This is a genomic window from Brevundimonas aveniformis DSM 17977, assembly GCF_000428765.1.
GTDB classification, from domain to species: Bacteria; Pseudomonadota; Alphaproteobacteria; order Caulobacterales; family Caulobacteraceae; genus Brevundimonas; species Brevundimonas aveniformis.
This window is the reverse complement of the sequence record NZ_KE386797.1, coordinates 155,334-239,946: the sequence shown is the minus strand read 5'-3', so window position 1 is coordinate 239,946 and position 84,613 is coordinate 155,334. Positions and strand designations below refer to the sequence as shown.

The 84,613-nt window shown below is 66.3% G+C and carries 75 protein-coding genes and 1 pseudogene (1 of these 76 running past the window's edge); 44 read left to right on the top strand and 32 right to left on the bottom strand.

What is annotated here, in order from left to right; genetic code table 11:
• The 4 genes and pseudogenes from G391_RS15735 to G391_RS0113255 form a co-directional block, all read left to right on the top strand.
• Positions 1 to 650, top strand: a pseudogene (locus G391_RS15735) (hypothetical protein); the annotation flags it as partial.
• Positions 651 to 729: 79 nt separating this feature from the next.
• Positions 730 to 1,410: a histidine phosphotransferase ChpT gene (chpT, locus tag G391_RS0113265; RefSeq protein WP_029087944.1), complete on the top strand. Its 681-nt coding sequence runs from the start codon at positions 730 to 732 to the stop codon at positions 1,408 to 1,410.
• Positions 1,411 to 1,458: 48 nt separating this feature from the next.
• Positions 1,459 to 1,824, top strand: a complete 366-nt coding sequence (locus G391_RS0113260) for a response regulator (RefSeq protein WP_029087943.1) — start codon at positions 1,459 to 1,461, stop codon at positions 1,822 to 1,824.
• Positions 1,825 to 2,640 (top strand): CheR family methyltransferase, encoded by an 816-nt coding sequence (locus G391_RS0113255; RefSeq protein WP_029087942.1) that lies wholly within the window; start codon positions 1,825 to 1,827, stop codon positions 2,638 to 2,640.
• Here G391_RS0113255 and G391_RS14980 read toward each other — a convergent pair.
• A complete protein-coding gene (locus tag G391_RS14980) occupies positions 2,624 to 4,882 on the bottom strand; it encodes a M20/M25/M40 family metallo-hydrolase (RefSeq protein ID WP_051257402.1) in 2,259 nt (752 codons plus the stop codon). The genes G391_RS0113255 and G391_RS14980 overlap by 17 nt on opposite strands.
• A gap of 139 nt (positions 4,883 to 5,021) precedes the next feature.
• A complete protein-coding gene (gene ctrA, locus G391_RS0113245) occupies positions 5,022 to 5,729 on the bottom strand; it encodes a response regulator transcription factor CtrA (RefSeq protein WP_029087941.1) in 708 nt (235 codons plus the stop codon).
• A gap of 366 nt (positions 5,730 to 6,095) precedes the next feature.
• Here ctrA and yaaA point away from each other — a divergent pair, with 366 nt between their 5' ends.
• Complete coding sequence (yaaA, locus tag G391_RS0113240) at positions 6,096 to 6,905, top strand: peroxide stress protein YaaA (protein ID WP_029087940.1); 810 nt, start codon at positions 6,096 to 6,098, stop codon at positions 6,903 to 6,905.
• Between the two features lie 73 nt (positions 6,906 to 6,978).
• On the top strand, positions 6,979 to 8,259 hold the full coding sequence (locus G391_RS15345) for a toll/interleukin-1 receptor domain-containing protein (RefSeq protein WP_051257401.1): 1,281 nt from the start codon (positions 6,979 to 6,981) through the stop codon (positions 8,257 to 8,259).
• Here G391_RS15345 and G391_RS14965 read toward each other — a convergent pair.
• On the bottom strand, positions 8,247 to 9,107 hold the full coding sequence (locus tag G391_RS14965) for a LysR family transcriptional regulator (RefSeq protein ID WP_051257400.1): 861 nt from the start codon (positions 9,105 to 9,107) through the stop codon (positions 8,247 to 8,249). The two genes, G391_RS15345 and G391_RS14965, sit on opposite strands and share 13 nt — an antisense overlap.
• Positions 9,108 to 9,187: 80 nt before the next feature.
• Between G391_RS14965 and G391_RS0113225 the strand changes: the two genes are divergently transcribed.
• Positions 9,188 to 9,943, top strand: a complete 756-nt coding sequence (locus tag G391_RS0113225; RefSeq protein WP_051257399.1) for a class I SAM-dependent methyltransferase — start codon at positions 9,188 to 9,190, stop codon at positions 9,941 to 9,943.
• A 109-nt stretch (positions 9,944 to 10,052) separates the two neighbouring features.
• On the opposite strand, the gene G391_RS0113220 is transcribed toward G391_RS0113225, so the two are convergent.
• The 5 genes from G391_RS0113220 to G391_RS0113200 form a co-directional block, all read right to left on the bottom strand.
• Positions 10,053 to 11,687, bottom strand: coding sequence for a peptide chain release factor 3 (locus G391_RS0113220; RefSeq protein WP_029087938.1), 1,635 nt, complete (start codon positions 11,685 to 11,687; stop codon positions 10,053 to 10,055).
• 76 nt (positions 11,688 to 11,763) lie between these two features.
• A complete protein-coding gene (locus G391_RS14960) occupies positions 11,764 to 13,266 on the bottom strand; it encodes a tetratricopeptide repeat protein (RefSeq protein WP_051257398.1) in 1,503 nt (500 codons plus the stop codon).
• 136 nt (positions 13,267 to 13,402) lie between these two features.
• Positions 13,403 to 13,798 (bottom strand): hypothetical protein, encoded by a 396-nt coding sequence (locus G391_RS0113210; RefSeq protein WP_245572110.1) that lies wholly within the window; start codon positions 13,796 to 13,798, stop codon positions 13,403 to 13,405.
• Positions 13,799 to 13,895: 97 nt separating this feature from the next.
• Positions 13,896 to 14,237, bottom strand: coding sequence for a hypothetical protein (locus tag G391_RS0113205; RefSeq protein ID WP_156893964.1), 342 nt, complete (start codon positions 14,235 to 14,237; stop codon positions 13,896 to 13,898).
• Positions 14,238 to 14,300: 63 nt separating this feature from the next.
• Positions 14,301 to 14,636, bottom strand: a complete 336-nt coding sequence (locus G391_RS0113200; RefSeq protein ID WP_029087935.1) for a DUF1491 family protein — start codon at positions 14,634 to 14,636, stop codon at positions 14,301 to 14,303.
• Between the two features lie 56 nt (positions 14,637 to 14,692).
• Between G391_RS0113200 and G391_RS0113195 the strand changes: the two genes are divergently transcribed.
• The gene (locus tag G391_RS0113195) at positions 14,693 to 15,532 is read left to right on the top strand and encodes a hypothetical protein (RefSeq protein WP_051257397.1); all 840 of its coding nucleotides are present in this window, start codon (positions 14,693 to 14,695) and stop codon (positions 15,530 to 15,532) included.
• Positions 15,533 to 15,537: 5 nt separating this feature from the next.
• On the opposite strand, the gene G391_RS0113190 is transcribed toward G391_RS0113195, so the two are convergent.
• From G391_RS0113190 to G391_RS14945, 8 genes are all read right to left on the bottom strand, one after another.
• The gene (locus G391_RS0113190; RefSeq protein ID WP_029087933.1) at positions 15,538 to 16,629 is read right to left on the bottom strand and encodes a DUF2336 domain-containing protein; all 1,092 of its coding nucleotides are present in this window, start codon (positions 16,627 to 16,629) and stop codon (positions 15,538 to 15,540) included.
• Complete coding sequence (locus G391_RS15340; RefSeq protein WP_029087932.1) at positions 16,626 to 17,177, bottom strand: hypothetical protein; 552 nt, start codon at positions 17,175 to 17,177, stop codon at positions 16,626 to 16,628. Before G391_RS15340 ends, G391_RS0113190 begins: the two co-directional genes overlap by 4 nt.
• A gap of 74 nt (positions 17,178 to 17,251) precedes the next feature.
• Positions 17,252 to 18,265, bottom strand: a complete 1,014-nt coding sequence (locus tag G391_RS0113180) for an ABC transporter substrate-binding protein (RefSeq protein ID WP_051257396.1) — start codon at positions 18,263 to 18,265, stop codon at positions 17,252 to 17,254.
• 760 nt (positions 18,266 to 19,025) lie between these two features.
• Complete coding sequence (locus tag G391_RS15880; protein WP_029087930.1) at positions 19,026 to 20,954, bottom strand: ABC-F family ATP-binding cassette domain-containing protein; 1,929 nt, start codon at positions 20,952 to 20,954, stop codon at positions 19,026 to 19,028.
• Positions 20,955 to 21,008: 54 nt separating this feature from the next.
• Complete coding sequence (locus tag G391_RS0113170) at positions 21,009 to 21,215, bottom strand: hypothetical protein (RefSeq protein WP_029087929.1); 207 nt, start codon at positions 21,213 to 21,215, stop codon at positions 21,009 to 21,011.
• A 10-nt stretch (positions 21,216 to 21,225) separates the two neighbouring features.
• Positions 21,226 to 22,113 carry an SDH family Clp fold serine proteinase gene (locus G391_RS0113165; protein ID WP_035304566.1) on the bottom strand — a complete coding sequence of 296 codons (888 nt, stop codon included), beginning with the start codon at positions 22,111 to 22,113 and terminating at the stop codon, positions 21,226 to 21,228.
• Between the two features lie 105 nt (positions 22,114 to 22,218).
• Positions 22,219 to 24,846, bottom strand: coding sequence for a M14 family metallopeptidase (locus G391_RS0113160; protein WP_029087927.1), 2,628 nt, complete (start codon positions 24,844 to 24,846; stop codon positions 22,219 to 22,221).
• 25 nt (positions 24,847 to 24,871) lie between these two features.
• Positions 24,872 to 27,961 carry an efflux RND transporter permease subunit gene (locus G391_RS14945; RefSeq protein WP_035304564.1) on the bottom strand — a complete coding sequence of 1,030 codons (3,090 nt, stop codon included), beginning with the start codon at positions 27,959 to 27,961 and terminating at the stop codon, positions 24,872 to 24,874.
• A 137-nt stretch (positions 27,962 to 28,098) separates the two neighbouring features.
• Here G391_RS14945 and G391_RS0113150 point away from each other — a divergent pair, with 137 nt between their 5' ends.
• From G391_RS0113150 to G391_RS0113140, 3 genes are all read left to right on the top strand, one after another.
• Positions 28,099 to 28,551: a YcgN family cysteine cluster protein gene (locus G391_RS0113150; RefSeq protein WP_035304621.1), complete on the top strand. Its 453-nt coding sequence runs from the start codon at positions 28,099 to 28,101 to the stop codon at positions 28,549 to 28,551.
• A gap of 86 nt (positions 28,552 to 28,637) precedes the next feature.
• On the top strand, positions 28,638 to 31,841 hold the full coding sequence (locus G391_RS15335; RefSeq protein ID WP_051257395.1) for a PAS domain S-box protein: 3,204 nt from the start codon (positions 28,638 to 28,640) through the stop codon (positions 31,839 to 31,841).
• 260 nt (positions 31,842 to 32,101) lie between these two features.
• Positions 32,102 to 33,169, top strand: coding sequence for a phage portal protein (locus G391_RS0113140; protein ID WP_051257409.1), 1,068 nt, complete (start codon positions 32,102 to 32,104; stop codon positions 33,167 to 33,169).
• Positions 33,170 to 33,191: 22 nt separating this feature from the next.
• On the opposite strand, the gene G391_RS0113135 is transcribed toward G391_RS0113140, so the two are convergent.
• Positions 33,192 to 33,563 (bottom strand): four helix bundle protein, encoded by a 372-nt coding sequence (locus G391_RS0113135; protein WP_029087924.1) that lies wholly within the window; start codon positions 33,561 to 33,563, stop codon positions 33,192 to 33,194.
• 56 nt (positions 33,564 to 33,619) lie between these two features.
• Here G391_RS0113135 and G391_RS0113130 point away from each other — a divergent pair, with 56 nt between their 5' ends.
• A complete protein-coding gene (locus G391_RS0113130; RefSeq protein ID WP_029087923.1) occupies positions 33,620 to 33,856 on the top strand; it encodes a hypothetical protein in 237 nt (78 codons plus the stop codon).
• Position 33,857: 1 nt separating this feature from the next.
• Positions 33,858 to 34,268, top strand: a complete 411-nt coding sequence (locus G391_RS0113125) for an HK97 family phage prohead protease (protein WP_035304562.1) — start codon at positions 33,858 to 33,860, stop codon at positions 34,266 to 34,268.
• On the opposite strand, the gene G391_RS0113120 is transcribed toward G391_RS0113125, so the two are convergent.
• Together G391_RS0113120 and G391_RS15330 are read right to left on the bottom strand one after the other, a co-directional pair.
• Positions 34,240 to 34,806, bottom strand: coding sequence for a hypothetical protein (locus tag G391_RS0113120; RefSeq protein ID WP_029087921.1), 567 nt, complete (start codon positions 34,804 to 34,806; stop codon positions 34,240 to 34,242). The genes G391_RS0113125 and G391_RS0113120 overlap by 29 nt on opposite strands.
• A gap of 58 nt (positions 34,807 to 34,864) precedes the next feature.
• A complete protein-coding gene (locus tag G391_RS15330; RefSeq protein WP_029087920.1) occupies positions 34,865 to 35,665 on the bottom strand; it encodes a hypothetical protein in 801 nt (266 codons plus the stop codon).
• Between the two features lie 170 nt (positions 35,666 to 35,835).
• On the opposite strand from G391_RS15330, the gene G391_RS0113110 reads away from it, so the two are divergent.
• The 8 genes from G391_RS0113110 (at position 35,836) to G391_RS0113075 (ending at position 39,737) form a co-directional block, all read left to right on the top strand.
• Positions 35,836 to 37,098 (top strand): phage major capsid protein, encoded by a 1,263-nt coding sequence (locus tag G391_RS0113110; protein ID WP_029087919.1) that lies wholly within the window; start codon positions 35,836 to 35,838, stop codon positions 37,096 to 37,098.
• Between the two features lie 189 nt (positions 37,099 to 37,287).
• A complete protein-coding gene (locus G391_RS0113105; RefSeq protein WP_029087918.1) occupies positions 37,288 to 37,542 on the top strand; it encodes a head-tail connector protein in 255 nt (84 codons plus the stop codon).
• The gene (locus G391_RS0113100; RefSeq protein ID WP_156893963.1) at positions 37,539 to 37,853 is read left to right on the top strand and encodes a hypothetical protein; all 315 of its coding nucleotides are present in this window, start codon (positions 37,539 to 37,541) and stop codon (positions 37,851 to 37,853) included. The genes G391_RS0113105 and G391_RS0113100 overlap by 4 nt, the downstream gene beginning before the upstream one ends.
• Entirely contained in the window at positions 37,853 to 38,263 is a 411-nt protein-coding gene (locus tag G391_RS0113095; protein ID WP_029087916.1) for a DUF3168 domain-containing protein, read from the top strand. The genes G391_RS0113100 and G391_RS0113095 overlap by 1 nt, the downstream gene beginning before the upstream one ends.
• The gene (locus G391_RS0113090; RefSeq protein WP_029087915.1) at positions 38,263 to 38,679 is read left to right on the top strand and encodes a phage major tail protein, TP901-1 family; all 417 of its coding nucleotides are present in this window, start codon (positions 38,263 to 38,265) and stop codon (positions 38,677 to 38,679) included. The genes G391_RS0113095 and G391_RS0113090 overlap by 1 nt, the downstream gene beginning before the upstream one ends.
• Entirely contained in the window at positions 38,679 to 38,966 is a 288-nt protein-coding gene (locus tag G391_RS0113085; protein WP_029087914.1) for a GTA-gp10 family protein, read from the top strand. The genes G391_RS0113090 and G391_RS0113085 overlap by 1 nt, the downstream gene beginning before the upstream one ends.
• A gap of 17 nt (positions 38,967 to 38,983) precedes the next feature.
• Positions 38,984 to 39,232, top strand: a complete 249-nt coding sequence (locus tag G391_RS15515) for a phage tail assembly chaperone (RefSeq protein WP_084169260.1) — start codon at positions 38,984 to 38,986, stop codon at positions 39,230 to 39,232.
• A complete protein-coding gene (locus G391_RS0113075) occupies positions 39,225 to 39,737 on the top strand; it encodes a hypothetical protein (RefSeq protein WP_029087913.1) in 513 nt (170 codons plus the stop codon). The genes G391_RS15515 and G391_RS0113075 overlap by 8 nt, the downstream gene beginning before the upstream one ends.
• Here G391_RS0113075 and G391_RS0113070 read toward each other — a convergent pair.
• Entirely contained in the window at positions 39,734 to 40,399 is a 666-nt protein-coding gene (locus tag G391_RS0113070) for a DUF805 domain-containing protein (protein ID WP_029087912.1), read from the bottom strand. The genes G391_RS0113075 and G391_RS0113070 overlap by 4 nt on opposite strands.
• A 75-nt stretch (positions 40,400 to 40,474) precedes the next feature.
• Here G391_RS0113070 and G391_RS0113065 point away from each other — a divergent pair, with 75 nt between their 5' ends.
• The 18 genes from G391_RS0113065 (at position 40,475) to G391_RS0112980 (ending at position 60,262) form a co-directional block, all read left to right on the top strand.
• Positions 40,475 to 41,086 (top strand): DUF2460 domain-containing protein, encoded by a 612-nt coding sequence (locus G391_RS0113065; RefSeq protein WP_029087911.1) that lies wholly within the window; start codon positions 40,475 to 40,477, stop codon positions 41,084 to 41,086.
• Positions 41,087 to 41,089: 3 nt separating this feature from the next.
• Entirely contained in the window at positions 41,090 to 41,746 is a 657-nt protein-coding gene (locus G391_RS0113060; RefSeq protein WP_029087910.1) for a baseplate hub domain-containing protein, read from the top strand.
• The gene (locus G391_RS0113055; protein ID WP_029087909.1) at positions 41,743 to 42,186 is read left to right on the top strand and encodes an NlpC/P60 family protein; all 444 of its coding nucleotides are present in this window, start codon (positions 41,743 to 41,745) and stop codon (positions 42,184 to 42,186) included. The genes G391_RS0113060 and G391_RS0113055 overlap by 4 nt, the downstream gene beginning before the upstream one ends.
• A complete protein-coding gene (locus G391_RS0113050; protein ID WP_029087908.1) occupies positions 42,187 to 46,002 on the top strand; it encodes a baseplate multidomain protein megatron in 3,816 nt (1,271 codons plus the stop codon).
• Positions 46,003 to 46,076: 74 nt separating this feature from the next.
• Complete coding sequence (locus G391_RS0113045; protein ID WP_029087907.1) at positions 46,077 to 46,964, top strand: DnaJ C-terminal domain-containing protein; 888 nt, start codon at positions 46,077 to 46,079, stop codon at positions 46,962 to 46,964.
• 88 nt (positions 46,965 to 47,052) lie between these two features.
• Entirely contained in the window at positions 47,053 to 47,373 is a 321-nt protein-coding gene (locus G391_RS15325; RefSeq protein ID WP_156893962.1) for a hypothetical protein, read from the top strand.
• A 3-nt stretch (positions 47,374 to 47,376) separates the two neighbouring features.
• Positions 47,377 to 48,054, top strand: coding sequence for a response regulator transcription factor (locus G391_RS0113035; protein ID WP_029087906.1), 678 nt, complete (start codon positions 47,377 to 47,379; stop codon positions 48,052 to 48,054).
• Positions 48,051 to 49,454, top strand: a complete 1,404-nt coding sequence (locus tag G391_RS0113030; RefSeq protein WP_245572109.1) for a sensor histidine kinase — start codon at positions 48,051 to 48,053, stop codon at positions 49,452 to 49,454. The genes G391_RS0113035 and G391_RS0113030 overlap by 4 nt, the downstream gene beginning before the upstream one ends.
• A gap of 89 nt (positions 49,455 to 49,543) precedes the next feature.
• A complete protein-coding gene (locus tag G391_RS0113025; protein ID WP_156893961.1) occupies positions 49,544 to 50,896 on the top strand; it encodes a hypothetical protein in 1,353 nt (450 codons plus the stop codon).
• 41 nt (positions 50,897 to 50,937) lie between these two features.
• Positions 50,938 to 51,408 carry a cytochrome c maturation protein CcmE gene (gene ccmE, locus G391_RS0113020; protein WP_029087903.1) on the top strand — a complete coding sequence of 157 codons (471 nt, stop codon included), beginning with the start codon at positions 50,938 to 50,940 and terminating at the stop codon, positions 51,406 to 51,408.
• Between the two features lie 152 nt (positions 51,409 to 51,560).
• Positions 51,561 to 53,135, top strand: a complete 1,575-nt coding sequence (locus tag G391_RS14920; protein ID WP_084169257.1) for a trypsin-like peptidase domain-containing protein — start codon at positions 51,561 to 51,563, stop codon at positions 53,133 to 53,135.
• Positions 53,136 to 53,165: 30 nt separating this feature from the next.
• Entirely contained in the window at positions 53,166 to 53,837 is a 672-nt protein-coding gene (locus tag G391_RS0113010; RefSeq protein WP_029087902.1) for a response regulator transcription factor, read from the top strand.
• 4 nt (positions 53,838 to 53,841) lie between these two features.
• Entirely contained in the window at positions 53,842 to 55,242 is a 1,401-nt protein-coding gene (locus G391_RS0113005; RefSeq protein WP_029087901.1) for a sensor histidine kinase, read from the top strand.
• Positions 55,239 to 58,160: a bifunctional [glutamine synthetase] adenylyltransferase/[glutamine synthetase]-adenylyl-L-tyrosine phosphorylase gene (locus G391_RS0113000; protein ID WP_029087900.1), complete on the top strand. Its 2,922-nt coding sequence runs from the start codon at positions 55,239 to 55,241 to the stop codon at positions 58,158 to 58,160. Before G391_RS0113005 ends, G391_RS0113000 begins: the two co-directional genes overlap by 4 nt.
• 55 nt (positions 58,161 to 58,215) lie before the next feature.
• Positions 58,216 to 58,764: an EF-hand domain-containing protein gene (locus G391_RS0112995; protein WP_169719114.1), complete on the top strand. Its 549-nt coding sequence runs from the start codon at positions 58,216 to 58,218 to the stop codon at positions 58,762 to 58,764.
• Between the two features lie 66 nt (positions 58,765 to 58,830).
• The gene (locus tag G391_RS0112990) at positions 58,831 to 59,388 is read left to right on the top strand and encodes an RNA polymerase sigma factor (protein ID WP_425393398.1); all 558 of its coding nucleotides are present in this window, start codon (positions 58,831 to 58,833) and stop codon (positions 59,386 to 59,388) included.
• On the top strand, positions 59,385 to 59,783 hold the full coding sequence (locus G391_RS14915; protein WP_051257392.1) for a hypothetical protein: 399 nt from the start codon (positions 59,385 to 59,387) through the stop codon (positions 59,781 to 59,783). Before G391_RS0112990 ends, G391_RS14915 begins: the two co-directional genes overlap by 4 nt.
• A complete protein-coding gene (locus tag G391_RS0112980) occupies positions 59,780 to 60,262 on the top strand; it encodes a periplasmic heavy metal sensor (RefSeq protein WP_029087897.1) in 483 nt (160 codons plus the stop codon). Before G391_RS14915 ends, G391_RS0112980 begins: the two co-directional genes overlap by 4 nt.
• Here the strand turns inward: G391_RS0112980 and G391_RS0112975 are convergent.
• Both G391_RS0112975 and G391_RS14910 read right to left on the bottom strand, forming a co-directional pair.
• Entirely contained in the window at positions 60,259 to 62,652 is a 2,394-nt protein-coding gene (locus tag G391_RS0112975; protein ID WP_051257391.1) for a PAS domain-containing sensor histidine kinase, read from the bottom strand. The genes G391_RS0112980 and G391_RS0112975 overlap by 4 nt on opposite strands.
• A 146-nt stretch (positions 62,653 to 62,798) precedes the next feature.
• Positions 62,799 to 63,374 (bottom strand): hypothetical protein, encoded by a 576-nt coding sequence (locus G391_RS14910; RefSeq protein WP_035304554.1) that lies wholly within the window; start codon positions 63,372 to 63,374, stop codon positions 62,799 to 62,801.
• Between the two features lie 142 nt (positions 63,375 to 63,516).
• On the opposite strand from G391_RS14910, the gene amaB reads away from it, so the two are divergent.
• Positions 63,517 to 65,019, top strand: a complete 1,503-nt coding sequence (gene amaB / locus G391_RS0112965; RefSeq protein WP_029087895.1) for an L-piperidine-6-carboxylate dehydrogenase — start codon at positions 63,517 to 63,519, stop codon at positions 65,017 to 65,019.
• A gap of 1 nt (position 65,020) precedes the next feature.
• Here the strand turns inward: amaB and G391_RS0112960 are convergent, their stop codons facing one another.
• The 3 genes from G391_RS0112960 to G391_RS0112950 all read right to left on the bottom strand — a co-directional run bounded on the left by G391_RS0112960 (position 65,021) and on the right by G391_RS0112950 (position 68,423).
• Positions 65,021 to 67,351, bottom strand: coding sequence for a heavy metal translocating P-type ATPase (locus G391_RS0112960; RefSeq protein ID WP_035304611.1), 2,331 nt, complete (start codon positions 67,349 to 67,351; stop codon positions 65,021 to 65,023).
• Positions 67,352 to 67,451: 100 nt separating this feature from the next.
• Positions 67,452 to 68,084 (bottom strand): DUF4126 domain-containing protein, encoded by a 633-nt coding sequence (locus G391_RS0112955; protein WP_156893960.1) that lies wholly within the window; start codon positions 68,082 to 68,084, stop codon positions 67,452 to 67,454.
• 9 nt (positions 68,085 to 68,093) lie between these two features.
• Positions 68,094 to 68,423 carry an Mpo1-like protein gene (locus G391_RS0112950; protein WP_029087892.1) on the bottom strand — a complete coding sequence of 110 codons (330 nt, stop codon included), beginning with the start codon at positions 68,421 to 68,423 and terminating at the stop codon, positions 68,094 to 68,096.
• A gap of 314 nt (positions 68,424 to 68,737) precedes the next feature.
• On the opposite strand from G391_RS0112950, the gene G391_RS0112945 reads away from it, so the two are divergent.
• Together G391_RS0112945 and G391_RS0112940 are read left to right on the top strand one after the other, a co-directional pair.
• Positions 68,738 to 72,115 (top strand): class I SAM-dependent DNA methyltransferase, encoded by a 3,378-nt coding sequence (locus G391_RS0112945; RefSeq protein WP_029087891.1) that lies wholly within the window; start codon positions 68,738 to 68,740, stop codon positions 72,113 to 72,115.
• A gap of 4 nt (positions 72,116 to 72,119) precedes the next feature.
• Positions 72,120 to 73,376 carry an Nramp family divalent metal transporter gene (locus G391_RS0112940; RefSeq protein WP_029087890.1) on the top strand — a complete coding sequence of 419 codons (1,257 nt, stop codon included), beginning with the start codon at positions 72,120 to 72,122 and terminating at the stop codon, positions 73,374 to 73,376.
• On the opposite strand, the gene G391_RS0112935 is transcribed toward G391_RS0112940, so the two are convergent.
• The 5 genes from G391_RS0112935 to dnaG all read right to left on the bottom strand — a co-directional run bounded on the left by G391_RS0112935 (position 73,373) and on the right by dnaG (position 81,393).
• Entirely contained in the window at positions 73,373 to 76,039 is a 2,667-nt protein-coding gene (locus G391_RS0112935; RefSeq protein WP_029087889.1) for a tetratricopeptide repeat protein, read from the bottom strand. The genes G391_RS0112940 and G391_RS0112935 overlap by 4 nt on opposite strands.
• 176 nt (positions 76,040 to 76,215) lie before the next feature.
• Positions 76,216 to 77,025 (bottom strand): hypothetical protein, encoded by an 810-nt coding sequence (locus G391_RS15680; RefSeq protein WP_029087888.1) that lies wholly within the window; start codon positions 77,023 to 77,025, stop codon positions 76,216 to 76,218.
• Between the two features lie 146 nt (positions 77,026 to 77,171).
• Complete coding sequence (rpoD, locus tag G391_RS0112925) at positions 77,172 to 79,109, bottom strand: RNA polymerase sigma factor RpoD (protein ID WP_029087887.1); 1,938 nt, start codon at positions 79,107 to 79,109, stop codon at positions 77,172 to 77,174.
• A gap of 59 nt (positions 79,110 to 79,168) precedes the next feature.
• Positions 79,169 to 79,345, bottom strand: coding sequence for a hypothetical protein (locus G391_RS15675; protein WP_156893959.1), 177 nt, complete (start codon positions 79,343 to 79,345; stop codon positions 79,169 to 79,171).
• A gap of 164 nt (positions 79,346 to 79,509) precedes the next feature.
• Positions 79,510 to 81,393 (bottom strand): DNA primase, encoded by a 1,884-nt coding sequence (gene dnaG / locus G391_RS0112915; RefSeq protein ID WP_029087886.1) that lies wholly within the window; start codon positions 81,391 to 81,393, stop codon positions 79,510 to 79,512.
• Positions 81,394 to 81,757: 364 nt separating this feature from the next.
• Between dnaG and G391_RS0112910 the strand changes: the two genes are divergently transcribed.
• Positions 81,758 to 82,024, top strand: a complete 267-nt coding sequence (locus G391_RS0112910; RefSeq protein ID WP_029087885.1) for a hypothetical protein — start codon at positions 81,758 to 81,760, stop codon at positions 82,022 to 82,024.
• Here G391_RS0112910 and G391_RS14905 read toward each other — a convergent pair.
• On the bottom strand, positions 82,021 to 83,226 hold the full coding sequence (locus tag G391_RS14905) for a cation:proton antiporter domain-containing protein (protein ID WP_051257390.1): 1,206 nt from the start codon (positions 83,224 to 83,226) through the stop codon (positions 82,021 to 82,023). The two genes, G391_RS0112910 and G391_RS14905, sit on opposite strands and share 4 nt — an antisense overlap.
• Positions 83,227 to 83,349: 123 nt before the next feature.
• Between G391_RS14905 and G391_RS0112900 the strand changes: the two genes are divergently transcribed.
• On the top strand, positions 83,350 to 84,300 hold the full coding sequence (locus G391_RS0112900) for an aldo/keto reductase (protein WP_029087884.1): 951 nt from the start codon (positions 83,350 to 83,352) through the stop codon (positions 84,298 to 84,300).
• Here G391_RS0112900 and G391_RS14900 read toward each other — a convergent pair.
• Positions 84,297 to 84,613, bottom strand: partial view of a serine hydrolase domain-containing protein gene (locus tag G391_RS14900; protein WP_051257389.1) — the final stretch only. Its footprint extends 1,141 nt past the window's final position; the window shows 317 of its 1,458 coding nt (coding positions 1,142-1,458); its start codon lies beyond the right edge, outside the window — the gene reads right to left on this strand; it ends in the stop codon at positions 84,297 to 84,299. The two genes, G391_RS0112900 and G391_RS14900, sit on opposite strands and share 4 nt — an antisense overlap.

Below are 84,613 nucleotides of genomic sequence, written 5' to 3'. Positions count from 1 at the left end.
CCCTGGTCGGGGGAGCCGGCAACGATCTGATGAACGGCGGTGACGGCAACGATGTGTTTGTCTTCGACACCGGCTTTGGCCATGACGAGATCCTGGGCTTCAGCGCCGGTGCCGGCGTCGGCGACGTCATCCGCTTCTCGACCACGGTCTTCTCCAGCTTCTCGGCGGTCATGGCGGCGACGGCTGACAATGGCCAGGGCTGGGCCGTCATCACGGTGGGGAGCAACAGCATTGTCCTGCGGGGGGTCAGCAAGGCCCAGCTGAATGCCAACGACTTCGAGTTCCAGGCCATGTCACCGGCTGAAGGTCCGCTGGTCCTGCCGGGTCTGGAGGCCGGGCAGCAGGACAAGCACGCAGGGCCGCTGGTCCTGCCCGACCTGATCCAGGATGATGACCCGCTGATTCTTCCGGGGATTGCCGATGCAGGCAAATGGGAGTTCACGCCGCTGGTCCAGCCCAGCCTCGGCGACACAATGGATCCGCTCGTCCTGCCCGGAGGTCTGGAGGGCAAGCCGCAGTGGGATGACGACCCGGTGATCTGCGGCGTCCCCGATGGCGTCCTGACAACCGCCGATCTTCTCTTTGACCCTGTCGGAAAACCGTACCGCGCCGGGCCCGACGACCTGCAACCAACCGACTGGATCGTCTAGGGACGGGGGCGGCGGCTGTCAGCAGGAAGCTATTACGACGGGCCTTCCGGCATGCCGCAAATCAGGTCAGGAAGGGGGCATGACGCAGTCTGCCCCCGTTCCGATGACCGATCCCGCTGACGCTTCAACCGCGGTTGTTTCCTCGCAACTGGCCAGCCATCTGGCGGCCAAGCTGTGCCACGACGTGGCCAGTCCCGCCGGAGCCATGGTCAATGGCCTGGATATGATGCGCGACCCCGATCATGCCGAGATGCGTGACGATCTGGTCGCCATGGTCGAGGCGAGCGCGCGCAAACTGCTGGCTATGGTTCATTTCGACCGCGTGGCCTTTGGCGCCGCCACCAGTTCGGAGTCCTTTGCGGCCGAAGAGATCGAGGCCCTGGCCCAGAGCGCCTTTTCGGACATTCGCCCGGACCTCGACTGGACGTGTGAGATCGAGCGGTTCACCAAACCCCAGGCCCGGGCGGTTCTGAACCTGGCCCAGATTTCAGGCGGCGCCCTGGCGGTCGGCGGGACGGTGCAACTCAGGATCTCGACCGGCGCCGACCGCCTGACCCTTTCGGCGGATGCGCGCGGCCCCAAAGCGCGGTTGAAGAACGAGGTGTCGACCGGGCTTTCCGGGGCGACCCTGACCGACGGCATGGCCGGTCAGTGGATCCAGTCGTTCTGGCTGCACACGACCGTGGCCGAGGCCGGCGGCGAGTTGTCATTCGAGACGAGCGAGGATCGTGTGGAGATTTCGATCTCCATGCCGCGTTAGATGCCGATCCAAACCAACGGTTAACCGACGCACCCGGATAACGGGATCATGCGGCTTTGCCTCATCATCGACGATAGCCGGATTATCCGAAAGGTTGCTCGACGCATTGTCGAGGGGCTGGGCTATGACGTCGAAGAAGCCGGTGACGGAGCTGAGGCCCTCAGCTTCTGTGCCGCGACCATGCCCGACGTCATCCTGGTCGACTGGAACATGCCGGTGATGGATGGAATGACCTTCCTGCAGCGGCTGCGCGCCTCGGAAGGTGGGGATCAGCCCAAGGTCCTGTTCTGTACGATCGAGAACGAGCCGAGCCGTATCGCCGAGGCGCTGGACGCCGGGGCCGACGAATATGTGATGAAGCCGTTCGACGGCGACATCCTGGGATCAAAGTTTGCCGATGTGGGGCTGGCCTAGATGACCAGCGACCTCGATTTCCCCGTCCTGTCGGCCCTGATGTCCGAGCGCGCCGGGTACGACCTTGGGCCTGAGCGCCTGGCGGCGGTCGAAGCCCGCCTTGGCCCCATCGCGCGTCGCGAAGGCCTGGCCTCGGTGCAGGACCTGATCGCGCTGATCGACCCTGGGCAACGTCCGTCGCTGACCTGGGAGATCGTTGAGGCGATCCTGCCGGCCGACACGCGGTTCTTCCGGGATCGGGAGTCGTTCGAGCTGATCAGCGCTCAGCTGCTGCCTGTGCTGTCGCAGGCGCGCGGCGGGGTGGTTCGGGTTCTCATCGCCGGCTGTGCGACCGGCCAGGAGGCCTGGTCGGTGGCCATCTGCGCGGCGGAGATCGGTGTGGATGTTGAGGTTGTCGCCTTGGACCTGTCCAGCCGGAGCATCGAAAAGGCGCGGGCGGGCGTCTATACCCAGTTCGAGGTCCAGCGTGGGCTGAGATCCCGCCAGCTGATTGCCTGGCTGGAACGATATGAAGACCTGTGGCGTGTGTCCGAACGTCTGAAGCGTTGGGTCCGCTTCGAGCGCGCCAATCTGCTGGACGGGATTGAGGGCTTCGGAGAGTTCGACCTGATCTTCTGTCGCCACGTCCTGTCCGACATGACGAGCGAGGGCCGACGACGGGTGCTCGATGGCCTGGCCAAGGCCTTGGGGCCGGCCGGGTGCCTCTTTGTCGGCGAAGGCGAGATCCTTCCCGAAGCCGGTGTGGCCTTTAGACCGGTCGCCGGTCTGAAGTCCGTCTATGTGCGCGGCCCGTCTTCGGTCAGCCAGGCGGCGTGATCGCCAACTGACCTGTGACTACCAGGCTGTCTGAGGCTCCGAAGGGCATGGTGTCGGGCTCACGCCGAGGCAGCGCGCGCGCATCGTCCGGCCAGCCATCATGGAAGGCGGCCCAGTGGAGGGTGGTGCCCGCCGGTGCCACGAAGCTCATCGCGAAGCCCTGTCCGGGGTCGGCCCAGCGCACAACCAGGGGCGTCCCGGCGGCGGGCGCGTTGACGGGGTGTCCCATGACGGAGACCTGGGACATTGGCTGGTCGGACACCAGCGTCAGCCGCAATTCGCGGGCGGAGGGGTCCGACGCCACAATCCGGTAACGTCCCCCCGCAAGAGCAGTGACCACGATTGTCGGTCGCGGCATCGCTACTGGTGACGCGGCCACCGTTTGCCAGGACGACGTGCCCAGCGCCGGCAGGTTGATCGTCTGAACCGGCGTGCCCTCTCGACCCAGCCAGGCGACCGTCCAGGGATCCCGCATGGCCGGCAAGGTGGCCAGTCGCGCCCGACCATCGGTCGTGTCGGCAACATAGAGGGCCAGGGTCGGAACCGGTCGTTCCGGCGTTCCTGAGGGAGCCCAGCGAATCCACAGCCCCCCGGCGACTGCGAGCGCCACGAGCCCGATACCTACCGGGACGGTGGAGCGCCCTCGCACGGCGGGCATCAGGAGCGCGGCCAGGGGTAGGATGGCCAGCAGGGTAAGCGCGGCGGGGGCTGCCGGAATGGTCGCTCCGACGCCCAGAAAGACACCGTGATTGACGCCGATGACCCAGGCGCTCCCGACAATGCCCAGGGCGGTGGCGATCGGCCAAGCAAGGTCACCCAGACGTCGCGCCGTCAACAGGGCCACAGTCCCGATCAGCGTCGGCCATGCAGCGATGATCGCGGCTTCAGGGGCCAGAATTTGAAGGGCAACCGACATCACCCAGCCGAGGCTGAGCAGGCCCAGGGCGGGCGCTTCGTGCGGGCGGTAGAGGCCGCTGCGTCCCCGCAACATATACCGGCTGACCAGCAGGACGGCACCGACACAGGCGCAGATCATGGCCAGCTCGAAGACGTCTAGCCGCCCTAGGAGGGGCCGGTTCATGATGAAGTCGGTGGGCGACCCTGTCAGCCAAAGCAGCCCCAGCCCCAGGGCGCCGCACGCCGTGGCGACGAGAAGGCCGCCCAGGGCACCGACGGCGGCGACGCGGATCGTCTCGGCGCGCGGCTGGCTGCGGATGAAAAGACCCAACAGACCGACCCCCGACAAGGCGACGAGGGCCCAGCCGACCCAGGCGGGATAGGTCAGGGTAAACAGGCCGAATATGTCGGAGAAGACGGCGTTGGGCCGTGGCTCGGGAAGGTCGTCGGTGGCCAGGAGGGCGCGCGTCAGATCCAGCGCCTGACTGCCCAGGTGCTGGAGCGAGCCCTGGTCCAAAGCGTTGGGTGTGGCGGTTGCCGAATGATAGTGGAACGGCTCACCGATGAAGGCGATGTTGAAGCCGGCGATGTTCTGATCACGCGAATGGCTGAAATCCGTGTCATTCGGCAGGATCGAATAGAGAAATGCCGCCAGAGATGTGGTGGACGGCTCGCGCACGCTGCGGGCGTACAGGTTCATCATCGCCCCATTGTTCGGGCCGGTCTCGAACATGAAGGCGCGACCTGCGGCCCCCCGCGTCTCGAGATTGACGACCGCGCCGACGCGCTGGCTCAAGGGGTGGCGATTGAAGAAGGCTTCGGCCCCGAGCAGGCCCTGTTCTTCACCATCGGTGATCAGGACAATGAGGTCCCGACGGCGTGGGCTGTTCTCAGCCAGGAGGACGCGCACTGCCTCGAGAGAGGCAGCAACGCCGGCCGCATCGTCGGCCGCGCCGGGTGAGCCGACGGCGGAATCATAGTGGCTCATCAGGACGACCGCAGGTGCCGTCGGATTGTCGCCCGGCAGGACGCCGATCAGGTTCTCGATCTGGCCACCGGTCACGAAATCCGGGCGGCGCGTAAAGACGGCGTCGGCCCGCTGGGCCGAAACCTCAAGGCCCAGTTGCTGCATCCGGCGCAGCAGGGTTTCGCGCACCTGATCATTCTCTGGAGTGCCGGTGGGGTGCGCCACCTGGCCGATCTGACGGACATCGACCATGGCCCGTTCCGCCGAGAAGGCCGTGGCCTCTGCGTCGTCGGACACCGGTGAGGGCGGTCGGATCGTCAGCGCGGCGATGAACAGGGCCAGGCCGAGCGCGGCCAGGAATCCGATGAGTGATCGCATAGTCGCCTCCCCCAAGGTCGCCCGGGACCCTAGTGCAGGTGGCGGTTAGATCAAGGGCGACGGATGCGGGTGACACAATGAAAGACACCCGCCGGTTTCCCGGCGGGTGTTTCCAACCCGGACGCTTACAAACTTTCGGTCAGGCCGCGGCGGTGATGCCGGCGGAGCTTTCCTGGGGATCGCGCAGGACGTAGCCGCGGCCCCAGACGGTTTCGATGTAGTGCTTGCCGCCGGCGGCAGTCGCCAGCTTCTTGCGCAGCTTGCAGATGAAGACGTCGATGATCTTCAGCTCGGGCTCGTCCATGCCGCCGTACAGGTGGTTCAGGAACATCTCCTTGGTCAGGGTCGTGCCCTTACGCAGGGAGAGCAGCTCGAGCATCTGATATTCCTTGCCGGTCAGATGCACGCGGTGGCCGTTCACTTCGACGGTCTTGGCATCGAGGTTCACCGCGATTTCGCCGGTCGAGATGATCGCCTGGGCGTGGCCCTTGGAGCGACGCACGACCGCCTGAATGCGGGCGATCAGCTCATCGCGATGGAAGGGCTTGGTCATGTAGTCGTCGGCACCGCCGCCAAAGGTCTTGACCTTGGTGTCGATCTCGCTCGAGCCCGAAAGGATCATCACGGGCGTATTAATCTTGCCGACGCGAAGCTGACGAAGAACCTCGATGCCGTTCATGTCGGGCAGGTTCAGGTCAAGGAGGATGATGTCGTAGTCATAGATCTTGCCCAGATCGATGCCTTCTTCACCCAGGTCGGTGGTGTAGACATTGAAGCCCTCGGACTTGAGCATCAATTCGATGCTCTGTGCGGTGGCACTGTCGTCTTCGATCAACAGAACGCGCATTCAGTGCCCCTCCAGGCGAATCTTGGTCGTGTAGCGGCGGTACGAAAAGGTTACGCACCTCTTCCCCGCACGCTCTCTCTGAAAGACTTAGGAAAGGTTAATCAGACCCCTCATTCGAATCGGTAGTCTGATTTGCGAGTCCCCGTCTAGGGGCAGAGTCAACGATTCGATTCCGAGGGTGAATTCTCCGGTTGGGCGAGTCCAAAAAGACTCACTTTCAGTGGCGAGTGGCGAGTGGGGCTTGGCGCGGTTGGCACCATTGACTGTTCGAGATGCGCCAGCGCCTGTCCGGTGAAAACTCGTCACTCGCCACTCGCCACTTCATACCCGCGACGGCTAGAAGGGGGCTACCAAGGAGGTTCGCCCGTGCTTTTTGTCCTGTCACCCGCCAAGCGGCTGGATTTTTCGGCCCATCCGATGACGGCGCAGGCGACCGAGCCGCGCATGGGCGAGGATACGGCGCAATTGGCGGTTTCGACGCGGCGGCTGACCAAGCCGGACCTGAAGCGGCTGATGGGATTGTCGGATGATCTGGCACGGCTGAACCAGGAGCGGTTCCAGGCCTTTGATGCCGAGGCTGTGGGCGGAACGCCGGCGGCCCTGGCCTTTGCGGGGGATGTCTATCTGGGTTTGAAGGCGCGTGACCTGGATGAGGCCGGCATGGACTGGGCGCAGGACCGACTGCGGATTCTGTCGGGCCTGTACGGGGTGCTCAGGCCGATGGATGGGATCCAGCCCTACCGGCTGGAGATGGGAACCAAGCTGTCGACACGGCGCGGGCGCGATCTCTACGCCTTCTGGGGGGACCGGATCGCGCGGCGGCTGGACGCCGACCTGGAAGGTCAGCCGGACCGTACGGTGATCAATCTGGCGTCCGAAGAATATTTCGGCGCGGTCGACCGCAAGGCGCTGAAGGCCCCGGTCGTTGATGTGCGCTTCGAGGAGGAAAAGGACGGGCAGCGCAAGGTGCTCAGCTTCTTCGCCAAACAGGCGCGCGGGACGATGGCGCGATGGGCGATCGATCAGCGGATCGAGCGGGCGGCGGATCTGAAGGGGTTTGATCGCAACGGCTACCGGATCGATCCGCGGCGGTCGTCAGATCAGGCGCTGGTATTCTGGCGTCATCAGCCGCCGCCGGTGGCCGAGCAGCGCAAGACGGCGCGCGAGACGGTCTGACATCGCTGTCAGGTTTGCTCACTGACAACGCGGTTCTGTCGGGCTAGAAGGGGCGATCAGAGGGAGGGCTCCGATGGCCGATGTCTTCGTCAGTTATGATCGTCGCGACCGGGATCTAGCCGAGAAGGTCGTCGCGGCCCTGACCGAGCAGGGGCTGACGGTGTGGTGGGACGACCGGATCACACCGCACGAAACCTGGGACAAGACCATCGAGCGTGAAGTCGACAACGCCAAGAAGGTCTTGGTGCTGTGGACCAAGAATTCGGTCGAGAGCGACTGGGTGCGGACCGAGGCGGGTGCGGCCAAGGAGGCGACGCCGCCCAAGCTGATTCAGGCGCGGTTCTCGGATTGCAAGGTGCCGCTGGCGTTCCGGTTGTTGCAACATGTCGACCTGATCGGCTGGACGCCCAAGCGGCGGCATTCCGGCTGGGATCGGTTGGTCATGTGGCTCAAGGACGGGATCGATCAGCCGGCCGTGCCCTCGCCGGGAGCCGGGGGTCCGATTCCGCCGGAGGAGCTGTCGCCGGCCGACGAGCCGGTCCAGGCGGACGCGGCTCCGGCAGAAGCGGCGCCGCCTGACGCACCGGTGGCGGCCCCGAACGAACCGGTTGTGGTTCCGGCCACGATGGGGCTGGGCAGTTTTGCCGCGAGTGCCGAGACGACGGATGAGGTTGCGCCGCCCTATGGTGGCGGGGCCGGCCAGTCGAACGTGGAGACGCCGCCTTACGGTGGAGGAAAGGGTGCTGCGACCGGGTCGACGCCTGCCTACGGCGGGGGAGCCGTAGAAGCTGAAGCCGCTGAGGCGGGACCGGTCCCGGTGACCATGGCACCCTCCGGTTCGACGACGGATGCCGGCGCGCCGGGGGGTACAAAGACCCAAGGCATCGACAAACGGCTTCTGATCGGCGGCGGGATCGCGCTAGGCGTGGTGGTGCTGGTCGCGGCGGTGATGATGCTGATGTCGGGCGGCGGGTCAGATTTCTCCGATGAGGAACAGGCGACGCTGGGCGGCTATCTGAACGGCTATGCCGAACGCTATGCTCAGGGTCTGCCGCAGGTTGGAGACGATGAGCTGGCTCGTCTGGCGGATGATGCCGCCTATGACTACGAGGTCCGGCTTGATGGCGGAAGCAGCTATCGGGTGTTGGGGGCCTGCGACACCAACTGTCGCGACGTGGACATCTATGTGATGGATCCTTCAGGCCAGGAGATCGGTCGCGACATCCTGACCGACGATTTCCCGGTCGTCGAAATCCCCAATGCTCAGAACGGAACCTACACGGTCCGCATCGGCATGCCGGATTGTGGGACGGACGCCTGTATCGGCGCGGCGCGGCTCTATCAGGTGGACTGAGCCGCTTGGGCTTGAAGCCAGGCGAGGAGACGACGCGTTTCAGCGCGCGGCGTGCCCTCACGACGGAAGGCAGCAAAGACGGCACCGTCAGTCTCGAATCCAAATGGCGATAGCAGCCGGGCGGAGGACAGCTCGGGTTCGATGAGGGCCTGCTGCGTCACGCAGACACCCAGGCCGGCGAGGCAGGCCTCAATCATCGTCTGCTGGTGGTCGAACAGCATCGGCGGCGCGTCGGAGCCGACGCGCAGGGCCGTGCGCGCGTTCCAGTCGTCGATGGCCTGGCGGTGGGACCGCGAAATCAGGCGACGTGCAGCGGCGGCGTCAACACCAGGTGCAGCGACCGGTCCATAGTGGTTGACCATGAGGGGAACGGCGACGAGGCCCGCAGATGGCTCTGCCCCGGCGTTGAGCATGCGGATGGCGACCTCGGCCCCGCCGAGCGAGCGGTCGAGATCGGCGTAGGACTCGGTGATTTCGATCTCCCAGCCATGCGGCCAGCGAGCCAGGCGCGGGATCAGCCAGCGCCCCGCCAGGGTGGACAGGCACGACACCTGAACACGGCTGCCCAGATCGGTGCCGGCCGACAGGACGGCAGCGAGGCGCTCGAAGGCAGGGCCGACCTCGGCCCATAGACGCGTGGCCTCGGGTGTGGGCCGGCGCGCATTGCGCGGGCCGTCGAACAGGCGGTAGCCCAAGTCGTCCTGAAGCGTATTGATCTGGCGGCTGATGGCTCCGTGGGTGACGCCCAACTGGTCTGCCGCGCGGGTCATGGAGCCGAGGCGCATGACCGCATCGAAGGCGCGCAGCGCCGTCAGGGGCAGGTGTCGATATTTGTGCGCTGAGCTCACAAACAGGAGCGGATAAGTCGTTAGGCGCGTGGGAGCAAGGGCGGCATTCAGACGCCATCCGAATGCGAGAGGGACGCGTCATGCTGAAACCGGTCGACTACAATCAACGCCAGCATCAGGGCTATGCCGCCGGGCGGGCGATGCCGGACCAGAGCCGGGCGATCTGGGCGGCGGCGCTGGCGCGGCGGGCGCCCGCGCGGCGGCCGCTGAGCGTGCTGGATCTGGGGTCGGGGACGGGGCGGCTGACGCCGATGCTGGCGGAGACGTTCGGCGGACCGGTCTGGGGCGTGGAGCCGCACGAGCAAATGCGGGCTCAGGCGGAGGCGGCGCCGCATCCGGAAACGGTCACCTATCTGGACGGTCGGGCGGAGGCGATCCCGCTGGAAGACGGGTCATGCGATCTGATCGTGGTGTTCCTGTCGCTGCATCACGTCCGGGAACGGGCGGCGGCGGCGCGGGAGATGCGCCGGGTGCTGGCGCCGGATGGGCGGGTGCTGATCCGCAGCACCTTTTCGGACCGGATGCCGGACATCGACTGGCACGCCTGGTTCGACGGCGCGCGGGAGGCGGAGATGCTGATGTTCCCGACCACAGGGGAGGTGGAGGCGATGTTCGAAGCGGTCGGCCTGCGGCGGCTGGGGCTGGATGTGGTGCGCGAGACGTACGCGGACACAATGACGGAGTACGCGGCGCGGATGCGGCTGAGGTCGATCTCGACGTTCGAGCATCTGGACGAGGTGGCGATCGAGGCGGGGATGGTTCGGATGGAGGCGGCGGTGGCGGCTGCGCCGGATGCTGCGGTGTATGGGGACGGGGATTTGATGGTGTTGGGGTAGGGCGGCGATCCCTGTCATCACGACAATTGCGCCGGCAACTATCCGTGACAACCACGCGGCTTGGCCCTTGTCCCGGCTCTACGCTTCGCTGCGGCCGGGATGACAACCCCTACCCCCGCTCCTTCGTCCGGCTGAAGATGATTTTGGGGAATTTCTCGCCGACGTAGCCGGTTTCCCAGCTTGATTTGGCGAGGAAGATGGGGGCCTGGTCGATGTCGGTCGCCATCTGGGGGCGGTATTTGCCGGCGAAGTCGTCGAGGTCCGCCTTGGTTTCGCCCGTGACCCAGCGGGCTTCGGCGTAAGGGGAGGGCTCGAAGACGACGTCCAGGCCGTATTCTTCGCCGAGGCGGTCCGCCATGACCTCGAACTGGAGCTGGCCGACGGCACCGACGATGAAATCTGCGCCCAGCTCGGGGCGGAAGAGCTGGGTGACGCCTTCTTCGGCGAGGCCTTCGAGGGCCTTCTTGAGGTGTTTGGCCTTGAGGGGGTCTTTCACCCGGACGCGCTGGAGGATTTCGGGGGCGAAGTTGGGCAGGCCCTGGAAGCGGACCAGGCCGCTTTCCGACAGGCTATCGCCGACACGCAGGACACCGTGGTTGGGGATGCCGATGACGTCGCCGGCGTAGGCTTCTTCGGCCAGTTCGCGGTCCGACGCGAAGAACAGGATGGGGCTGTTCACCGAAAGCTGCTTTCCGGTGTTCTGGACCTTCAGCTTCATGCCGCGCTTGAACGAGCCGGAGGCCATTCGGAACATGGCGATGCGGTCGCGGTGGTTGGGGTCCATGTTCGCCTGGACCTTGAAGACGAAGCCGGTGACCTCGGCGTCGCCCGGCTGGACCGTGATGTCGACGGGGACGGGGGCGTTGCGCGTCTCGGGCGGGGCTTCCTTGCGGGCCGGCAGGGGCTTGGGCGGCGGTGCCCAGTCGGCGATGGCGCGCAAGAGCTCGTCGATGCCGAAGTGACGCAGGGCCGATCCCCACAGAACCGGAGTCATGTGGCCTTCGAGGAAGGCCTGATGGTCGAAGGGCTTGTAGCCGGCCTCGACCAGCTCGAGCGCGTCCGACAGGTCGGCCTGCTCGGTCCCTTCGAAATACGGGCTCGCCTCATCGAGGGGGAGGGGGGACGGATGGTCCGGGTCGTGGTCGGCCCCGGCGTCCTTGCGGGCGTAGGGCTGGAATTCGTCCGAGCCGATCCTGGCCATGCCGCGCAGGCGATTGCCGCTCTCGGACGGCCACCAGATGGGCGAGGGGTCGAGCTGAAGGCGCGAGGCGATCTCGTCCAGCAGGGCCATGGGGTCCTGGGCCTCGCGGTCGAGCTTGTTGATGAAGGTGATGATGGGGATGTCGCGGAGACGGCAGACCTCGAACAGCTTCAGGGTCTGCGGCTCGATGCCCTTGGCCGCGTCCAGCACCATGATGGCGCAGTCGGCGGCGGTGAGGGTGCGGTAGGTGTCCTCGGAGAAGTCCTCGTGGCCCGGCGTGTCCAGGAGGTTGAACATGCCGCCCTCGAACTCGAAGGTCATCACCGAGGCCGAGACGGAGATGCCGCGCTCCTTCTCGATCTTCATCCAGTCCGAGCGGGTGCGCCGCGCCTCGCCGCGCGCCCGTACAGCCCCGGCCGCGCGGATGGCACCACCGGCCAGCAGGATGTGCTCGGTCAGCGTCGTCTTGCCCGCGTCGGGGTGGGCGATGATGGCGAAGGTGCGCCGACGCGCAGCCTCCTGGGCGATGGAGAGCTTGGACATTGGGCGCGGGGGTTAGCGCAAGCCGGGGGGGAAGTCACGCCGACAAGGTAGCTGATGTCGGACGCCGGATCCGAAGCTAGGTGTCGTCTTCTTCATAAGGCACGGGCGGCTGGCGCGCGCGGGCCAGTTCGATAAGGCGCTGAGCGTAGATGGAGGCGTCCCGACCGTGCGGGTTGTTGGCCACGGGACTCAGAACAACAATGGCTTCATCAAAACGACTGCTGAGCATCAAGGCCCGGCCCAGACCAAACCGGATGCCGGAGAGCTGGGGTGCCAGATCGTAGGCCGCCCCCCAGATCGCCAGATCGTTCTGGGACGGATAGCCGGGGGTCCCCTCCCTGTTGCGCCCAAGATAGAGGTAGGTCCGATAGTCGTCAGGGTCGATTTCAAGTGCTTGAGCGAGCAGGGCGTTTGACTGGTTAAGCAGATTGATGCGGGCGGAGCGTTCAGCGTCTTCGGCGGCCTCATAGTAGGCAAGCGCCAGGTACTGGAGAGCCTCCGTATCGGTCGGATAATCGGCGACCAGGGCCTCGAGCAGTCGGACGCCGGTTGCGGGATCACCGAAGTGCAACTCGGCATGGGCGAGGGTCAGGCGCGCGAAGGGATCCGTTGGGTGACGGGCGGCGGCCTGACGGACGGCGCTGGCCGATGCGTCGCGGTCGTCTTCTGAGCGGCCGACGCGAAGGTGCAGCGACAAGAGCAACAGGTCGTCGGCCGATGCCGGCAGGGTCGTGACCTCGACCTGAGGCGCAGGTGCCCCCTCGACGCTGCCTGAGGCATAGGGAAGTCCGCCCCGCAAGTAGCTGCGCAGCGTTCGCTCCAGCGTGGCCAACGACAGGCCGGTGGCCTCCTGGATGGCGGTGACGCTGTCCTGACCGGCTGCGACGGCAGCCAGATAGGCACCGAGCTGGCGGTTGCGAACCGGGTCACTGTGGAACCAGTGAGCCAAGAGCCAGGCCATGCTGTAGTAGGCCGCGCGTTCGTCAGGGCTGTTGATTTCGCTCGGACGGCTACCGAGCAAGGCTTCCATCCTGATCCAGTTCGCTGACATCAGCCAGCCGGCGCGGTCGCGGTTGTGTTCTCCGATGGTGATGTTGCGCGCGCTGATGTCGACGGTTGAGAAAAACTCGGCAAAGCCCTCAACGTACCAGCCCGGATAGGCCCCGGCGAAATGCTGGTGCATGAAATGGTGAGCATATTCGTGGAACAGGACTGTCGTTTGACGGCGTTCGCGTAGCGAGACGGCGAAGATGCCTTCGGTAGCCGGAAAGTAGACCCCGGCAACGTTGGACCCAAGGCCAGGGCGAACGATGTCGATATCGTCACGTCTGCCGAGCAGATAGATGGACAGCTTGCCGCCGCCGTCATCGTTCGAGGTCAGGCCGGTCTGGCTTCGCAGCACCCAGTCAAAAACCTCGAGCTGGCGCACATAGTCGCGAAGGACCCGCTCATCTCCGTCCGTGTAGACGATGAAGCGAGGACTTTCGGCGCGAAGCCAGCGGGCCTCGGCGGCATCCGGCATGATCATCAGGGCTATGCCGAAAACCGCACCCAGACAGGCTGTCAGAATAGAGCGCATCGATATGTCTCCGCCAGTCATACAACCTAGGCGGAGATAGCCGATGGGTCCAGATCGCGACAGATGATGGTGGGAAGGTGGGTCGTTGGGGACGCCGTAAATGCCTGCCGGCGTCACGTTTCCAACGTGCCCGGCCTTAGGCCGCCATGCGGTTCCAGACGGCCTTGTCGGTGGCGACGGGGGTGAGGCGGCCTTTGGCGTGTTTGGCTTGGAGGGCGCGGATGACGTCGTCCGGCAGCACGGCGAAGCGCGGCTCGACCAGGTCAGGGACGCAGTCGGCCTCGGGTGCCGCAAACATGGCAGCGTTGACCCCGGACTGGCGGCTGGCGATCAGCCAGGCCAGACGGCGGGCGCGCTCAGGGTCATCGCGATGCAGCAGCGGGTTCTCGGAAAACAGCTCGCAGCCCAGCTCGACCACATAGTCGAAGCCGAGACGATCAAAGCGGCGCGCATCGACCGGATCGACCGTCAGGTCGTCTTCCAGATCGAACACCGCATCATTCAGCAGGAACAACACAACTGGATACCCCATCACCGGACTCATTCTGGCCCGTTAGACGTGACGATAGGCGATGGGGTTTGAAGTTCGGTGAGCGAACGCGGTTAAGGGTTTGTGACCGCGCCGACCGTCAAGTCTCGACGTAGCCGAGGCTAGCCATATGGCTCTTGAACCAGACAAGCAGGGCCGCGCCGAGCGCCAGGCCAATGCCTGCGACGATCCAGCCCCGCAGGGTCAGACGACCGGTCTGCGATGCCCGCATGAGCGTGTCGCCGCGGGCTCCGCCGACCAGATAGACTAGGCCGACCAGGCCCAGCACCGGCGCGATTACGACCGACTTGAAACGATAGCCGACCTCGGCAGATCCACTGTGGGCGGCCATGGTCGCTTCTCCGACTGACCACCAGGCCAGGGCGATCCCGATGGCAAACAAGGCGGCACCCGCAAACCGCCAGACCATGTCCTGACTCAATGTCGTACTCCCCCGAGCCATCCCCACAGCTTGACCATGGCAAAGTCAGGACGGAGCGTCGAGTCATCCTTCGTCGGCGACGGCCTCAACCAGGAAATGGCGTCCCTGGCGGTCCTCGATCTCAACGAGCCAGATGTCGGGATCGTAGTCAGCCTGGCGGGCGGCGTAGGCATCGAGCTCGAACTCGGGGACGTCGGGGTGCGGCTGTATCCACAGGCGGTCACCATCCAGGCCGATCGTCTCGGCGTAGAGGCGAGCCGTACGCTCGACGGTGTTGTAGGCCTTGAGCAGAACGGCCCCGGCGCGAGCGTCGCCCTTGCGGACCACGACGGCAGAGGCCCCGGCCAGTTCGGCGCGGCGGATCAGGGCGGACACCCAGACATCGGTGGAAATCAACACTGGCTTAACCGTAAGCGGAAACCGAACCGAAGGGTCGGCACGCCTAGAGTGGGGCCATGATCGGTCGATTCCAAGAGCCGCGACGCTGGGCCGCCGTGCTGATGCTCAGCGCAGGCCTCGCTGCGACGCCCGCCGTTGCGGGGCCGGCGGACACCTATTTTGAACGCAGCCTGGTCGCCGAGGCCGGGGGCCGATGCGGTCTGTTCGATCGCGCCACCCTGCATGCCCTGGAAGCCGGGGCTGCCCAGGCGCGGGGAGCGGCCCTGCGGGCGGGGGTGAGAGAAGGCGACGTTGAGCGCCAGCGCCTGCGCGCGGCCGGGCGTGCCGGGCAAATCGCCTGCGATGATTCTGAGCTGGAGATGGTGGCTGGTCGTGCCCGTCATGCCTTTGCGGCCTGGGCCGGGATGCGGGCCATGGACTTTCCGGGCGACCGTGCCGACTGGCGCGTCGAGCGAACCGCCTATGCCAGCCAGACCTGGCGGCTTCGCCAGGACGGCGACGGGGTGGTGTTCGGGTTTGCCGGGGCGGGCACCGGCCACACCCTGGCACTGGTGGTCCAGGACCCGACGATTGTGTCGGCTCGGTTGATCGTGAGAGAGCCCGCCAGGGCCCCGACCGCCTGGCTGGCCCGCCCGGGCATGTCGGAAACGCCACCCCTGTACGTCAGTCGGGCCTACATGGCTGGGCGCGGGCACCCGGTGCCTGAAACCCTGTCGGAGACGGGCGGAAAGCTGTTCCGGTTTTCGACGGCTGCGGCGGACGCCATAGAAATTCTGGACCCGCGCGAGCGGTTCGCGGTCGAGCTGGTCCGGTCGGACGGGCACGGCCGGGTCGTGACCCTGGGAGCCGGCGACTTTGCCGCCGCTAGGGCCTTCCTGGCGATGGGTACGCTCTAGGCCGTTCAGGCGGCGACCGAGGCCTCGGCCTCGCGGCGCAGCTTCCAGAAGCGCAACGTCCTCTGGGCCGTCTCGCGGGTCAGTTCAGCATACATCCGGCCATAGGCCTGGGCCTTGCCCATGGCGTCGCCCTCCTTGTTGAGCAGGACGACGGCGTAGGTCAGGAAGATGGCGCGATCCATATCGACCGACTTACAGACCACGGCCAGGGCGTCGATCTGGCCGGCCTCGACGATCTTCTGCGCCGTATGGAAATCGATGCCGGACAGTTCGGCCAAGGCGATGAGGAACTCGGTGCGTCCGCCGGAACGCAACAGACGGACGAGGGCCTCGGGTGTCAGAGATGACGACGCCTGTAGCTCGCGCACATAGGCGCGTGCGGTTTCAAAGTCGGGCGGCAGGGAGCCGTCTTCGGCGCGCAGCCGATGGCGACCCACCGCAAGCGCGGCTTCCAACTTCTCAGGGGCCACGCCGGCGTTGCGTTCGAGGATCTTCTGGCGGAGCTGAGTCTCGACCACGAAGTACATCTCGTTCAGGAGGTCCGGCGGCATGGATGCCCGGTTGACCAGGTCCGCCTGAAGTTCGGGATTGGCCATGGCGCGATCAGTGACCGCCTCGTGCGCCGCGCGCGAGAGCTGCGCCCCGTTGTTGCGGATCAGGGACCCAACCGTCTGGTCATCCCCCCGCGCGATAATCAGGTCCGAAACGGACTCCGTCACCGCCTCCCGTTCCGACATGGCGCGCAAATGGCCCTGGCCCTTGATGCCGCCGATATCGAGCAGATCCGCTTCGGCGAGTACCTTGGAATGACGCAGGACTGGCTCGGCCACGCCTTCGACATCCATCGCCAGGGACCTGGCGAGGACGCGCGGCGCATTGGGCGCGGCCGAGAAGCGGACCGACAGCTCCCTGCGAACCGTCTCCTCCATCTCGGTGGCCAGCTGGGCGAGAACAGCCCCGTAGAGCTCATTTTCCACCGGGCTCGGCGGGGTTGTGCCGAAAAACTGATCCGTCAGCTCGCGCAGCAACTCGCGCCGCTTGTCGCTGGACGGTGTCTTGGCCAGGTCGATCAGGTCTTGGAGCCGCGATACGGTCATGGCTGACGCCCGAGCATGTCCATCAGCTGATCCGGTGGCAGATTACGCAGGATTTCAAAGGCCTCTTCGGCCCGCGCGGTGCGGTCCTGTTCAGCCAGGCTTTGCCCCTGGGGCGCTTGCAGGGCCACCAGGGTCTGGTCGGATGCCAGAACCTGGGCGCGCTCAATCGTGTCAGGGGTCCGCCCCGAGGCCCGGTGAACGGAATAGTAGCGTACGCCTTCGCCGTTGGTCGTGGGCGTCGGCGCGACAGGAGCAACGGGCGCGACCGTCCGATCCGTGGATTGGGCCGTCACCCGCGCCGGCGTTGTGGGCTCCTCGGCCGGGCTTTGGGTCGGGGTCTGTGCCCGTGGGGTGGGCGTAAATCTTGGTCGTGCCTGGTTCTGGCGTTCCGCCCGGACCGGCGAGGTGCTGACCGGAGGTCTGCCGGGCCAGTTCAGGTATCGCAATCCGGCCTGCTCGGCAGTTTCGGGGCGGCGGTCCTGAGCCGAGACGGGATGGGCCAGGAGCACGCTACAGGTTGTCAGCACAGCGATGGACAGGCGGGCCATGTCGGCGTTCCCGAAGCAATGAGGCTCTACCGTAGGCCGTGGTCGATTTCCCGGGTGTTAACGGGTGGTGGGCCCTAGCTTCGCAGGAAGTCCAGAGTGAAGGCCGAACGCCAGTCGACATCCGGCGAATAGATGCCGGCTTCCGAGGTGGCGGTGAAGAACGCCTCCCAGCGGGCGGCACTCATATCGCCGATGCGCCCTCCCGGAGAGACGACGATCTCGTTGGCGATGAGCTGGTCGCGCCCCCAGGTCAGCAAATCCTGGGTCATCTGGGGATTGGCGCGCTTGATCAGAGTGTCGGCGGGGGCGGGGTCATCATTCAGATAGGACTGCCAGCCCTCAACCGAGGCTTCGATAAAGCGGGCGACGACCGACCGGTTGTCCCGCATGAGCGTGTCGGGGCAGAGCAGCATATTGGCATAGGAAGGATACCCTTCGTCCGCCAGCGAGAAGGCACGCGGCTGAAAGCCGTCGGTGGCTTCCAGAGTGTGGGGCTCGCTGGTCAGATAGCCCTGCTGAACGGCCCGAGGATCGGCCAGGAAGGGAGCCGGATTGAAGGTGTAGGGCCGAACCTGGCTATCGGTGAAGCCGTAGCGTGCCTTGAGCCAGGGCCAGAAGGCATTGATCGAGGCATCCGCCAGAAGGAAGGGGCGTTCGGCCAGATCGGCAATGGAGGTCAAGGCGGCGTCAGGGTGCGCGATCAGGACCTGGGGGTCCTTCTGAAAGAAGGCGGCGACGACCGAGACCGGCGCGCCCTCGGCCGTCAGGTTCATGGGGATGAAGGCGTTGGAACCCATCCCCAACTCGGCCTGGCCAGAGGCCAGAAGCTGTGGGACGTCGACCGTCGGACTGCCCTGGATGATCTCGACATTCAGATCGCGGCGCGAATAGGCACCGATCGCCACCGCCTGATAGAAGCCGCCATGCTCGGCCTGAGCACGCCAGTCGGTGGCGAAGCGAATGCGGGTGCGGCCATAGCGATCGGTCGGCTCGCGGCGCGGCTGGCAGGCGTTGAGCGCCGCCAGACCCCCGAGGGCGGCGACGCCGGCGGCCCCGGTCAGTCCGGCGATGAGCGACCTGCGGTCCATGAACGATTCCCCGCGCTTGGCAGAAGCGTAGCGGCGGGGTGGGGCGAAGGGAAGGCGGGGTATGGGGTGCCGCGAGGAGAGCGGTTTAGTGCACTGTGAATCGGGTGCACTTAGTGCACTAAGTGCACTATCGGCGCGGGTGGCCTGCGAAATGCTGCGGCAAATTCTCGACACCCTCGGCCCGGGCGCCTCTGGCTGGACGATCAGAACGACCGGCCAGCAGGATAGCCGGGTCGCGTCGAGCGGGGATGTTCGGGAAAAAATTTGATCCAGAAACGGATCGAGGGGCGATGGCTTGGGCGAACCCTCGCACATCGGCCCCTCACCAAGTCCGGGTTGGACGTTGGTCCGTTACGGGTCGGATCTCTCATTCGTCTGGCGGGCAAGCCCGGCGTCCGCTTGATCGTCCTGTCCTTGCCTGGTCTTCCTCCTTGGCGAGTTGCCCCGCCGGGTTTTGAAGTCCGCCCTTCCTCGGATTGCTCCTGGGTCAGGCCCGTCCCGGTCGCTCCTGGGTTCCCCCTGAAGTCCTTGTTCGGTGGCCGGTTTCGCCGCTTGAAGCCCGGGTCTCCCCGGAGTTCCGCGCCGCGATGTCCGTCGGCAAGGACACGCTCTCGCAGAACCGGACGGCTGGCAAGCGGTACCGTGCGACCCGGTGTGCGTCGGCAGGGGAGGAACGGTGGATAACCGCGTCTTTCGAGGGGACCGGTTTCAGAAAACCGTCACAATCCAAACGCCTGGGTTGTCCCCAGATTTGGGCCGGTCAGGTGGCCAGCGCGGCCTTCATCTCCTCCAGCCGGAGCCAGTCAGCCTCGGCGGCCTCGAGCTTGGCGCGCGCGGCGTCGAGGTCGGCGGAGAGCTTGTCAAAGCGGTTGCGGTCGGAGGTGTAGAGGGCGGGGTCGGCAAGGGCGGCTTCCAGCGCCTCGATAGAGGCGGGGAGGGTTTCGAGCTCGCGCTCGGCTTCGTCGAGGCGGCGGGCGTCCTTGTAGGAGAGTTTCTTGGGAGTGGCGAGTGGCGAGTGGCGAGTGGCGAGGGAGGCCGGCACCGGCGTTGGCATCTTCTTCTCGTCACTCGTCACTCGTGACTCGCCGCTGAGGAAGCCGGGGTTCTGAGCGACGAAGTCGGTCCAGCCGCCGGGGGTTTCGACGGCGTTGCCGCGGCCGTCCAGGGCGATGGTGGAGGTGGCGAGGCGGTCAATGAAGTCGCGGTCGTGGCTGACGAGGATGAGCGTGCCGTCGTACTCTTCGAGCAGGTCCTCGAGGCGGTCCAGCGTCTCCATGTCGAGGTCGTTGGTAGGCTCGTCCAGCACCAGCAGATTGGCGGGTTTGGCTAGGGCGCGGGCGAGCAGCAGGCGGTTGCGCTCGCCGCCTGAGAGGGTGGAGACGGGTTGGCGCAGCTGGCTCTCCTTGAAGAGGAAGTCCTTGGCGTAGGCGGCGACGTGTTTGGACTGGCCGCGCACCAGGATGCTGTCGCCGCCGCCGGGGGTGAGGGCGTCCCACAGGGTCATGTCACTGCGAAGCTCGTCGCGCGACTGGTCGAGATAGACGGGGGCGAGGTTGGCGCCGAGGCGGATGGAGCCGGTGTCGGCCTCAAGTTCGCCGAGGAGGAGGCGGACCAGGGTGGTCTTGCCCGCGCCATTGGGGCCGACGATGGCGAGGCGGTCGCCGCGCATGATGCGGGTGGAGAAGGGTTTGAGGATTGTGCGGGCGGGAAGTGACGAGTGACGAGTCGCGAGTGGCGAGTCGGAGGCGGTCGCACCCGGCGCTGACTGAGAGGTGGGATCTTCTCTCGCCACTCGCGACTCGTCACTCGTCACTCCGAGAAAGGTCTTCGAGACCCCCTTCAGCTCGGCGACGAGCTTGCCGGAGGACGGGCCCGCGTCGACGCCGAGCTGGATCTCGCGCGGGAGGTCGGCGACGCGTTTGGCGCGATCCTGGCGCAGGGCCTCGAGCCGGCGAGCGCGGCCCTCATTGCGGGTGCGCTGGGCGGTGATAGAGCGATAGAAGGTGTAGGTCTCGCGCTCGATCTCCTTGGTCAGGCGACGCAGAGATTCGGCCTCTTCCTCGGTGACCTTGGCCGCCCATTCGTCGAAGGCCTTGAAGCCCTTGTCGAGGGTGCGGACGCGGCGGTTCTCCAGCCAGAAGCAGCGTCTGGTGGTGCGTTCGAGGAAAGTGCGGTCGTGGCTGACCATCAGGACGGCGAAGCGGGCCGCCTTGAGTTCGTCCTCCAGCGTTTCGATGGCGAGGATGTCGAGGTGGTTGGTGGGCTCGTCGAGCAACAGCAGGTCCGGCTGTTCAGCGAAGGCGCGGGCGAGGTCGGCTCTGCGGGTTTCGCCGCCGGACAGGCGGGCCGCGGGCTTTTCCGGGTCGAGGCCGAAGGTCTCCAGCCACTGGTCGGCGGTCCAGGGATCGGCCCCGCCGGAGACGGCGTGGTCGCGCAGCGTCGGGCCGACAATCACGGGCTCTTGCGGCACATAGGCGAAGCGGGCCCCGGCCTGAACCGCGCGCTCGCCGGCGTCGGGTTCGAGGATGCCCATGACCAGCTTCATCAGGGTCGATTTGCCGGCCCCGTTGCGGCCGACCAGACAGGCGTGCTGGCCCGGCTCCAGGGCCAGATCAACGCCGTCAAACAGCGGTAGCGGACCGTCCTGGAGGCGGACGTCACGAAGGGAAACGAGGGGAGCGCGGGCCATGGGGGGCGGGGTATAGCGCCCTAGAGAGATCAGCGCATCAACAAGAGATGGACGCTAGTTGGCAGACGCTCGAGCAACTAGCATGGGAGAACCCAAGGTCTCCAAACGTTGCATCAGGGGCACTGTGAACCCGTTCTGCTTCACGTGAACGCCAGCATTCTCCAGCCGTTCGCGGAACGCGCGCGCGCGCTCCACCTGGTCCTTGAACTGGTCATCTTGCCTATCCAGGGATTCGAGGATTTCTGTGGCTTCTTCGGTCACGTCCGTCTCCCTATCCGTGCGTATGGCGGCTGTAGACGTAGGATGGAATGCCCAGCCGGTTAAGATAGTCTGAAAGCACATCGCTGTAACGCCGAACTGACTGCTGTAGGTCCCTGTCCACACCGAAATCGTCGATTTCGAGGCGTATCTTCTCTCTTAGCGTTTGCATGCCGATGAACCGTCCATGCGAGTGCCAATGGGAGTTGTTGGAAAGGAGGGTAGCAATTTCTTCGGCTCTTTGCACCTTGTCATCTTCGGTGACAGCTACGCCAGGATTGGTAGTGCGGTGCACCGCCCAGTCCTTAAATTTGTATTTTGTGAGCCACTGTTTGAGTAGCGTGATCGAGAGGTCTCTAGCTTGTTCGTAAAACCGCAGCATCGCTAGATCCTGCTTTTCGAACAGCACGTACTCGGCCGGGGTGAGTTGATCGTTACGGGACTTCTCAACAAGCTCAGCCACTTTGTCGAGGTAGCCAAGTGCTGGAACGAGGTACTTCCCTTCCCTATCAGGGACTTGTGGGTCGATTGGGCCGAGCGACGAGGAGTAATCCATATAGATTTTGTCGCCAGCCATGCAGAAGATCGTACCAGCAGACATCGCCATGCGGGGTACGATGAAATAGACGTGGCCGTAGTGGTGGCGGACAACCTCGACAAGCTTTTCTACGACTTCGGCTTGGCCGCCGGGCGTCGTTAGACAAATCCCGATGGCACCCCGTTTGCCGTCTCTTGCCGCCAGCTTCTCCACAACATCTCGGAATTGCGGCACTAGTGCAGGACGAATTTCGCCATAGCAATGTATGACGTCGCATTCCAGCTTGCCTTCGATTGCCTGTTCGGCGTGCTCGACCACCTCGAAAGTTACGGCATCGAGAATGGGCCGCGACGCCCCGCTCACAGCTCCATCATCCTAGAATCGCTCCCCCCACCGGTTGCAAATGCCTACCCGGCCACTGTCACTTGAGTCGAGTCCTTCCTACTCGCCGCTGCTGAGCGGTTTAGCCTACCGTACCGGACTTGAGTGCGCCGCCCCACGGAAGATCGCGTTCAGGAAGAGGACGTCCTGGCCGTGGAGGAAGCCGCGGAAGGTGGGGTCCTGGGTGAAGGCGATGACCTGGCCGCGGCCGACGCTGTTGGCCATGACATAGGGCTTGAAGGCCAGCTGGGCGCGGTTTTCGGCCCAGAGGTGGCCGGCGACGGGCAGTTCGCGGGCCGAGACATAGCGCAGCACGTTGGTGCCCTCATCCTGGCGCAGGGGCTCATAGATGGCCGAGCCGACGACCAGCACGGTCAGGCGGTCGGGGAGGCCTGCGGACAGCCAGTGCTGGCGATCAACCTCGACCTGGGCGAGGACGCCCAGGACACTGTCGGGGGTCGCTTCGGCCGGGCGGATGGCCTCGGCGTAGTCGGCGTCGCCCGAGATGATGCGAGGGTCTGTGGACGGGGCCGGGGCGGGCTGGCCGTTGGCTGAGAGCAGCGGTTCACGGGCCGAAGCGATCATCGGGTTGTCGCCTGCCATCATCAGGTCAGCCCCCGAGCCGATCCCGACCAGGGTGCCGCCGCGCTGGACCCACTGGCGCAAGGAGGTGGCCAGGGCGGCGTCATAGGCACCGTAGGCGTCGGGCAGGATCAGCACCTGATAGCGCGACAGGTCGCGGCTCAGATTTTCGGTGCGGACGATGGAGACGGGGTAGCCGTAGCGTTGCTCCAGCACATAGCGGATGGCTCCGGCGGACTGGGGATCGGTGGGCTCGTCCCAGGCCAGGGCGATGCGCACCGGCGGCATCAGCGGTGAGCGGTCGGACGCCAGATTGGGGCCTTCGGTGACCCAGGTGTCGGGCACGCCGATGATCTCAGCATGGGCCTGGTCGGCGATGTCGGCGACCAGGGCGTCGAAGTTGTCCGGGCTGCCGGCGCGCACCAGAATGACCGAGCCGGCCGGGAAGGTCCGGTTGTCGACGGTGAAGGCCGCCTCGGGCGAGCGGACGCGGATGCCGGCGCGCAGGGCGCGGGTCAGGACACCCATGGCCTGGGAGCCGGACGGCACGACATAGGCGACCGGGTCGGCGGCGCCGGTGACCGCGCCGGGTACACCCTCGGCGGTGACGGTGGCGGTGGCGACCGACGGGGTCGAGCGGCACTCCAGGGCGTCGACACCGTAGGAACCCGGCAGCGCCCAGGCGGTGATGTCATAGATCTCGGCGTAGAGGCCGTGGCGGCGGCGGGCCTCCTGGGCCTGGACGAAGCCGTCGCGCATGGCGATGGAAGGATCCATCAGCACCTGAAGCAGGCGGCCGAGCGGCTGGCCCCGGCGGATGATGTAGTCGCCGGGGCGGTAGCTGCGGCCGCAGGCGCTGAAGCCGGCGGAGGCGCGACTGACCTCGATGCCCTGACGCGCGAGAAGGGCGGCCAGGGCGTCGGCGGAACCCGGATCGACATCGCCGCGCGCCAGGATCCAGGCACCTGCGCCGCCCTCCGACACGGCGGTGCGATAGTAGGCCGCGAAGTCGTTCAGCAGCTGGGCGCGGTTGGAAGAAGCCGTGCGGATGGTCGCCAAAGACGCCATGAAGTGGTTCCGCACCGTGGTGCGGTAGGTGAGGATTTCGCCGTTCGAGCGGCGGGCGGCCAGACCCCGGGCCGAGCCCTGTTCGTAGGTCATGCCGACCGCGCCCAGATAGGACGGCCAGCCGTCGCCATAGCCGGGATAGAAGGCGTCAAAGACCTCGCGCGTATAGTATTCGACGCCCTCGCGATCGAAGGCGGCGGCATTGCCGCGCCCGAAGATGTGCCGGGCGCGCAGCTGGGCCTCGGGCAGGAGCGGATTGAGCGGCTCGGCCTCGGGCGGGAAGAAGAAGGGATCGTCGGTGCCCATCTCATGGGCGTCGACGAGAACCTGGGGCCGCCACTGGCGGATCAGGGCGGATTGGCCGCGCGTCTCGGGCTGGGTCTGGGCGAACCAGTCGCGGTTGAGGTCGAAAAGATAGTGGTTGGGTCGACCGTTCGGCCAGGGCTCGTCGCGCTCGACGGACAGTCCGTCAGGGTCAGGTTGAAGGCCCAGCGCCTCATAGTAGCGGTTCATAAAGCGGTCGCGGCCGTCCGGGTTCTGGGTCGGGACGATGACGACGACGACGTTGTTCAGCCATTCGGCGACCTCCGGGTCGCGCGAGGCCAGCAGGTGCCGGGCGGTGGCCATGGCCGCCTCGGCCGGGCTGATCTCATTGCCGTGGACGGAATACATCAGCCAGACGATGACGGGCTGGTCGGCGGGAACGGACGTGGCACCCCGGCGCGGATCGGTCAGGGCGACGGACGCCTCGCGAATGGCCGAGATGCGCCGCAGGTTGGCCGGCGAGGCGATGATGGCGTAGGGCAGGGGCCGTCCCTCCCAAGTCTCGCCGTAACGGCCCAGGATCATCCGGTCCGGCGCTGCGGCGACCAGGGCCTCGAAATAGCGCAGCACGTCAGCTGATCGCGACAGCCGCTCACCAAAGGCATAGCCGAGCACGCGTTCGGGGCTGGGGATGGAGTCGTCGTAATTTTGACCCGAGAGCTGGTCCGACACCGTCGACTGGGCCAGCGCCGGGACGGGTGTGAGGAGAAGCGCGAGCGCGATGAGGAAACGAGCGAACATGGGGCCCCCTGAAACAGGCGGGCAGTTAGGCCGCAGGCGGGGGTGCTGGCAAGGCGGTCGGTCGGCGGAAGCGCCAGATGAGGGCCGGCAGCAACAGCAGGGTGGCGGCGGTCGAGGACAGGAGGCCGCCGAGGATGACGATGGCCATCGGCCCCTGGATTTCGCGTCCGGCTTCGCCGTTCTGGAGCGCGAGGGGAAGCAGGCCAAGGCCGGTGACCAGGGCGGTCATCAGGATGGGGGTGACGCGTTCCTGGGTAGCCTCGATCAGGGTCTCCAGGGACCAGTCACGACCTTCGTGGTGGACGACGTGCTCGACGTGGGACACCAGCAGAATGGCGTTGCGCGCCGCGACGCCGAACAGGGTGACGAAGCCGACGAGGGCACCGAGCGACAGCGTGCCACCGGCCAGCGGCAGCGCCAGGACGCCGCCGAGAAAGGCGACGGGGGCCGAACACAGAACCAGGCCGACTGAGCGCCCGTCACCCAGCGCCAGCAGCAGCAGGATGATTGCGGCGACGGCGGCCAGGGCGCAGTTGAAAACCAGCTGATTGCGGGCGCCGGCGGCGGCTGTGGCGGTGCTGTTGACCGAGGCGACGACGCCGGGCGGCAGGTGCAGGGCGGCGACGGCAGACTCGGCCTGACGGGCAACGCGGGCGACCTGAGCCGGGACGGGATCGGCGGTGACGACCTCGCGGCGGCGACCGGCCTCGCGTGAGATGACGGTGCGCTGTCCGCCCATGCCGATGTCGGCGACGCTGGACAAGGCGACCTCGCCGCCGAAGGCACCGCGTATCTGCAACTGGCTGATGGCGTTGGGGTCGATGCGTCGTTCGGGCGGGAGGATGACGGTGACGTCCACGGCACGGTCGGGGCGGTATAGCTGAGTGGCCACGGTTCCGAGATAGGCGCTGGAGACTACATCGAGCATGTCGTTGACGGTCAGACCAACGTCGCCGAGTTGTTCGATACGGGGGCTGATGCGCAGGGCGGGCGCCTCAGGCGGGGTCTGGCGGATGATGTCGCCGGTTCCGGGGATGGTCTGAAGGGCCTGGGCGACGGCCTGGCTGGCGGTGTCGAGATCGTTGAGATCCTCGCCGTAGAGGCTGACGGCGACCGCCGCCGTCTCGCCGGTGACGGATTCGCCGATGCGGTCGCCCAGGAAGGTGAGAACCTCGGTTTCGAGGCCAGGGTGGTTGTCGAGCGAGGTGTGAAGCGATGCCTCGATGCGGTCCTGGGCGGCGCCGCTGAGATGGGGGCGCAGCTCGATGTGGAACTCGCTGCGTTCCGGCCCCCAGGTGTCTTCGCCGCCCTGGGCGCGGCCGATCTGCTGTTCGACGGTCTGGACACCGTCGATGGCGAGGAACTGGGCGGTCAGATCCTGTCCCAGTTGGCGGCTTGCCGCGAGCGACGTTCCCGGCTGGGCCGAGACGCCGACGACGAAATGGCCCTCGCGGAAGGTCGGCAGAAGCTCGGAAGGAAAGAGGAAGGGCGCGACGACCATCGCCACGAGGGCGACGCCGGTGACGCCCAGCGCGATGCGGCTCTGGCCGGCGGCGCGGGTGATCAACTCGTGGGTTCGGGCCTTGAGGCGAAGGAGCCAGCGTGGTTCGGCCTCCGGGGTCCAGCCGCCGAGCGTCAAGAGCGCGAGCGCCGGGGTGACCACCACGGCCACCAGCAGAGAGGCCAGGGTCGCAAGAATGAAGGCAGCGGCCAGCGGGCTGAAGAAGCGACCCTGCAGGCCGCTGAGCAGGAGGACCGGAACCAGGGTCAGGCCGACCACCAGGGTGGCGTAGACGACCGGGCCGCGGACCTCGACGGAGGCGTGCTGGATGACCTCGCGCGCCGGCTCCTCGCCCTTGTGACGCAGGCGTCGGACAATGTTTTCGACGTCAATGACAGCGTCGTCGACAACGACGCCGAGGGCCACCGCGAGGCCGCCCAGCACCATGGTGTCGAGTGTCTGGCCGAACAGGTCCATGACGATCAGAGCCGTCAGCAGGGAGATCGGGATGCTGACAAAGGAGATCAGCACGGTGCGCATGCTGCCCATAAAGGCGAAGAGAACGACAGCGATCAGGACGGCACCGATGATCAGGTCGTCGCGCAGGCCGCCCAACGCCGTATTGATGAAGTTGGCGGGTCGGTGAAGCTCGGCATTCACAGTCACGTTGCGGGCCGCGAGCGCAGGCGCGAGTTCGGCCAGGGCGGCGTCGACGGCGCGGGTGGCGTCGAGGGTGTTGGCACCGTACTGGCTGGACAGGCTGACGAGGACGCCGGGTCGGCCCATGATAAGGGCATCGCCCAGACGCGGCTCGAAGGCCTCGACGACATCGGCGACATCGCTGACCAGCACGCGCTGGCCGGGGACGGCGCGAATGACGCCACGGGCGAGGTCGTCCGGCCCCTGGGCCTGGCCCTGTGGCGTGATGAGGATGCGCTGGGCCGGGGTTTCGACGAAGCCACCTCCGCGCACACCGGTCGCCTCGGATACAGCGGTCGCGAGGTCGGCGGGCGTGAGATTGAAGCGCGCCATGTCGTCGGGCCGCATACGGACCTCGATGCGATTGACCTCGCCGCCATAGACGCTGGCGCGGGCGACGCCGGGCGTGGCCAGAAGGCGCGGACGCACGACGGTGTCGATCAGGTTGCGCAGGGCCTCGGGCGACAGGGTGTCGCTGGTGAAGCCGATCTTGAGCAGATCCATGGTCGAGGAGGTGAGGGGGGCGACCTGGGGCGAGCCGGCGTTGGCGGGAAGGGCCGAGGCGGCCTCAACCAGACTGTCGGTCACCGTCTGGCGGGCGCGATAGGGATCGACCCCGTCATTGAAGATGACGGTGACGACCGAGATCCCCTCGATGGAATCGGAACGAACGGCGGCGATGCCCTGGCCGCCGGCGACAGACTGTTCGATCGGCCGCGTGACCAGCTGTTCGACCTGTTCGGCTGACAGGCCCGGTGCCTCGGTCTGGACCTCGACCTGAGGCGGGACGAAATCCGGGAAGACGTCGAACTTGGCCCGTGCCAAGGTCACCAGACCATAGGCCACCAGCAAGGCCGCCAGCAGGGCCACAAGGCGGGGCCGCGACAGCGACCAGCGAACAATCGAGGTGAGCATGCGGTCTTGTGAACTCCGCCGCCTGGATCGGCTGTGGCGAGCTATACGCTCGCTCGCGACCTTTGAAAGGCCGACCGCAGTGGAATTCGCGGGCGTCCTATCTTTGTTGGGAGCCTATGTCGGTTTATGGGGCCGTCATGAAGCCCTTCTGGGAAACCAAGCGACTGGATGAGATGACCGAGGCGGAGTGGGAATCCCTCTGCGATGGTTGCGGGCTGTGTTGCCTCGTGCGGTTCGAGGATGAGGAGACGCTGGAGGTGATCCCGACGCGGGTGCACTGCCAGCTGTTCGATCCCGAGCGGTGCCGGTGTTCAGACTACGAGAACCGTAAGGCGACGGTGCCGGACTGCATCAAGCTGACGCCGCAGAATGTCGAGGCGCTCGAATGGATGCCGAAGTCCTGTGCCTATCGACGGATTCACGAGGGGCGGGGACTGGCGGCCTGGCATCCCTTGATCTCCGGCGACCCGGAAAGCGTGCACCGGGCCGGGGTCAGCGTGCGTGGCGAGACGATCAGTGAATTGACCCTGGCTGACCCTGACGATGCGCTCGACTATGCGGCCTGGGATCTGACTGACGAACGCGGCTGATACAGGGGTTCGACGAACACAGTTTAGGTCCTGATAACTGATTATTTCCGGTTGCGCGTCACGCTTGGTGCGAACGGAACCCGAAGATGCCGCACGCGCGTACGACCGAATCGCTGAACCGCCTGACGGCAATTGCCGCCACCCTGTTTGATACCCCGGCCGCGACCGTCGTGTTGATGGGCGAAGACGGGATGAAGCTGAGCGGTGGGGTCAATGTCTGTCGCGATGAGGTACCGCGCAAGGCGAGCTTCACCGAGACTGCCGTGGCCTTGGGCGCAGATGCTGTGCTGGTGGTCGAGAATGCGGCGAAGGATCCCCGTTTCAAGGACAGCGAGGTTGTCTCCGGCCCCAATCATGTCCGCTTCTACGCCGGGGCGGTCATCAGCTGTAAGGACGGTCGCCGAGCCGGCGCGATCTGTGTTCTGGACATCTTTCCGCGCGAGCGGCCCGGAGATGACAAGCTCGAGGCGTTGAAAAACCTGGCCCAGATGGCGGCCGATATTCTGGACCGGGATGCAGAATTCCGGCGTCAGAAGGACCAGTTGGCCATGATCGACCTGGCCGAGACGATGTCGGGGGTCGGGCATTGGCGGCTGGATCTGGTCAGCGGAGGCGTGACCTGGTCCGATGAGGTCTTCCGTATCCATCGCAAAACGCGTGGCGAATTCACGCCGACCCTGGAGGCGGTGATCGATTTCTATCACCCGGATGATCGACCGGTGATCCATGCCCAGGTCGAGCATATGCGCGCGACGGGTGAACCGACGCAGTCCGAGTCACGTTTGATCGTGGCCGATGGCACCGAGCGTTTGATCCAGACCAACACAGCCCCGGAGTTCGGCGCCAACGGAGAGGTTACCGGCCTGTTTGGCGTGATGCGCGACATCACCGAAGAACGGGCGGGGTTAGAACAGATCCGCCAGAGCGAGCGCCGATACCGGTTGCTGGCTGACAATACCGCCGATGTCATTACCCGCGTTCGCGCAGACGGCACGGGTGGATATATCTCCCCGGCGGCCGAGCAACTGCTCGGCTGGCGGTACGAAGAGATGAGCGGCCAGTCGATGGACTATGTCCATCCCGATGACCGGAAAGACGTTCTTGAGGTTATTTCAGCGGTTCTGGGCGGATCACCGTGCCGCACGATCGTCCACCGGGCCGTGCACCGCGAAGGTCATTCGGTTTGGGTCGAGAGCCGCTTTCAGCGGGTGGAGAATGAGGCCGGCCGCGCCGACGAGGTTATCGCGGTCGTGCGCGACATCACCGAACGCAAGCGGCTGGAAGATCAACTGACGGCGGCCCTTGAGCAGGCTCAGGAAAGCGAAGCCAAGCACCGGATGCTCGCCGACCGGGCCGAAGACATCATCATCACCTATGGCTACGACACGATGGTGACCTACGCATCGCCGTCGCTGGAGCGCATTACCGGCATCAAGCCCGAGGAGATGGTCGGAACGACGGTCAACCGGTTATTGCACCCGGACGACTGGCGCGAGGTCAACGAGAAGCTGGCGGCGTTGATCCGGGATCACCCGGACCAGGACATGACGACCCAGCGATATCGTGCCTTCGTCAAGAACGGCGACGTTCGCTACTATGAGACACGCACCCGGATCGTGCGCGACGACGAAGGGCGCGTCCTCGAAATTCAGGACGTGGCCCGCGACGTGACCGAAACGCGGCGACTTGAGGAAGATCTGCGCGAAGCCGTCGAACGCGCGAGCGCAAGCGAAGCGCGGTATCGGATGCTGGCGGACCGCTCCGAGGACGTGATCGTGACCTATGGTTACGACATGAACGTGACCTATGTGTCCCCGGCCGTTGAGGCGATCACGGGCAAGAAGCCCGAAGACATTCTTGGCACGCCGGTCACCGGTCTGATTTACCCCGATGACGTGGCCGAAACGATTGCGCGGCTGACGGGCTTTATTCGGGATAACCCGGACAAGGACATATTCTCGCAGACATATCGTGGCTTCACCAAGACCGGTGAGATTCACCACTACGAGACACGCACGCGCATCGTGCGCGACAGCCAGGGACGGGTTGCCGAGATTCAGGATGTCGTGCGCGATGTGACCGAGACGCGGCGTCTGGAAGCCGAACTACTCGACGCGCTGTTGAAGGCCGAGGCCGCCGGTCAGGCCAAATCCGAGTTCCTGGCCAATATGAGCCACGAATTGAGGACCCCCCTGACCAGTGTGGTCGGGTTCGCAGGCCTGCTGAAGACGAGTTCGAGCCTGACGCCGGAAGACCGCCGGCATGTCGACAGGATTTCGACGGGCAGCGAGGCTCTGCTGAGCGTGATCAACGACATTCTGGACTATTCCAAGCTCGAGGCCGAGGCGCTGCAGCTGGATCCCCATGCTTTCCATGTCTGGGATTTCGCACACGGGGCTGGTGACCTGATGGAGGCTCAGCGAGCCGAAAAGGGTCTGAACCTGATCATCGATGTGGCCCCGGATGTGCCGGAGGTCTTGGTCGGCGATGAAGGGCGGCTGAGACAGGTCGTTCTGAACTTCCTGTCGAATGCGATGAAGTTCACCTCGAAGGGGCAGGTGAGGCTGAGCGTGGGAGGAAAGACCTGCGCCTACAACGGATGGCACCTGCGCGTAGCCGTGACCGATTCGGGGATCGGGATCGCCAAGGACAAGCTGGAGGCCCTGTTCGAGCGGTTCACCCAGGCCGACCAGTCGACGACACGCCATTTCGGAGGGACGGGGCTGGGTCTGGCGATTTCGAAGCGCCTCATTGAGGCCATGGGCGGCGACATCGGGGCCGAGAGTGAGCCGGGTAAGGGGTCGACGTTCTGGTTCGAGATTCCGGTCACCGTGTCGACGGCTTCCCGCACAGAGCCTGTCGAGGCGACCCTCAAGCCCGAAAGGCATGCGCGTATCCTGGTCGCGGACGATGCGTCGGCCAATCGGGAATTGGTCAGCGCCATCCTTGGGCAACTCGGTGTCGAGGTCGAGGTGGCCTGCAATGGGGTTGAGGCCCTGGCGGCCGTCCAGGTCATGGAGTTCGACATGGTGCTGATGGACATGCACATGCCGGAGATGGACGGACTGGAGGCAACCCGCGAGATCCGGGCGCTGGGCGGCAAATATGCGGGGCTGCCGGTGATTGCGCTGACGGCCAATGTCCAGCGTGAGCAGATCCAGACCTGTCTGGACGCCGGCATGGATGGACACCTCGGCAAGCCGATCAATATCGCTCAGCTGGCCGCCACAGTGGCGCATTGGCTTGAGACGCCGCGGCAGCCTTCGAACCCCGGTGAGCAGGCGGCGTAGGTCGGCGGTTCGCCTGATCTTCCGGGATAATATCCCATATAATCAGGACGTTTGGATCGTGTCGCCGTAAGATATTCCCCGGCCACGCTGGTCGGGTAGATTTGTGTCTGGCTCGAGAACTGGGCCGAAAGACACCCCCGGAGACATCGATGATCGACTGGCGACGGCCCTTTGGCCGGCGGCACGCGCGCGTTCGTGATGGCGACGCGTCGGCCCTATCGCGTCGCGACCTGGAAGAGAAGCAGAGCGCGGTCGGCCCGATGCTGGCCTTGTCGCATCTGGGTCGACCGGTGTGGACGCCGCGCGACTATCTGAGCCTGGCGAGAGAGGGCTTTGCCCAGAATCCAATCGTCTATCGCTGTGTGCGATTGATCGCCGAGGCGGCCGCCAGTGTGCCTCTGAGTGTTTGGGAGGGGGGTGAGCGGCAAGACGATCATCCGCTGGTCGCACGGCTGGACCGGCCCAATCCTGAGCAGTCCCGCCAGGAGCTGTTCGAGCAGCTCTTCGGCTTTCTGCAAACGGCGGGGAACGCCTATCTGGAGGCGGCAGGAGATGGACTGGAAGAGTTCTATGCCCTGCGACCCGATCGGATGCGGGTGGTGCCGGGCGCGAGCGGATGGCCGGCCGCCTATGACTATACGGTGGGCACGCGATCCCGCCGGCTGATGCGAGCAACGGACGGGTTTTCGCCTGTCCTGCACCTGAAGCTGTTTAACCCGTCCGACGATTGGTACGGGGCCGCGCCGCTGGAGGCGGCGGCCCGAGCGGTCGATGTTCACAATGCCGCCTCGGCCTGGAACAAGGCCTTGCTGGACAATCAGGCCCGACCGAGTGGGGCCTTGATCTATGGCGGGGGGCATCTGTCGGAAGCGCAGTTCGCCACGTTGAAAGGCGAGCTGGATGGTGCCTATTCGGGGCCAGGCAATGCCGGCCGCCCAATGGTGCTGGAAGGCGGCCTGGACTGGAAGCCGATGGCTCTGAGCCCGCACGACCTGGACCATGTCGAGGGCAAGCACGCGGCGGCGCGGGAGATCGCGCTGGCGTTCGGCGTTCCGCCGCAGATGCTGGGGATCCCGGGGGACAACACCTATCAGACCTTCAAGGAGGCGCAGGCGGCGTTCTGGCGGCAGACGGTCGTGCCGTTGGTGGGCAAGACGGCGGGCGCGATGACGGCATGGCTGAAGCCGCGCTTTCCCGATGTGGAGATCACGCCGGATCTGGAGGGTGTGCCGGCGCTGGCGGCGGAGCGAGAGGCCCTGTGGGCACGGCTGGAGGCGGCGGGGTTTCTGACGCTGGAGGAGCGGCGGCGGATGGCGGGGGTGGGGTAGGGAGTAGGGAGTAGGGAGTAGGTCAGGCCTTGCTGGTCAGCTTGGAGATGAGGGCCCGAAGCATCCGGCCGACTTCGTCGGCCTGGTTGAGAAGAGGCTCCATGTCGGTAGGTTCGGCAAGGCCGACGCGGGTGGCGAGGATCAGGTGAGTTTCCAGTTCCTTGAGCGATCCCTGGGCAATTCGCAGGAAGCTGACGTAAGCGGGACGGGTCTGGCGTCCGTAGCCTTCAGCGATGTTCGCCGGCACGGATGCGGCGGCGCGCCGGACCTGTGAGGTCAGGGCGAACTGCTCCTCGCGCGGGAAACGTTTTGAGACAAAGTAGGTCTGTTCGGCTAGGTCCATCGCCTTCTGCCAGACGATGAGATCGCGGTAGCCGTCGATCTTGCCGCTCATGCATCCCCCTACTGCCTACTCCCTACTCACTAAGCCCTCTGTGAATGGAGGTGTCCATGACGGACGAACTAACCAAACGCTGGCCCGCGGCGGTGCTGGTGGCGGTGGCGGTGCAGGCGGCTGCGGCGCTGATGTGGGGTGGGGCGGCGTCGGCGCGGATCGCGGCGCTGGAGGCGCGGGCGGATCGGCAAGGAACGGTGATCGAGCGGCTGGCGCGGCTGGAGGAGCAGGTGGCAGCGACGCGGGCGGCGGTGGAACGGATGGAGCGGCGGATGGAGGGCCGTCGTGGCTGAGATGGGGGTCGAGGGATATGCCTCGCTCTGGCATGTCGCGGACCTGAACCGGGATGTGACGGTGAAGGGGTGTTTTGAAGCCAGTTTACGGGCGCGCAGCGTTGGCGGGGTGCGGATGCTGCACCAGCATGAGGACGCGCCGGTCGGGGTCTGGGACGAGATGCTCGAGGATGAGCGCGGACTGTTCGTGCGCGGGCGGGTGATGGACTGGTCGGCTGGGGCGCGGCTCTGTCAGTCGCTGGTGAAGGCCGGGGCGCTGGACGGGCTGTCGATCGGATTTCGCGCGGTGGCGGCGCGGCGGGATGGGGCGCTGCGGGTGCTGACGACGGTGGATCTCTGGGAGGTGAGCCTGGTGACGTTTCCGATGCTGCCGGGGGCGCGGCTCAGCCGGTCAGGGTCGCGAAGTAGCTGACGAAATAGATCACCATCAGGACGGCAACGAGGATCGGCACGGCGATCTGGACCCAGCGGTTACGGAGGAAGATGGCGGCCAGGCACAGGCCGATGCCGGGGAGGGTTCCGGTCAGGGTGGCCACGTCGAAATGGCCGATCATGATGGTCATGTTGAGCACGGCGCCGAGGATCAGATAGCCGATGAGGGCGGTGATGTAGCGGCGGCGGTTCTGGAGGTGGAACGACCACAGATCGACGCCCTGGCCGGGCTCGAAATCCGGCGTGGACAGGACGGCGGCGTAGAAGAGCGAGGCGGCGGCCGACAAGACGGTCAGGAGCGACAGCAGAGTCCAGGTGCCCTGGTCGCGGATCATCCAGAGGCTGCCCCACAGATCGACGTGGGAGAAGAAGATGATGACCAGCCACAGAAGGTAGGTGGGCGACCAGCGAACGGTCGCGCCGCGCTTCATCAACTCGGCGTGGTTCTCCAGCAGCTTGGCGATGCCCAGAGACAGGATCACCGAGACCAGAACCATGACGTATTCGAAGACGGTCATGCGCGGCCCTCCCTGTCACGGGCTGGAGATTGGCAGGATCGACCTGGCGCGGGAAGGGTCAGCCGAATTGCCCAGTCTGGCGCGAGGCGAGGGCCTGGTGAATGCGGTCCAGCGATTTGGGCTGGGTCAGCAGGCGGGCGATCCAGAAGGCGATGATGGCGGGGAAGATAAAGCTGCCCTCGCTGAGGAAGCCGATGATCACCGCCAGGGTCATGAGGCCAGCCCAGATACCGATCTTGAGCGTGGTCTTGTCGACGCCGGAGGCGATGGCCTGTTCGGCGGAAGACGGCGCGGAGGCGGGCATGGGAGCGGCTTGGGTCGGAGCGGCAGTCTGGCGCTGGACGGACACGGTCGGCGGCGGCTGGATCGGCGGTGTCGATCGCCCCACGCGGACGTCGCGCTGATCGCCCTTGGCCAGCGACCTGTCCCTCTGGCGGAACAGGGCCGGGTCGATCGCGTGGGAGCGACCCCTGTCGTCGAGGTAGAAGAGTTGGTCGGCGCGAGCGGTCTGGAGGTCCAGCCCGGAGATGTCCTGGCCGTAGGCGTCGGCGATGAGCGCGACGAGGCGTCCGCGACGAAGCTGGAGCTGGAAAGCGATGGGGTGCGGCAGGCCGTCCACCATGGCGTGGACAGAGCCAAAGACGCCGCTGGGGCCACGCCCGCGACCGGCGCGAACGCCGGCCATGCCGGTGCGGCGCACGAAGCTGGACGGGCCGCGATAGAGGCGGTCGGGCGTGGCCTCGTCGGCGAGGCCTTCGAGTTGCGGCAGGTCCGGCCCGAGCTCCCAGGCAAGCGCCTGGAGCGCGGCGCGCTCAAGCCGGGAGAAGGGCGGGATCGGCTGGTCGCGGCGACGGGTCAAATCGGACTCCCGAACGGGCCAGGATGCGTCGGTTTCGTCATGCGACGTTGGATCCTGATCCGTCTGACTGATCGCTGAGGGGCGACCTGAAATTCTGTAGTTTGCGGCCCGCTCCGACGAGCCGGATCCACCGTCTCCCACGCGGAGAGACGTCAACACTAGGGGAAACCATGAAAGAGACCAAACAGGGCCTCGCCTCGGCTGAGGCGCGGGCGGCGATGCATGAGCTGATGGGGGCGTTCGAGGCCTTCAAGGCGGCGAATGACGAGCGGCTGGAGGCGATCGAGCGAAAGGCCGGCGACGGCCTGCTGGAGGAGAAGGTGGCGCGCATCGACCAGGCGGTCGGGGCGGCGCAGGACCGGCTGGAGCGGTTGAGCGCCGAGGCGCGGCGGCCACAGATCGCCGGTGCGGTGGAGGCAGACCCCTCCACCGCTTCGCGGTCCTCCTCCCCCCTGCTGCGCAGCGGGGAGGAGACGAAATCAGCGTTCGCGGGATACCTGCGGCAGGGATCGACCGGCGGGCTGATCGAGGTGAAGGCCGGCCTGTCGACGGGCGTGAATTCGGGGGGCTATGTGGTCCCCGAGCAGGTCGAGCGGCTGATTGAAAGGCGGCTGATGGCAGCGTCACCGATGCGGGAGATCGCGACGGTCAGGACCGTGGCCGGCGGGGTGTTCAAGAAGCCGGTGTCGACCGTCGGGGTCGAGAGCGGCTGGGTGGCCGCGACGGCGGCCCGGCCGGAGACGGACCCGGCGACCTTGCAGTTGCTGGAGTTTCCGTCGGCGGATTTGTACGCGAGCCCGGCGGCGACGCAGACCCTGCTGGATGATGCCATGGTGGACCTGGACGAATGGCTGGCCGCCGAGGTCGAGGACGCCTTTGCGGCGCAGGAAACCGACGCCTTCGTCAATGGCGACGGGACGAACAAGCCGATGGGCTTTCTGTCTTATCCGATTGCGGCGGATGCGACCCAGGACTGGGGCGAGATCGGCTATGTGGCGTCGGGTGCTTCCGGGGCGTTTGAGGCGACCGATCCGGTGGATCGGCTGATTGACCTGATCTATGCGCCGCAGTCGCAGTACCGGGCCAATGCGCGGTTTGTGATGAACCGGCGAACGGCGGGGATTATCCGCAAGTTCAAGGACGCGGACGGCAACTATGTCTGGAGCCCGGCGACGCAGCCGGGGGCGACCAGCTCGCTGCTCGGCTATCCGGTGACGGAGATCGAGCAGATGCCGGATGTGACCGCGGATAGTCTGTCGATTGCCTTCGGCGACTTCCGGCGCGGCTATCTGATCGTGGACCGGGCCGGGGTGCGGGTCTTGCGCGACCCCTACACGGCCAAGCCCTATGTGCTGTTCTACACGACCAAGCGGGTCGGCGGCGGGGTGCAGAACTTTGACGCCATCAAGGTGATGAAGTTCGCCGCGAGCTGAGGCGCGCAGGGGCTCTGTCTCCTCCCCATCGGGAAGCCGACGGGGAGGCAGGCTCGCTGAAGGCGAGCCGGAGGGGACTGCCTCCGCCGCACCGGCACCTCGCGGCGGCCGGCCCCTCCACCCCTTCGGGGTCCCCCTCCCCATGAGATGGGGAGGAGACGCGAGCGGCGACATTCGAGGAAAATTAGGATGACCGAACCGGTGACCCTCACCGAGGCGAAACTGTTCCTGCGCGTCACGCACGACGCCGAGGATGAGCTGATCCAGACCCTGATCGCGGCGGCGCGCGAGCGGGTCGAGGCGGCGACAGGGCGAACGATAGACGAGACGGCGTCGGCGGCTCTGCGGCTGGTGGTGCTGAAGCTGGTCCATGCCGCCTATGAGGGCGAGGCGGACGGCGAGGCTGAGGCCTGGCTGATGCCGTATCTGGCGGTGCGGCTGTGAGGTCGTACCGGACCCTGGCGCAAGTGTTTGAGCGGAGCGAAACCGAGACGGAGTTTGGGGGACGGACGGTCGACTGGACGCCGCTGGGCGAGCTGTGGATTGCCCTGTCATCCCCACACAGACGCGGGGATGGAACCGGTGATCTGCGACCGGTCATGACCGAGATCCGCCTTGCCCAGTCACGATCAGATGCGCGCGTGCAGGCGGGGCAAAGGGTGGATTGTCTGGGTGTCGAATGGTGGCTCGTCCACGTCGATCAGGACCAGCCGAAGATGGGTCACATGACCCTGACCCTGACGAGAGAAGTCTGATGCCTCTGGACCCTGAGCGCGCCTTGCAGAAGGCGCTGATCGCGCGGTTGCGCGCAGATGACGGGGTGACCGCCCTGTTGATTGCGCCCGGTGCCGTCTTTGATGAGCCGCCCCAGGACCCAGGCTGGCCGCATCTGGTGATCGGGCGCAGCGAGAGCCGACCCTATCCAGCGGACGGCGGGGCGACCGAGCATGTCGTGACCCTGACGGTCCGGTCGCAGTTCGGCGGCAGCGAGGAGGCCAAGGCGATCAATGCGGCGGTTCGAGCGGCCCTGACGGCGAGTGAACTGACGATCCAGGACGGTCGCGTGGCAACGATCCGGGTGACCTATCAGGACGTGTTCCGGGCGGCAGACTGGAAGACGACGCTGGGCGTGACGCGTGTGCGGATTGTGACGGAGGCTGACTGATGGGTGTGCAGGCGGGCAAGGACGTCTTGCTGAAGATTGGCGACGGCGCGGAGCCGGAGGCGTTTGTCACCGTCGCGGGATTGCGGGCGCGGACGATCGCGCTGAATGCGCGGACGGTCGATGTGACCGACGCGGATTCAGCCGGGCGGTGGCGAGAGCTGCTGGCCGGGGCCGGGGTGAAAGCCTGTTCGGTGGCAGGTCAGGGCGTCTTCCGCGACGCGACGTCGGACGCGGCGGTGCGCGAGGCCTTCTTTGAGCAGGCGGCGAAGACCTGGCGACTGATCGTCCCCGACTTTGGAGCCATCGAGGGACCGTTCCTGGTGACAGGCCTGGAGTACGCCGGCGACCATGCGGGGGAGGCGACGTTTGCGCTCAGCCTGGCGAGCGCGGGCGAGCTGACGTTCGAGGCCCTGTGATGAACGCGGCGAGAGGTGAGGCCGAGGTCGTGATCGACGGTGAGCGGGTGCGATTGTGCCTGACGCTGGGGGCTCTGGCGGAGATTGAGGCGGCGCTCAACGTCGAGGGCGTCAGCGGCCTGGTAGAGCGGTTGCGAACCCTGCGGTCCGGGGACCTGGCGGCGGTGCTTTCGGCTCTGATCAGCGGCGGCGGACGGGAAGCTGAGGCGGCGCGGCGGCTGGCAGGTGGGTGCGACCCCAGGACGGCGGCGGCGGCTGTGGCCCGCGCGTTTGAGGCGGCAGCGTGAATGTGCCCTGGGGTGAAATGATACGACGGGCCGCGCTGTTCGGTGTGGAGCCGGCAGCGTTCTGGCGTTTGTCGCTGAAGGAATGGCGGTGGCTGGTGGGCGGCGGTGATATGAGCGCGATGACGGGGGCGGAGCTGGAGCGGTTGGCGCAAGCGTGGCCGGATGAGGCATCATCCGACGCCCGATCGTTTGCTGCGGTCGGTCCCCCCACCTCTTCGGGATTCCCCTCTCCACCGCTTCGCGGCAGGGAGGCGGCAGATGTCTGAGGCTATGGACGATCTACCGATCAAGGCGGCCGAAGCGGCCGAGGCGCTGGAGCGGCTGAAGGGCCCGGCGGAGGATGCCGCGCGGGCGATTGAAGCGAGTTTTGAGCGAGCGGGCGAGAGCCTGGTCCGGTCGCTGGCGCGGGCGGCGGCGGACGGGGAGGTCACTCTGGCGGAGCTGGCGCGAGCGGTGCTGGCGGCGGTGAATGCCCTGGCCGGAGCGGGTGGCGGCAAGGGGCTGGGCGATGCGCTAGCGCAGGCGGTCGGGTCAGTCTTCGGTGGCTCGAAAGCCGACGGCGGGTTGGTGATGCCGGGGGCGAGCTATCTGGTCGGGGAGCGCGGGCCGGAGGTGTTTCGGCCCATGACGGGAGGAACGGTTGAGGCACCGGGCACCGGTGGTGTGACGGTGAACGTCACGGTGCACGGTGGCCCGGAAGCATTGCTGCGTTCCGAAGCGCAGATCGCCCAGGCTCTGACACGGGCGGCGCGAATGGGGCGGCGTGGCTAGATCGCGGAAGGTGGGCGCGGGGTCGGAATCGGTCCGTACTGGTTGGTTTGCTGCTGGGACGGCATGAGAGACACGACCAACAGGAAGACGTTGCCGAACGGGACGAGGCCCAACAGGTAGAGCCACCCCGACATTCCGACATCGTGCAGGCGCCGGACATAGACGCAGATGCTGGGAATGAGCATGGCCAGCATCAGCAGGCCGAAAACCGCAAAGCCCGTACCGAACATAGCCATGGCGGCGTCCGATTCCATCGAAGGATCGGTCACGGCTGCTGCGACGAGGCCGATCAGGATCGGCGCAAAGGCGAAGAGGTTGGAGAAGAGGGCGAAACCCCAGAACTCCTTACGACGCGCCCGACCGCTACCCTGGGCGTAATGGCTGGTTATGGCGCGAACGAAGTAGTCCCAGAGGGACAGGTCCTCCCCCGTATAGTCCTGCCGGACAGCCGGGGCGTAGGATGGAGTTGCGGCCGGGGCCGGAACGGCCAGGGCGATGACCTCGCGCGCATAGCCCTCGGCGGGCACGAAATCGACGCTGGCCCCGACAGCGGGGAGATCGCCCCGGACGTCCATGGCTGAGAAGGCATATCGGTTGCCGTCGTCGCCGCTGATCAGACCACCACCTGTTTCGGCGTCAAAAGACAGGATCAGTCCGCGCATTTCAGTCCCCGCATTCGGCTCCCCGATGTCTGGGGAGCGACCGGCATCAAGTCAACAGGATATCAGGAGCCCACGATGAGCTTTCACGAGGTGAGCCTGCCTGCGCGGTTGGCCTTCGGGTCGACCGGAGGCGTGGAGCGGCGCACGGAGGTTGTGACCCTGGCCAATGGGTATGAGCGGCGCTCGACGCCGTGGGCGCATGGGCGCAGGCGGTTCCTGATCGGGGCGGGGTTGCGGTCGCTGGCGGACATGCAGGCGTTGACCGCATTTTTCGAGGGCCGGCGAGGGCGGCTGTACGGGTTCCGGTTTCGAGATTTCGCGGATTTCAGGAGCGGGGCCGGCGACCCGGAGCCGGGCGATCAGGTCATTGGCGACGGCGACGGGGCGCAGACGGAGTTTCAGCTTTGCAAGGGTTACGGCGACTATGAGCGCGTGATCCGCAAGCCGGTCGAAGGGTCGGTGCGGATCGCGGTGGATGGCGTTGAGTTGGCGGGTGAAGCGTTCGGTGTGGATCTCACGACCGGTGAGGTAACGCTGGCGACGGCACCGGGTGAGGGTGCGGTGCTGACGGCGGGGTTCCTGTTCGACACGCCGGTCCGGTTCGATGCGGACCGGATCGACGTGACGCTCGAGAGTTTCGAGGCCGGTCGGGTGGCGGCTGTTCCCCTGATCGAAATCAGGATCTGACCCATGAGAGAAGTACCGGAGGCGCTGGCCACCCGCATCGAGAGCGGGGTGGCGACGATGTGCCATGCCTGGATCGTGACGCTGGCGGACCGCGGGCGGCTGGGCTTCACTGACCATGATGAGGCGCTGGAGATTGAGGGCGTCGGCTGCCGGGCGAGTTGCGGCTGGACGGCGGGCGCGGCGCATCAGGAGCTGGGGCTGGAGGCGGGGCAGGCGGCAGCGTCCGGCGTGCTGGATGTCGAGGGGCCGGTGGAGGCCGAAATCCGGGCCGGGCGCTGGGACGGGGCCCAGGTCGAAATCTGGCGGGTGGATTGGCAACTGCCGGACCTGCGGGTGCGGCTGGGCGTCGGGCTGGTCAGCCGGGTGGTCACGGCGGGCGAGCGGATCACCCTGGAGATCGAAGGGCCGATGGCGCGGCTGGACCGGGTGGTCGGGCGGACGTTCAGCCGGCTGTGCGATGCGGTGCTGGGCGACGGGCGATGCGGTGTCGATGTGGAGGCGTTTCCGGGGCTGGCCTGCGACAAGCGGTTCGCGACGTGCGGGAGGGTGTTCGGCAATGCGGCGAACTTCCGTGGATTCCCCGACATGCCGGGTGATGACTTTGTCTTCGCGCGACCGGGCACGGGCGGGCGGCATGACGGCGGGAGCCGGCGGTCGTGAGCGTGCGGGAGCGGGCGCTGGTCGAGGCGATGAGCTGGCGCAGGACGCCCTATCAGCATCAGGCGAGCGTCAAGGGTGTGGGCTGCGACTGCCTGGGTCTGGTGCGCGGAGTGTGGCGGGCGTTGTACGGCGCGGAACCGGAGGCGGTTCCGGCCTATCGGGCCGACTGGGCCGAGGTGTGCGGCGAGGAACGTTTGCTGACGGCGGCGCGGCGGTGGCTGGTCGAAGTTCCGGTCGAGCAGGCGCGGCCCGGCGACGTGGTGCTGTTTCGCATGAGCCCGCAAGCCGCCGCAAAACACTGTGCCCTTATCAGCGAGGCGGGGCCGCCGGGACGGATCGTCCATGCCTATTGGGGGCGGGCGGTGACGGAAAGCTGGCTGGGCGAATGGTGGCGGTCACGGATGGTCGCGGCCTTCGCGTTTCCCCAGATGGAGGAGTGAATGGCCCAGGTGGTTCTGGCGGCGGTCGGCAGCCATTTCGGTGGGCCGGTCGGCCAGGTGATCGGTTCAGCCATAGGCGCGCAGGTCGACCGGGCGGCGATCCAGTCGTTGATGCCGCCGCGCCAGATCGGGCCTCGACTGGAGGCGCTACGGGTTCAGGGGGCCGCGGAAGGAAGCCCGATCTCGGCGGCGTTCGGGCGGGTCCGCGCCGTCGGCCAGATCATCTGGGCGGCTCGGTTTCGGGAAGGCCGGAATGAAGGGCGGGCCGGCAAGGGCGGGCCTCGGACGGTGGACTATTCCTATTCGCTGAGTTTTGCCGTTGGGCTGTGCGAGGGGCCGATCGACGGGATCGGACGGGTGTGGGCGGACGGACAGCCGTTCGACGTCAGCGGCGTGACCATGCGGGTGTATCGCGGGGCGGCCGACCAAGAGGCGGATTCACTGATCGATGCGGTGGAGGGTGAGGCACCAGCTTACCGCGACCTGGCCTATGTGGTGTTCGAGGACCTGCCCCTGGGACCCTTCGGCGACCGGGTCCCGCAGTTTGCGTTTGAGGTTTTCCGGCGTCCGCGAGGCGACACCGAGCGGCTGGAGGATCGGCTGGAGGGGGTCTGTCTGATCCCCGGATCGGGAGAGTTCGCCTATGCGACAACGCCGGTTCTGCGTCGCGAGGGGCTGTTTCGAACGGCGGCGGAGAATGTGAACAATCGGCAGGGGCAGGCGGACCTTGTGGTGTCGCTTGACCAGCTCCAGGCCCAGTTGCCGAACCTGAGGCGGGTGACCCTGGTGGTGAGCTGGTTCGGGGATGATCTGAGAGCAGGCGAATGTTCCGTCAGGCCGAAGGTAGATCGAGCGGCCAAGGATACGGCGGGGCTGGACTGGTGCGTGGCCGGGCTGGGCCGGGAGGACGCCGAGGCGGTGTCGGACATCGCTGGAGAACCAGCCTATGGCGGAACGCCGTCGGATGCGGCGGTGGTCGAGGCGATTGCGGAGCTGAAGCGGCGGGGGCTGGAGGTGACGCTGCTGCCGTTTCTGATGATGGATGTGCCGGCGGGGAACGGCTTGCCGGATCCGTATGGCGGGGGCGAGCAGGGGGCCTATCCGTGGCGCGGGCGGATCAGCTGTCATCCGGCACCGGGGCAGGTCGGATCGCCGGACGGGACGGCGACGGCGGATGGACAGGTCGGGGCGTTCTTTGGGGATTGCGAGGCGGCGGATTTCAGCTGGGACAGCGGGGCGGTTGCCTATTCGGGCGGGGCGGAATGGTCGTGGCGGCGGATGGTGCTGCACTATGCCTCGCTGGCGGCGGGGGCTGGGGCGGATGGGCTTTTGGTTGGTTCGGAATTCCGGGGGCTGACCGCAGTGCGCGGTGCGAGCGGCTATCCGGCGGTCGATGCGCTGCGGGCGTTGGCGGTCGATTGCCGGGCGGTCATGGGGTCGGACGCCCTGATCACCTATGCGGCGGACTGGAGCGAATGGAACGGGGTGCAGCACCCGGATGAGCCTGGCGGCTTTGTGTTTCACCTCGATCCGCTGTGGGCCGATCCGGCAGTGAGTTGCGTCGGCGTCGACTGGTATCCGCCCGTTTCCGACTGGCGTGATGGGGCCGATCATCTGGACGCGGCGGCGGGTTGGTTGAGTGGGACAGATCGGGCCTACCTGGAAAGCCGGGTGCAGGGCGGCGAGGCGTTCGACTGGTTCTATGCGGACGATGCTGCTCGGGCGGTGCAGGACCGGACGCTGATCACGGACGGGGCGCACGACGAGCCTTGGATCTGGCGGGTCAAGGACCTGGCAGGGTGGTGGGCGCGTCCGCACCATGACCGGCCCGACGGCGTGAGGAGTGCGACGGCGACGGATTGGACTCCGGGCATGAAGCCGATCCGGCTGATCGAGTTTGGATGCGGGGCGGTGGACAAGGGGGCGAATGCGCCGAACCTGTTTCTGGACCCCAAGAGTGCCGAAAGCGCAGTGCCGCCGTTTTCGAACGGTCGCCGGGACGACCTGATGCAGCGGCGATTGGTCGAGGCGACGCTGGCGGCGTTTGAGGATGAGGCGATCAATCCGGCGGCGACGGAATACGAAGGGCGGATGCTGGCGGCGATGGACGCCTGGTGCTGGGATGCCCGCCCGTTTCCCGACTTTCCGGCGCGGGAGGATGTGTGGGCGGATGGGCCGAACTGGCGGACGGGGCACTGGCTGAACGGGCGTCTATACGGTGAGGCGGCAGACCTGATCGTTGCCATCGCGGCGCGGGCGGGGGTCGAGGCTGATGCGGTGGACGTCTCCGGCGTTGATGGGGTCGTTGAGGGTTATCTGATCGAGCGTCCGATGACGGCGGGGGCGGCACTGGGGCCGTTGCTCCTGGCTCTCGGCCTCGAGGCGGCGGAGCGGAGTGGCCGGCTGACCTTTTTGCGGCGCGGCGAGACGCTTGTGCTGGAGGACGCCGATCTGGCCCTGCCGGACCAGGGCGTCGGTAACGAGACGCGCCGCCGTGTGGCGACGGCTCCGGCAACGGCGCGGTTGAGGTTTATCGATGGCGGGGCCGACTATGAGGTCGGGGCCGTCGTGGCGCGAAGCGAAGACCCCAGTGATGCAGAGACGCTGACCCTCGATCTACCAATGGTGACGCATGAGGGTCCGGCGGAGGCGGTCGCGCGGACAGCCCTGCTGCGGGCGTCAGCGGATCGGGAAGACCGGCAGATCTTTCTGGCACCGCTGGCCGGGCTGCGGCTGGAGGCCGGGGATCAGGTGAGGCGACCCGACGAGGCGGCTGCCTGGCGCGTGCTGAGGATCGACGACGATGAAGCCTGCCGGGCCACGTTGGGGCCAGTTGTTGATCGGATCGAGGCGGACGGCGAGGGCTGGCGACCCAGTGACCCGACGCCGACACCGGGAGCACCATGGCTGTGCCTGCTGGATCTACCGGGAAGGGCGGACGATGATCGGTTGCTGGCTGCGGTCGCTGGAGTGCCATGGCAGGCCATGGACCTGTTCGCCGGGCCGGACGCAGACAGTCTGACGGCCCGAGCCCGTGTCGAGCGGCCGGCGACGGCAGGTGTGTTGATGTCTGACCTTGGGGCGGGGCCGGTCTGGCGTTGGGACAGGGCCAATACAGTCGAGGTTCGGCTGGAAGGGAGGGCGCCGGAAAGCCAGGGGCCGATGTCCGTTCTGAGCGGGGTCAACCGGTTGGCTGTACAGGCGTCGGATGGCGCTTGGGAGATTATCCAGTTCACGACCGCGACGCTGGTGGCCGAAGGGCACTGGCGACTGAAGGGACTGTTGCGGGGGCGAGCCGGAACGGAAGCTCAGGCTGCGTTGGGGGCAGAGGCCGGTGCCGTCGTCGTCGTGCTGGACGACCATTTGGAGCCGGTCGACCAGACCGAGGCTGAGCGTGGCCTACAATTGATGTTCCGCGCCGCACCGGCGAGCGGACCGCCCGGCGGCACGGCGATGACGGAGATGGCGGGGCGCTGGCAGGGTGTCAGTCGCCGTCCGTGGGCGCCGGTCGGTCTGAGGGCGCGTTGGGTAGACGGCGGAAACCGCGAGATCCGGTGGATTCGACGGGCGCGGGTGGGTGGCGACGGTTGGGATCTGGAACCGCCCCTGGCCGAGGAGCGAGAGCTCTATCGGGTCGAGATTCTGGCAGATGGCGATGTGGTGGCGACCTACGAATGCGATCAGCCGGTCCTTGTCTGGACAGCAGCCATGCAGGCCGTAGCCCTGGACGGGATTGATCCAGATCAGGTGTCCGTGCGGGTGGCCCAGAGATCGGCCGTCTGGGGATGGGGTGCGGCTACGCAGCGGCTGATCTGACAGTCTGCACTTGCAAGGCTCGCCGAATGGCCTAACTCGTCAGGCTTGGCACCATTTTGAGAGGTCGGCGAGGTTTGGCGGGAGATCCGTACAAGGAGTTGGGCGTGGCGCGGACGGCTTCCAAGGCCGAAATCCGTAAGGCGTTTCACAAGCTGGCCAAGGACCTTCACCCCGATCGAAACCCTGATGACAAGGCGGCAGAAGAGCGGTTCAAACGCGTCACCGCCGCATTCGATCTGCTCGGTGACGAAGAGAAGCGCGCCAAGTTCGACCGGGGTGAGATTGATGCGGATGGGCGCGAGCAGTTTCGCGGCGGGTTTGGCGGTTTCAACGGGCGTCCAGGCGGTCAGCCAGGCGGCGGGTCAGGTCGGTTTGAGGGGGCGGACCTCGACGACATTTTCGATATTTTCGGCAGCATGGGTGGCCGCGCGCGTGGGCCTGCGCGCGGGCAGGACATCAGAGCGCGCATGGAAATCTCGCTTGAAGAGTCCATTGCCGGAGGCACGCGCCGGATTGCCTTTTCCGACGGTCGGACACTGGACGTCTCGATTCCCGTCGGAGCGGCTGATGGCCAGGTTCTGCGCCTGAAGGGCCAGGGCGCGCCGGGTCGACAGGACGGTCCGTCCGGTGATGCCCTGATCGAAATGGTCGTTGCAGATCACCCGGTCTATCGGCGCGAGGGGGCCAATCTGCACATGGATGCACCGATTTCGGTACCGGACGCCGTGCTCGGCGGAAAGGTGACGATCAAGACACCTGACGGTGCCGTGAAGCTGAAAGTGGCCAAGGGGGCCAATTCCGGTCAAGTCATGCGACTCAAGGGTCGGGGGGCCTTTGATGCCCGGACCGGAAAGCGCGGTGATCTGTTGGCCCGATTGATCGTGATGCTGCCAAAGGCACCCGGCGCTGAGCTGGAGGCTTTCGCGGAAACCTGGCGTGAAAAGCGACCCTATACGCCTTAGACACGTTTCGATTGGCACCGGGGCTCACCGAACCGTAAACTGGCCGTTCAGTCCCTGTTCAGAGCCGATGGCGTAGTTCGTGGTCATCATGAAGCGACTTCTCGTTCTGTTTGCCGCCGCAGCGGCTCTGTCGGCCCCAGCCGTCACCTTTGCCGCGCCTGCGGTTTCGGTAGAGGTGTCAGCTCTGAGCTACCAGCAGTTCCGCGCCCGACAGGACGAAGGACAGCGCGTGCCTCTGAGCGACGTGGTGCGCCGTCTGCGGGCCTCGCGTCAGGGTCAGATGCTGGATGCTCAGGCGACCACGCGTGACGGACGCGCCATCTATGTGATTATCTGGGAATATCCGGGCGGTCGAATCGGCAACATCTATGTCGATCAGCGCACCGGCGCGGTTCTCGGAGAAGACTGACACATGCGGATATTGCTGGTCGAGGACGATCCCGACCTTTCGCGCCAACTCAAGGCAGCCTTGGCGGACGCCGGCTATGCGGTTGATCACGCGGGAGATGGCGAAGAGGCCCACTTCCTCGGCGATACCGAACCCTATGACGCAGTCGTGCTGGATCTGGGCCTGCCCAAGATTGACGGCGTGTCGGTGCTGGAACGCTGGCGGCGCGAAGGCCGCAGCACGCCGGTCCTGATCCTGACCGCGCGTAGCGCCTGGTCGGACAAGGTGACGGGTTTCGATGCCGGTGCCGACGACTATCTCACCAAACCCTTCCACACAGAAGAATTGCTGGCGCGCCTGCGAGCCCTGCTGCGGCGCTCGGCCGGTCACGCCACCGCGACCCTGAGCTGCGGGGCTCTGCGGCTTGATCCGCGGGCGGCGCGTGCCAGCGTGGATGGTGAACCGATCCGGCTGACGTCGCTGGAGTATCGTCTGCTACACTATCTGATGATGCACCAGGGTAGGGTGATCAGCCGCACCGAATTGGTCGAACATTTGTACGATCAAGATTTTGATCGGGATTCCAACACCATCGAAGTGTTCGTTGGGCGCGTCCGCAAGAAGATCGGAACTGACCGCATCGAAACAGTGCGCGGCCTGGGTTATCGGCTCACTGCGCTCGAGGGTGAGAGCGACGCATGACGACCGCGCCGGCGATGGAGCCGGCCGTTGTGGCGCGAGGCTCGCTTGCGGGCCGATTGATCTGGCTGGCGGCGACCTGGAGCATCCTGGCGCTGGCCCTGACAGGTCTGGTCCTGACGACCGCCTTTCGCGACACGGCGAACCGGCGGCTCGAAGGTCTGTTGCAGGCCACCGACATTGAAGTTGCGGCCGTGACGAGCGTTCAGGGCGACTATGTCGTGACACCGCCGGTTCAGGATGCTCGCACCCTGCGCGCCTATTCCGGTAAATATTGGTCGGTGGTGGAATCCAATGCCGAAAACGGGTTCGAGGCCCTGACGCGGTCACAGTCCCTGTTTGACTATGGATTGCCACCGCCGACATCGGGCGCGTCGATGATCCTGGCCGCGCCCGGCGAGCCCTACGTCTATGACGCCATAGGGCCGGACGATCAGCCGCTGAGAATCATGGCGGTCGCCCGCACCCTGCCCAATCGTGAGGCACCGGTCATCTTCCTGTCGGCCATTGACCGCAGTGAGGTCGATCAGGACATCTCCAACTTTGCCTTGCTGACTTGGACAGCTCTGGCGGTTCTGGGCGTGGGTTTGATCGCTGCGGTCTTCATCCAGGTGCGCGTTGGTCTGAATCCGCTCTATGCGCTGGGCACAGCGGTTGCGGATGTGCGGCGGGGAAGCCTGCAGAGGTTGAGTGGCACCTATCCGACCGAGATCGCCCCCCTGGCCGAAGAGCTGAATGCCCTGCTGGACCACAATCAGGAGGTGGTCGAACGTCAGCGCACCCACGTCGGTAATCTCGCCCATGCGCTTAAGACACCCCTGGCGGTCATGCTGGCCGAAGCCGATGGCAGCAAGGGCAAGCTGGCGGACACGGTGCGTAAACAGGCCGCGCTGATGAGGGCCCAGGTTGAACACCATCTGCAGCGCGCGCGCGCCGCCGCGCGCGCGCAGCTCACCTATGAGAGGACGGCGGTAGACGAGGTGCTGGACGAGCTGGCGAGCCTTCTGGAACGCGCTTTCCAGTCCAAGAGCATCGAGATCGACTGGCGCTCGCCTGAAGGGCTGGCGTTTCGGGGCGAGCGTCAGGATTTGCAGGAGATCCTGGGCAACCTCCTGGAGAATGCCTGCAAATGGGGACACGCGCGCATTCGCGTGGAGGCCGCGCCGGCCGGGCCGGGTCGGTTGAGCCTGCGGGTCGAGGATGACGGTCCCGGCCTGCCGGCGGACCAGCACCAGGCCGTTCTGAAGCGCGGAACCCGGCTGGATGAAGAAGCGCCCGGCACGGGTCTGGGCCTGTCAATCGTCGATGATCTGGTAAAATCCTACGGCGGTCGCCTGGAACTCGGGCAGTCGGACCTGGGTGGCTTGCGGGTCGACCTTGAATTGCCGGCGACCGGAGGGTGAGAAATCGCCGTTTCGGCGCAAGGTCTTCCTTAACCTAAGCCGCTCATAACGATGTTGCGGACAGGTTTGATCCGCCTCGGGCGAAGGCGATGTCGGGCCTTTCTGATTCCAAACACAGGGCCATGGCGATCCTGATGGATCGCGCGCCTGAAGAGGTGCTCGAGGCCATCGAGGCCAGATTTCACAGCGCCGGACCAGGCCTGGCGGCGGATGTCGCCTCTCTTGCACGCCATGAACGGCTGGAGCGAGCGGTGCTTCGGCAGGTCTTTGGTCCGCTGTTGCCGATGATGGCCGCTCGAGCAGACGGTGTGCCTGCCCCCCAGTTCCCCCGGCGTGTTCCCAAGATGCTGTGGGAGCAGCTTGTGCAGCGCCAGCCGGAAATGGCCGACAAGCTAGTCACCATGGTTCATCTGGACCCGCAGACCGTGGTTCCCGTGACCCTGGCCGACAGTCTTTGCGCCGAGGCAGCTGCCGTCCTGCGTAGCGAAGAACCGGCGCGGCTCGGCCTGGAAAGTCCCGAGCAGGCCGACGATCTGGCGGCCTATTTTGACATGATGCCGATGGCGCGATCCGCCGTGGACCAGGTTCCTGCCTGGCTGGGGCGGCTGGATGGTGGCCAACTCACCGCTCTTCGGCTGACCTTCAAGGATGCCGACGCAATCCGCCCGGACGGAGGGATCCGCCTGATGGAAATCCTGGTCAGCAGGATGCCGCGGGCAGCCGAGGTCATGCGCGTGGTCGCGGCTCTGACCGAGCCGGCAACAGCAGAGTTCATCGACAGCACCGAGATGGCGCACTTTCCAGCCCGGTTGCTGGGCCATGTCGAGGCCGTGTCGGCCCGTGTCGTTCTGGACAGGCCGAGGCTGAGCCGCGAGATGGCGGATCAGGGCGTCCATGATCTGGTGGCGATATCCGACATATTCCGGGAGTTCGACGTCGGCTTTCCCGGCATCAGTGGCGGCAGCTGGACCCGACGCCTGCAGGCTGTGCGCCGGCAACTGACGACCCAGATGGAGGCGGCCTATCGGGCCATGCCCCAGGCGGTCGAAAAGGCCCTGCCGCTTGTCAGCACGAAGCTGGCAGGCCGCATGTCGCGCCTCGTACCCGATCTGACGGCAGAGCCTAGTTCAGACGCCGTCGCCAGGGCGAGCGCGCTGTTGCGCATTCTGGAAGGCACCCGACTGGTCGCCGTTGAACTCGGCTGCGAAGGCGCACGTCGCGCCGCTGCCGATGTCATCGCTGAACGCGTCGATGCCTATGCGGAGGAAGGTCTGCACATGTTGCACGACAACGCTGTGACAGATCCCCAGCGCGCGATCGCGCTGATCACCGTGGCTGCTGAATTCCTCGGGCTTTCGCGTAACGCTGAGGCCGAGGCCCTTGTCCTGCGACGGGCGGCGGTGGCGACCTCGACCCCTGACACGGGCGGCGTGGCGGCGTGATCCTTGGCATGGAGGTGGCGGCAGGTTAAACGCCCGTCGCCATGGCGTTGCTTCCCAAATCTCCCCGGGCCCGTCGGCGGTTCATCTTCATCCTTGTGGCCGCGCCCATTCTTGTTGTTGCCGTTGCCCTGACCCTGTGGGCGATGCGCGAACAGGTCACCTATTTCTATTCACCCAGCGAGGCCGAGCGGTCCGAGATTCAGCCCGGCGTGACGGTCCGTCTGGGCGGCCTGGTGGAAGAAGGCACGGTTGAGGTGCTGCCGGGTGGCCTCAACCGGTTCTCGATAACCGACGGCGGAGCGTCCGTCGTGGTCCAGTATCGCGGCGATCTGCCGGACCTGTTTCGCGAGGGGCAGGGCGTGGTTGTGCAAGGTGCGTTTGATGCAGGCGGTGGCTTCACCGCCAGCCAGGTTCTGGCCAAGCACGACGAAACCTACATGCCGCGCGAAGTTGCCGATGCCCTGAAGCGCGAAGGTCGATGGCAGGAAGGTGAAATGCCGCCCGAAGGCTGATTCATTGCCGAAATTTAGTCCTTTCGCCAAGGTTTCGGCGCATTCGCTCGGCGTTATCTCTGGCCTTGGGATTGCAGGGGTGTTGGCCCTACTATCCCGCTGCGAAACACCCCGGCTGCAGGCGGGGGACAAACAAGGACGCCAGGATCGCCATGATCAAACGCAAGGAATTCATCGCCGGAGCCGCCGTTGGGCTGGCCATCGCCGCAGCAGCGACGGCAGGCGGGGTTCTGGACTGGCCATCAGCGCATGCCCAGCCGATGTCTCCGGCGGATGCCTTGCTGGTGCGGACCCAGGGCCAGCCGGTGTTTCAGCCCCCGCCGGGTGCGCCGATGTCCTTTGCCGACATTGTCGACGCCGTGTCACCGGCGGTTGTCTCGATTGATGTGCGTCAGCGCACTAACACCAACAGCCTTCGCCAGATTCCGGGCTTCGAAGACTTGCCGTTCGACCTTCCGGTGCCGGAAGGCGAAGGCGAGCAGGACCAGGACCAGCCGGAGCAAATGGGCTCGGGCTCTGGCTTCTTCATCTCGGCGGACGGCTATATCGTCACCAACAACCATGTGATCGCCAATGCGGAAGAGATCACGGTCCGCCTGAACGACGAGCGCGAACTGACGGCGACGCTGGTGGGGGCGGACCCCGAGACGGATCTGGCTGTTATCCGGGTCGAGGGCGACAACTTCCCGTTTGTCCGGTTTGAGACGGAAGCCCGCCCGCGCGTCGGCGACTGGGTGCTGGCCATCGGTAATCCGCTGGGTCTGGGTGGGACGGTGACGGCCGGCGTCGTCTCGGCCTACGGGCGCCAGATTGACCAGTCGACCACGCCGTATGTCGACTACATGCAGCTGGATGCCCCGATTAACCGAGGAAACTCGGGAGGGCCGACCTTTGACATCCACGGTCGGGTGATTGGGGTGAACTCGGCCATCTATTCGCCTAACGGCTATTCGGTCGGCATCGGCTTTGCCATTCCGGCGGATGTGGCGGATCGCGTCACCCGCAGCCTGATCGCCGGCGGCGCGGTCCAGCGCGGCTATGTCGGGATTTCGATTGGGCCGGTCACCGAAGAGGTGCGAGAGGCGCTCGGCCTGCCACCGGGCACCGATGGCGCACGGGTCACCAACGTCAATGCCGGGGGACCTGCAGAACGAGGCGGGCTCCATAACGGTGACATTGTCACTGCGGTGGATGGTCAGGACATCGACGACGCCAGTGAACTGACCCGCCACGTCGGTGCGGTGACGGTTGGGGAATCGATCCGGTTTGATGTCCTTCGCAATGGGCGTCGCGAACAGGTGACCATCCGGGCCGCTGCCAGACCGACGGCGGCCGAACTGACGGCCATGAATGCCCTGAACGATGAAATCGACCTGCCGGAAGCGGGAACGGTGGGCGGCGAGCCGGCGCTTGGCCTGGTTCTCAAGCCGCTCGACCGGGATACGCGGGCTCTGTACGGCGTGGCCGAGCATGTGTCGGGCCTGGTCATCACGGATGTACCCCGCGGTACGGTCTTTGCGCGTCGCCGCTTCGAGCCGGGAATTGTCATTACACGGGCAGACAACCGTGAAATTCGGTCTGTGGCGGAGCTGAACCGCATCGTTTCCGACCTGCGCCAGGCGGGCCGGTCCAGCATCCTTCTGGATCTCAATTTCCGCGGGCAACCGACCTTGCAGATCATCGAGCTGGACGATCTGCCGGTGGCCGACGCGGCCCGGGGACGTTAGGCTCAGGGGCGACCAAACGAGGGGGCAAGGGTGCGGATTCTGATCGTCGAGGATGACAAGGAGGCGTCGGCTGTGATGGCCAGGGGCCTGTCTGAGGCCGGCCATGACTGTCTCACCGCTCCCGATGGGGCCTATGGTCTGGAAGCAGCAAATCAGGGCGGTTTCGATGTCCTCGTCGTGGACCGGATGATGCCGCGTCTGGATGGTGTCGGCATGGTCGAAACCTTGCGTCGCCAGGGCGATCAGACGCCGGTTCTGTTCCTGTCGGCCTTGGGTGAGGTCGAGGACCGCGTCACCGGCCTGAAGGCCGGTGCCGATGATTATCTGGTCAAGCCCTACGCCTTCCCTGAGCTGATCGCCCGGATCGAAGCCCTGGCGCGGCGCCGCGAAACCGGATCGGTCCAGACGGTGCTCAAGGTCGGCGACCTGGAAATGAACCTGATCAGTCGCGAGGTGTCGCGCGCCGGCCAGGACATTGACCTGCAGCCGCGTGAGTTCCAGCTCCTGGAGTTCCTTATGCGCAATGCCGGTCAGTCGGTGACGCGCACCATGCTGCTGGAGAAGGTCTGGGAATATCATTTTGACCCTCAGACCAATGTGATCGACGTCCACATCAGCCGGCTGAGATCCAAGATCGACAAGGGCTTTGATCGCCCGATGCTGAGGACCGAGCGCGGGGCGGGATACCGTCTGGAGCCATAGGCCGGTGCGACTGCCCTCTGTCTTTCGTCGCACACCGTTTCGACTGACCCTGTCCTTCCTGGCGCTGTTCGCGCTGGCGGCCAGCGCATTGCTTCTTTACATCTATTTCGCTTCCCGAGCGGAGGCAGAAGGTCGTGCCCAGGCCGGTATCCAGCGTGAACTGGATGCGCTGACAGCCATCTATCGAGAGCGTGGGGCCGACGCCCTGAACGCGGAGCTGATCGACCGCACGTCAAAGGGCGGGCCGTACCTGTTTCTCCTCATGGATCGTCAGGGCCAGCCCCAGACCGGCAACGTCAATGAAAGCCCGATCGTCGGCTATCAGGGCGGTGAACAGTGGGAGTCGTTCCGGCTGTCCGGTGCGGACGCCCAGGGACGGGTGGCGCGTCGCGCCGCCATGGGCGTTCAGTTACAGCTTTCGGGCGGGGAGCTGCTGTTTGTCGGTGAGGACATCGGCGACACCGAACAATACCTCTATCGCCTGTCGATGGTGCTTTGGGGGGCCGCAGGCCTGGTCTTTCTGCTGGGTCTGGGAGGCGGCCTGCTGGTCAGCCGTCAGGTTGAGGGGGCCCTGGGTCGTCTGAACGCCGTTGTTGACGCCGCGCGGTCTGGCGATCTGAAGCCGCGCGTGGCCGTGCTCAATACCGGGGACGAGCTGGATGAGCTGGGTGGTAATCTCAATGCCATGCTGGACCGGCTGGAACAGTCGATGGCCTCGATCCGCCACGCCGGGGATGCCATTGCCCACGACCTGCGCTCGCCGCTGACCCGGATGCGGGCGCGGCTGGAGGTTGCTCTCATCGAGGCGGAAGCCGGCCGTGTTGATGGGCGCGAAGCCCTGGCGTTGGCCCTGGATGAAACAGACGACCTGCTGAAAACGTTCAACGCGGTCCTGTCGATTGCCCGGTTGCAGGCCGCGTCGGACATTCCCGACCCTGAGGTCTTCGACGCGGCGGAACTGGCCACCGACATGGCCGAGCTCTACGACCCTGCTGCCGAGGACAAGTCGCTTGATTTCCAATCCGAGATCGAGCGTGGGCTGGACATACGTGGCAATCGCGCCTTCCTGGCCCAGGCCCTCGCCAACCTGATCGACAACGCCCTGAAATATACGCCCGCCGGTGGGGCCGTGATGCTGCGCGCCCGGCACCGGTCGTCCGGGGAGGTCGAATTCTCTGTCACAGATACGGGGCCAGGCATTGCAGTGGACGACCGGTCTCGCGTTCTCGAACGCTTCGTTCGGTTGGACGACAGCCGATCCGAGAGTGGGGCCGGGCTCGGGCTGTCGCTGGTTCAGGCTGTCGCAGAACTCCACGGCGGGCGGGTCGATATCGATGACGGCCCCGGCGTGATCGACGGATACGGTCCGGGGCTGAGGGTCGCCCTGGTGTTGCCGGTCGCATGAGCGACGTCACCGTCCTCGCCGAATGCCTGAGGCCATGTGGTCCGGTTCTGGAAGGCCATGGGGCCTCGGCCACGCTGGAGGTCTTGCGCGAAGCGGCGCAAACGGACGGCTGGTCGGCTGCCCTGGATCAGGCCTGCGCCGCGCTGCACCCGGTGGTGGCAGCCTCAACCTATCTCTCTGCCCTGGTTCGGCGATGGCCGGATCGGCTGCGCGTGACATTGCAAGCGTCACCCCAGGCCCGCCTGAAAGCCATCCTGACTGAGACGCGCGATCTGACGGGTGGGGCTGATGACGTGCGCGAACCCCTGCGTCTGCTCAAGGCCGAACTGCACCTGCTGACCGCGTTGTGCGACCTGGGCGGGGTATGGGACCTGACACAGGTGACGGCGGCGCTCAGCGATTTTGCCGATGCCTCGTTGCGGACCGGCTTTGCCGCAGTTGCCCATGACAACCGCGCGCTTGGCCGGCTGATTGCGCCGGCGGATCCCGACAATCCGATCCCCGGCCTGTTCGGGCTGGCCATGGGCAAGCACGGTGCCCGCGAACTGAACTATTCCAGCGACATCGATGTCACCTTCTTTCACGAGCGGGAGGTGCTGCAGGCAGCGCTGGCGGAACGCCAGGAGGCCCAGTCGTTTGCGGATCGGGCCGCCGGTGCGGTCGCGCGTCTGCTCAGCGACCGTACCGGCGACGGCTACGTCTTTCGCGTGGATCTGCGCCTGCGTCCCGACCCCTCTTCAACCCCGCCCGTCGTCTCGGCCCAGGCGGCTTTGAACTACTATGAGACGGTCGGTCAGAACTGGGAGAGAGCGGCCTTCATCAAGGCCCGCCCCGTGGTTGGGGATGAGGTCCAGGCGCGCGCGTTTCTCAAGGCGCTGGTCCCATTTGTCTGGCGTCGCAGCCTGGATTTCGCGGCGGTTTCCGATGTCCATTCGATCAAGCGCCAGATCCACGTCCACAAGGCCGATGATCGCCCGACTGCCGCCGGAGCCGATCTGAAGCTGGGTCGCGGCGGCATTCGCGAGATCGAGTTCTTCGCCCAGACCCAACAACTCATCCTGGGGGGGCGCGACCCGTCTCTGCGGTCACCGCGCACCCTCGACGCCTTGTCCGCGCTAGTGGCGGCGGGCCATGTCGATCAGGGCGTCGCCGCCGAGCTGTCCGCTGACTATGAACAACTTCGGGCGCTGGAACACCGGGTCCAGATGCTGGAGGACGAGCAGACCCACACCCTGCCGCTGGAGCCAGATCGGCGACGTTGCGTCGCGGTTCTGGCCGGTGAGAGCGATCTGGCGACCTTTGATCGTGAGGTCGAAGACCTCACATCGCGGGTCAATGTCCGCTACGGGGAGCTGTTTGCCGAGGATGAAGCCCTGTCGTCCGAATTCGGCAGTCTCGTCTTCACCGGCGTCGAAAACGATCCCGAGACGCTTCGGACCCTGTCTCGTATGGGCTTCTCTGAGCCCGATCAAGTCGCCGCGACGATCCGGGGCTGGCACCACGGGCGCATTCTGGCGACCCGTTCGGCCCGTGGCCGCGAGGTCTTCACGCGGTTCGGTCCGCGACTGCTGGAAGCCTGTGCCGCCACAGGTGCGCCGGACGCGGCCTTCCGCCGCTTTGCGCGCTTCTTTGAAGGGTTGAGGGCGGGCGTTCAGGTCCAGTCCCTGTTTCTGGCCCAGCCACGACTATTCCGGCTGATTGTCGACACCCTGGCCTATTCGCCGCGCCTGGCTGAGGTGTTGTCGCATCGCGCTGCGGCGCTCGATGCCATCATGGACCAGGACTTCTTCCTCTCCATTGAGGCCGACAGTGGCATCGTTGGCCAGATCGAGGCCGAGGGGCGCGACGCGGCCGACTATGAGGCCGCCATGAATGCCGTGCGGCGACATCATCGCGAACAGGATTTTCGGATCAGTCTGCAATTGCTGTCAGGCGTGGCTGATCCGGCGCGTGCCGGTGAGGCGTTCTCGGATCTGGCCCAGGCCTGCGTCCGGGCCCTGGCGTTTGCGTCCCTGGCTGAGGTCGAGCGGCTCGGTGGCCGGATGGCGGGCCGAGTGGCGGTTGTGGCCCTCGGCAAGCTGGGTTCGCGAGAAATGTCGGGCGCCTCCGATCTTGATCTGATGACGGTCTTTGCGGCCGACCCCGATGCAGAGTCCGACCTGAAGGGCTGGAGCCCGGATCGCTGGTATGGGCGGTTCACCCAAAGGCTGATCGCGGCCCTGTCGGCACCGACGGCTGAAGGTGGCCTCTATGAGGTCGATATGCGGTTGCGACCCTCCGGGGCGGCGGGGCCGGTGGCCGTCTCGCTCAGGGCCTTCGAAGACTATTACGCGCGCGATGCCGATACCTGGGAGTATCAAGCCTTGACCCGCGCGCGCGTTATCTGGAGCAACGACGCCGGTTTCCAGGACCAGGTCACAACCGCGATCGAGGCCGCCTTGCGCCGGCCACGCGATCGCGCTGCGAGCTTGCACGATGTGTCCGAGATGCGGGCGTTGATGGCGCGTGAGCACAGGCCGTGGAGCTTCTGGGACATGAAGCGCAGTGCCGGCGGATTGATCGATTGTGAGTTCGCCGCCCAGGCCATGCAGCTGGTGGCAGCCGCTGACGGCGGGCCGCTGCGTCCCGAAACCGTTCCGGCGCTGGCGGCACTGGCCGAAGCGGGCTTGATCCCCGGCGAGGCGAGCGCCGTCCTGGCTGAAGCCTGGACCCTCCAGCAGGGACTGGCTCAGCTGTTGAGATCCTCGCTCGGCAAGCGGTCAGACCCCACACTCGAGCCGACCGGCTTTCAGCAGAGGCTGGCCCGGATTGGTGGTGTTGAAACGCTGGAGCAACTGCAGGGTCTGGTTACCGAGGTGCGCGCGCGGGCCCATGCCGCCTTCAAGCAGCTTGTTGGTCCACCCGACGACGGAAATTGACCGGCCGCGCGTTTCACCTTCATCGCCGGCCTGCCCGGCTTGTTGGAGACACATGATGAAAACCCTTTTGATCGGCGGCCTGGCCGCCCTTTCGATCGGCGGCGTGGCCATGGCCCAGGACGGCCAGCGCGGCCCGCGCGCAGCGGATAGCGATGGCGATGGCCGCATCAGCCAGGCTGAGTTTGTGGCCGGTGCCGTGCAACGGTTTGACAACGGCGATGCCAATCGCGACGGCACCCTGACTGCCGACGAAGTTCGAGCCGGCATGGAGGCGCGTCGCAGCGAGCGCCGCGACCAGATGTTTGCGCGCATGGATGCCAACGGCGACGGCTCGATCTCGCGCGCGGAATTCGATGCGCGGCCGCAACGTGGTGGTGATGCTGAACGCGGCGGGCGCGGCGGTGGTCGTCATGGCTGGGGCCGTGGCGGTCGCGGACATCGCGGCGGCGGCGGCGAGATGATGGCCGACGGCGTGACGCGCGCCGAAGCCCAGTCCCGTGCTGAGGCCCGCTTCGCGCGTATGGACAGCAACAATGATGGCTTCCTGACCCAGGAAGATCGTCAGGAGCGTCGCGGTCGTGGCCGGGGCGCCCGGAGCGAGTAGGATCGATGACGGGCGCGGGTCTGCGGGCTTTGGGCGTCCAGGTTGACGTGGAGTGGCTGGTCGCTGGTGACGAACGATCCGGACGAAGATCTGGTTCTGCGGGTAGGGCGTGGCGATGCTGCGGCCGCGCGCGCGCTCGTTGCCGGCAAGCTGCCCCGTATGGTCCGCCTGGCCTATCGAATGCTCGGAGATCTGCAAGCCGCCGAGGACGTGGCCCAGGAAGCCATGCTGCGGGCCTGGAAACAGGCTCCGGCATGGCAGCCCGGAGCAGCCCGGTTCGATACCTGGCTGCACAGGGTCGCCATCAACCTGTGCTACGACCGGCTGCGTCGTCGTCGCGAGGTTCTCAGCGACACCCTGCCCGAGCAGGTCGACGACGGGCCTTCACCGGATCAGGGGTGGATCGATCGCGATCAGTCCCGACAGGTGCAAGCGGCCCTGGCCGCTCTGCCGGAACGACAGAGGGAGGCCGTCGTCCTCTGCCATTTTCAGGAATTGTCGCAAACCGAGGCGGCAGAATTGATGAGTGTCAGCGTCGAGGCGCTGGAGAGTTTGTTGGCGCGAGGACGCCGGGGCCTGAGGACGGCCCTGTCTGATCTCGCACCGGAAAGGATAGGGCGATGACCGTGGGGCTGGAGCGGTTTGAGCAGATCATCGAGGCCTATGGAGCGAACCCGCGCCATTGGCCCGAACAAGAGCGTGCGGCGGCAGAGCATCTGGTCGCCCACAGTGAGGCGGCGCGCGCCATGCTGGCGTCCGCGGCGGAACTGGATGCCTGGCTGGATGCGGCCCTAGACCCGGTGCCTTCGGATCTGTTGGCCCACCGTGTGCTGAAGGCGGCCCCGCGTCCCAACCGGACCTTTGGCTGGGCGTCAGGCGCGGGCTGGGCGGTAGCCGCAGCGGCGGGATTGGTGCTGGGCCTGTCGTGGGGCCAGCAGGTTCAACTGACCAATCAGGCCTATGATGCCCTGGATCAGGCCACGACCTGGAGCGTGGACGAGGCGGAGTATTTCGGATGACGGATCGCGGATTGAAGGTCGCACTGGGGATATCCCTGGCGCTGAATATCTTTGTCATCGGCGCGGTTGCCGGAGGCCTGATCATGGGGGTCCGTGGATTGGATCACAGGCCCAACCGCGAGCGTCCGCCGGTCATCGAGCTGGTGCAGTCGCTCGATGAGGCGGACCGTGCCGAAGCCGAACGGACCCTGCGAGAGTCGGGTCTGGCGGCGCGAGAGGATTTCAATACGGCGCGCCGTTTCCGCGCGGAAGCCATCGCCCTGGCCGGCGCGGAAACGTTTGATCGGCCTGCCGTTGAGGCGGCGCTGGCCCAATCCCGCTCGGCCGAGGCTGAGGGCCGGACGCGTCTGGAGGGGTCCTTGCTGGACCTGATGGGGCAGCTGGATCAGGCGGATCGTGAACGTCTGGCCCCGTCTCTGGCGCGTCGTGGACGGGAGGGTCGTCGTGGCCCCGAGCGTCGGGCGCGGCCAGAGCGTTAGGCGGCCTCTGCCTGATGTGACTTCTGGCTGACCGGCAGGATGACGGTGGCCGTGGTGCCTTCACCCGGCTGGCTGGTGAGTTCGAACCGGCCCTGGTGCATCTCGATCAGCGACTTGGTGAGGGCAAGGCCCAGGCCCGTTCCCTGCGTCGCGCGCGCGTGCTTCGTCTCGACCTGCTCGAACGGCTGAGCCAGTCGCGGCAGATCTTCGGCGGAAATGCCGATGCCGTTGTCCGACACACTGAGGAAGGCCCAACCGCCTTCGACGCCGGCCTTGATCGCGACACGACCGCCGCGTGGCGTGAACTTGATCGCGTTGGACAGCAGGTTCAGCAGAATCTGTTTCAGGGCACGGTAGTCAGCCTGGACCACGGTGTCCGGGCCGATGTCGCTGATCAACTGGATTTCGGATTCCTCGGCACGCCCGCGCATCAGGCGAATTCCGTCTTCGCAAAGATCGGCGAGTTCCAGGCGCTCGTAGTGCATCTGCATTTTGCCGGCCTCGATCTTGGCCATGTCGAGCACGTCGTTGATCAGCGCCAGCAGGTGCTGGCCCGAGTTGAGAATGTCCTGGCAGTATTCCTTGTAGCGAGCATCGCCCAAGGGGCCGAACATCTCTCCCGCCATGATTTCAGAAAAGCCGTTGATGGCATTGAGCGGGGTGCGCAGCTCGTGGCTCATATTCGCCAGGAACTCTGACTTGGCCTGGTTGGCCGCCTCAGCCCGGGTTTTGGCGACTTCATACTTGCGAGCCAGTTCAGACAGTTCGACCTGGTTGGTTTCAAGCTGCTCGACCAGCTTCTCCAGCTCAGCCTCGTTGCGCGCGCGCATCGCTTCCTGACGTTTGACCGCGGTGATGTCGGCTGCTGTCATCACAACTCCGCCGTCAGCCGTTCGGCGTTCGCTGATCTGCAGCCAACGTCCGTCGTGCAGCTCGAACTCCCGCACACCGGCACGGCCATCTTGGGCCGGCCCCTGTGTTTTGATGGCGAGCGAACCGATCTTCATCAGTTCGTCCTTGTGGGCCCCGGCCTTGAGCGCCCGTTCGGCAATGCCAAAGGTGTCGGCGAAGGCGTAGTTGCACAGGATCAGACGGTCCTGGCGATCGAACAGCACAAAGGCGTCCGAGACGCTGTCGATGGCGTCGCGCAGCCGGTTCTCTGCGGCCACGGCGCGGGCCTTGGAGCGCCGCTCGTCGGTAACGTCGATACCGACCCCCACCAGCTGATCATAGCCGTGCGGCTGACGCGGGCCGGACGCCTGGCCGCGCACTTCGATCCAGCGTGCGCGGCGCTGGCCGTGAACGATGCGGAAGGTGGCCTCGAACTGTCCGTAGGCCGCGGCCTGTTTCAGTGCATGCAGCAGGGATTGCTGGTGGTCCTCGGTCAGTAGCCCCAGGATGTCATCGCCGGTCGCGACCGGGCCTTGGGTCCAGCCCAGCATGGCTGCCATTTGATCGGACAGCTGGACGCGATCCTGATTCAGGTCCCACTCCCAGACGCCGCATCGCGCAGCCTCCACCGCCATCATAAAGCGGCGCTCGGTTGCAGCCTGGAGGTTGCGCGCGCGTCCACCCTGCCAGAGCAGCAGGACGGTCAGTAAGGCTCCGAGCGCCAAGGGCCCGAGCAGAATCCAGCTGCTGCCGAGCAGGGATTCCATCGAGGTCGATCCTAATGCCTCGTCGTTCCCGACGAGAACCAACAGATCCGTCTCGCCGACGCGGGCAACGGCGACCCCGAGCTCGACGCCATTGTGACGACCCGCAAGGACGCGTCCATCTTCAGCCGCCGCCGCGACGGTCGCCGGGTCGAGATCGAGGCTGTTTTCCAGAGAGCTGACCGGTTCCATGCCTTGCGTGGCCAAAACGGTTCCGTCCAGGGTGGCCAGAATTCTGATCGCGCTGGAATCGGACTGATCGTCGCCCGATGCCCGAATGAGGGCGGCCATCACCCGATCGGGTGAGATTCGCCGCAGCAGGATGATCTGACCGTCGGGGCCGGTGCGCCAGGCGGTCTGGCGCACCTCTTCGCTGCGTGCGTTGGCAAACGGAGCAGGCCCGCCCTGGCCGGTCACGGCGATGACCTCTCCGGCAGGGCCGAGGACCGCCATCGAAACAGCGTGTTCGCCGGCGACTTCCTGGGCGTGTTCGGCCAGATCCAGCGGGTTCTGGGTTTCCGTCACATCATGGCCGGCGGCGAGGAGCCCAGCAGCGGCGCGGCCGACGCTGGTTTCCAGGGTAACGGCACGATCATTCGCGCTTTCGACCAGGGCCCGGGAAGCCTCCGCTGCATCCGAACGCGGTCTGTCGAGGATTTCGCGGGCATAGACAGCTGAGTAGGCCGCGAGCAACAGGGCTGCGATCAGCACACCGATCCGCAACCAGACAGGCATCAGCGCGGGGCCGGCGCGGCCTCTGCCGTCGCCGGTTCGGCGTCCTGGTTGATTTCCCCTTCGGTCGGGACGCTGCACGCGCCGCTCCCTTTGATTCGCCCGCAAGGAGGAATCCTAACCAGCGTCAGGGATTCGCGCGAGGGCGTTTAGGCCGCGTTGCTGGATTCGTTCGTTTGGCGTCGCACGGTCGGCGCGGCCAAGACCTCAGTGATCTGCCGCAGAACGGCATGAGCCTGGCCGGCGAGGTGTACCAGTTCCGGCGGTGCGTCGCCGCCGCTCTGATCGACGCTGATCAGCAGTTGTTCGGCTAGGGCCAGCAATTGGGGCGTCGCGGCAATGGCCCGCGCCTGCATCTCGATGCGGTGTGGGTCGCGATCATACTCGGCCCCGGGCACACGCCAGCCCCCCCAGTCGGCGGAATCGGTCACGATCACAGGGTAGGTTCCCGGAAAGGGGTGGTGCGGGACATCTTCGGCGGCTTGCCATTTGTTACGGGCACGCATCATCCGCCACTGTCCCAGTCCGCCCTCGGCGGTGGGGTCCTCTTCGGGGGCCGCCAGTTCGTGAGCGAGAAACTCGCGGCCCAGCCCAACGTCGTAGGTCACCCGCACGGGCTCGTCGAAGCCCTTGGCCCAGACCGGATTGATGCGCTCAATCTTGGCCCATGCACCGACGCATTCGACCCAGACCTTCTGGCCGGATTGGAACTGGGCGCGTGCCATGGGAGCTCCTTTCTGGAGTGGACATCGCAGCCTAGCCGCGAGGCCTTGCTCGACCGTTGAGCGACGCAGTGAAGGGGGCGTTAAGGGTGCCGAGCCGGGCCGAAGGCTGGCGCGCGGGGGCAAGCGAGGCTATGCCGCGCCCATGACGCAAAGCCCCAACGCCGAAGCCACCCGTATCCTCAACGCACTCGGGGTTACGTTCTCCGATGGGTCGCTGGCGGTCAGCTCGCCGATTGATGGGGCTGAGCTGGCACGCCTGGCCGTGCAATCTACAGCCGATGCAGCGGAGGCTGTGGGACGGGCAGGGGTGGCCTTTGACGCCTGGCGGCGGGTACCGGCCCCGCGCCGCGGCGAACTGGTCCGGCTGCTGGGTGAGGTTCTGAGGGTCGCCAAAAATGATCTGGCCATGCTGGTCACCCTGGAGGCCGGCAAGGTGGTGTCCGAGGGCCTGGGCGAGGTCCAGGAGATGATCGACATCTGCGATTTCGCCACCGGCCTGAGCCGACAGCTTTACGGCCTTACCCTGCCGAGCGAGCGACCCGGCCATCACATGCGCGAAACCTGGCAACCGCTGGGACCGGTCGGTATCATTACGGCGTTCAATTTTCCGGTGGCGGTCTGGGCGTGGAACGCGGCTCTGGCGCTGATCTGCGGCAATCCTGTGATCTGGAAGCCGTCGGAGAAAACCCCGCTGACCGCCCTGGCGGTGCAGGCGGTCTTTGAGCGGGCAGTCGCCCGGTTCGGGACCGAGGCTCCGGCCAACCTCAGCCAGGTGCTGATCGGGGAACGTGAATTGGGTGAGGCGCTGGCGAGTGACCCACGCGTGCCGCTGATCTCCGCTACCGGATCGACGCGGATGGGCAAACAGGTGGCCCAAGTCGTCGCCGCGCGGCTGGGGCGATCTCTGCTCGAGTTGGGCGGTAACAATGCCATGATCGTCACGCCCTCGGCGGATCTGGAGCTGGCGGTGCGGGCGATCTGCTTCTCGGCGGTCGGTACGGCGGGCCAGCGGTGCACCACCCTGCGCCGCCTGATTGTCCATGAGGATGTAGCCGAGCGACTGATCGCACGGCTGGTCAAGGCCTTTGACACCCTCCCCATCGGTGATCCGCGCGAGGCCGGCACCCTGGTTGGGCCATTGATCGACGAGGCATCGGGCCAGGGCTGTATGGCGGCCTTGGACCAGGCGCGGGCCGAGGGCGGCGAGGTGCTGATCGGTGGCGAGCGGCTCGACCGGGCGGGGGTCTATGTCAGCCCGGCCATCGTGCGGATGCCGGGTCAGAGCGCGGTCGTCCAGCACGAGACGTTCGCGCCGATCCTCTATGTGATGACCTACACCGATCTGGAGGCGGCGATCGCCCTTCAGAACGCCGTGCCGCAGGGCTTGAGCTCCTGCATCTTCACCGGCTCGGTGCGGGACTCCGAAGGCTTCCTGTCGGCCTGGGGATCGGACTGCGGCATCGCCAACGTCAACATCGGCCCGTCGGGGGCCGAGATCGGCGGGGCCTTCGGCGGTGAGAAAGACACCGGCGGCGGGCGCGAGAGCGGCTCGGACGCCTGGAAGGCCTATATGCGCCGCCAGACCCAGACGGTGAACTTCTCCGACAGCCTGCCCCTGGCCCAGGGCGTCCGGTTCGAGGTCTAGCTCAGAGCCGAACCCGGTTCAGCCTCAGGGCGTTGGCAATCACCGAGACCGACGACAGGCTCATCGCCGCGGCCGCCAGCATGGGCGAGAGCAGCGTGCCGGTTATGGGATAGAGGACGCCCGCCGCCACCGGCAGACCGGCGATGTTGTAGGCGAAGGCGAAGAACAGGTTCTGGCGAATGTTCCTCAGGGTCGCGTGGGCCAGCTTCTTGGCGCGCACCACGCCGGTCAGGTCACCGCCCAGGAGGGTGATGCCGGCGCTCTCGACGGCGACATCGGCTCCGGTTCCCATGGCGATGCCAACGTCCGCAGCCGCCAGGGCGGGCGCGTCATTGACGCCGTCGCCGGCCATGGCCACGACACGTCCATCGGCGTGCAGCGTGTCCACCAGCTTTTTCTTGTCCTCTGGCATGACGCCGGCGCGGACTTCGTCGATGCCGAGCTTATCGGCGACCGCCTGGGCGGTGCGCGGATTGTCGCCGGTCGCCATGATCACCGACAGTCCCAATGCACGCAGATCTGCCAGCGCCTGCTGGGCCGTATCCTTGATGGGGTCGCTAACGGTCACCAGGCCGGCGATTTCGCCGTCGACGGCGACATACATCACCGTCTGGCCCAGGTCGCTGAGCGCGTCGGCGCGCGAGGCCAGGGCCGCGGAGTCCAGGCCGAGCTGCTGCATCATCGCGGCGTTGCCGAGGGCGACGGACTGGCCGTCCACGCGGCCCTGGACGCCCTTGCCGGTGATCGCGGCGAAGTCGGCGGCGGTCAGGCGCTTGGCCCCGCGTTCCTCGGCACCCTTGACGATGGCCTCGGCGAGCGGATGTTCCGACCCCCGCTCCAGTGCAGCGGAGGCTGTCAACAGCTTGAGCTCGGTAAGCGAGCCCAGGGGGATCACCTCTGTCAGGGTCGGGCGACCGACCGTCAGGGTGCCGGTCTTGTCGACCAACAGGGTGTCGACCTTGTCCATCCGTTCCAGCGCCTCGGCATCGCGGATGAGCACACCGGCACGGGCACCGCGGCCGGCGGCGGTGGTGATGGAGATCGGGGTGGCCAGGCCGAGCGCGCAGGGGCAGGCGATGATCAGCACCGAGACCGCCGCGGTGATGGCGTAGGACAGGGTCGGCTCTGGTCCCCAGATCAGCCAGCCGAAGAAGGCGAGCACCGCCAACAACACCACGGCAGGCACGAAGACAGCCGACACGCGGTCGGCCAGGCCCTGGATCGGGGCGCGGGACCGCCGGGCGCTTGTAACCATGTCGACGATCTGGGACAGGACGGTGTCTGCCCCGACCTTGCGGGCCTCCATGATCAGGGACCCGTTCATGTTGAGGGTGGCCCCGGTGACGATGTCTCCCGGACCCTTCTCGACCGGCAGGGATTCGCCCGTGAGCATGCTCTCGTCAACGGATGAGGCCCCATCCAGGACGACGCCGTCGACCGGCACCGTGTCACCCGGCCGGACGCGCAGGCGGTCGCCCGGCAGGATGTTCTCAAGCGGCGCGTCGTACTCCTCGCCGTCTTCGAGCACGCGGCGCGCCGTCTTGGGGGCCAGGTTGAGCAGCTCGCGGATGGCGTCGCCGGTGCGCTCGCGCGCTCTCAGCTCCAGCACCTGACCCACGAAGACCAGGGCGACGATGACCACCGCCGCCTCGAAATAGGTGCCCGCGCCGTGGTCGGTCCGATAGTCCTGCGGCAGCAGGCCGGGGGCAAAGACCGCCACGAGGGAATAGAGATAGGCCGCCCCGACCCCCAGCGAGATCAGCGTCCACATATTGGGCGACCGCTGGACGATCGAATCCCAGCCGCGCTTGAAGAAGGGCAGGGCCGCCCACAGCACCACCGGGGTGGCGATGATCAACTCGATCCAGGGCACGAGGCGAGGCCCGATCCAATGGCGCACCGGCAGGCCGACCATCTCGCCCATCGTCAAGATGATCAGCGGAACCGCGGCGATGGCGCTGATCCACAGGCGACGGGTGAAGTCCGCCAGCTCCGGGTTGGCCTCGTCGGTCGGGACGAGCGGCTCAAGCGCCATGCCGCAGATCGGGCACGATCCCGGCCCGTCGCGGATGATCTCGGGGTGCATCGGGCAGGTCCACTGGGCGGTCTTGGGCCCGGTGGTCATGGCCTTGCGGGCCCGGCCCGAGGCGAAGAAGTCGGGGTCCGCCCGGAATCGGTCGGCGCACTTGTCGGAACAGAAGTAGCGGACCTTGCCCCGATAGGTCTGCTGGCGCGTCTCTGGCGTGATCTTCACCGTCATCCCGCAGACGGGATCAATGGCGGTTTCGCCGCCGGCACCCTCGGGCGCGGCGGTGTGGGCGTGATCGTGCATCTTCAGCCTCGCGCTCGACATTTGAAGCCGGCGACCGCCTTGGGGCGCCGACCCCCCGAACTATCTACGCGCCAGCGGCGAGTTTCCCTCGCCTCGGGGACTAACGCGCCGGTTCGATGGCGTTGGCGCGGCCCCGCTGCCAGCGGTGGTAGACCTTCCAGACGCCCCAGAAGATCAGCAACAGCGCCACCGGGATCAGCACCGGCATGATAAAGGCCAACAGCACCGTGCCGATGCTGAGCAGGTCTTCGAAAAAGGACAGGAACGGGTTGGCCATCCCGCCGGTGGTCGCGGTTGAGGCCGCACGGGTCCCCCCTTGCGCCGCACCGAAGGCCAGCGCCGTGGGGGCCCCGACGATGATGCCGGCCACCGCCGCCGCGGTCGGGTCCAGTCCGGCGAACATCGAGCCGGCGACAATGGCCCCGGCGATCGGCCGTGCGATGATGCCGACGGCGTGCAGCGCATTGTCGAGCAGCGGGATCTTGTCGGCCACCACCTCGAGCACCGTCGCCAGGCCGAGCGCGGCAATGGCGGTGTTGGAGGTCATCCAGGCCATGCTCTCATTCAGTTCGATGCCGAACAGATGGAACTTGGCCGCCAGGGCTGCCATCAGCATGGGGATGAAGATCCGCAGGCCCGACGCCGCCGCCAGGCCCAGGCCCAGCAGCGCGGGTAGCACCCAGGTTTGAATCACATCGCCAGAGGGTAGGCTGGCCGGCAGGTTCTCAAGCATGAGGGCCTCCTAGAAGCGGCGCTTGCCGCTCACCGTCTCGAAGAACATCCGCCAATCCCCCATCAGGCTCCACAGGGGATATTTGAAGGTCGCCGGCCTGTTCTTCTCGAACACAAAATGCCCCACCCAGGCGAAACCGTAACCGACAACCGGCATGGCCAGCAACCACCAGGCGTTTCGAGTGATGATCGCGGTCGCCAGGATCACCAGAACCAGCGCCGAGCCGACGATGTGAATGCGCCGACAGATCTGGTTGGAATGCTCGTGGATGTAGTACGGATAGAACTCTGAAAAGCTCTTGAAACGGTCACTGGAGGCGGGAGAGGGCGCGTGGGTCATCCCCGCAGGTTCGCGCTGATTTCAGCGGTTGTCGAGGCCTGATCCTCGCCCGTAAGCCGGGGAGGATCATCGACCACCGCGCTGCCTGATCCTCCCCGCGCAGCGGGGGAGGGGGGACGGCTTGCGGTGGAGGCGGCGAGACCGGGAGCACTGTCTCGGTCGGAACCCCAAACGTCACGCGCGGTGTGCTCCCCCTCCCTCGCCGCCTGGAAGGCCCATCGGCCGGCACCGGTTCCCGCTTCGAAGCGGGGACGAACGGGTGTTGCAACGCTGGGGCGAAGCGGGCCAAGTGCGCACAGGGAGGGAGGCCCGGTTTGGACGTCGAACAGTTCATCAGCCGCTGGACGGCCGCGCGCGGCGGCGCGGAACGGGCGAACTACCAGATCTTTCTGGCTGAGCTTTGCGACGCCCTGGGCCTGCCCCGGCCCGATCCGGCGTCCGATGACACGGCCAGCAACGACTATGTGTTTGAGCGCGGCGTCAAACGGCGCGAGAGCGAGGGCATGGCCTCGACCCTCCGGATCGACCTCTACAAGCGCGGGGCCTTCATTCTGGAGGCCAAGCAGTCGCGGGCCAGGGACCGGGACGATCAGCCGCGCCTGTTCACCGAGGCCGAGGCCGCCTCGACCGCCGCGTCCCAGGGCAAGTGGGACACGATGATGCGCAACGCTCGCAAGCAGGCCGAGGACTATGTCTTTCGCCTGCCGGCGGATCATCCGGCCCCGCCGTTCATCATCGTCTGTGACGTCGGCTATGTGTTCGAGATCTATGCGGATTTTTCCGGCTCGGGGCGGGCCTACGCCCATTTCCCGGATCGCAAGTCGTTCCGCCTGAGGCTGGAAGACCTGAGACGACCGGAGGTGCAGGACCGCCTGCGAGCCATCTGGACCGACCCGCAATCCCTGGACCCCACGCGCAAGGCCGCCCAGGTCACGCGCGAGATCGCCGAGCGGCTGGCCGCCGTGTCACGCCGGATGGAGCGGGACCATCCGCCCGAAGAGGTGGCGCATTTCCTGATGCGGTGCATCTTCACCATGTTCGCCGAGGACGTGGACCTGTTGCCCAAGGGCGAGTTCACCAGGCTGTTGACCGAGGCGCTGGATGGGCCGGACAGCTTTGCGCCGCTGCTGACCGAGCTGTGGAAGAAGATGGATGCGCCGAACCGGGACGACCGGTTCTATTCGATGTTTCGAACGCACCTGAGGCACTTCAACGGCAATCTGTTCAAGGGTGCCCGCGCCTTTGCGATGACGCGCGAGGAGATCGGCGAGCTCTTGGCCGCGTCGCGGCACGACTGGCGCTATGTCGAACCGGCCATCTTCGGCACCCTGGTCGAGCAGGCGCTGGACCCCGGCGAGCGGCGCAAGCTCGGGGCCCACTATACGCCCCGCTCCTATGTCGAGCGACTGGTCAACGTCACGGTGATGGAGCCGCTCAGGGCCGACTGGGACGCCGCCCAGATCAAGGCCGAGGATGCGCGGGCGCGCGGCGACGAAAAGGCGGCGGTCGAGGCCGTGCGCGCCTTTCATCATCAGCTGTGCACCACGCGGGTGCTGGACCCGGCGTGCGGCACCGGCAACTTCCTGTATGTAGCCTTGGAGCTGATGAAGCGGCTGGAGGGCGACGTTCTGGAGACCCTGGCCGAGCTGGGCCAGACCGAAAGCATCGGGCTGGAGACCGTCGACCCGCACCAGTTCCTGGGCATAGAGCTGAACGTCCGCGCCGCCGCCATTGCCGAGCTGGTGCTGTGGATCGGCTATCTGCAACAGCATTATCGCAACCGCTCCGAACACCCGGCCGAGCCGATCCTGAAGGCGTTCGGCAATATCCAGAACAAGGACGCGGTGCTGACCTGGGACGGATACCCAGAGCTGCAGTTCGAAATGCGCGACGGGGCGGCAGTGCAGGTCTATCCGAATGCCCGGCGACCGGACTGGCCGGAGGCGGAGTTCATCGTGGGAAATCCGCCGTTCATTGGCGGCAAGGACCTGCGGTCACGCATGATGCCCGGCTATGCCGAGGCCCTGTGGGCGGCGCACAAGCCCATGAACGAGAGCGCCGATTTCGTCATGTATTGGTGGGACCGGGCGGCGGAGCTGCTGACGCGCAAGAAGACGCGCCTGCGTCGGTTCGGCCTGGTGACCACCAACTCCATCAGCCAGGTGTTCCAGCGCCGGGTGATGGAGCGGCACCTGAACGCCAAGGCACCCATCAGCCTGATCTTCGCCATCCCCGACCACCCCTGGACCAAGGCGACGAAAGACAGCGCGGCGGTGCGGATCGCCATGACGGTGGGCCAGACCGGGTCACGTGAGGGCGAACTGTGGAGCGTGGTGTCCGAGGCCGGGCTGGATACCGATGCGCCAGAGCTGACGTTCGCGGTCAGCGAAGGAAAGATCAACTCGGACCTGACGGTGGGGGTGGATGTCACCAAGGCCGACCCCCTCATGGCCAACGAGGGGCTGTGCTCGCCGGGTGTGAAGCTGCACGGGTCTGGCTTCATCGTCACGCCAGAAGAAGCCGAACACCTGGGTTTGGGCCGCCGCCCCGGCCTGGAGCGCCACATCCGGCAATATCGCAATGGCCGCGACCTGACCGCCCATCCGCGCGGGGTGATGGTGATCGACCTGTTCGGCCTGAGTGCCGAACAGGTGCGGCGGGACTATCCCGAGGTGTATCAGCACGTAATTGAGACGGTGAAGCCGGAACGCGATGTCAACAACCGGGCAAGCTACCGCGACAACTGGTGGATGTTCGGAGAGCCGCGCCGGGAGCTACGCCCCGCCCTGGAAGGGTTGCCGCGCTACATCGCCACCGTGGAGACGGCGAAGCACCGGGTGTTCCAGTTCCTCGACGAGAGCATCCTGCCGGACAATAAGTTGATTGCGCTTGCAGATGCTGATGCAGGCGTTCTGGCCATTCTGAGTTCACGCATTCACGCGCATTGGGCCATCACATCGGGCGGCTGGCTGGGTTACGGCAACGACCCCGTTTATGTGAAATCGTCCTGCTTCGACCCCTTCCCCTTCCCCGACCCGGACGAGGCCACCCGCGCCCGGCTGCGGGACCTGGGCGAAGAGCTGGATGCCACGCGCAAGACGGTGCAGGCCGAGCATCCCGATCTGACGCTGACGGGGCTGTACAATGTGCTGGAGAACCTGCGCGCCGGGGAGGCCCTGTCGGACAAGGATCAGGACATCAAGGATCGCGGGCGGGTGCTGATCCTGAAGGACCTGCACGACCAGATCGACCGGGCGACGTTCGACGCCTATGGCTGGCCCCACGACCTGAGGGACGAGCAAATCCTGGAGCGGCTGGTCGCCCTGAACGCCGAGCGGGCGGCGGAAGAGGCCGCCGGGCACGTGCGCTGGCTACGGCCCGACTATCAGATCCCGCGCTTTGCCAAGGGGGCGGCGGTCAAGTCCGGCGAGCTGGACCTGGGTGAGACGGTGGTGGCCATCGACAAGGCCCTGCCGGTGTTCCCCAAGGACAAGGCCGAACAGCCGCTGGCTATCCTGGGCGTGCTGCAGGCCGCCGGTCGTCCCATGGACGCCGCCAGCGTCGCCCGCGCCTTCAAGGGCGGCGGCAAGAAGATCGAACAGCGCGTGGTCCAGGCGCTCGACACCCTGGTCCGCTACGGCTGGATCAGCGCCTTGAAGGACGGAACCTTCGCCGCGCGGCGGGTGGCCTGACCCCATGACCGACACCGCCGCATCCCCCCCACCACGCTGGCATCTCGTCGGTCCTGGCCTGGTGGCGGCGGCGACGGGGGTGGGGGCCGGAGATCTGGTGGCGACGCTCGTGGCGGGGGCCCAGTATGGCTACGTCCTGATGTGGGCGGCAGTGGTCGGGACGGTGATCAAGGTGGCGCTGGCCGAGGGGGTGGGGCGCTGGACCCTGGCCTCGGACCGGACGATGTTCGACGGCTGGTCCAGCCTCGGGGGGCGCGGGCGGCTGAACTGGGCGACGGCCTATTTCGCCGTCTATGTCGTGGTGTGGGGGTTCGTGTACGGGGCGGCGGCGATGTCGGCCTCGGCCCTGCCGCTGGCGGCGCTGTTCTCAGGCGTGGACCTCAAGGTGTTCGCGATTGGCTCGGGGCTGGTGGGCCTGGGGCTGGTCTGGTTTGGCGGCTACGGCCTGTTTGAAAAGGTGATGACCGCTCTGGTCGGGGTGATGTTCGTCACCGTGGTCGGGCTGGCGGTGATCGTGGCCCCGGACGTGCCGCGCCTGATGACCGGGATGTGGCCCAGCCTGCCCGAGGGCTCAGGCTTCTATACGCTGGGGCTGATCGGCGGGGTCGGCGGCACCATCACCATGGCGGCCTATGGCTACTGGCTGCGGGCCAAGGGCTGGCGCGGCGTGGCGTGGATGCCGGTGATGCGCATCGACAACGGCGTGGCCTATGCCATGACTGGCCTGTTCGTGGTGGCCATGCTGATCGTCGGGGCCGAGCTGCTGCACGCCGGCGGGGTGGCGCTGGCGACCGGCGACCGGGGCCTGCTGGACCTGGGCGAGGTGCTGGAGGCGCGGTTCGGGAGGACTGTGGCCACGACCTTCCTGATCGGCTTCTGGGCGGCGAGTTTCTCGTCCCTGATCGGGGTGTGGAACGGGGTCAGTCTGATGTTCGCGGACTTCTGGGCGCACATGAAGGGCGACGCGGCCGAGGACGGGATCGCCGTCGACGGCGGGCCGGCGTTCAAGGGCTATGCGCTGTGGCTGACCTTCCCGCCCATGGCGTTGTTGTTCATGGACCGGCCGGTGGCGCTGATCATCGCCTACGGCGTGCTGGGCAGCCTGTTCATGCCGTTCCTGGCCGGAACGCTGATCTGGCTGTTGAACTCGGGGCGCGTGGCACCGGAATGGCGCAATGGCTGGCTGTCGAACCTCCTGCTGGCGGCGGCGGCGGTTCTGTTCTGCGTCCTGGCCGGCAAGGAGCTGATGGGGCTGTTCTAGCCGTCGAGGGCGGCCAGAGCCTCGTCGATGTGCAGGCGCGCCTCCTCGCCGGGCAGGGTGCCGGCGTCGATCAGGCGCTGACGAGCCCTCAACAGGCGCTCTCGCGCCGTATCGACATCGCCCTGGGCGCGCTCCAGTCGCGCCTGAATCAGGTCCAGCGACGACCAGAGCGGATGGGCGGGCGGCGTCGAGGGTTCCAGGATTTCACGCGCGCGCGACAACCCGCCTGCGGCCGCATCCAGCCGCCCGTCGACCGTATCGACCGCCGCCAGACCTGCCAGGAGGAAAGCCTTGATGGGCATGTCCGGGTGGCCGGTGAGCTCGAACTGATCCAGCGCCTCCTGATAGCCTTCGCGCGCGCCGGCTGGATCACCGAGCCAGAAGTCACACCGCGCCACGCGACCGCGAACGGTCGTCACATGAAGATGGGCCGGGCCAAAAACGGCCTCCAGGCCGTCGCGGACCTCAAGGAACAGGGCTTTGGATGCGCCGTAGTCGCGACGACCCATGGCGGTGGCCGCCGCGACGCCGCCGGCGAGCCAATAGTAGGGATGGTCGGTTCCCACCTGTTCAGCCAGCGTCGTTCCGGCCTGACGGATGAGGGTCTCGGCGCGATCATAGTCGCCCAGGTCTTTCAGAATTCCGGCCAGATTCGACTGACCGATCGCCGTTGACGGATGCGTCGGGCCCACATGGACCATGCTGATATCGGTCGCCTGGGTCATCAGGTCAGCGGCGTCGCGCAGACGACCCTGCTTCTGGAGGACGAGCGCCAGATTGTTCATCGTCACGGCGGTAAGCGGATTGTCCGGCCCGAACGCGGTGCGTTGGTGATCTAGGACGCGCGTGTACAGCGCCTCGGCCTCGTCCTCTCGGCCCAGGTCTGACAGGACGCTGGCCAGATTGCCCAGACAGCTCAGGGTATTTTCCCCGTCCGGCTCTTCCAGCGTCGCATAGATATCCAGCGCCTGGCGAAACAGGGCCTCGGCCTGGGTCGGGCGGCCCAGATCACCGGCGGCCACCCCCTGCCAGCCCAGCAGCGCGGCCACGGACGCCGGCCCGGACATGTCACGGGCGAACGGCATCAGGCGGCTGGTCGCAGCCTCGACGGTGCGCGAGCGCCCCGCGTCACGAAACCTCTGTAGCCGTTGCATCGACCATTCCAGCGACCGGGCGCTGCCCAGGGCCACCATGTGGTTGATGGCGGTCAGGAATTTACGCTCGTCGTCGACGGTCACGGGCTGGCCGGCGGGTGACATGGCCTCTTCCGCCCCTTGCCAGAACCACAGGTGAATGTCGCGGAACCGCTCCCAGTGATCGTCGCGCTCGGACGCCTGGAGTGTGGTGCGGGTCAGGGCGTGCAGGGTGGGGGGGCCATCGAGCGGGTGCTCGACAAAGGCGCGGCTGAGCAGCCGTTTCCAGCCCTCGGTGTCGGATTCCTTGAGGAAATCCTTCGACAGGATGGCCAGGCTGGCCGGATCCAGCGTCTCGGGATAGCTGGCCAGACGCAGGCGCTTCTCAGTTTCGGGGTCCAGGTGCGCCAGGAAGCGCGCCAGGATTTCCGCCCGACCGCCGCCGAACTGACCGGCCACGGGCGTCTGGCCGCCCGCGATCAGGGCATCGTGCGTTTCACGTTCCAGATCCAGATAATAGGGAAGACAGCCCTCGCCCTCATCGCCGCGGGCCGCGGCAATCATGCGGGCGCGGATCTCGGGGTCGGTGACCCCCACCTTGCCCAGGAAGGAGGCGGCGTCTTCGTCCGACAGGCCGCCCAGCAGATGCTGTTCGACAATCTGGTCCCAGTCCGCATCAATCTCACCCCAGCGCAGACGGTCGCGACCGGTGATGACCACCAGCGCCCCGGGCGTGTCCTGAACCAGGCGCCGCAGCCAGTCATCGACCAGCAGAGCCCCCGGCCCGTCGCGCAGGCCCCGGTCGCGCCACAGGGCCTCGTGGGTATCAAACCGTATAACGATGCGCGGGCCGTCGGCCGCGGCCATGGCCTCGCACAGATCGTAGCCGAGGTATTTGGGCAGGGCTCCGGCCAGTTGATCGATCGAAAGTTCATCCAGCCCGACCAGCAGCGTCCGCCCCCGCCGGTCCCACCAGGTCTGGAGCGCCTCAGCCCCCCGTGCCGCCAGCTTGGAGCCGTACTTGGTCAGCAGGCCATAGCCGGGGATCAGGCTGGCCGCATCGTCGGCCAGCGACAGCACATCGGCCAGCACCTCAGACCCCCGCTTGAATAGCTCGGGATGGACGGCGCGAATGTCCTTGCCGGGCTGGTCCAGGGTGAAATACCGCGCGAAGGCCAGGTCAAAGGCCGGGAAGCGCATGTTGCCGTGCTCAGCCAGCTGAAGGCGCAACGACAGCAGCGCCTGGGCCGGGTTGCGATTGGCCGGGTTTTCAAGGTCGACCAGGGCCGAGGCCAGCCGCCGGTTGCGGACATTGACCCAGTTGCCGCGCGCCCGGTCGATCATGCGCCCGAATTCAGCCTGAAGGGCGGTCTTGCCCTGGCCGCCGACCCCGTACCAGACCAGCACCCGGTAGTCCCCCGCCCCTTGCGCCTCCTCCAGCGCCCGCGTGAACCGCGCCCGTGCGTCCTCGCGGTCGGTAAAGACCTCAGACGCCGAACGTTGCGGCAGCGCGTGTGACGGTCTGATCATCCTCGCCTCCAACCCCTTGATGCGTGGAGTCTATCTAGGCGTCGAGCGCCGCACGAAAAGAGGCCGTCAGAACCCGTCAGGCCGCTCCCGGCCAGATGATCCTCCCCCGTTTCACGGGGGAGGGGGACCGCTTGCGGTGGAGGGGGCGGCGGCCGGGCTCAGCGCCTCGCATCCCCTCAATCCAACGCCCGCACCCGTGCCCCCGCCCGGACCAGGGCCGCGTCCTGGGTCGCCACGCCCGCGTCGCCGTCCGTCCCAGCGCACGCCGGCGGCCAGGGGAAATCCGCCAAACCCTTGCCGGCGTCCAGCTGGCCGGTCTGTCGCATGAACTGCCTGCGGCCCAGACCGTCCGGCAGGCCCGCTTCAGCCAGGGGTTTGAGCGCTCCCTCAGGGGTGTAATAGCGGTCCGCCCAGCCGCCGTGGACCGCCCGCGCAAAATCGGCCTGGGCGACCTTGGGGCCCAGCACCCGCGCGCGCCAGTGAAAGGCGGCGTGGCTCCAGCATTCGCCGATGCCGTGACCCGCCTCGCTCAGCAGGGCGTCGGCCAGGTGCTCGGCCCGTTCATAGACGGCAGCCTCCCAGCGCGCCTGATCGGCCGCGATGCGTTCGTCCTCGGCCTTGCGCGCGTCGGCCTCCTCCTGGGGCGTCGGCGGCAGGATGCGATCGGCGGCGTCGGCCACCCGCGTCAGCCGCTCGGCGGCGCGTGCCAGGTCGGCGGCCTCCTCCAGTCGACCGTCGCGCAGGGCCGGGCCGATCCTGGCCAGCATCTCGCCCAGCACCTGATCCGGGCGCCGCTCCCGCGCCAGGGCGCGGGCGTGCTGCGTCCGGGTCCAGCCGTGGCGGGCGGCGCGCTTGCGGATACCGTTGACCGTCAGGCCTAGCCGCCGCGCGATCGAGGCGGCCCCTTCTCCGCTGAGATAGGCGTCCCGCGCCAACGCCCAGGTCGCCGGGCCGGCGAAATAGCGGATACGTGGCGGCTTGCTCATGCCTCATTCTGCACCGCGCCTGCGTCAGGCGCGGTCGTCGTCCACCGGCATGCGGCTAAGACGGCTTTGTCCCCCGACCGACCCTGTTTGTCCCGGCCCTGTCCCCGAAACAGGGACAAATCCGACGGGGACAAAACGGCCCGGGATCAGCTGTCCAGGAAGCTTCGCAGCTTGCGGCTGCGGCTCGGGTGCTTGAGCTTGCGCAGGGCCTTCGCCTCGATCTGGCGGATGCGTTCGCGGGTGACCGAGAACTGCTGGCCGACCTCTTCGAGGGTGTGGTCGGTGTTCATGCCGATGCCGAAGCGCATTCTGAGCACGCGTTCCTCGCGCGGCGTCAGGCTGGCCAGCACGCGGGTCGTCGTTTCGCGCAGGTTCGACTGAATGGCCGCATCGATGGGCAGGATGGCGTTCTTGTCCTCGATGAAGTCACCCAGGTGGCTGTCCTCCTCGTCGCCGATGGGCGTCTCGAGCGAAATCGGCTCCTTGGCGATCTTGAGGACCTTGCGCACCTTCTCCAGCGGCATGGCCAGGCGTTCGGCCAGCTCCTCCGGCGTCGCCTCGCGGCCGATTTCGTGCAGCATCTGGCGCTGGGTGCGGACGATCTTGTTGATCGTCTCGATCATGTGCACCGGAATCCGGATAGTGCGGGCCTGGTCGGCGATGGAGCGGGTGATCGCCTGACGGATCCACCAGGTGGCGTAGGTCGAGAACTTGTAGCCGCGGCGGTACTCGAACTTGTCGACCGCCTTCATCAGGCCGATGTTTCCTTCCTGAATAAGATCAAGGAATTGCAGGCCGCGGTTGGTGTATTTCTTGGCGATGGAGATGACCAGGCGCAAGTTGGCCTCAACCATTTCCTTCTTGGCCTGGCGGGCTTCGCGCTCGCCCTTCTGCACCGTCTGGACGGTGCGGCGGTAGTCTTCGATGGGCAGGCCGGCCTCGGTGGCGATGGCCGCCACGTCGCCCCGGATGGTCGCCACCGCGACCGCCTCGTTCTCCATGAACTTGGTCCAGCGCACGCCCAGATCCTTGACGCTGTCGGTCCAGTTCGGGTTCAGCTCAGCGCCGAAATAGGCCTTGAGGAACTCAGGGCGCGAAATGCCGTAGCTGTCGGCCAGGCGCAGCAGCCGGCCTTCCAGCCCGATCAGGCGCCGATTGATGGCATAGAGCTGATCGACCAGGGCCTCGATCCGCGCATTGTTCAGCGTCAGCGACTTCAGCTTGTCCGAAATCGAGGTGGTCAGGGCGATGTAGGCCTTGCGGTCCTTGTCGGACAGGTCGTTGCCCTCAAGCCGGGCGTTGACCAGCTTGTCCTGCAGTTTGCGGAAGGCCCCGAAGTCCGACGCCACGCCGTCGAGGATTTCCATGATGCCGTCGCGCAGCTCGGCCTCCATGGCCGACACCGACAGGCCGGCACCATCGTCGAAGTCGTCGTCGTCCTCGTCCTCGCCGTCCTCGGCCTTGTCTTCGGTCTTCTCGGGTTCAGGCTCCGGCTCTTCTTCCTCGGCCTCGGGACGGGGGACCGAGTTGTCGACCGGCGGCCCGGAATAGGTGCTTTCGAGGTCGATCACTTCACGGAGCAGAATGCGACCTTCTTCCAGCTCCTGACGCCAGACCATGATGGCCTCGAAAGTCAGAGCGGATTCACACAGGCCGCGGATCATGGTGTCGCGGCCCGCCTCGATGCGCTTGGCGATGGCGATCTCGCCCTCGCGGCTGAGCAGCTCGACTGAGCCCATTTCCCTCAAATACATGCGCACGGGGTCGTCCGTGCGGTCATAAGCGGGCTTTGATTCCGTCTCGACGACGGCGGTTTCCTCGCGGTTGGCGACCTCGGTGCCTTCGGGCGCGTCTTCCTCGGCTTCGACGACGTTGACGCCCATTTCGGACAGCATCGCCAGGGTGTCCTCGATCTGGTCGGGGGTCACCTCTTCGGAAGGCATGACCTTGTTCAGCTCGTCCATGGTGACGTAGCCGCGGGTCTTGGCCTGCTTGATGAACTTCTTGACCCCGGCGTCGGTGAGGTCGAGCAGCGGACCGTCGTTGGTCTGGTCCTGCTCCTGGGTATCCGCTTTGGCGGTCATTCAAGTCTCCGACCGGGACGCGACCCGGTGATGCGAAAGCCATGCGGATCGCCAACGGGTCAGACCCCAGCGATGTTCCGCACGCACGGAATGTGATCCAGCCGATCCCGACGGGCGACGGTTCTGAACAGAAGAACGGAAACGGCTGCCAAATCCGGTCCGCGCCATTTGCACGTCCGAGCTACGACAAAACCGCCCCGCGCCGCCACCAGCACCGGGGCCTTGGGAAAGGCCATCGACCATCGGACTTTGGCATCGGCGAGGGGGGCAATCTTGCCCTCGAGAGGCCGGCCGGACTATCGCCGCCGCCTTCGCACCGCTCACATAGACGCTTAAAGGCCCGAAGAGCCCGAAATGGCGAGCCAGGGCCAGTCTGTCAAGGCTTTGGGCGGGCGCGCGGCTAGTGGAGGGTCCCCTCGGGCCAGAGCTCGCCGGAGGTCAGGGCCCGCGAGGCTGCATCGCGTTCGGCCTTCAACTGGGAAAAGGCCTCGGAATCGAGCGCGGCTCCGCCGAACAGATCGCCCTTGAGCTCTTCCAGGGCGCGGCTCAGGCTGACCGATTGCTGGACCAGTTCCAGAGCGCGGATCAGATCGCGCCCGGCCTCGCGTTCCGGCAAGGTGCGATCCAGGAAGCCGGCGTGCGCCAGCGGGGCGGTTCGTTCGATCCGGCGCAGCGTGTCTTCATGGCCCATGGACGCCAGGCGGGCTCGCACCAAGCTCTCGGCGGCGTCGCCCAGGTCTTCGATGAGAGGGATCAGATCGTTGATCAGTCGATCCAGGCCCTCGTCGCCGACGCCCTGGACGCCGAGCAACTCGGATTTCTCGCGCACGACCTCGGGGTGGGCGATGAGGCCCTCTACCACAGCGGCCACCAGCGGGCGCGGGGCCTGGGACAGGGTCGCCGCAGCCGTGCGTGCCTCGGGCGTGACGCGAGTCAGATCGGCGGCGGCGCGGGCGCGGCGGTCCCGGTACTGGACTCGATTGGCCTGTTTGCGGTCGGCTTCGCTGGGCCTGACGTGCTGATAGAAGGCGTTGACCAGATAGTCCTTGTAGGTCCGGGCCAGTTCGGCATCGGCGATGGTTGCGGCCGCCTTGCGTAGGCGGGCGACCAAGCTGGCCTCTTTCTCGGGCGTGTCGAGGGGGCCGACCTCTTCACGTTCACGTTCGAACAGCAGCGCGGAGAAGGGGGTGGTCTGCGCCAGCGCCTTCTTCAATCCGGGCGCACCCAGCTCGCGCAGGATGTCGTCAGGGTCGAGCCCTCCCGACAGCAGGCAGAAATCGAAGGTCCGGTCCGGCTTCAGCAGCGGCAGGGCGCGGTCGATCGAGCGCATGGCGGCGCGCCGTCCGGCGTTGTCGCCGTCAAAACAGAGCACCGGCGTCGGGGCGACCCGCCACAGCACCGCCATCTGTTCCTCGGTCAGGGCCGTGCCCATCGGCGCGACAGCGGCCAGGCCAGCGCGCTGGGCGGCGATGACGTCCATATAGCCTTCGACGACATAGAGGCGGGCATCGGCGTTCGCCTGGGCCAGGATCTTTCGGGCCTCGGCCATGCCATAGAGGTTCGAGCCCTTGTGAAAGAGGCTCGTCTCGGGCCCGTTGAGGTATTTGGCGCGGGCTTCGGGGTCGAGGGCACGACCGCCAAAGCTGATCAGACGCCCCCGCGCATCGGTGATCGGGAAGATCAGGCGGTCGCGGAAGCGGTCATAGGGCTGGCCCCCGTCCTCGGGACGGATCAACAGGCCGGCATCGACCAGCTCTTGCGGTTTGGCTCCCTTCTGAACCAGGGCATCGCGCAGGGCGGTGCGACCTGAAGGGGCATAGCCCAGACGGAACCGACCCCATTGGTCCTCGGGCAGGGCCCGGCGGACCAGATAGTCACGGGCGGTCTGGCCGGCGGGGCGACGAAGCTGGGCTTCGAACCAGCGGGCGGCTTCCTCCAGCCAATGCTCCAGACCCTTGCGGGCCTCCTCGCGCCGCGCCGCCTGGGGGTCGGGGGCGGGCAGGGGCATGCCGGCCTCGGCGGCCAGACGTTCGACCGCCTCCATGAAGGACAGGCGCTCTGTCTCCTGCAGGAAGGTAATGACGTCGCCATGCTTGCCCGACGAGAAGTCGTGGAAGAACTGCTTGTCATCATTAACGAAGAAGGAGGGCGACTTCTCCTTGGTGAAGGGGCTGAGGCCCACCCATTCCCGGCCCTGACGCTTGAGCTTGACGGTGCGGCCGATGACCTCCGAGGGGCGGAGTCGGCTCTTCAGCTCATCAAGGAAACGTTCGTCGAGGCGCATGTTGGGGCAGCTATGGCGGTCATGGCCGCGCTCTCAAAGGGCTGGGTGAGGCTGTTCACCAGGGAATCGGATTGTGCACGAACCGGTGCGTGGATTGTGGATGTTTCTGTGCATGGATGCGGTTCAGGGCGCGCGATGGCTGACCCATGAATTCAAGGGACTGACGCTCGCGTCGGCGTCGATCCCGTTAACCATGATTAATGAACGGTTAAGATAACTGCCTGGAATATCAGCCTAAATTTCGACAAACCACGGAACTATCCACAGGCCTGAGGGGTTAACCATGCACGGATGCAGGATGCGTCCGTAACTGACGTTCCGGTCTGGCAAAGCCAGATCGTGAGCCCAGCGGAAGACCTAGACCATGTTTATCTCGATCACCCACTCTGACATCCGCCCCGTCGCTGCTGACGCGGTCGCTACGCCCGGTTCACCGCGCGTGGAGGAGCCGAGCGCCCGGGCTCTGCACGCGCGCCTGCTGGCCAATGCGGCCGCGCGCCGACTGCGGGCGGCTGAGCGGGCAGCGGCCCGTCGCGACGACGATGCCGTCTATTGGAAAGCCGCCTGTCCGATGGTGGTGGCCAAGGCCGCCGCCCTTCGTCAGGCCCGCAGTCTGGCCAGCCTGCCCTAGGACGTGGCCTCTGCCGGGGGCGTCGCGCGCGCGCTCAGCCGGTCAGTGATGGCGAATACCACCGGATTTAGCGCAATCGACAACAGGGCGGCGGCCAGTATCAGGTCGTGGGTGCCGTCCGACATGACGCCGAGACTGACGCCCAGGCCCGCCAGGATAAACGAGAACTCGCCGATCTGGGCGAGAGACGCGGCAACCGTAAGGCTCCATGTGCGGTCCAGCTTGAACAGGGTGGTGATGGCCAGCGCCGCCAGGGTCTTGCCGACGACGATAATGCCCAGCACCGCCGCCACGGCCCAGGGCTCGCGCACCAGCACCATCGGATCGAACAGCATCCCGACCGAGACGAAGAAAAGGACGGAAAAGGCGTCCCGCAACGGCAGGGATTTCTCGGCCGCGCTGTGGCCCAGCGGCGAGCCGTTGAGCACCAGGCCGGCCACGAACGCTCCGAGTGCGAACGAGGCCCCAAAAACGAAATAGGCGATCCAGGCGATGCCCAGTGCAATGGCCAAAACGCCCAGGGTGAACAGCTCGCGCGAACGGGTGTGGGCGATCATGGTCAGGACCCAGGGCAGCACCCGTCCGCCGACGATCAGCATCAGGGCGATGAAAACGACGACCTTGAGCAGGGTCCAGCCGACACTGAGGCCAAGGCTCGCCAGATCGAAGGTGTCGCCAGATGCCCCCACCACCAGCGGCAGCAGGACGAGGGCGACGACGATCACCAGATCTTCGACGATCAACCAGCCGGTGGCGATGCCCCCGACCTCGGACTTCATCTGACCGCGCTGTTCCAGCGCCTTGATCAGAACTACGGTTGAGGCGACTGACAGAGAGAAGCCAAGGAGCAGGGCCTCGGCATCGCCCAGCCCCATGAGCCGACCAACGCCCCAACCGAGCGCCGTTGCAACAGCGATCTGTGCCAGGGCCCCCGGAATGGCAATCCGGCGAACCCGCATCAGATCCTGGGGCGAAAAATGCAGCCCCACGCCGAACATCAAAAGGATGATACCGATCTCAGCCAGCTGGGGGGCCAAATCACCGTCGGCCACGAAGCCGGGCGTGAACGGACCGACGGCCACACCGGCCAACAGATAGCCCAGCAGCGGTGACAGCTTGAGCCGAACCGCCGCCATGCCGAACACGAACGCCAGAACAAATCCCGCAACGAGCATCAGGATCAGGCTGTCGTGGTGAGGCATTGGAACTCGGGCTGGGGGATGGCCGCCCCGAAATGGGGCAGACGGGCGTGAACTGCAAGCGACGAAGTTAGCGGTTGCGAGTTGTACCGGCGCGATGACCCATCATCGAGAAAAGGAATTACCATGCAAAAGCGTCCCCTCGGCCACAGCGGCCTGTCCACCGCCCCGCTGGTCTTCGGCGGAAACGTCTTTGGCTGGACCGCCGACAAGGTCCGGTCGTTCGAACTGCTTGATGCCTTCGTCGACGCCGGATTCAACGCCGTCGACACCGCCGATGCCTATTCCATCTGGGCACCCGGCCACTCGGGCGGAGAAAGCGAAACCATCATCGGGGAATGGCTGAAGGCGCGCGGGCACCGCGACGATGTGCTGATCCTGACCAAGGTGGGATCGGACATGGGCCAAGGTCACAATGACCTGTCACCTGGCTGGATCGAAAAGGCCGTCGAGGACAGCCTGCGCCGGCTCCAGACCGACTACATCGACCTGTATCAGTCGCACTGGCCTGATCCGAATACGCCCCAGGAAGAGACGCTGCGCGCGCTGAACAGGCTGGTTGAGGCCGGCAAGGTCCGCGCGTTGGGCCTGTCCAACCACTCTGCAGAGGCAACCGCCGAAGCCCTGGCGATCTCGGCCCGCGAAGGCCTGGCGGCGTATCAAACGGTGCAACCGCACTACAATCTGTACAGCCGGGCGACCTTTGAAGGCCCGCTCCAGGACCTGGCGGTCGAAAAGGGCCTCAGTGCCATCACCTATTTCAGCCTAGAGTCCGGCTTCCTGAGCGGGAAGTACCGGTCGGTCGACGACCTTCAGGGGTCGCCGCGCGTGGCGGCCCTGACGAACCACTTCGATGAGCGGGGCTCGCGCATTCTGGCGACCTTGCGCGCCGTCGCCGAGCGCAACCAAGCGACGTCGGCCCAGGTGTCACTGGCCTGGTTGATGACGCGACCCGCGGTGGCGGCCCCGATCGTCAGCGCCACCACGCTGTCGCAGCTGAGTGACACGTTGAAGGCGGTCGAGGTGAAGCTGTCCGACCAGGATATCGCAGAGCTGACCGAGACCAGCCAGGCTTAAGGATGCCGGCGAGGGAGACGCTGCCCATTGGCAATGGCGGCGGTGACCGTCCCGTCTTCGTCTCTCTCAAAGGTCAGACGAGCCCTTCCAGCGGTGTCTATGAAACCGTCGTCCCCCTGGGGAATAAACTCCAGTGCCGGATTGTCCGCCACTGTGAGCAGTAGCGAGTCACCGTCGGGAGAGACTGCGACTGTGACGATAAGGTTGGGTGTGCCGTCATACTGGCCCGCGAAGGCACCCATGGTTTCTGCAGGCAGCGGGACGGGCGTGATCATGCGCGGCTGGCGCCAGCTCCAGCCGTATTCTTCCGCGA

What these genes read in the sequence shown, in the direction of transcription:
- G391_RS0113095 (WP_029087916.1), top strand. Translation starts at nt 37,853, where the DNA reads ATGCCTCTGGACCCTGAGCGCGCCTTGCAGAAGGCGCTGATCGCGCGG.
- G391_RS0112980 (WP_029087897.1), top strand. Translation starts at nt 59,780, where the DNA reads ATGACGGATCGCGGATTGAAGGTCGCACTGGGGATATCCCTGGCGCTG.
- G391_RS15675 (WP_156893959.1), bottom strand. Translation starts at nt 79,345, where the DNA reads ATGGCCTTTCCCAAGGCCCCGGTGCTGGTGGCGGCGCGGGGCGGTTTT.
- G391_RS0113160 (WP_029087927.1), bottom strand. Translation starts at nt 24,846, where the DNA reads ATGTTCGCTCGTTTCCTCATCGCGCTCGCGCTTCTCCTCACACCCGTC.
- G391_RS0113065 (WP_029087911.1), top strand. Translation starts at nt 40,475, where the DNA reads ATGAGCTTTCACGAGGTGAGCCTGCCTGCGCGGTTGGCCTTCGGGTCG.
- G391_RS0113000 (WP_029087900.1), top strand. Translation starts at nt 55,239, where the DNA reads ATGAGCGACGTCACCGTCCTCGCCGAATGCCTGAGGCCATGTGGTCCG.
- G391_RS0113195 (WP_051257397.1), top strand. Translation starts at nt 14,693, where the DNA reads ATGATCGGTCGATTCCAAGAGCCGCGACGCTGGGCCGCCGTGCTGATG.
- ctrA (WP_029087941.1), bottom strand. Translation starts at nt 5,729, where the DNA reads ATGCGCGTTCTGTTGATCGAAGACGACAGTGCCACCGCACAGAGCATC.
- G391_RS14980 (WP_051257402.1), bottom strand. Translation starts at nt 4,882, where the DNA reads ATGCGATCACTCATCGGATTCCTGGCCGCGCTCGGCCTGGCCCTGTTC.
- G391_RS0113120 (WP_029087921.1), bottom strand. Translation starts at nt 34,806, where the DNA reads ATGACCGTCTTCGAATACGTCATGGTTCTGGTCTCGGTGATCCTGTCT.
- G391_RS15335 (WP_051257395.1), top strand. Translation starts at nt 28,638, where the DNA reads ATGCCGCACGCGCGTACGACCGAATCGCTGAACCGCCTGACGGCAATT.
- G391_RS0113150 (WP_035304621.1), top strand. Translation starts at nt 28,099, where the DNA reads ATGAAGCCCTTCTGGGAAACCAAGCGACTGGATGAGATGACCGAGGCG.
- G391_RS0113255 (WP_029087942.1), top strand. Translation starts at nt 1,825, where the DNA reads ATGACCAGCGACCTCGATTTCCCCGTCCTGTCGGCCCTGATGTCCGAG.
- G391_RS0113060 (WP_029087910.1), top strand. Translation starts at nt 41,090, where the DNA reads ATGAGAGAAGTACCGGAGGCGCTGGCCACCCGCATCGAGAGCGGGGTG.
- G391_RS15345 (WP_051257401.1), top strand. Translation starts at nt 6,979, where the DNA reads ATGGCCGATGTCTTCGTCAGTTATGATCGTCGCGACCGGGATCTAGCC.
- G391_RS15515 (WP_084169260.1), top strand. Translation starts at nt 38,984, where the DNA reads ATGATACGACGGGCCGCGCTGTTCGGTGTGGAGCCGGCAGCGTTCTGG.
- G391_RS0113190 (WP_029087933.1), bottom strand. Translation starts at nt 16,629, where the DNA reads ATGACCGTATCGCGGCTCCAAGACCTGATCGACCTGGCCAAGACACCG.
- ccmE (WP_029087903.1), top strand. Translation starts at nt 50,938, where the DNA reads ATGGCGTTGCTTCCCAAATCTCCCCGGGCCCGTCGGCGGTTCATCTTC.
- G391_RS15340 (WP_029087932.1), bottom strand. Translation starts at nt 17,177, where the DNA reads ATGGCCCGCCTGTCCATCGCTGTGCTGACAACCTGTAGCGTGCTCCTG.
- G391_RS0113030 (WP_245572109.1), top strand. Translation starts at nt 48,051, where the DNA reads ATGACGACCGCGCCGGCGATGGAGCCGGCCGTTGTGGCGCGAGGCTCG.
- G391_RS0113220 (WP_029087938.1), bottom strand. Translation starts at nt 11,687, where the DNA reads ATGTCCAAGCTCTCCATCGCCCAGGAGGCTGCGCGTCGGCGCACCTTC.
- dnaG (WP_029087886.1), bottom strand. Translation starts at nt 81,393, where the DNA reads ATGCGCCTCGACGAACGTTTCCTTGATGAGCTGAAGAGCCGACTCCGC.
- G391_RS15880 (WP_029087930.1), bottom strand. Translation starts at nt 20,954, where the DNA reads ATGGCCCGCGCTCCCCTCGTTTCCCTTCGTGACGTCCGCCTCCAGGAC.
- G391_RS0113070 (WP_029087912.1), bottom strand. Translation starts at nt 40,399, where the DNA reads ATGCGCGGACTGATCCTGTCTTTTGACGCCGAAACAGGTGGTGGTCTG.
- G391_RS0113140 (WP_051257409.1), top strand. Translation starts at nt 32,102, where the DNA reads ATGCTGGCCTTGTCGCATCTGGGTCGACCGGTGTGGACGCCGCGCGAC.
- chpT (WP_029087944.1), top strand. Translation starts at nt 730, where the DNA reads ATGACGCAGTCTGCCCCCGTTCCGATGACCGATCCCGCTGACGCTTCA.
- amaB (WP_029087895.1), top strand. Translation starts at nt 63,517, where the DNA reads ATGACGCAAAGCCCCAACGCCGAAGCCACCCGTATCCTCAACGCACTC.
- G391_RS0113210 (WP_245572110.1), bottom strand. Translation starts at nt 13,798, where the DNA reads ATGGGGTATCCAGTTGTGTTGTTCCTGCTGAATGATGCGGTGTTCGAT.
- G391_RS0112935 (WP_029087889.1), bottom strand. Translation starts at nt 76,039, where the DNA reads ATGATCAGACCGTCACACGCGCTGCCGCAACGTTCGGCGTCTGAGGTC.
- G391_RS0113130 (WP_029087923.1), top strand. Translation starts at nt 33,620, where the DNA reads ATGACGGACGAACTAACCAAACGCTGGCCCGCGGCGGTGCTGGTGGCG.
- G391_RS0113180 (WP_051257396.1), bottom strand. Translation starts at nt 18,265, where the DNA reads ATGGACCGCAGGTCGCTCATCGCCGGACTGACCGGGGCCGCCGGCGTC.
- G391_RS0113110 (WP_029087919.1), top strand. Translation starts at nt 35,836, where the DNA reads ATGAAAGAGACCAAACAGGGCCTCGCCTCGGCTGAGGCGCGGGCGGCG.
- G391_RS0112950 (WP_029087892.1), bottom strand. Translation starts at nt 68,423, where the DNA reads ATGACCCACGCGCCCTCTCCCGCCTCCAGTGACCGTTTCAAGAGCTTT.
- G391_RS14920 (WP_084169257.1), top strand. Translation starts at nt 51,561, where the DNA reads ATGATCAAACGCAAGGAATTCATCGCCGGAGCCGCCGTTGGGCTGGCC.
- G391_RS0113260 (WP_029087943.1), top strand. Translation starts at nt 1,459, where the DNA reads ATGCGGCTTTGCCTCATCATCGACGATAGCCGGATTATCCGAAAGGTT.
- G391_RS0112910 (WP_029087885.1), top strand. Translation starts at nt 81,758, where the DNA reads ATGTTTATCTCGATCACCCACTCTGACATCCGCCCCGTCGCTGCTGAC.
- G391_RS0112975 (WP_051257391.1), bottom strand. Translation starts at nt 62,652, where the DNA reads ATGCCTGTCTGGTTGCGGATCGGTGTGCTGATCGCAGCCCTGTTGCTC.
- G391_RS0112900 (WP_029087884.1), top strand. Translation starts at nt 83,350, where the DNA reads ATGCAAAAGCGTCCCCTCGGCCACAGCGGCCTGTCCACCGCCCCGCTG.
- G391_RS0112940 (WP_029087890.1), top strand. Translation starts at nt 72,120, where the DNA reads ATGACCGACACCGCCGCATCCCCCCCACCACGCTGGCATCTCGTCGGT.
- G391_RS14945 (WP_035304564.1), bottom strand. Translation starts at nt 27,961, where the DNA reads ATGCTCACCTCGATTGTTCGCTGGTCGCTGTCGCGGCCCCGCCTTGTG.
- G391_RS0113035 (WP_029087906.1), top strand. Translation starts at nt 47,377, where the DNA reads ATGCGGATATTGCTGGTCGAGGACGATCCCGACCTTTCGCGCCAACTC.
- G391_RS0113135 (WP_029087924.1), bottom strand. Translation starts at nt 33,563, where the DNA reads ATGAGCGGCAAGATCGACGGCTACCGCGATCTCATCGTCTGGCAGAAG.
- G391_RS14905 (WP_051257390.1), bottom strand. Translation starts at nt 83,226, where the DNA reads ATGCCTCACCACGACAGCCTGATCCTGATGCTCGTTGCGGGATTTGTT.
- G391_RS0113125 (WP_035304562.1), top strand. Translation starts at nt 33,858, where the DNA reads ATGGGGGTCGAGGGATATGCCTCGCTCTGGCATGTCGCGGACCTGAAC.
- G391_RS14910 (WP_035304554.1), bottom strand. Translation starts at nt 63,374, where the DNA reads ATGGCACGCGCCCAGTTCCAATCCGGCCAGAAGGTCTGGGTCGAATGC.
- G391_RS0113225 (WP_051257399.1), top strand. Translation starts at nt 9,188, where the DNA reads ATGCTGAAACCGGTCGACTACAATCAACGCCAGCATCAGGGCTATGCC.
- rpoD (WP_029087887.1), bottom strand. Translation starts at nt 79,109, where the DNA reads ATGACCGCCAAAGCGGATACCCAGGAGCAGGACCAGACCAACGACGGT.
- G391_RS0113050 (WP_029087908.1), top strand. Translation starts at nt 42,187, where the DNA reads ATGGCCCAGGTGGTTCTGGCGGCGGTCGGCAGCCATTTCGGTGGGCCG.
- G391_RS0113105 (WP_029087918.1), top strand. Translation starts at nt 37,288, where the DNA reads ATGACCGAACCGGTGACCCTCACCGAGGCGAAACTGTTCCTGCGCGTC.
- G391_RS0113025 (WP_156893961.1), top strand. Translation starts at nt 49,544, where the DNA reads ATGTCGGGCCTTTCTGATTCCAAACACAGGGCCATGGCGATCCTGATG.
- G391_RS14960 (WP_051257398.1), bottom strand. Translation starts at nt 13,266, where the DNA reads ATGCGCTCTATTCTGACAGCCTGTCTGGGTGCGGTTTTCGGCATAGCC.
- G391_RS0113090 (WP_029087915.1), top strand. Translation starts at nt 38,263, where the DNA reads ATGGGTGTGCAGGCGGGCAAGGACGTCTTGCTGAAGATTGGCGACGGC.
- G391_RS15680 (WP_029087888.1), bottom strand. Translation starts at nt 77,025, where the DNA reads ATGAGCAAGCCGCCACGTATCCGCTATTTCGCCGGCCCGGCGACCTGG.
- G391_RS0113085 (WP_029087914.1), top strand. Translation starts at nt 38,679, where the DNA reads ATGAACGCGGCGAGAGGTGAGGCCGAGGTCGTGATCGACGGTGAGCGG.
- G391_RS0113075 (WP_029087913.1), top strand. Translation starts at nt 39,225, where the DNA reads ATGTCTGAGGCTATGGACGATCTACCGATCAAGGCGGCCGAAGCGGCC.
- G391_RS0112955 (WP_156893960.1), bottom strand. Translation starts at nt 68,084, where the DNA reads ATGCTTGAGAACCTGCCGGCCAGCCTACCCTCTGGCGATGTGATTCAA.
- G391_RS14915 (WP_051257392.1), top strand. Translation starts at nt 59,385, where the DNA reads ATGACCGTGGGGCTGGAGCGGTTTGAGCAGATCATCGAGGCCTATGGA.
- G391_RS15325 (WP_156893962.1), top strand. Translation starts at nt 47,053, where the DNA reads ATGAAGCGACTTCTCGTTCTGTTTGCCGCCGCAGCGGCTCTGTCGGCC.
- G391_RS0112960 (WP_035304611.1), bottom strand. Translation starts at nt 67,351, where the DNA reads ATGCACGATCACGCCCACACCGCCGCGCCCGAGGGTGCCGGCGGCGAA.
- G391_RS0112995 (WP_169719114.1), top strand. Translation starts at nt 58,216, where the DNA reads ATGAAAACCCTTTTGATCGGCGGCCTGGCCGCCCTTTCGATCGGCGGC.